This is a genomic window from Paenactinomyces guangxiensis, assembly GCF_016055185.1.
GTDB classification, from domain to species: Bacteria; Bacillota; Bacilli; order Thermoactinomycetales; family Thermoactinomycetaceae; genus Paenactinomyces; species Paenactinomyces guangxiensis.
On record NZ_JAECVR010000014.1, the window covers coordinates 1 to 115,343 of the forward strand.

At 45.6% G+C, this 115,343-nt stretch carries 112 protein-coding genes, 1 rRNA gene, 2 pseudogenes and 1 riboswitch (1 of these 116 running past the window's edge); of the genes and pseudogenes, 76 read left to right on the forward strand and 39 right to left on the reverse strand.

Features of this window, described 5'->3' with window-relative positions; translation table 11 throughout:
• The 19 genes from rrf to purD form a co-directional block, all read left to right on the forward strand.
• Positions 1-96, forward strand: a 5S ribosomal RNA gene (gene rrf, locus I8U27_RS13165); the annotation flags it as partial.
• A gap of 1,014 nt (positions 97-1,110) precedes the next feature.
• On the forward strand, positions 1,111-2,049 hold the full coding sequence (rbsK, locus tag I8U27_RS13170; RefSeq protein WP_181752997.1) for a ribokinase: 939 nt from the start codon (positions 1,111-1,113) through the stop codon (positions 2,047-2,049).
• Entirely contained in the window at positions 2,046-2,441 is a 396-nt protein-coding gene (gene rbsD / locus I8U27_RS13175; protein WP_181752995.1) for a D-ribose pyranase, read from the forward strand. The genes rbsK and rbsD overlap by 4 nt, the downstream gene beginning before the upstream one ends.
• 18 nt (positions 2,442-2,459) lie before the next feature.
• Complete coding sequence (locus tag I8U27_RS13180) at positions 2,460-3,965, forward strand: sugar ABC transporter ATP-binding protein (protein WP_181752993.1); 1,506 nt, start codon at positions 2,460-2,462, stop codon at positions 3,963-3,965.
• Complete coding sequence (locus tag I8U27_RS13185) at positions 3,955-4,902, forward strand: ABC transporter permease subunit (protein WP_181752990.1); 948 nt, start codon at positions 3,955-3,957, stop codon at positions 4,900-4,902. Before I8U27_RS13180 ends, I8U27_RS13185 begins: the two co-directional genes overlap by 11 nt.
• 64 nt (positions 4,903-4,966) lie before the next feature.
• Positions 4,967-5,890, forward strand: coding sequence for a ribose ABC transporter substrate-binding protein RbsB (rbsB, locus tag I8U27_RS13190; protein ID WP_181752988.1), 924 nt, complete (start codon positions 4,967-4,969; stop codon positions 5,888-5,890).
• Between the two features lie 201 nt (positions 5,891-6,091).
• A riboswitch (purine riboswitch) is annotated at positions 6,092-6,193 on the forward strand.
• Positions 6,194-6,317: 124 nt separating this feature from the next.
• Positions 6,318-6,806: a 5-(carboxyamino)imidazole ribonucleotide mutase gene (purE, locus tag I8U27_RS13195; RefSeq protein WP_181752986.1), complete on the forward strand. Its 489-nt coding sequence runs from the start codon at positions 6,318-6,320 to the stop codon at positions 6,804-6,806.
• Positions 6,803-8,014, forward strand: a complete 1,212-nt coding sequence (purK, locus tag I8U27_RS13200; RefSeq protein WP_181752985.1) for a 5-(carboxyamino)imidazole ribonucleotide synthase — start codon at positions 6,803-6,805, stop codon at positions 8,012-8,014. Before purE ends, purK begins: the two co-directional genes overlap by 4 nt.
• Positions 8,011-9,306, forward strand: coding sequence for an adenylosuccinate lyase (gene purB, locus I8U27_RS13205; RefSeq protein WP_181752983.1), 1,296 nt, complete (start codon positions 8,011-8,013; stop codon positions 9,304-9,306). Before purK ends, purB begins: the two co-directional genes overlap by 4 nt.
• Before the next feature lie 202 nt (positions 9,307-9,508).
• Positions 9,509-10,228, forward strand: a complete 720-nt coding sequence (purC, locus tag I8U27_RS13210) for a phosphoribosylaminoimidazolesuccinocarboxamide synthase (RefSeq protein ID WP_181752981.1) — start codon at positions 9,509-9,511, stop codon at positions 10,226-10,228.
• Entirely contained in the window at positions 10,221-10,472 is a 252-nt protein-coding gene (gene purS, locus I8U27_RS13215; protein WP_181752979.1) for a phosphoribosylformylglycinamidine synthase subunit PurS, read from the forward strand. Before purC ends, purS begins: the two co-directional genes overlap by 8 nt.
• Positions 10,472-11,155: a phosphoribosylformylglycinamidine synthase subunit PurQ gene (purQ, locus tag I8U27_RS13220; RefSeq protein ID WP_181752977.1), complete on the forward strand. Its 684-nt coding sequence runs from the start codon at positions 10,472-10,474 to the stop codon at positions 11,153-11,155. Before purS ends, purQ begins: the two co-directional genes overlap by 1 nt.
• Positions 11,145-13,427: a phosphoribosylformylglycinamidine synthase subunit PurL gene (gene purL / locus I8U27_RS13225; RefSeq protein ID WP_309506159.1), complete on the forward strand. Its 2,283-nt coding sequence runs from the start codon at positions 11,145-11,147 to the stop codon at positions 13,425-13,427. Before purQ ends, purL begins: the two co-directional genes overlap by 11 nt.
• Positions 13,391-14,812, forward strand: coding sequence for an amidophosphoribosyltransferase (gene purF / locus I8U27_RS13230; RefSeq protein WP_181752975.1), 1,422 nt, complete (start codon positions 13,391-13,393; stop codon positions 14,810-14,812). Before purL ends, purF begins: the two co-directional genes overlap by 37 nt.
• Positions 14,809-15,846 (forward strand): phosphoribosylformylglycinamidine cyclo-ligase, encoded by a 1,038-nt coding sequence (gene purM, locus I8U27_RS13235; protein ID WP_181752973.1) that lies wholly within the window; start codon positions 14,809-14,811, stop codon positions 15,844-15,846. Before purF ends, purM begins: the two co-directional genes overlap by 4 nt.
• Entirely contained in the window at positions 15,843-16,424 is a 582-nt protein-coding gene (gene purN / locus I8U27_RS13240; protein WP_181752971.1) for a phosphoribosylglycinamide formyltransferase, read from the forward strand. The genes purM and purN overlap by 4 nt, the downstream gene beginning before the upstream one ends.
• A 94-nt stretch (positions 16,425-16,518) precedes the next feature.
• Complete coding sequence (gene purH, locus I8U27_RS13245; RefSeq protein ID WP_181752969.1) at positions 16,519-18,066, forward strand: bifunctional phosphoribosylaminoimidazolecarboxamide formyltransferase/IMP cyclohydrolase; 1,548 nt, start codon at positions 16,519-16,521, stop codon at positions 18,064-18,066.
• Between the two features lie 77 nt (positions 18,067-18,143).
• Complete coding sequence (locus I8U27_RS13250; RefSeq protein WP_181752967.1) at positions 18,144-18,422, forward strand: hypothetical protein; 279 nt, start codon at positions 18,144-18,146, stop codon at positions 18,420-18,422.
• 73 nt (positions 18,423-18,495) lie between these two features.
• Positions 18,496-19,758, forward strand: coding sequence for a phosphoribosylamine--glycine ligase (gene purD, locus I8U27_RS13255; protein ID WP_181752965.1), 1,263 nt, complete (start codon positions 18,496-18,498; stop codon positions 19,756-19,758).
• Positions 19,759-19,917: 159 nt separating this feature from the next.
• On the opposite strand, the gene I8U27_RS13260 is transcribed toward purD, so the two are convergent.
• Entirely contained in the window at positions 19,918-20,130 is a 213-nt protein-coding gene (locus I8U27_RS13260) for a hypothetical protein (protein ID WP_181752963.1), read from the reverse strand.
• Positions 20,131-21,113: 983 nt separating this feature from the next.
• Entirely contained in the window at positions 21,114-21,377 is a 264-nt protein-coding gene (locus I8U27_RS13265) for a YgaP family membrane protein (RefSeq protein WP_181752961.1), read from the reverse strand.
• A gap of 117 nt (positions 21,378-21,494) precedes the next feature.
• Between I8U27_RS13265 and I8U27_RS13270 the strand changes: the two genes are divergently transcribed.
• From I8U27_RS13270 to I8U27_RS13280, 3 genes and pseudogenes are all read left to right on the forward strand, one after another.
• Positions 21,495-23,264: an adenine deaminase C-terminal domain-containing protein gene (locus I8U27_RS13270; RefSeq protein WP_181752959.1), complete on the forward strand. Its 1,770-nt coding sequence runs from the start codon at positions 21,495-21,497 to the stop codon at positions 23,262-23,264.
• A 45-nt stretch (positions 23,265-23,309) separates the two neighbouring features.
• A complete protein-coding gene (locus I8U27_RS13275) occupies positions 23,310-23,726 on the forward strand; it encodes a nucleoside 2-deoxyribosyltransferase (RefSeq protein ID WP_181752957.1) in 417 nt (138 codons plus the stop codon).
• 12 nt (positions 23,727-23,738) lie between these two features.
• Positions 23,739-24,438, forward strand: a pseudogene (locus I8U27_RS13280) (Type 1 glutamine amidotransferase-like domain-containing protein).
• A gap of 91 nt (positions 24,439-24,529) precedes the next feature.
• Here I8U27_RS13280 and I8U27_RS13285 read toward each other — a convergent pair.
• Together I8U27_RS13285 and I8U27_RS13290 are read right to left on the reverse strand one after the other, a co-directional pair.
• Complete coding sequence (locus tag I8U27_RS13285; RefSeq protein WP_181752955.1) at positions 24,530-25,078, reverse strand: superoxide dismutase family protein; 549 nt, start codon at positions 25,076-25,078, stop codon at positions 24,530-24,532.
• Between the two features lie 104 nt (positions 25,079-25,182).
• Positions 25,183-26,007, reverse strand: a complete 825-nt coding sequence (locus I8U27_RS13290) for an ABC transporter ATP-binding protein (RefSeq protein WP_232345484.1) — start codon at positions 26,005-26,007, stop codon at positions 25,183-25,185.
• Between the two features lie 736 nt (positions 26,008-26,743).
• Between I8U27_RS13290 and I8U27_RS13295 the strand changes: the two genes are divergently transcribed.
• The 4 genes from I8U27_RS13295 (at position 26,744) to I8U27_RS13310 (ending at position 30,034) form a co-directional block, all read left to right on the forward strand.
• Positions 26,744-27,976 carry an O-antigen ligase family protein gene (locus I8U27_RS13295; RefSeq protein ID WP_181752953.1) on the forward strand — a complete coding sequence of 411 codons (1,233 nt, stop codon included), beginning with the start codon at positions 26,744-26,746 and terminating at the stop codon, positions 27,974-27,976.
• Positions 27,977-28,140: 164 nt separating this feature from the next.
• Positions 28,141-28,794, forward strand: a complete 654-nt coding sequence (locus I8U27_RS13300) for a 3D domain-containing protein (protein WP_181752951.1) — start codon at positions 28,141-28,143, stop codon at positions 28,792-28,794.
• Between the two features lie 78 nt (positions 28,795-28,872).
• On the forward strand, positions 28,873-29,766 hold the full coding sequence (locus tag I8U27_RS13305; protein ID WP_181752949.1) for a DNA-3-methyladenine glycosylase family protein: 894 nt from the start codon (positions 28,873-28,875) through the stop codon (positions 29,764-29,766).
• A 10-nt stretch (positions 29,767-29,776) separates the two neighbouring features.
• Entirely contained in the window at positions 29,777-30,034 is a 258-nt protein-coding gene (locus tag I8U27_RS13310; RefSeq protein ID WP_181752947.1) for a hypothetical protein, read from the forward strand.
• A 39-nt stretch (positions 30,035-30,073) separates the two neighbouring features.
• On the opposite strand, the gene I8U27_RS13315 is transcribed toward I8U27_RS13310, so the two are convergent.
• Together I8U27_RS13315 and I8U27_RS13320 are read right to left on the reverse strand one after the other, a co-directional pair.
• Positions 30,074-30,997, reverse strand: a complete 924-nt coding sequence (locus I8U27_RS13315) for a mechanosensitive ion channel family protein (protein ID WP_309506160.1) — start codon at positions 30,995-30,997, stop codon at positions 30,074-30,076.
• Between the two features lie 138 nt (positions 30,998-31,135).
• The gene (locus I8U27_RS13320; protein ID WP_181752943.1) at positions 31,136-32,113 is read right to left on the reverse strand and encodes a metal-dependent hydrolase; all 978 of its coding nucleotides are present in this window, start codon (positions 32,111-32,113) and stop codon (positions 31,136-31,138) included.
• Positions 32,114-32,331: 218 nt separating this feature from the next.
• Between I8U27_RS13320 and I8U27_RS13325 the strand changes: the two genes are divergently transcribed.
• The 4 genes from I8U27_RS13325 (at position 32,332) to I8U27_RS13340 (ending at position 36,792) form a co-directional block, all read left to right on the forward strand.
• Positions 32,332-32,661 (forward strand): hypothetical protein, encoded by a 330-nt coding sequence (locus I8U27_RS13325; RefSeq protein WP_181752941.1) that lies wholly within the window; start codon positions 32,332-32,334, stop codon positions 32,659-32,661.
• A 47-nt stretch (positions 32,662-32,708) separates the two neighbouring features.
• Positions 32,709-33,971, forward strand: a complete 1,263-nt coding sequence (locus I8U27_RS13330; protein WP_181752939.1) for a PD40 domain-containing protein — start codon at positions 32,709-32,711, stop codon at positions 33,969-33,971.
• Entirely contained in the window at positions 33,956-35,053 is a 1,098-nt protein-coding gene (gene mutY / locus I8U27_RS13335; protein WP_232345486.1) for an A/G-specific adenine glycosylase, read from the forward strand. The genes I8U27_RS13330 and mutY overlap by 16 nt, the downstream gene beginning before the upstream one ends.
• Before the next feature lie 188 nt (positions 35,054-35,241).
• A complete protein-coding gene (locus I8U27_RS13340) occupies positions 35,242-36,792 on the forward strand; it encodes a VanW family protein (protein WP_181752937.1) in 1,551 nt (516 codons plus the stop codon).
• 58 nt (positions 36,793-36,850) lie between these two features.
• On the opposite strand, the gene I8U27_RS13345 is transcribed toward I8U27_RS13340, so the two are convergent.
• Complete coding sequence (locus tag I8U27_RS13345; protein ID WP_181752935.1) at positions 36,851-37,057, reverse strand: cytosolic protein; 207 nt, start codon at positions 37,055-37,057, stop codon at positions 36,851-36,853.
• Between the two features lie 189 nt (positions 37,058-37,246).
• Here I8U27_RS13345 and I8U27_RS13350 point away from each other — a divergent pair, with 189 nt between their 5' ends.
• From I8U27_RS13350 to I8U27_RS13440, 19 genes are all read left to right on the forward strand, one after another.
• On the forward strand, positions 37,247-37,930 hold the full coding sequence (locus I8U27_RS13350; RefSeq protein ID WP_181752933.1) for a DUF4386 family protein: 684 nt from the start codon (positions 37,247-37,249) through the stop codon (positions 37,928-37,930).
• A gap of 100 nt (positions 37,931-38,030) precedes the next feature.
• Entirely contained in the window at positions 38,031-38,471 is a 441-nt protein-coding gene (locus tag I8U27_RS13355; RefSeq protein ID WP_220185989.1) for a GNAT family N-acetyltransferase, read from the forward strand.
• Between the two features lie 663 nt (positions 38,472-39,134).
• Positions 39,135-39,968, forward strand: a complete 834-nt coding sequence (proC, locus tag I8U27_RS13360; protein ID WP_181752931.1) for a pyrroline-5-carboxylate reductase — start codon at positions 39,135-39,137, stop codon at positions 39,966-39,968.
• A gap of 185 nt (positions 39,969-40,153) precedes the next feature.
• Positions 40,154-40,699, forward strand: a complete 546-nt coding sequence (locus I8U27_RS13365) for a DUF402 domain-containing protein (RefSeq protein ID WP_181752929.1) — start codon at positions 40,154-40,156, stop codon at positions 40,697-40,699.
• A 25-nt stretch (positions 40,700-40,724) separates the two neighbouring features.
• Positions 40,725-41,243, forward strand: a complete 519-nt coding sequence (lepB, locus tag I8U27_RS13370) for a signal peptidase I (protein WP_181752927.1) — start codon at positions 40,725-40,727, stop codon at positions 41,241-41,243.
• Positions 41,244-41,464: 221 nt separating this feature from the next.
• On the forward strand, positions 41,465-42,244 hold the full coding sequence (gene codY, locus I8U27_RS13375; RefSeq protein ID WP_181752925.1) for a GTP-sensing pleiotropic transcriptional regulator CodY: 780 nt from the start codon (positions 41,465-41,467) through the stop codon (positions 42,242-42,244).
• Between the two features lie 183 nt (positions 42,245-42,427).
• Positions 42,428-43,657, forward strand: a complete 1,230-nt coding sequence (locus I8U27_RS13380) for a serine hydrolase domain-containing protein (protein WP_181752923.1) — start codon at positions 42,428-42,430, stop codon at positions 43,655-43,657.
• A gap of 137 nt (positions 43,658-43,794) precedes the next feature.
• The gene (locus tag I8U27_RS13385) at positions 43,795-45,582 is read left to right on the forward strand and encodes an ABC transporter ATP-binding protein (RefSeq protein WP_181752921.1); all 1,788 of its coding nucleotides are present in this window, start codon (positions 43,795-43,797) and stop codon (positions 45,580-45,582) included.
• A gap of 18 nt (positions 45,583-45,600) precedes the next feature.
• Complete coding sequence (locus tag I8U27_RS13390) at positions 45,601-46,011, forward strand: ATP-binding protein (protein ID WP_181752919.1); 411 nt, start codon at positions 45,601-45,603, stop codon at positions 46,009-46,011.
• 568 nt (positions 46,012-46,579) lie between these two features.
• Positions 46,580-47,536 (forward strand): heme o synthase, encoded by a 957-nt coding sequence (gene cyoE, locus I8U27_RS13395; RefSeq protein WP_181752917.1) that lies wholly within the window; start codon positions 46,580-46,582, stop codon positions 47,534-47,536.
• Between the two features lie 127 nt (positions 47,537-47,663).
• On the forward strand, positions 47,664-48,665 hold the full coding sequence (coxB, locus tag I8U27_RS13400; RefSeq protein WP_309506157.1) for a cytochrome c oxidase subunit II: 1,002 nt from the start codon (positions 47,664-47,666) through the stop codon (positions 48,663-48,665).
• A 205-nt stretch (positions 48,666-48,870) separates the two neighbouring features.
• A complete protein-coding gene (gene ctaD / locus I8U27_RS13405) occupies positions 48,871-50,634 on the forward strand; it encodes a cytochrome c oxidase subunit I (protein WP_374057936.1) in 1,764 nt (587 codons plus the stop codon).
• The gene (locus tag I8U27_RS13410) at positions 50,634-51,257 is read left to right on the forward strand and encodes a cytochrome (ubi)quinol oxidase subunit III (protein ID WP_181752913.1); all 624 of its coding nucleotides are present in this window, start codon (positions 50,634-50,636) and stop codon (positions 51,255-51,257) included. Before ctaD ends, I8U27_RS13410 begins: the two co-directional genes overlap by 1 nt.
• 3 nt (positions 51,258-51,260) lie before the next feature.
• Positions 51,261-51,569 carry a cytochrome C oxidase subunit IV family protein gene (locus I8U27_RS13415; RefSeq protein ID WP_181752910.1) on the forward strand — a complete coding sequence of 103 codons (309 nt, stop codon included), beginning with the start codon at positions 51,261-51,263 and terminating at the stop codon, positions 51,567-51,569.
• Between the two features lie 69 nt (positions 51,570-51,638).
• The gene (locus tag I8U27_RS13420) at positions 51,639-52,100 is read left to right on the forward strand and encodes a DUF420 domain-containing protein (RefSeq protein ID WP_181752908.1); all 462 of its coding nucleotides are present in this window, start codon (positions 51,639-51,641) and stop codon (positions 52,098-52,100) included.
• Positions 52,101-52,292: 192 nt separating this feature from the next.
• Positions 52,293-53,015, forward strand: a complete 723-nt coding sequence (locus I8U27_RS13425; RefSeq protein WP_181752906.1) for an ABC transporter ATP-binding protein — start codon at positions 52,293-52,295, stop codon at positions 53,013-53,015.
• A complete protein-coding gene (locus I8U27_RS13430) occupies positions 53,012-55,738 on the forward strand; it encodes an ABC transporter permease (RefSeq protein ID WP_181752904.1) in 2,727 nt (908 codons plus the stop codon). The genes I8U27_RS13425 and I8U27_RS13430 overlap by 4 nt, the downstream gene beginning before the upstream one ends.
• Before the next feature lie 81 nt (positions 55,739-55,819).
• Positions 55,820-56,521, forward strand: coding sequence for a response regulator transcription factor (locus I8U27_RS13435; protein ID WP_181752902.1), 702 nt, complete (start codon positions 55,820-55,822; stop codon positions 56,519-56,521).
• The gene (locus I8U27_RS13440) at positions 56,518-57,543 is read left to right on the forward strand and encodes a sensor histidine kinase (RefSeq protein WP_181752899.1); all 1,026 of its coding nucleotides are present in this window, start codon (positions 56,518-56,520) and stop codon (positions 57,541-57,543) included. The genes I8U27_RS13435 and I8U27_RS13440 overlap by 4 nt, the downstream gene beginning before the upstream one ends.
• 139 nt (positions 57,544-57,682) lie before the next feature.
• Here the strand turns inward: I8U27_RS13440 and I8U27_RS13445 are convergent, their stop codons facing one another.
• The 8 genes and pseudogenes from I8U27_RS13445 to I8U27_RS13480 form a co-directional block, all read right to left on the reverse strand.
• Positions 57,683-58,195, reverse strand: a complete 513-nt coding sequence (locus I8U27_RS13445) for a hypothetical protein (protein WP_181752896.1) — start codon at positions 58,193-58,195, stop codon at positions 57,683-57,685.
• 16 nt (positions 58,196-58,211) lie between these two features.
• Positions 58,212-58,409 (reverse strand): hypothetical protein, encoded by a 198-nt coding sequence (locus I8U27_RS13450; RefSeq protein ID WP_181752894.1) that lies wholly within the window; start codon positions 58,407-58,409, stop codon positions 58,212-58,214.
• A gap of 538 nt (positions 58,410-58,947) precedes the next feature.
• Positions 58,948-60,366 carry a group II intron reverse transcriptase/maturase gene (ltrA, locus tag I8U27_RS13455; protein ID WP_198065880.1) on the reverse strand — a complete coding sequence of 473 codons (1,419 nt, stop codon included), beginning with the start codon at positions 60,364-60,366 and terminating at the stop codon, positions 58,948-58,950.
• Complete coding sequence (locus I8U27_RS21500) at positions 60,333-60,614, reverse strand: reverse transcriptase N-terminal domain-containing protein (protein WP_198065881.1); 282 nt, start codon at positions 60,612-60,614, stop codon at positions 60,333-60,335. The genes ltrA and I8U27_RS21500 overlap by 34 nt, the downstream gene beginning before the upstream one ends.
• Positions 60,615-60,630: 16 nt before the next feature.
• Positions 60,631-60,831 (reverse strand): annotated as a pseudogene (locus I8U27_RS13465) (YnfA family protein); the annotation flags it as partial.
• Positions 60,832-60,873: 42 nt separating this feature from the next.
• A complete protein-coding gene (locus I8U27_RS13470; protein WP_181752892.1) occupies positions 60,874-61,506 on the reverse strand; it encodes a class I SAM-dependent methyltransferase in 633 nt (210 codons plus the stop codon).
• Positions 61,499-63,628: a heavy metal translocating P-type ATPase gene (locus tag I8U27_RS13475; RefSeq protein WP_181752889.1), complete on the reverse strand. Its 2,130-nt coding sequence runs from the start codon at positions 63,626-63,628 to the stop codon at positions 61,499-61,501. The genes I8U27_RS13470 and I8U27_RS13475 overlap by 8 nt, the downstream gene beginning before the upstream one ends.
• Complete coding sequence (locus tag I8U27_RS13480; RefSeq protein WP_181752887.1) at positions 63,609-63,986, reverse strand: ArsR/SmtB family transcription factor; 378 nt, start codon at positions 63,984-63,986, stop codon at positions 63,609-63,611. Before I8U27_RS13480 ends, I8U27_RS13475 begins: the two co-directional genes overlap by 20 nt.
• Positions 63,987-64,154: 168 nt before the next feature.
• Here I8U27_RS13480 and I8U27_RS13485 point away from each other — a divergent pair, with 168 nt between their 5' ends.
• Positions 64,155-64,451 carry a hypothetical protein gene (locus I8U27_RS13485; protein WP_181752884.1) on the forward strand — a complete coding sequence of 99 codons (297 nt, stop codon included), beginning with the start codon at positions 64,155-64,157 and terminating at the stop codon, positions 64,449-64,451.
• 200 nt (positions 64,452-64,651) lie between these two features.
• Here I8U27_RS13485 and I8U27_RS13490 read toward each other — a convergent pair whose 3' ends face one another.
• The 3 genes from I8U27_RS13490 to I8U27_RS13500 form a co-directional block, all read right to left on the reverse strand.
• Positions 64,652-65,677 (reverse strand): alpha/beta fold hydrolase, encoded by a 1,026-nt coding sequence (locus I8U27_RS13490; protein ID WP_181752882.1) that lies wholly within the window; start codon positions 65,675-65,677, stop codon positions 64,652-64,654.
• A gap of 208 nt (positions 65,678-65,885) precedes the next feature.
• The gene (locus tag I8U27_RS13495) at positions 65,886-66,968 is read right to left on the reverse strand and encodes a DmpA family aminopeptidase (RefSeq protein WP_181752880.1); all 1,083 of its coding nucleotides are present in this window, start codon (positions 66,966-66,968) and stop codon (positions 65,886-65,888) included.
• A gap of 121 nt (positions 66,969-67,089) precedes the next feature.
• Positions 67,090-67,425, reverse strand: coding sequence for a hypothetical protein (locus I8U27_RS13500; RefSeq protein ID WP_181752878.1), 336 nt, complete (start codon positions 67,423-67,425; stop codon positions 67,090-67,092).
• Between the two features lie 1,080 nt (positions 67,426-68,505).
• On the opposite strand from I8U27_RS13500, the gene I8U27_RS13505 reads away from it, so the two are divergent.
• Together I8U27_RS13505 and I8U27_RS20685 are read left to right on the forward strand one after the other, a co-directional pair.
• Positions 68,506-70,815 (forward strand): rhamnogalacturonan lyase, encoded by a 2,310-nt coding sequence (locus tag I8U27_RS13505; RefSeq protein WP_181752876.1) that lies wholly within the window; start codon positions 68,506-68,508, stop codon positions 70,813-70,815.
• A 339-nt stretch (positions 70,816-71,154) separates the two neighbouring features.
• Positions 71,155-71,646, forward strand: coding sequence for a hypothetical protein (locus I8U27_RS20685; protein ID WP_181752874.1), 492 nt, complete (start codon positions 71,155-71,157; stop codon positions 71,644-71,646).
• Positions 71,647-71,965: 319 nt separating this feature from the next.
• On the opposite strand, the gene I8U27_RS13515 is transcribed toward I8U27_RS20685, so the two are convergent.
• The 3 genes from I8U27_RS13515 to I8U27_RS13525 form a co-directional block, all read right to left on the reverse strand.
• The gene (locus I8U27_RS13515; protein WP_181753006.1) at positions 71,966-76,468 is read right to left on the reverse strand and encodes a glutamate synthase-related protein; all 4,503 of its coding nucleotides are present in this window, start codon (positions 76,466-76,468) and stop codon (positions 71,966-71,968) included.
• 663 nt (positions 76,469-77,131) lie between these two features.
• A complete protein-coding gene (locus tag I8U27_RS13520) occupies positions 77,132-77,524 on the reverse strand; it encodes a globin domain-containing protein (protein ID WP_181752872.1) in 393 nt (130 codons plus the stop codon).
• A 15-nt stretch (positions 77,525-77,539) separates the two neighbouring features.
• On the reverse strand, positions 77,540-78,856 hold the full coding sequence (locus tag I8U27_RS13525; RefSeq protein ID WP_232345488.1) for a glutamate-1-semialdehyde 2,1-aminomutase: 1,317 nt from the start codon (positions 78,854-78,856) through the stop codon (positions 77,540-77,542).
• 188 nt (positions 78,857-79,044) lie between these two features.
• On the opposite strand from I8U27_RS13525, the gene I8U27_RS13530 reads away from it, so the two are divergent.
• The 3 genes from I8U27_RS13530 to I8U27_RS13540 all read left to right on the forward strand — a co-directional run bounded on the left by I8U27_RS13530 (position 79,045) and on the right by I8U27_RS13540 (position 82,322).
• Complete coding sequence (locus I8U27_RS13530) at positions 79,045-80,694, forward strand: coiled-coil domain-containing protein (RefSeq protein WP_181752867.1); 1,650 nt, start codon at positions 79,045-79,047, stop codon at positions 80,692-80,694.
• Positions 80,695-80,797: 103 nt separating this feature from the next.
• A complete protein-coding gene (locus I8U27_RS13535; protein WP_181752864.1) occupies positions 80,798-81,544 on the forward strand; it encodes a sporulation protein in 747 nt (248 codons plus the stop codon).
• 19 nt (positions 81,545-81,563) lie between these two features.
• A complete protein-coding gene (locus tag I8U27_RS13540) occupies positions 81,564-82,322 on the forward strand; it encodes a sporulation protein (RefSeq protein WP_181752863.1) in 759 nt (252 codons plus the stop codon).
• Between the two features lie 56 nt (positions 82,323-82,378).
• Here I8U27_RS13540 and I8U27_RS13545 read toward each other — a convergent pair whose 3' ends face one another.
• Together I8U27_RS13545 and I8U27_RS13550 are read right to left on the reverse strand one after the other, a co-directional pair.
• A complete protein-coding gene (locus I8U27_RS13545; RefSeq protein WP_181752861.1) occupies positions 82,379-84,076 on the reverse strand; it encodes a pyruvate oxidase in 1,698 nt (565 codons plus the stop codon).
• A 145-nt stretch (positions 84,077-84,221) separates the two neighbouring features.
• A complete protein-coding gene (locus tag I8U27_RS13550; protein ID WP_181752858.1) occupies positions 84,222-85,076 on the reverse strand; it encodes an arylamine N-acetyltransferase in 855 nt (284 codons plus the stop codon).
• A gap of 221 nt (positions 85,077-85,297) precedes the next feature.
• Between I8U27_RS13550 and I8U27_RS13555 the strand changes: the two genes are divergently transcribed.
• From I8U27_RS13555 to I8U27_RS13570, 4 genes are all read left to right on the forward strand, one after another.
• Entirely contained in the window at positions 85,298-86,293 is a 996-nt protein-coding gene (locus I8U27_RS13555; protein ID WP_181752856.1) for a 2-hydroxyacid dehydrogenase, read from the forward strand.
• Between the two features lie 190 nt (positions 86,294-86,483).
• Entirely contained in the window at positions 86,484-87,626 is a 1,143-nt protein-coding gene (locus tag I8U27_RS13560; RefSeq protein WP_181753003.1) for an NRAMP family divalent metal transporter, read from the forward strand.
• A gap of 273 nt (positions 87,627-87,899) precedes the next feature.
• Entirely contained in the window at positions 87,900-88,934 is a 1,035-nt protein-coding gene (locus I8U27_RS13565) for an acyltransferase (protein ID WP_181752854.1), read from the forward strand.
• Positions 88,935-89,082: 148 nt separating this feature from the next.
• Positions 89,083-89,229, forward strand: coding sequence for a hypothetical protein (locus I8U27_RS13570; protein ID WP_181752852.1), 147 nt, complete (start codon positions 89,083-89,085; stop codon positions 89,227-89,229).
• 282 nt (positions 89,230-89,511) lie between these two features.
• On the opposite strand, the gene I8U27_RS13575 is transcribed toward I8U27_RS13570, so the two are convergent.
• Positions 89,512-89,904 (reverse strand): DUF4363 family protein, encoded by a 393-nt coding sequence (locus I8U27_RS13575; protein ID WP_181752850.1) that lies wholly within the window; start codon positions 89,902-89,904, stop codon positions 89,512-89,514.
• A gap of 293 nt (positions 89,905-90,197) precedes the next feature.
• Between I8U27_RS13575 and I8U27_RS13580 the strand changes: the two genes are divergently transcribed.
• From I8U27_RS13580 to I8U27_RS13590, 3 genes are read left to right on the forward strand one after another with little or no spacing between them, the layout of a single operon-like run.
• On the forward strand, positions 90,198-91,205 hold the full coding sequence (locus I8U27_RS13580; protein WP_181752848.1) for an ABC transporter ATP-binding protein: 1,008 nt from the start codon (positions 90,198-90,200) through the stop codon (positions 91,203-91,205).
• A 1-nt stretch (position 91,206) separates the two neighbouring features.
• Complete coding sequence (locus I8U27_RS13585) at positions 91,207-91,992, forward strand: ABC transporter permease (protein ID WP_181753001.1); 786 nt, start codon at positions 91,207-91,209, stop codon at positions 91,990-91,992.
• 2 nt (positions 91,993-91,994) lie between these two features.
• A complete protein-coding gene (locus tag I8U27_RS13590) occupies positions 91,995-92,780 on the forward strand; it encodes an ABC transporter permease (RefSeq protein WP_181752846.1) in 786 nt (261 codons plus the stop codon).
• On the opposite strand, the gene crcB is transcribed toward I8U27_RS13590, so the two are convergent.
• The 3 genes from crcB to gerPC all read right to left on the reverse strand — a co-directional run bounded on the left by crcB (position 92,777) and on the right by gerPC (position 93,938).
• Positions 92,777-93,145, reverse strand: coding sequence for a fluoride efflux transporter CrcB (crcB, locus tag I8U27_RS13595; protein ID WP_181752844.1), 369 nt, complete (start codon positions 93,143-93,145; stop codon positions 92,777-92,779). The two genes, I8U27_RS13590 and crcB, sit on opposite strands and share 4 nt — an antisense overlap.
• A 1-nt stretch (position 93,146) precedes the next feature.
• Positions 93,147-93,506 carry a fluoride efflux transporter FluC gene (locus I8U27_RS13600; protein ID WP_181752842.1) on the reverse strand — a complete coding sequence of 120 codons (360 nt, stop codon included), beginning with the start codon at positions 93,504-93,506 and terminating at the stop codon, positions 93,147-93,149.
• 105 nt (positions 93,507-93,611) lie between these two features.
• Positions 93,612-93,938 carry a spore germination protein GerPC gene (gerPC, locus tag I8U27_RS13605; RefSeq protein WP_181752840.1) on the reverse strand — a complete coding sequence of 109 codons (327 nt, stop codon included), beginning with the start codon at positions 93,936-93,938 and terminating at the stop codon, positions 93,612-93,614.
• A 135-nt stretch (positions 93,939-94,073) separates the two neighbouring features.
• Between gerPC and I8U27_RS13610 the strand changes: the two genes are divergently transcribed.
• The 6 genes from I8U27_RS13610 (at position 94,074) to nth (ending at position 97,380) form a co-directional block, all read left to right on the forward strand.
• A complete protein-coding gene (locus I8U27_RS13610) occupies positions 94,074-94,505 on the forward strand; it encodes an Hsp20/alpha crystallin family protein (RefSeq protein WP_181752838.1) in 432 nt (143 codons plus the stop codon).
• Between the two features lie 32 nt (positions 94,506-94,537).
• Positions 94,538-94,747: a spore germination protein gene (locus I8U27_RS13615; protein ID WP_181752836.1), complete on the forward strand. Its 210-nt coding sequence runs from the start codon at positions 94,538-94,540 to the stop codon at positions 94,745-94,747.
• A 14-nt stretch (positions 94,748-94,761) separates the two neighbouring features.
• Positions 94,762-94,992 (forward strand): hypothetical protein, encoded by a 231-nt coding sequence (locus tag I8U27_RS13620; RefSeq protein WP_181752834.1) that lies wholly within the window; start codon positions 94,762-94,764, stop codon positions 94,990-94,992.
• 368 nt (positions 94,993-95,360) lie between these two features.
• Positions 95,361-95,828 (forward strand): thioredoxin-dependent thiol peroxidase, encoded by a 468-nt coding sequence (bcp, locus tag I8U27_RS13625; protein WP_181752832.1) that lies wholly within the window; start codon positions 95,361-95,363, stop codon positions 95,826-95,828.
• A 64-nt stretch (positions 95,829-95,892) separates the two neighbouring features.
• Positions 95,893-96,684, forward strand: coding sequence for a class I SAM-dependent methyltransferase (locus tag I8U27_RS13630; RefSeq protein ID WP_181752830.1), 792 nt, complete (start codon positions 95,893-95,895; stop codon positions 96,682-96,684).
• Between the two features lie 30 nt (positions 96,685-96,714).
• A complete protein-coding gene (gene nth / locus I8U27_RS13635; protein ID WP_181752828.1) occupies positions 96,715-97,380 on the forward strand; it encodes an endonuclease III in 666 nt (221 codons plus the stop codon).
• Between the two features lie 462 nt (positions 97,381-97,842).
• On the opposite strand, the gene I8U27_RS21400 is transcribed toward nth, so the two are convergent.
• A complete protein-coding gene (locus I8U27_RS21400) occupies positions 97,843-98,076 on the reverse strand; it encodes a class I SAM-dependent methyltransferase (protein ID WP_374057934.1) in 234 nt (77 codons plus the stop codon).
• Complete coding sequence (locus tag I8U27_RS13645; RefSeq protein ID WP_181752826.1) at positions 98,066-98,545, reverse strand: GNAT family N-acetyltransferase; 480 nt, start codon at positions 98,543-98,545, stop codon at positions 98,066-98,068. Before I8U27_RS13645 ends, I8U27_RS21400 begins: the two co-directional genes overlap by 11 nt.
• Positions 98,546-98,767: 222 nt before the next feature.
• Here I8U27_RS13645 and I8U27_RS13650 point away from each other — a divergent pair, with 222 nt between their 5' ends.
• Both I8U27_RS13650 and I8U27_RS13655 read left to right on the forward strand, forming a co-directional pair.
• The gene (locus I8U27_RS13650; protein WP_181752824.1) at positions 98,768-99,478 is read left to right on the forward strand and encodes a response regulator transcription factor; all 711 of its coding nucleotides are present in this window, start codon (positions 98,768-98,770) and stop codon (positions 99,476-99,478) included.
• Positions 99,475-101,208 carry a sensor histidine kinase gene (locus I8U27_RS13655; protein WP_181752822.1) on the forward strand — a complete coding sequence of 578 codons (1,734 nt, stop codon included), beginning with the start codon at positions 99,475-99,477 and terminating at the stop codon, positions 101,206-101,208. The genes I8U27_RS13650 and I8U27_RS13655 overlap by 4 nt, the downstream gene beginning before the upstream one ends.
• An 18-nt stretch (positions 101,209-101,226) precedes the next feature.
• Here I8U27_RS13655 and I8U27_RS13660 read toward each other — a convergent pair whose 3' ends face one another.
• Genes I8U27_RS13660 through I8U27_RS13670 form a run of 3 tightly spaced genes read right to left on the reverse strand, consistent with a single transcriptional unit; the run spans position 101,227 to position 103,605 of the window.
• Entirely contained in the window at positions 101,227-101,955 is a 729-nt protein-coding gene (locus tag I8U27_RS13660; protein ID WP_181752820.1) for an ABC transporter permease, read from the reverse strand.
• Positions 101,956-101,971: 16 nt separating this feature from the next.
• On the reverse strand, positions 101,972-102,688 hold the full coding sequence (locus I8U27_RS13665) for an ABC transporter permease (protein WP_181752818.1): 717 nt from the start codon (positions 102,686-102,688) through the stop codon (positions 101,972-101,974).
• Positions 102,685-103,605 (reverse strand): ABC transporter ATP-binding protein, encoded by a 921-nt coding sequence (locus I8U27_RS13670; protein WP_181752816.1) that lies wholly within the window; start codon positions 103,603-103,605, stop codon positions 102,685-102,687. Before I8U27_RS13670 ends, I8U27_RS13665 begins: the two co-directional genes overlap by 4 nt.
• 479 nt (positions 103,606-104,084) lie before the next feature.
• On the opposite strand from I8U27_RS13670, the gene perR reads away from it, so the two are divergent.
• Entirely contained in the window at positions 104,085-104,519 is a 435-nt protein-coding gene (gene perR / locus I8U27_RS13675; protein WP_181752814.1) for a peroxide-responsive transcriptional repressor PerR, read from the forward strand.
• A 236-nt stretch (positions 104,520-104,755) separates the two neighbouring features.
• Here the strand turns inward: perR and blaI are convergent, their stop codons facing one another.
• The 3 genes from blaI to bla form a co-directional block, all read right to left on the reverse strand.
• Positions 104,756-105,157 (reverse strand): penicillinase repressor BlaI, encoded by a 402-nt coding sequence (gene blaI / locus I8U27_RS13680; RefSeq protein WP_181752812.1) that lies wholly within the window; start codon positions 105,155-105,157, stop codon positions 104,756-104,758.
• An 80-nt stretch (positions 105,158-105,237) separates the two neighbouring features.
• Complete coding sequence (locus I8U27_RS13685) at positions 105,238-107,025, reverse strand: BlaR1 family beta-lactam sensor/signal transducer (RefSeq protein WP_181752810.1); 1,788 nt, start codon at positions 107,023-107,025, stop codon at positions 105,238-105,240.
• A 100-nt stretch (positions 107,026-107,125) separates the two neighbouring features.
• Positions 107,126-108,037: a class A beta-lactamase gene (gene bla, locus I8U27_RS13690; RefSeq protein WP_181752807.1), complete on the reverse strand. Its 912-nt coding sequence runs from the start codon at positions 108,035-108,037 to the stop codon at positions 107,126-107,128.
• A 573-nt stretch (positions 108,038-108,610) separates the two neighbouring features.
• On the opposite strand from bla, the gene I8U27_RS13695 reads away from it, so the two are divergent.
• A complete protein-coding gene (locus I8U27_RS13695) occupies positions 108,611-109,141 on the forward strand; it encodes a DinB family protein (RefSeq protein ID WP_181752805.1) in 531 nt (176 codons plus the stop codon).
• Positions 109,142-109,477: 336 nt separating this feature from the next.
• The gene (locus tag I8U27_RS13700; protein ID WP_181752803.1) at positions 109,478-110,122 is read left to right on the forward strand and encodes a pentapeptide repeat-containing protein; all 645 of its coding nucleotides are present in this window, start codon (positions 109,478-109,480) and stop codon (positions 110,120-110,122) included.
• A 192-nt stretch (positions 110,123-110,314) separates the two neighbouring features.
• Here the strand turns inward: I8U27_RS13700 and I8U27_RS21405 are convergent, their stop codons facing one another.
• Positions 110,315-110,500, reverse strand: coding sequence for a DALR anticodon-binding domain-containing protein (locus tag I8U27_RS21405; protein WP_181752999.1), 186 nt, complete (start codon positions 110,498-110,500; stop codon positions 110,315-110,317).
• Positions 110,501-110,556: 56 nt separating this feature from the next.
• Between I8U27_RS21405 and I8U27_RS13710 the strand changes: the two genes are divergently transcribed.
• Positions 110,557-111,042 (forward strand): NUDIX domain-containing protein, encoded by a 486-nt coding sequence (locus I8U27_RS13710; RefSeq protein WP_181752801.1) that lies wholly within the window; start codon positions 110,557-110,559, stop codon positions 111,040-111,042.
• A gap of 176 nt (positions 111,043-111,218) precedes the next feature.
• Here I8U27_RS13710 and I8U27_RS13715 read toward each other — a convergent pair whose 3' ends face one another.
• The gene (locus I8U27_RS13715) at positions 111,219-111,527 is read right to left on the reverse strand and encodes a hypothetical protein (protein ID WP_181752799.1); all 309 of its coding nucleotides are present in this window, start codon (positions 111,525-111,527) and stop codon (positions 111,219-111,221) included.
• A gap of 194 nt (positions 111,528-111,721) precedes the next feature.
• Between I8U27_RS13715 and I8U27_RS13720 the strand changes: the two genes are divergently transcribed.
• Positions 111,722-112,588: a sugar phosphate isomerase/epimerase family protein gene (locus I8U27_RS13720; RefSeq protein WP_181752796.1), complete on the forward strand. Its 867-nt coding sequence runs from the start codon at positions 111,722-111,724 to the stop codon at positions 112,586-112,588.
• Positions 112,588-113,649 (forward strand): Gfo/Idh/MocA family protein, encoded by a 1,062-nt coding sequence (locus I8U27_RS13725; protein ID WP_181752794.1) that lies wholly within the window; start codon positions 112,588-112,590, stop codon positions 113,647-113,649. Before I8U27_RS13720 ends, I8U27_RS13725 begins: the two co-directional genes overlap by 1 nt.
• A gap of 65 nt (positions 113,650-113,714) precedes the next feature.
• Here I8U27_RS13725 and I8U27_RS13730 read toward each other — a convergent pair whose 3' ends face one another.
• On the reverse strand, positions 113,715-115,088 hold the full coding sequence (locus I8U27_RS13730; RefSeq protein ID WP_181752792.1) for an AMP-dependent synthetase/ligase: 1,374 nt from the start codon (positions 115,086-115,088) through the stop codon (positions 113,715-113,717).
• Between the two features lie 123 nt (positions 115,089-115,211).
• Positions 115,212-115,343: the end of a DUF2614 family zinc ribbon-containing protein gene (locus I8U27_RS13735; protein ID WP_181752790.1), read on the reverse strand. 198 nt of this gene lie beyond the right edge of the window; 132 of the gene's 330 nt are visible here — the last part of the coding sequence; its start codon lies beyond the right edge, outside the window — the gene reads right to left on this strand; it ends in the stop codon at positions 115,212-115,214.

Below are 115,343 nucleotides of genomic sequence, written 5' to 3' on the forward strand. Positions count from 1 at the left end.
GATCCACTCGTTCCCATCCCGAACACGACCGTTAAGCCCTCCAGCGCCGATGGTACTTGGGGCGAAGGCCCCCGGGAGAGTAGGACGTTGCCAGGCAGTCACAAGGGCTAACCCATGCGGGTTAGCTCTTTTTTTCATATCTAAAGATAAAAATAGGTGATGGGTACATGATCATAGAACTTACTTCAATTTGAATGAAACAACGATCCTTAATATATTTTTTATAGCGAGTGATCGGTTTTTAGAAAACAGATATTTGTAAACGGTCCCGTCAATTGTGAGATGAAAACGTGCCATGCCCGGTAACCGCTTATAAGGATGCCCGGGGCAAACGTTTACCTATAAAAAGAAAATGTAAGGAGCAACTTTAATTTCCCAAAAGTCAGCGATTTTGTTCCTCATATTAGATAAAATCCATCCCGCTTGACATGTAGCCCCTACGATCATGATTTTTTGCGAAACCATCACACCACAAAAGTTTCGCAATTGCCACAACAGCCTATCTTGCCTGCCACTCTATGTAAAATGAAATTCAATTGCTGAGAAAGGAGAATTTGTGATTGATTTTTTTGTGGAATTTTCAACTGCTGTTGACAAAAAGAGATATTGTCGAATTCATTCACTTTGGTGACTGTAGTCCCTGATCCTCTATAGTATGTGGAGAAGTGTAAGAGTGGTTAGAAAAGGTTTTTTATATTAGGATGAACAGCATAATAACATTCAACTAAAAAATTATTTAAATATGATTATTATTGACATTATTGATTACTCATATTAGCCTAAAATTGATATGATTATGAATAGATTCATAAGAGATTTATTTCTTAATGTGTAACCGGTTACTTAGTATCTTTAATTAAGTGTTTCACGAAAGGAAATAACCAAATACTGGTGTCATACTTATCATATCACGATCAAGTTTAATTATGTTTTATAGGGGGAATCATACACGATTCCCATCTGCCTTAGACTCCTCCAATTATAAGGGGTTAAGGAGACAAAAAGGCTGAAAACGCCCCGGAAATATATGTGATGAGTAGCAAATGCTAAGAAGTTAGGTTTCTGCAAAGAGGCTGTTTTGAATTAGTTTGCTGAAAAGGAGAATGGTCGATGGGCGCCAAATCTAAGATCGTGGTTGTTGGAAGCCTGAATATGGATGTAGTGGTCAAAGCAAAACGCCCCCCGCGGATGGGTGAAACTATTTTGGGAGACGAAGTCCACTTTGTACCTGGGGGAAAAGGAGCCAATCAGGCGGTGGCGGCTGCTAAGCTGGGATCGGAAGTAACGATGATTGGATCTGTGGGGCAAGATCCGTTTGGTCATTCACTTTTAAGGTCTTTGCAGGAACAGGGGATTCGCAGCCAAACGGTGAGAGTATTGCCGGGTGTACCAACAGGAGTGGCTTCCATTATCCTGGCACAGGAGGATAACTGTATCATTGTCGTATCAGGAGCTAATTCACATTGTCAGCCCGAACATGTGGCGGAATATCAAGAGTATATAAAAATGGCTGATGTCGTGTTGCTGCAACTGGAAATACCCCTGGATACGGTACAGTATGCCGCCCAACTGGCCAAAGAGCTTGGGAAAACAGTTATTCTCAATCCGGCTCCGGCACAAAACTTGCCTGATACGTTGCTTCGGAATGTGGATTATATTACGCCAAATCAGTCTGAACTAGAGCTTTTAACAGGTATATCTCCGGAAAAAGAAGGCCTGGAGGCCGGCATGAACCAATTGCTGAAGCGTGGTGTCAGACATGTCATCACAACGTTGGGCAGAGAAGGAGCGGCAGTATTGTCATCAGGGGAGCCTTTGGTGAGGGTTGCAGGATATCGAGTGCCGGTGGTGGACACGACCGGGGCTGGTGATGCTTTTAATGCAGGTCTCGCTTGTGCGCTGGCCGAACAAAAAAGAGTCAAGGCTGCCATTGATTTTGCGGGAAAAGTGGCTGCGCTGGCAGTGACCAAGCTGGGCGCACAACCCGGGATGCCGACCCGTGCAGAGGTAAACTGTACCTTTTTTGAACGAGGAGCAGATGCTACATGAAAAAAAACGGAATTTTAAACAGCAGAATCTCCGGAGTGGTAAGCGAACTGGGCCATACGGACCAAATTATTATCTGTGATTCCGGGCTGCCCATACCATACGGGGTTGAACGGATTGATTTAGCATTAAAGCGCGGAGTACCTTCATTTATTGAAACTCTGGAAACAGTATTAACCGAGATGCAGGTGGAAAAAGCTTATATAGCCCGGGAGCTGGCAGTCAAAAGCCCGGAGATGCATGCCAAGTTGAAAATCACTTTGCACCAGGCAGAGATCATTACCATTTCTCATGAACAATTAAAGGAAAGGTCAAACAATGTGAAAGCGATTATCCGCACCGGGGAATGCACTCCCTATGCAAATGTGGTTCTGCAAGCCGGAGTGATCTTTTAAAGGGAAGGGAAATCCATCATGACACTTCTGCTAGACATGAAAGGAATCAATAAATCTTTTAACGGGGTTCAAGTGCTGAAAAACATTGAACTAACCCTTCATTCAGGTGAAGTTCTTGCATTGCTGGGGGAAAATGGAGCAGGAAAATCAACATTGATGAAGATTTTGGGTGGTGTCTATCCAAAGGACAGCGGCCAAATCATGATCTCGCAAGAAGAACAGGAAATTCGGTCACCGCGGGATGCTTCGCGGTTAGGCATTGCCATGATCCATCAAGAATTAAATTTGATTCCCAACTTAACTGTGATGGAGAACATCTTTCTCGGCCGCGAATTTACATATAACAAATGGAAATGGCTGAACTGGAAGATGATGCGGAAGGAGACGGAGCGGTTACTATCCCGATTGGGTGTGAGGATTGATCCGGCGGCTAAAATAGAAAATCTTTCCGTTGGGCAACAACAGATGATAGAAATTGCCAAGGCTCTTTCTATCCGGGCGAAGATTTTGGTATTGGATGAACCTACTGCGGCACTGACTGATCGCGAGACAAAAACATTGTTTCAAGTGATTCAATCACTCAAACAAGAAGGTGTGGGAATGATCTATATTTCTCATCGCCTGGAGGAAATTTTTCAAATTTGTGACCGGATCACAGTATTACGGGACGGTAGCACTGTTGCTACACGGGAAACGAACCGGACAGATATGGAAGAATTGATTCGCTTGATGGTGGGACGGGAACTTGAAGAACGTTTTCCGGAAAAAAAGGCAGACTTTGGTTCTGAACGGTTACGGGTTGAGGGAGTGTCGCGAAAGGGAAAGGTAAGGGACATTAGCTTTGCGATTCACAGCGGGGAGATTGTCGGAATTGCAGGTTTGATGGGGTCAGGCAGGACGGAGGTCGCCCGCCTGTTATTCGGAGCAGATCGGATGGACAGGGGCAAAATTTATATTGACGGTGAAAAGGTCCGCTTGAAGCATCCTGGTGATGCAATTCAAAAAGGGATTGCCTATGTAACTGAAGATCGTAAAAAAGAGGGACTGGTCTTATCTCTGTCAGTGAGAAAAAATCTATCCCTTCCCAGCTTATCTAACCTCTCGTCCTTTGGCTGGATACAAAAAAAGAAAGAAAAACATCTTACTTATTCCTTAATCAACCAATTATCCATTCGTTCCAATGTTGATGATCAGGAAGTGCGCTTCCTGAGCGGGGGGAATCAGCAAAAAGTTGTAATTGGAAAATGGCTGGCCACCTCTCCGAAGATCTTGATCATGGATGAGCCCACGCGGGGGGTTGATATTGGCGCGAAACAGGAGATCTACCAATTAATGAATCGGTTTGCCGAACAGGGTTTAGCTGTTTTGCTTATCTCGTCCGATATGGAGGAAGTATTGGGGATGAGCGATCGGATTCTTGTTATGCATGAAGGCCGAATCAGTGGTGAATTTACCAGGGAAGAGGCAAACCAGGAAAAAGTAATGGCAGCAGCATCCGGAGGTGGAAAGAATCATGCAGTCTAATTTAGCGACGACGACAAGATTTAAAATCAGCATGGTGCAAAAGATTGGTCCCTTTGTGGGATTGTTGTTGATCATTTTTGTCCTGTCCGTGATCAGTCCAGACTTCCTTACCGTTCATAACATCTTTAACGTGTTGCGGCAGATCTCGATCAATGCTCTTATCGCATTTGGAATGACTTTTGTCATTTTAACAGGGGGGATTGATTTATCGGTTGGTTCCATTCTGGCACTGTCCGGCGCTCTGTGCGCAGGGATGTTAAGCGGCGGGGCGGACCCGTGGCTGGCAGTATGCATTGCATGTATCGCAGGGACATTGATGGGTACAGTGAATGGTGTGTTTATCACAGAGGGAAAAGTAGCCCCGTTTATCGCTACTCTGGCAACCATGACGGTCTATCGCGGAATCACCCTGGTCTACACCGAAGGGAAACCCATTTCCTTTGATAATGAGCAATTTGCTTTGCTGGGTAAAGGCTATTTTTTGGAGATTCCAATCCCGGTTTTGTGGATGACCATCTCTTTTATTCTTTTGTTTCTGATTTTGAAAAATACAACCTTTGGCCGTCATGTATATGCGCTGGGGGGAAATGAAGTAGCCGCGGCACTCTCCGGTTTGCGCATTAAACGATTAAAAATTTATGTATACTCGATCAGCGGTTTGTTTGCGGCGATCAGCGGCATCATTCTGACCGCCAGGTTGAACTCTGCCCAGCCTACAGCCGGAACCAGTTATGAGCTAGATGCCATCGCAGCAGTTGTTTTGGGCGGAACCAGCCTGACAGGAGGGAAAGGATGGATTACCGGGACATTAATCGGTGCCATGATTATCGGCGTTTTAGATAATGGACTAAATTTATTAAATGTATCCTCTTTTTACCAGCTTGTTGTAAAAGGAGGCGTAATTTTGCTGGCAGTTTTAATTGATCGGAGAAATTAATGTAGCAAACATTTCAATTATTATATATTATTTTAAATAGAATACATACTAAGGAGGGTTTGCATTGAGAAAGTATTTAAGCTTGTTGCTCGTTTTGCTGTTAGGGATTTCCGTCTTAACCGCATGCTCTACAGAGTCCGGTTTGGAGGCGGAAAGTAAAAAAGCGGATAAGAGTGTGAAAATCGGCTTTTCCATTTCAACTCTTAACAATCCATTCTTTGTCAGTTTGAAAGAAGGAGCCGAAAAAGTCGCTAAACAAGAAGGAATAGAGCTGATCGTAACCGATGCTCAGGATGATACTGCCAAACAGGTCAGTGACGTGGAAGACTTGATTCAAAAAAATGTAGATATTATCTTAATCAATCCGACCGATGGAAAAGCAGTTGTGACTGCCGTTGAATCAGCCAACAAAGCAAAAATTCCTGTGATCACTGTGGACCGTGAGGCTGAAGGCGGGGAGGTGTTATCCCATATTGCTTCGGATAATGTATCCGGAGGAAAGATGGCCGGGGAATTTATCTTGAATCAAATAGGAAATAAAGGAAAGCTGGTTGAATTGCAAGGAATCCCTGGAACCTCTGCCGCCCGGGACCGGGGGAAAGGTTTCCATCTGGCGGTGGACGGCGAGGATGGTGTTGAAGTCGTTGCCAGCCAACCTGCTGACTTTGCACGTGATAAGGGACTCACCGTAATGGAAAACATCCTGCAAAGCCAGCCGGATATCCAGGCTGTTTTTGCTCACAATGATGAAATGGCACTAGGGGCATTGAAAGCGATCCAGGAAGCGAAGAAACAGATTCTGGTTGTCGGCTTTGATGCTACCGATGATGCGATGGCAGCAGTAAAAAAAGGAGAATTGGGAGCCACGATCGCACAAAAACCTGGCAAAATGGGCGAAATAGCAGTAAGTACAGCGATCCAGGCGGCACAAGGAAACAAGGTGGAGAAGTTTCATCCGGTTGAATTGGAATTAATAAAGAAACAATAAGAGAAATTCTCTTTTTGGATGGAAATATGGACAAAATCATTTACATATAGAGCCCAGCGAATAAAACGTGAGTTTGTCGCTGGGCTTTTTCTTTTAGCAAAGATTTAATAAAAAACGATTCAAAAAAACGAACACTAACAGTCATGTTCCGATTAAATGTTCGTTTTTATGTTTGACTTCGTACATCTTCCTTGTTAAACTGAAACTGAAATGGATCTTTCTCATATATGCTTAGAAATACGGTCTAAGCGTTTCTACCAGGAAACCGTAAATTTCCCGTCTATGAGAAAAATCCCATTTAGGTGCGACTTTTAGGCCTGGATGGTAGATTTTTCCTCCTATGCTGGATTGGGAATCTGCTGTTTGGGCTTTTTTCTGTGTATGACGGCTCTTAAATGACGAATACTGGATGAGGGGTTTTTGAGTCATGAATCAGCCAAAAATCGGAATCATTATGGGGAGCACATCTGACTGGTCAACCATGAAAAAAGCTTGTGAAGTGTTGGACGAGCTGGGAATTGACTATGAAGCAAAAGTGGTCTCGGCCCACCGAACCCCGGATGAAATGTTTCGCTACGCGGAGGAAGTGGAGGGACGAGGCATCAAGGTGATTATTGCCGGGGCAGGGGGAGCTGCCCATTTGCCGGGCATAGTAGCAGCCAAAACGGTCTGTCCGGTCATCGGAGTGCCCATTCAATCATCTGCATTGAACGGCTTAGACTCTTTGTTGTCCATCGTGCAGATGCCGGGGGGAGTTCCCGTTGCCACCGTTGCGATCGGTGATGCCGGTGCTGTCAATGCGGGGCTGCTGGCGGCTGAAATTCTGGCCATTCAAGAAGCAGAAATCAAGAAACGTCTCAACATCCGCCGGGAAGAGATTCGCCGGCGAGTGATAAAGGAAAGTGAGCTTTCATGAGAGAGAAACAAAAGATCCTTCTGCCGGGGCAAACGATTGGTATTCTCGGAGGCGGACAGTTGGGAAGAATGGTTATTCTGGAAGGGCGCAAGATGGGATATCGTTTTGTCACTCTGGATCCGGCCGTCGATTGTCCGGGCGGTCAGGTGGCGGATGAGCATATTGTGGGAGCATATGACGATCTTCTGGCCGTGGAACGGCTGGCAGAGCTGTCTGATGTGATCATCTATGAATTTGAAAACCTGGATCCGGAGTTGGTCCGGCGTCTGGAACAGAAAAAACGGGTTCCACAGGGCAGCCGGCTGCTGGAGATCTGCCGCCATCGCCTGAAGGAAAAAAGAACACTGGAACATGCGGGAGCTCCTGTTGCCCGGTACACAGCAGTGGAAACAAAGGACGATGTAATATCAGCCATCGGAGAAGTAGGTTTTCCTTCTGTTCTGAAAACAACCACAGGGGGTTATGACGGTAAAGGGCAATGGATGTTGAAATCCTCAGCGGATGTAAAACGCCTGCCGCCGGAGATGTTTACACAAGGACGTTCATACATTCTAGAACAATTTGTTCCGTTTAGCAAAGAATTATCTGTGGTTGTGGCAAGAAGCAGCACGGGGGAAACATCCGCTTTTCCGCCGGTTGTCAATCTCCATCGCCATCATATTTTACACATGTCGGTCGCACCCGCACCGGTTTCCGCGGAAATTGCCGCACAAGCGGAAAAACTGGCGATCAGGATCGCGGAACATTTACAAGTGGTCGGCTTGATTGCAGTAGAAATGTTTTTGCTTGAAAATGGGAATTTGCTGGTAAACGAGCTGGCTCCCAGACCTCATAATTCCGGGCATTATACTTATGATGCCTGTTATACTTCTCAGTTTGAGCAGTTGATCCGGGCCGTCCTCGGTATGCCGCTGGGCCCTTCTGATTCATTCTCTCCGGCGGTAATGGTGAACGTCCTGGGGGAACATACGGAAAGCTTTATGCGGGAAAGGCACTGTTTCCCCAGTGAAGTAAAAGTTCACTGGTACGGCAAAAAAGAGGTAAAAACGGCGCGGAAAATGGGGCATGTAACGATCGTAGCCGACACTGCCGAAAAAGCGTTAGAGATTGTCCGGGAGATTTCCATTTGGCCTCCTTTGACAGATCAAGAGGAAAATGTAATAAAAGCTGAAACAAGGAAACTTCAAGAAGTGGGGAGAAGCGAATGATTGAACGTTACTCGAGACCGGAGATGGCCGCAATTTGGACAGAGGAAAACAAATTTCGTGCCTGGTTGGAAGTGGAGATTTTAGCCTGTGAAGCGTGGGCAGAGTTAGGTGTTATTCCAAAAGAAGATGTAGACAAAATCAGGCAAAATGCCCAAATCAATGTGGAACGGATCCACGAAATTGAATTGGATACCCGCCACGACGTCGTTGCCTTTACCCGTGCAGTCGCTGAAACACTGGGAGCAGAGTCCAAATGGGTTCATTATGGTCTTACTTCAACTGATGTTGTGGATACTGCGCTGTCGTACCTGTTAAAACAAGCCAATGACATCTTGCTTAAAGATGTGGATCATCTCATTGAGGTACTCAAGGAAAAAGCGGAAGAACATAAATATACCGTTATGATGGGACGGACTCACGGAGTTCATGCCGAACCGACTACTTTTGGGTTGAAAATGGCCCTCTGGTACGCAGAAATGAAACGAAACCGTGAACGGCTGATCCGGGCTACGGAAACGGTACGTGTCGGGAAAATTTCCGGTGCGGTCGGAACCTATGCCAACATTGATCCTTTTGTTGAAAAATATGTCTGTGAAAAATTAGGCTTAGAGGCTGCTCCGATTTCCACGCAGACTTTACAACGCGACCGCCACGCTGAGTATATGGCTACGCTGGCCTTGATTGCCACCTCGTTAGATAAGTTTGCCACTGAAATCCGCGGTTTACAGAAGAGCGAAGTTCGGGAAGTGGAAGAGCCTTTCCGGAAAGGGCAAAAAGGCTCTTCGGCAATGCCGCATAAACGAAATCCGGTTGGCTGTGAGAATATCAGCGGATTAGCGCGTGTGCTTCGGGGCCATATGGTCTCCGCTTATGAAAACGTTCCTCTCTGGCACGAACGGGATATCTCCCACTCCTCCGTGGAACGGGTGATCCTCCCCGATGCCACTATTTTGCTCAACTATCTGTTGCGCCGCTTTGCCAATATCGTGAAAGAATGTACCGTTTTTCCGGATAACATGAAGCGAAATATGGAACGGACCTTTGGTCTTATCTATTCACAGCGAGTCCTCCTCAGCCTGATTAATAAAGGGTTGAAAAGAGAAGAGGCCTATGACCGTGTTCAAAAATTGGCGATGCAGGCCTGGGAAGAACAGCGGCCGTTTAAGCCTTTGGTAGAAGAAGATGAAGTGATCTCCCGTACTTTATCCCCGGAAGAAATCAACGATTGTTTCAACTATAACTATCACTTATCTCATGTGGACACGATTTTCAAACGTTTAGGCTTAAGCTGAGCGGAAGTCATTGATAACCGGATAAATCAGGGGCTAAAGGGGAGGTTCCCTTTGCCTCCTGCTTTGTCCGGCAGAAAACCTTCATGACTTGAAGACACAATCCTGGAATGAAAGTGTGAATCATCCCGGGGAAGCAGAATTCTGTCTTCCCTCCCTTAGTTACACACACTTTCACAGAAACAATGGGAAGGAGCCGGCAAAAGTGAAGGCTGGAGAAATGTTGTATGAAGGCAAGGCAAAGCAGCTGTTCCTAACTGAAGACCCAAATGTCGTCCGTGTCAAATACAAGGATTCGGCAACGGCTTTTAACGGGGAAAAGAGAGCCACCCTCGAAGGGAAAGGGGAATTGAACAATCGCATCAGCACCATTTTCTTTCAATATCTGAAAGACAACGGAATTCGCAATCATTTTATTGAACCTATTTCGCCGCTGGAGCAACTGGTGCGAAAAGTTGAGATCATTTCGTTGGAGGTGGTGGTTCGCAATATTGTGGCCGGAACGCTTTGCAAACGAATCGGCCTCTCAGAGGGAACAGCTCTCCCCCGGCCTGTTGTCGAGTTTTACTATAAAGACGACGCACTGGGTGATCCGTTGGTTAACCGGGATCATATTTCAGCCCTCAACCTGGCAACTCCGGATCAGGTGGCGCAAATGAGGGAGATCGCTCTAAAAGTAAATGAGTTGCTCAAAAAATTGCTGGCAGAATTACAGATCATTTTGGTCGACTTTAAGTTGGAGTTTGGGCTGGACGGGGAAGGAAAGTTGTTGCTGGCGGATGAGATTTCACCAGATACATGCCGGTTCTGGGACGCCGGAACGGGTGAGAAGCTGGATAAAGACCGGTTCCGCCGTGATTTAGGGCAAGTGGTGGAAGCTTATCAGGATATTTTGAATCGCCTGGGGGGAAAGAAACATGTTTAAAGCTACCATTTTTGTAACGTTGAGAGAAAGTGTGCTGGACCCACAAGGAGTTGCAGTTAAAGGATCTCTTCATTCTCTGGGTTATAACGGGGTGAAGGATGTCCGTATCGGCAAAAAGATGGAAGTGTTGCTTGATTGTTCAGAAAAGGCGGAAGCTGAAGCCCAGATCCGGGAGATTTGTGAAAAAGTACTGGCCAACCCGGTAATTGAAAACTTCACTTTTGAGTTGGAGGAGGTAGCTTAATGCGTTTTGCGGTTCCAGTGTTTCCGGGCTCTAACTGTGATCTGGATTGCCTGCACGCAGTTGAGGATGTTTTAGGTGAACCTGCTTCCCCTGTCTGGCATCATGAAGATGATCTCTCCATGTATGATGCAATTATTTTACCCGGCGGCTTTTCATATGGAGATTACCTGAGAACAGGGGTATTGGCCAGCTTCTCCCCGGTGATGGAAGGGGTGCGCAAAGCGGCAGAAGAAGGAAAGCTGGTTATCGGAATTTGCAACGGTTTCCAAATCCTTCTGGAAGCCGGACTTTTACCGGGGGCTATGATGCGTAACGATCATCTGAAATTCCGGTGTGACCTGCAAACTCTTCGCGTTGAAAATACCAACACTCCATTTACGAAGGAATACCAGCCCGGCGAGCTGATCCGGATCCCGATCGCCCATGTTGAAGGTAACTATTATTGTGATCCGTCCACTCTGGCGGAATTAGAGCGAAATAACCAAATTATTTTCCGTTATGAGGGCAGCAATCCAAACGGATCTGTGGACAATATTGCCGGAATTTGCAATCGGCATGGGAATGTTCTCGGCATGATGCCTCATCCGGAGCGGGCTATTTTTGACTGGATGGGGTCGGCAGACGGAACCCGGCTTTTTACGTCAATGCTTCAATACTGGAAGGAGAATTGCGGTGCAGCTTGAACAAACGGTAGTGAAAGGTCTGGCAAACGAACCGACTCCGGAGATCATTCGCGATCAAAAACTTTACCGGGAGACGGGGCTGACTTCGACTGAGTATGAGCAGGTGATTGGCCATTTGGGACGTTTACCCAATTGGACTGAAGTAGGCATCTACAGTGTGATGTGGTCAGAACACTGCAGTTATAAAAACTCCAAACCGCTCCTGCGCCGATTTCCTACTGACGGACCCAGGGTATTGCAGGGACCGGGAGAAGGTGCGGGTGTAATTGATATCGGTGATGATCAGGCCGTTGTGTTCAAGATCGAAAGCCATAACCACCCGTCGGCGGTGGAACCTTTTCAGGGAGCGGCAACAGGTGTTGGCGGAATCATCCGCGATGTATTTTCCATGGGCGCTCGGCCGGTTGCCCTGCTGAATTCCCTCCGCTTTGGAGATTTAAAATCTCCGCGCGTTAGATATTTGTTTGAACAAGTGGTAGCAGGAATTGCCCATTACGGAAACTGTATCGGAATCCCGACTGTTGGCGGAGAAGTTGTATTTGACTCCTCATATGAGGGGAATCCGCTGGTCAATGCCATGTGTATAGGGGTGCTCAACCATGATGAATTGCAAAAAGGGATTGCGACAGGTGTAGGAAATCCGGTGATCTATGTAGGTGCAAGCACAGGACGTGATGGCATTCACGGGGCCACCTTTGCTTCCGAAGAGCTGAATGACTCTTCCGAAGAAAAACGGCCGGCAGTACAAGTTGGCGACCCTTTTATGGAGAAGCTGCTGTTGGAAGCATGTATGGAGATGGTGAAGCAAGGCATTCTCATCGGAATTCAGGATATGGGTGCCGCCGGTCTCACCTGTTCCAGTGCCGAGATGGCTGCCAAAGGCGGGCAGGGATTAGATTTAAATCTCGATCTGGTACCGCAGCGTGAAGTCGGGATGACGCCGTATGAGATTATGCTGTCTGAATCCCAGGAACGGATGCTGCTCGTGGTCGAAAAAGGGCGCGAACAGGAAATTAAACAAATTTGTGATAAATGGGGCTTGCAATCTGCAGTAGTGGGCCGGGTAACCGAAGGCAACCGTTACCGCATATATCACCAGGGTGATCTGGTGGCAGATATTCCGGTCAACACTTTAGTTGATGATGCCCCTGTATATAACCGCGACGCCAGAGTGCCTGCTTACTATGAAGCATATAAAGATGTTCATCCAGAAGAACAACTCCGGGATCTCAATGCGGAAGAGGCATTGATCCGGGTTCTTTCTTCAGCCAATATGGGCAGTAAGCGCTGGGTTTATCAGCAATATGACCATATGGTCCGGACAAGCACTGCTGTTTGTCCCGGTTCTGATGCCGCTGTGGTGGTAATCCGTGGCACAGAAAAAGCACTGGCGATGAGTACTGATGGAAACGGGCGCTATGTTTATCTCGACCCGGAGCAAGGCGGGCGGATTGCCGTAGCAGAGTCAGCCCGAAATGTGGTTTGTTCCGGTGCTGAACCGCTGGGGATTACTGACTGTTTAAACTTCGGGAGTCCGGAGAAGCCGGAAGTTTACTGGCAGTTGTCCAAAGCGATTGACGGAATGGCCGAAGCCTGCCGGATGTTAAACACTCCCGTCGTCGGCGGAAATGTCAGCCTCTATAACGAAACCAAAGGGGTCCCGATTTACCCGACACCGGTCGTGGGAATGGTTGGTTTGATCGAAAAACGGGAGCATATCACAACTCAGGCATTTAAAAACACCGGAGATGTCATCCTGCTTCTGGGAGAAACATATGCAGAATTAGGCGGAAGTGAACTGCAACAGGCGGTCACCGGAAGCGTCAGCGGCCGTCCGCCCGTACTGGACCTGGAGAAAGAACGCACTCTGCAGCAAACTGTACTCAAAGCGATTCGCGCTGGGCTTATCTCATCAGCCCATGATTTATCGGAGGGTGGTTTGGCACTTGGATTGGCAGAGTCGTGCATCAGCGGCCAAAAAGGAGCAAAAGTAAAAGTGACAACCGGGCTAACCGCGCTTGCCCACCTGTTTAGTGAAAGCCAGTCCCGTATCATCTTAACCGTTGCCCCGGAGAATACAGACAAAGTAATCTCCTTAACAAAGGAAAATGGCGTTCCCTGCACTCTGATCGGTGAAGTCACTGATGAATTGAAACTGCATGTAGAGGTAAATGGCAAGCCGGCCATCAGCCAGTCGGTCAAAACGTTGACCAAACTGTGGGAGGAGGCCATCCCGTGTGCGATGAATCCATCCTCGACCTCGACGAACTAAATGAAGAGTGTGGTGTGTTTGGGATCTATGGCCATCCGGATGCTTCGCAATTCACTTATTACGGGCTTCATGCTCTTCAGCATCGCGGTCAGGAAAGTGCGGGAATTGTTTCCACGAATCGCGATAAATTTCATGTACATCGCGGAACCGGATTGGTCACGGAAGTGTTTGACAATGAACGGATCCGCAAATTGAAAGGCAATATTGCCATCGGCCACGTCCGCTACTCTACCGCCGGGGGAACCGGCATAGCCAACGCACAACCCCTTGTCTTTAACTTTGCCAAGGGGGAATTGGCGATTGCGACTAACGGGAATCTGGTCAACGCAAACCGACTGCGCAAAGAATTGGAGGAGACCGGCTCCATTTTTCAAACCACCACCGACACAGAAGTGATCGCACACCTGATCGCCCGTTCCCAGGCTCCTACCCTGGAAGAAGCGGTGAAAGAAGCACTCGGCCGGGTGGTTGGCGCTTATGCCCTGCTTATCTTGACCAACGACCAATTGATTGCAGCTGAGGACCCCCTCGGTTTAAGGCCATTCTCAATGGGGGTTCTGGGAGAGGCCCATGTCTTCTCTTCAGAAACATGCGCATTTGATATTATTGGTGCCGATTTTTGGCGCGAAGTAGAACCGGGTGAAATGATTATCATCGACCAAGACGGCCTGAGAACAAGCCGTTTTGCACCACGGGCGGAGGGTAAGATCTGTTCGTTTGAGTATGTTTATTTTGCCCGGCCTGACAGCAATATCGGCGGGATTAATGTTCACGCAGCCAGAAAACGCATGGGACGCGTGCTTGCGGAGGAGTCTCCTGTTGAAGCAGATGTAGTAACGGGTGTCCCTGATTCCAGCACCTCGGCAGCAATCGGGTTTGCGGAAGCCACTGGCATCCCGTATGAATTAGGACTGATAAAAAATCGTTATGTAGGCCGTACCTTTATTCAGCCGAGCCAGGAACTGCGGGAACAAGGAGTTAAAATGAAGCTGAGTGCCGTGCGCGGCGTAGTGGAAGGGAAGCGGGTCGTTATGGTAGATGACTCAATCGTCCGCGGAACAACGAGCCGTCGCATTGTCAATCTGTTGCGGGAAGCGGGGGCGACTGAAGTACATGTGCGCATCAGCTCGCCACCGGTTAAAAATCCTTGTTTCTATGGGATTGATACTCCTACCCGAGACCAGCTGGTTGCCTCCAGTATGACAGTTGCAGAGATTTGTGAGGAAATAGGAGCGGATTCGCTGTCCTTTATCAGCACGGAAGGAATGGTAGAAGCCATTAGCGGTGCTGCGGGAGGAACAAAGAGGGGGTACTGCCTGGCATGCTTTACCGGTCATTACCCGACAGCGATTGAAGATGAAATGGCGATAGGGGGAAAACGATGAGTGAAGCGTATAAGGCGGCTGGTGTAAATATCGATGCAGGGAATGAGACAGTTGAGCGCATCCGCGCACATGTAAGACGCACGGCCCGCCCTGAGGTGCTGGGGGATATTGGCGGCTTTGGCGGTCTGTTTGCCCTGAAGGATTATCAAAACCCGGTGCTGGTTTCTGCTACAGACGGAGTTGGTACCAAGCTGAAAGTGGCTTTTGCCCTTGATCGCCATGATACGATTGGCATCGATTGTGTCGCAATGTGCGTGAATGACATCGTGGTTCAAGGTGCCGAACCGCTCTTTTTCCTCGACTATCTTGCCACTGGCCAATTGTCTCCCATACAGGCGGAGGCAGTTGTGAAAGGGATTGCTGACGGCTGTGAACAGGCGGGATGCGCCCTGGTCGGCGGAGAAACAGCAGAAATGCCGGGCATGTATGCTGCCGGTGAATATGATGTCGCCGGGTTTTGTGTAGGTGTAGTGGAACGGGACCGCTTGTTAAACGGTGCCGGTATTGAACCTGGTGATGTATTAATCGGACTCGCTTCAAACGGGCTACACAGTAACGGATTTTCCCTGGCTCGCCGGGTGTTGCTGGACAGTCGAGAAGCTGATTTCTCTGAACAGGTTCCGGAAAGTGACCAAACCCTGGCAGAAGCGCTGCTTGCTCCTACACGTATCTATGTGCGTACGTTTCTGGAACTGATGAACCGTTTTACTGTCAAAGGCGGCGCCCACATCACCGGAGGCGGGCTGATTGAAAACGTTCCGCGGATGCTTCCCGAAGGATGCCGCGCGGAAGTAGATGCCACGGCCTGGGAAACACCGGCGATCTTTAAGTGGATCGCAAGGTTGGGAAATGTTTCAGCTGAAGATATGTTTCATACCTTTAATATGGGGATCGGAATGGTAATCGCCGTTCCCGCGGCACAGGCGAAAGATGTAGTAAAGGCAGCCGAGGAATTGGGGGAAAGGGCTACCGTGATCGGCAAAGTGATTGCCGGAGAGAAAGAGTTTTCCTGGGCAGGGGGATTGCAAGAGTGAGTATCGCTGTATTTGCTTCAGGAAACGGAAGTAACTTTCAGGTTCTGGCAGAGCGCTCCAGAAGCCAACAATGGCCAGAACCGGTTTCTTTACTCATCTGTGACAGGCCGGGAGCGAAAGTGCTGGAGCGGGCGGAACAACTGGATGTCCCCTCTGCCAGCTTTATTCCGAAACATTATTCCGGCAAAGCGGAGTATGAACAGGAGATACTTGAGCTATTGCTCCGGAAACAGATTAAGTGGATCGTTTTGGCCGGATACATGAGGCTGATCGGACCGACATTATTAACGGCGTACAGCGGGAGGATTGTCAATATACACCCGTCTTTGCTGCCGGCATTTCCGGGCAAAAATGCCATTAAGCAGGCATTTCATTATCCGGTCAAAGTATCCGGAGTTACGGTTCACTTTGTAGATGAAGGAATTGATACCGGACCGATCATTGCTCAAGTTCCGGTGCAGATTGATGAAACAGATACACTGGAATCGTTTGCGGCCAAAATTCACCGTGCCGAGCATCAACTTTATCCAAAAGTTGTGCGTGATTTGATCACCGGGAAAATCCGTACTCAGGAATGAAAGGTGTTTAACGCGGGGGAGACAGAATTCTGCCTTCCTCTCTCAGACACACACATTTGAACCAGAAGCACCCAATGAGCAAGGAGGAAAAGAGTTGAACCGTATTCGACGTGCCCTGATCAGCGTATCAGATAAAAATGGAATTGTGGAACTGGCACAAGAGCTGGCCCGACTGGATGTTGAAATTATTTCTACGGGTGGAACCTGCCGTCTGTTACAAGAAGCGGGAGTACCGGTAACCGGCATTACTGAAGTGACTCAGTTCCCGGAAATTATGGATGGCCGTGTCAAAACACTTCATCCCAAAGTTCATGGTGGGCTTCTCGCTATCCGTGATAAGGAAACCCATCAGAAGCAGATGAAACAAAATGGGATAGAAGCCATCGATCTGGTGGTTGTCAATTTGTATCCGTTCCAGCAGACTATTGCCAAACCGGATCACACTTATGAGCAAGCAATCGAAAATATAGATATCGGTGGTCCCTCCATGGTTCGCTCTGCTGCGAAAAATCACCGCTTTGTTACAGTGGTTGTAGACCCTGCTGATTATTCCGCAGTCATTGAACAGATCAAGACGAGCGGAGCTACCGATGAATCCACGAGAAGGCGTTTAGCGGCTAAAGCGTTCAGCCATACCGCAGCCTATGATGCCCTAATCTCCGGTTATCTCAATCAGCAAACGGGTCAACTCTTCCCTGATCAGCTGACGGTCACCTTTAACAAACAACAAACTTTGCGTTACGGTGAAAACCCTCACCAACGGGCAGCTTTCTACCGCCAGCCCCTCACAGAACCCGGTCAGATCGCCTCAGCGGAACAACTGCATGGAAAAGAATTGTCTTATAACAATATCAATGATGCCAACGCTGCTCTGGAATTGGCGGCAGAATTTGACGAACCGGTTGTCGTTGCAGTTAAGCATATGAATCCGTGCGGAGTGGGAATCGGCCAAACGGTTGAGGAAGCATTCCAGAAAGCTTATGAAGCTGATCCGGTATCCATCTTTGGGGGAATTATTGCCACCAACCAACCGGTTAATGCCGCAACGGCAGAGAAGATGAAAGAGATTTTCCTGGAAATTATCATCGCCCCCTCATTTGAGGAAGAAGCTCTTTCAATCCTCAAAACAAAGAAAAATCTGCGTCTGTTACAGCTAGGGGATGTATTTGGAACCCGGACGAAACCGTCGCTCAAGCTGCAAACCGTCGGCGAAGGTGTATTAGTACAGGAATCGGATATCACCTCTCTGCAGCCGGATGATTGCAAAGTGGTAACAGAGCGGGAACCAAATGAGGAAGAGTGGACACAGCTTTTGTTCGCATGGAAAGTGGTTAAGCACGTTAAATCAAATGCAATTGTACTGGCGAAAGACTCCCGTACTCTGGGAGTAGGAGCCGGACAGATGAATCGCGTTGGTTCTGCTGCAATTGCAATTGAACAAGCAGGTGAAAACTCCCGCGGCGCAGTGATGGCTTCTGATGCCTTTTTTCCTATGAAAGATACAGTGGAAAAAGCGGCGGCCGCAGGAGTTACGGCGATTATTCAGCCCGGGGGCTCCATCAGGGACCAGGAGTCGATCGATGAAGCCAACAAACACGGGATTGCCATGGTGTTTACGGGGATTCGTCATTTTAAACACTGACGGCAATGTTAGACACCGAACGTATCGGGGATGGCTCCTTCTGCGTATACTAAGAAAAAAAGCGAGGGAGGGTCCCCATGCGCCTTTTAGGATGGTCGGTCATTTGGATTGCCACGGCCATATTAATCACGGGATTGATTTCTTATATCTCAGCAGATCTGAACGTACTTGTATGGCAGGCTCATCTTCGTGTGGCAGGGGGTATCTTTTTTATGATTGCCCTCATTGTCGGAGGAGTTCTAACGACTGATTCTGCATACCGCAATCGCAAGCGGGATTTTTACAGAGAAGACTGGTCTTTTATTTGCATTTTGGTCACAGTCACTTTATTTGGCATCAGTTTTATCCTTTCGTAAACCATCGTCCGGTGCTGGCTGGGCGATGTCCTTTAAATAGACAAGCCCGGTACTCAGGGGGAGGGGACATGTTTTGCGTATTTTAGTTATTGGGAATGGTGGACGTGAGCATGCGCTCGTGTGGAAGTTGGCTCAGAGTGAGAAAGTAACCAAAATTTATTGTGTTCCCGGGAATGGCGGGATCGAGTCATTAGCTGCCTGTGTATCCCTGTCAGTGACAGACCTTGATGGACTTGTTCGCTTCGCCAAAGAAGCCGGAATCGATCTGACAGTGGTGGGGCCGGAAGTTCCTTTGCTTGAAGGCATTGTGGATCGCTTTGAAGCAGAAGGGCTTAGAATTTTTGGACCTCGCAAAGCAGCGGCGCAGATTGAAGGCAGCAAACGATTCGCGAAAGAACTGATGGTTCAATATGGAATCCCAACGGCGCGGTTTCGCTCCTTTACTGATGCTGAACAAGCGAAAAAATACGTACGTGAACAAGGGGCACCTATCGTTGTTAAAGCGGATGGTTTGGCAGCCGGGAAAGGGGTTGTTGTCGCTCACAGTGTTGAACAAGCGGAACAAGCGATTGCGCAAGCGATGGAGAAGCAGGTTTTTGGGGATGCGGGAAAAGAAGTGGTGATCGAAGAGTTTTTAAACGGACAGGAGATCTCCTTAATGGCTTTTCTCGACGGGAAAACCTTACAGCCCATGGTTGCTGCCCAGGATCATAAACCGGTCTATGATCATGATCAAGGCCCCAACACAGGGGGAATGGGTGCTTGCTCACCCGTGCCCCAAATTCCGCAACACGTGATTGATCAGGCGATTCAAACGATTCTCCTGCCGACGGCGGAAGCATTTCGAGAAGAAGGAATTGAATATCGCGGGGTTCTGTATGCCGGACTGATGGTTACTCCGGAGGGGCCGAAAGTGATTGAGTTTAACGCCCGCTTCGGAGATCCGGAAACACAAGTGGTCCTTCCCCGCTTGAAAACGGATCTGATAGACATCCTGCTCTCCGTGATTGGGGGGCGACTCGCAGATCAAAAGATTGAATGGAACGAGGAAGCAGCGGTCTGTGTTGTAATGGCTGCCGGAGGATATCCGGGCTCTTACGAAAAAGGGAAGGTTATTGTTGGGTTGCCCCGCGATACAAGAGATCAAGTTGTTTTTCATGCCGGGACGAAAAAGGCTGACGGACAAATCACCACAGCAGGTGGCCGGGTTCTCGGTGTCACGGCGCTGGGCTCCGGCATTGCCGAAGCAAGAGAAAAAGCATATCAATTAGTTCAACAAATTTCATTTGCTCAGGCACATTACCGTACTGATATTGCAGCTAAAGCATTAAAGTAATCCCATAACAGATAAAAAAGCGACACCTTACTATTTCCATAGTAAAGTGTCGCTTTTTGTATCCAATGTTTCTTTTGTAACAGAATTTTTCATCAAAAACAAACAGAAGCAACCTGATGCTGCGGTTGTTACTGTTTGTAATCCAAACGAAGGTGATCTTTAGCCGATCTTCGTTGTATCCTTTTCACCTTGGATGGAGATTCCCTCAACCGGGATTTTAAACCACCAGCCCCCCTGGGACTTTTTGACTGGCTTATAACCAGCTTTTTTTAGAGAGCGAGCGACTGTCCAACTGGCCGTATAAACGGTGGCGAGGTTGGTGGATTCATCAAACTGGATGACTGTTTCCCTTTCCATTTCGCTAAGAGACATAAAAATCCCACACTCCTTAACCGGTTTGATATTAGAAAAAACCGATCACATGTTCTCACCTGTAATCCCATTTTACCACGTTGCCCTCAATTTGCCACCTTCAAAATCTTAAAAAATCGATTTACCCATTTTTTTCGACGTGAGGTTACAGGATGCCTTCTTTTTTCGATAAAAAATGACTAAATTCGTTTCTGCCTCTCCAACATTCTTTTTTTATCGAATGGTTGATGGTAAACTTAAAATGATTTGACATTTTCGACGGGTAAAATCAACCAGTTCAATAGATTAGGATAGGGTTGCCAGTCGTGCAAATAAGGTTTAAACCCGCCCTGATAAGTATAAAAGGGTCTCAGGTACAGAGTAAGTAATTTTTTAACCTTAATCTTAAAGCATAATCCCGATATAATCAATATGAAATTTTGAAAGTTGCCTGATTTTTCGGTTCGTAACGACAAAATACTTGCATTTTATACAAAAAACTTAAAAGCATTGTCGACTGCTTCATTCTCGGTTATTTTACCTTGCCGCTGTAATTCGCAACACCTGACCGGTGTTATTTTCTCTGTTTTGATTGGGAGCTAAGACTTGTAGACCCGGGGTCAGCAGGAGTCCAAACAGACATAATACTCAGAAAAAGGCATTTGCCAATGTAGAACCCTCCTCTACTCATCTTGGAAACTATTATACAAAAAAGTCTGAATACAGACAAGGGGGTTGATTTCACTTTTTTATATTTTTATGTTTCAGTGGCTGCAAAATATAAGTTTGTTGTTTTTTGTCTGCTGCCCCCTGATTTACCCGATTTATGTCGAGGTTGTTTCAGGTATTTCGCTGAGGCGGCAGAGCTTCTCGTTTCATCTCATAAATAAAAAACTCCTCCTTCATCTGTTGAGGAAGGAGGAGAAAAAAACGGTTAAGGGTGTGGGAAAATTTACTTTCTGCGTCTTTGTTACAATGAATCAGACCAAACTGTTTTTGGCGATTTACAGAGAAGTATGATCCTGATGGGCCATCGAATTCCCAAGGATCTGATGATCAGTATGATCTTTGGGCTTTTCACCCGTAGACTTGCCTAACAAAGCTAACATGGGACAAAAGCGGGTAATGCCTTCTGCTACTTTCATTGCGGAAAGGGTAGCGATCATGAAAGGAAAATCTCTACGCCCACGAGAAGCACTCCATGCCAATCCTACCAGACCACAACTGATTCGCATGATGGCATCCCAAGTTCCAACGTTTTTGCGCATGGATACAGCTCCTTTCCTTAACCGATAAAAATATTATTTGCACTTGAAGGCCACTTATGCGAATGATCCGGGTTTTCCACTGGCAAAACCATGCACTGACAGAAGGAGGGGCTTTTTATGTATTTTCGACAATCGGCGGAAGAACAGCAATTCCTCATGGATGTGGCGATGGGCAGAAAAGCGCCCACCCTGGTTATTGTCGGGGGGCAAATTCTCAATGTGTACACAGGGCGCCTGGAGCAAAAAGACATTGTTGTCGCCGGACGGCGTATCGCCTTCGTCGGGAGGTCGGAACAGAGCGGGGTCCGGACGGATGCGTCGACAAAGATCTTTAATGCAAGTGGAAAAATACTGGTTCCGGGCTATATTGAGCCACATGCCCATCCGTTTCAGCTATATCAGCCGGTAAGCCTGGCGGAAAAAGTTCTTCCTCTGGGGACAACAACACTGATTCATGATAATCTGTTCTTTTTTGCACAACTTGAAGACGAAAAGATGCTATCTATCTTGAAACAGTTGGACAACGCAGCAGTTAAACATTTCTGGTGGGCGAGACTGGACCCCCAGACTCATCTTGCGCAGGAGAAACAGCACCTGTTTTCCTATGAGCGCGTCCGTGAGTTTTTATCCCACCCGCTGGTTCTGCAAGCGGGTGAACTGACTGATTGGCTTCCCCTTCTGCAAGAAGACCCAACGATGAGCACCTGGATATCAGATGCAAAAAAATATGGCAAACGAGTAGAGGGGCATGCTCCAGGAGCCTCTTATCGCACCTTATCCCGGCTTGCAGCCGCCGGAGTGACCGGCGACCATGAAAGTATATCGGTCGAAGAGGTATGGAACCGGCTGGAATTGGGTTATATGGTAACACTGCGTCATAGTTCCATTCGCCCTGATCTCCCGCAATTGATCAAAGGATTGTTGGAAAAACAACGGGTTCCCTGGCACCGTTTGATGATGACCACCGATGGGGTAACGCCGCTTTACTTAAAGCCGGGATTTACTGATTATCTCATTCATACGGCCATCGAAAGCGGTTGTGATCCCATTCATGCTTATCAAATGGTGACAATCAATCCTGCTGTTTATTATCATCTGGATGAGCACCTGGGAGGGATTGCCCCCGGACGTTTGGCTGATATCAACCTTTTAGCTTCTTTGGAAAGTCCAACTCCCGTCACAGTATTTGCGGAAGGAGAAAAAGTAGCGGACAAAGGAAAATGTTTAACTCAGCTGCCACAGCTTGATGGGGAACTATTTGCAAAACTGAGATGGCGTCCGGATTTCCGCCTGTCAACGGCTGATTTTTCCATCCCCTGTGAACAAGGGCGGAAATTTCCGGTGATTCAGATGGTCAACGCCGTGATCACCAAAATGACGGAGGAGACGCTGGTACAGCACAACGGTCAAATCCAATGGGCAGAGGATGATGACCGATTGCTTGCATTCCTTGTGGACCGCCACGGCAAATGGATTACACCGGGAGTGATTCACGGATTTGCTAAGGGGATTGACGGATTGGCCTCCAGTTATACCGGTTCCCATGATCTGTTGGTGATCGGAAGAGACCCGGAAATGATGGCTGAAGCGGCAAACCGTGTGCTGGAACAGGGGGGCGGAATCGTTTGGATTCAAGATCAATCTGTTTATATGAATCTTTCTCTTCCCATTGCCGGATGGATTAGCCGTGACCCGATTGACCAACTGATCACCCAATTGGAACCGTTTGTTGACAGGCTGCGCGCGTTTGGGTATCCATACTCTGATCCGCTTTATTCATTTCTGTTCCTCTCCTCAACCCATTTGCCCCAGGTGCGGTTAACGGCCAATGGGCTGATGAGAGTGAAGGATAAAAAGATTTTATACCCGGCGGTACAAAGAGGCTGAGATACCGTGGGCAATGGAAGCATAAACGAAGGCAGGGCTTTGTTTATGAAAGTATATATAGCGATAAAATATTTTGCAGATTTGAGGAATCGGGACCTGATTGAAGAATTGTCAGCGATGTTCGAGAAAAACGGGCATCAGACCGTTTGTGTAATACGCGATGTGGAAAAGTGGGGAGTATTACATTTTTCCCCTCAGGAACTGATGAAGTTATCTTTGCAAGAAATTGATTCCTGTGATCTGGTTCTGGTCGACTTATCTTTTAAAGGTGTAGGTCTGGGGATCGAAGCAGGTTATGCTTACGCAAAAGGAAAGCCGATTATCACGATTGCAAAGAAAAATAGGGATATTTCAGCCACATTAACAGGAATATCTGAAAAAATATGCTTTTACCGTAATATAACAGACTTGGATGTTCATTTCCTGTTGGATCCTTTTATGGAAAATAGGCAGCAGATGTAAAGGAGGGGGAACATGCGGCAAATTATCGCGATGGGCGGGGGCGGTTTTTCGATGGAGCCGGAAAATCTATTATTGGATCAATATATCCTGGATCAGGTTGGGAAAGACCGCCCAAAAATTTGTTTTATTCCCACTGCCATCTCAGGATTATGTGGATCGTTTTTACCGTTTTTTTGAAAAGCTTCGCTGTATCCCTTCACATGTAACCCTGTTTTTACCGGAAGTAAAGGAGATTGAGGACTTTTTGCTCTCACAGGATATTCTCTATGTAGGCGGGGGAAGTACACGAAATTTGCTGGCTTTATGGCGGGAATGGGGGATTGATCAAACGGTGCGGCGTGCCTGGGAAAAAGGGATCGTTCTGGCGGGGATCAGTGCGGGTGGCATCTGCTGGTTTGAAGAAGGAGTAACCTCTTCCAATCCCGGCGCTTTTACCGGAATTCAGGCGTTGAGAATGTTGCCGGGCAGTTTTTGCCCGCATTATGACGGAGAAAGGGACAGAAGGCCTTCCTTTCACCGGTTATTATTGTCCGGTCAAAGCAAAAGCGGAATCGCCTGTGATGATGGAGCTGCAGTACATTTTGCGGGTACAAAGGTGCTAAGGGCAGTCAGTTCCAGAAGAGAGGCAAAAGCATACCAGGTTTACTGCCATCAGGGCAGGGTGGAGGAAATAGAATTTAATATGCAGTTTCTCGGATCAGAAACAAATTAAGCAAATGAAACACTGACAATAAGAAAACCGCTACCGGGAAGTGCCCAACTCCCTTAGCGGTTTTCTCTCCGGAGTTTTGCCCGGAGAGATGTTACTTGATAACCCCGCACGCAATCCGGGAGCCTGAGTTTCCGGAAGGATCTGTTCGGTAATCATCTGCACTCTCATGAATAACCAATGCGGTGCCTCCGTCTTTACGCAGGGAATTTTTCTGCCCCGGGTCCAGGCTGACATTTTTTACAATAAACTCTGCTTTCCCCTTACCTTCTTTACTCACTTCAAGATTTGGCAAGTCGCCGGCATGGGGGCCGTGCGAACTTTCTGAACCATGTTTTTTCATGTCCGGATTGAAGTGACCGCCTGCAGATTTAAAATCCGGTGCAGTGCAGTTGCCATTTTCGTGAATATGAAATCCGTGCTTTCCGGGAGTCAGATTGGAGACTTCAACATTGAGTTTGACGCCGTTTTCCACTTCGCTGAGCATGGCCATGCCTATTTTTTCGCTTTTTGCATTCATTAGATCTACGTGGATCATTTCAGTTTTTGTGGTACTTTCTTTGGTTACCGGTTTGTCTTCATTACAAGCGGCACAGAAAAGAGTGAGTACTGCCGTCAACCATATACTCAGACTTTTTTTCATCTTCATCCTCCTGTTTTTCTGCGATGATATATAAGATTCAATAAGTTCTATTTTTTTCCTTCCACTTTTTAGTGTTCACGAAAAAACCGCTATGAGGAAGTGAATTAACTTCCCATAGCGGTTAAAGGCTGTTCGCTGAGTTGCCTCCCTTTTCCGTGCGGGATGCATAAAGGTGTTCCAAAGAAAGGATCGACAATTACCTGGGCTTGCAGATGAAAAACATCTTTGACCATCTGTTTTGTGACGATAAGTTCCGGTGGGCCCTGGTTGTAAACTTTTTGCTCATGGATCGCCACCATGTGATGGGCATATCTGCAAGCCAAGTTTACATCATGCAAAACCATGACAATCGTGCGGCCTTCCCGTTCGTTTAATTCATACAACAGATCCAGGATTTCAATTTGATGGGTTAAATCAAGGTAAGTCGTAGGCTCGTCCAACAGGATGATATCCGTATCCTGGGCGAGGGTCATCGCAATCCAGCAACGTTGACGTTGTCCCCCTGACAGTGCATCGACCGGATGCTCTGCGAGAGAGGTCAACCCGGTTACTTCCAGTGCCCAATTCACTTTGGCCTCATCTTCCTTGGACCACTGTTTGGTCCATGACTGATAAGGGTAACGACCCTGTTTGACCAATTGAATTACACTCAGCCCCTCCGGAGCATCGGGCCCCTGGGGTAGAATGGCTAACTGTTTGGCAACTTCTCTTGTCGACTGTTTAGCAATCTCTTTTCCATTTAACAGAACACTTCCGGTTCGCGGCTTGAGTAACCGTGCAAGGGACCGGAGCAAGGTGGATTTTCCGCAACCGTTGCTGCCAACTAAAACAGTTATTTTGCCCTGGGGAATGAGGAGGTCCAGCTCACGGATAATGGGTGATGAACCGTAAGAAAGAGTCAGGTTTTTCGTTTTCAGCCCTTTTGACAAGGAAATCGCCCTCCAATATCTTGATCTGGGAAAACTGTCACCAGAGGCGCTTGTTAACCTTTCTCCGTGCATCTTTATAGGATAAATATATAACAATGTCCGAACAGCATAGTCTTCTATCTGTTCCCATTTTATGAGAAACATTATCAATCGTCAATGGGAATGATAATAATTTTCAATAAAATTTTTTGTCCTTCATTTGTTGTATAATTATTGGAATGAACATCTATTTTACACCTTTTTTTACATTTGATAGCAATAAAGAAAATGGATTATAATGAAAATATTAGGCGCTAAAAAAGTAAAACTTTAGGATTGATTGAAACGATTGTCTCTAAAAAATCGTTAGCTTTATTAGTGGTGTATGAAACGGGTTGGTTAAACAGGATACCGGCAGGTCTAATAAGGAATAAACATCTCTTTTTGGTAAAAAATAATCAAAACTTGCCGGGGGCTTTTGGTTTCATTTTTAAAACACAGGAAAAATCAGGTTCCTTCCGCCGGCCGGACCGGGATATATGTTTCATGAATGCACGGATGATCATTTGTTAACTTGCTCTTTTAAAACTGCATGGCTATAATACAATAGGCACTTGTATTAGTTTGAAAAAGGGAGATTTTCTTCTTGAAACCCGATATAAACAAAGCTTGGATCATGCGGATCACTCAATTTCTATACTTTTCGATCCTAATTTCTCCATTTTTACCTCCAGTTGCGTTAGTAATGGTGGGAGTGGTGACTCTCTTAATTTATAGAGGTAAATGGAAATTCAAAGGCTGGCCGGAGGGAATTTTCGTCGCCTTTTTCTTTTTGACACTGGTCAGCTGGTTTTTTAACCCGGCCTGGTTTTACTGGATTCCTGTCGGTGTCATCCCGCTCATTACCTTTTCGCTCTTTTTCCTTTTAACTTATTGGATCAGGAACATAGTGGGCTGGTCATGGCAGGAAGTGCAAAAGATTTATCTCCAATTTTGGTTGGGCGGCATTTACGTTGCGGCTATTGTGATTATCCAGCAGGTTGACTGGCCGGTAATCAACGACTCCTGGATTGGAAGTATCATTCATTTTTATAATGAATTCCGCTGGCAAGCTGAAAGTTCTGTTCGAAGCGTGGGAACATCGGGAAACTCAAACTTGGCTGCGGCATTATTAATTTGTTTTGCCCTGTTAAGCATATACTCATTGTCCGTTCTGACACAAGTCTGGCAAAGAATTGCCGCTCTTGGTGCCTTTCTTCTGTATTGTACCGCTATTTGGTGTACAGGGTCCCGGGGGGCCTGGGTCGGATTGGTGATGGGCTTAATCGTTCAGGTTTGGATGACAGGGCACCGCAAGCGAACAGTGGCTCTCGTCTCGCTTTTTATCATTCTGGTTACCTTTTTTCCCGAAGCGATTCCCAGAAAAGATACACTGGCAAATACGATTGAAGTCCGGTTTAAAGTGTGGTCCACATCACTGGATATTTTTCGGGAACACTGGCTATTGGGAACATTGCCGCTCCATTTTGGGCAGATTTTTTCCAAGAAGGCCGGTGTGTATGTTTATCACGCGCATAATGTGTTTTTAGGGATTGCCACAGAATTTGGGGTAGTTGGTTTAGCTCTGTTTTTGGCCCTGGTTATTACAACGGTCCGCAGAGCACGCCGCTGGAGAAAAACGGCCAATTGCAAAAAGGAGAAGAGGTTGGCGGGGATGCTGATTTCACAGACGATTGCCCTGTTAGGCCACAGTATGTATGATTATCCGATCGTATCACCCCAGGTAGGCCTTCTCTTTATGTTGAGTGTTATTGTGATCCATACCCAGTATGAACGCCGGTGCTTGAGCAGACCCAAATGGAGTGAACAGGAAAACGGAGAACCGGGTAATATTCCATACTCCTCTGTCTCATCCCTTTTCTTTTTCATGAAGAACTATGTGCGCAATACGATTTCACAGTGGTTGTTAACCTATAAAAAACGGGCTTAGGTACAGAACGGACACTGATTAAAAAACTTGGTATCAACGTCCGCAAAAGAGCGGTTGGTGTGGGCCTGGATGAGTAATCCGGGCTCCTTTGCTGTATAAAAGGCTTCTTTTCTGACCATGCTGTTACCAACTCTATCAATCTATGAAACATGGGGTGGTAACTGATGCCGACACACCGTTGGTTTCTTATGGCGGCTGCCGGCCTGATAATGTTTGGTACGGTCTCGATATATGGACAACCCTTTCACTCAACCGTACGGGCAGAAGAAAACGGATATCTGTCAGTAACCGTGAAAAAAGGGGATACTGTTTACGGAATTGCCCGTAAATACGATACTACAGTGAAAGCGATTGTCAGGGTGAATCAACTGCGCAACCCTTCTTTTATTCATGTCGGACAGCTACTGCGTGTACCGATTGAAGTTTATTCCCGGCAGAAACAATATCACAGGACATCAGTGCCCGTCCCGGCTGCTTCAGCGGTTCGTGCGATGTCACGGGGCCAGATGCTGGGCGGGTTTACTTTAACTGCATACACGGCGGGCCCGGAATCAACCGGCAAGAGGCCAGGAGACCCGGGTTACGGTATCACATCCAGTGGGGAGAAAGTGAGTGAGGGCCTGACGATTGCAGTAGACCCTGAAGTTATTCCGATCGGATCACGCGTTTATATCGAAGGAATCGGCTATCGTGTTGCTCAGGACACCGGTTCAGCCATTAAAGGAAAAAGAATCGATCTGTATATCAATGATGTTCAAGAAGCCAGGCAGTTTGGAGTAAAGAAAAACGTGAAAGTGGAATTGCTTGATAATTTTTGATTGAGGAGCCCGCTAAAGGCTCTTTTTTTTGGTGTAATCAGATACAATAAAAGGGATAGAGGGAGGTGAATCAGCTCCGTGATCCTGGAATTAGAACTTAAGTACCCGTATTCATTTGAAAAGACCACACACCGTCTTCGTTTTTTTGAGAAGAGCAGTTATATTTACAGGGAAGGTGTATTTACCAGAACACTCATGGGAAAGCGGGGACCGCTGATTATCTCAATTTCGCGCCACCCGGCAAAACCGGCTCTTTGCGTTAAAGTGGAAGGAGAGACAGATCCCGGTGAGGTTGAACATTTGAGCGAAAGGCTGCGCCGCATGTTTTCCACAGAAGTTGATCTGACTCCTTTCTACCGGCAGATGAGGGAAGATTCCCGGATGGGTGAGGTGGTCCGGCAGCGTGAGGGGATGCATATTGTACTGGATCCCTCCGTATACGAATGTTTGGTAAAAACGATTATTGGCCAGCAGTTGAATATTTCTTTTGCCGCTACCCTGCTCAAACGATTTATCCAATTGGCGGGGGAGAAAGTTGAGTTTGCCGGAGAGATTTTGTCCGTTTTCCCTTCACCTGAACAGGTGGCCCGCTTAGCCTATGAGGATTTGCAACAATTGCAGTTTAACCGCCGGAAAGCGGAATATATTATTGACATTTCCCGGCAAGTCGCCGATGGGAAACTGGATTTGGAGTGTATGTACGACCAATCTGATCAGGAAGTAGCAGAAACCTTATTGCCCATTCGCGGAGTGGGCCGCTGGACAGTTGAATGTGTGATGTTGTTTGGTTTGGGGCGGCCAGACTTGCTCCCTGCGGCGGATATCGGGCTGAGGAATGCGGTTCGCAAGGTGTATGATCTCGCGGAACAGCCGATCGAGGATAAAGTGAGGGAATTAGGAGAGCCCTGGTCTCCTTTTCGCAGTTATGCGACGTTTTATCTCTGGGATACATTAAGCGCAACCTCCTCATAAAGGTGAAAATATGAGTTCCCTCTGGATGAAGCGGCTCCCTGTTCATGTTGTGAAAGATCAAAATATGTTATTATTTGTTCAGGTTGCAATTGGAGTGGTGAAAGGGGGCGGAGGCAACTTGGCAAAGAAGAAGAAAAAAGAACCCCGTGTGGCGGCTGTAGACCCTGTAGGGATATTGATCCGCGATCTAAAAAGCACCGCTTTGTGGGTCGGAGTGGCTGTTGGTGTAACAGTTGCGCTTGCTGTGATACAAAGAATCATTTTTTAATAGAAAAGCAGGTCGGAATGAGGTTCCAACCTGCTTTTATTACTGGCTGACCGTTTCCTTGGATTGCAAGGCCCGAATCTGCTCGGAATGATAAACGACACTTCTCGGATAGGCAATTTCGATTCCGCGCCTGTGAAGAGTCAGAACAGCTTCTTTGCGCATCTCTCTTTCCAGTGACCAGTATTCATCCGGTTCGCTCAGAGCGGTGATGGTAAACTGGACCCCCGTCTGGTCAATATTGGTGACCCCCATCACTTCCGGTTTTTCTACAAGATAAGGAGCGTATTTTTTGCCGATGCTTTCACATACTTCATCCAGTGCCTTACTTACCACATCGAGATCTGATTCGTAGGGGACGGTTACAGCGACGATGGCTCTCATCTTTTCACGGTTATAGTTGGTTACCTGGGTGATGTTTCCGTTGGCGAGATAGTGAAGACGTTGGTTAAATTCACGTATCTTGGTCACGCGAAGTCCGACTTCTTCTACAGTTCCATTAATTTGCCCATTGATTTGCACAATATCTCCCACTTCAAGTTGGCCTTCAAAGATGAGAAAGAAACCGGTGATAATATCTCTAACCAGATTTTGGGCGCCAAAACCAATTGCTAATCCTAAAATCCCCGCACCGGCCAATACAGGCATAGGATTAAAGCCCATATTGATCAGGATGGTAAGAACGGAGATGAAATAGATTACATAATGGGAAATGGATTTAATTAATTTCCTTAACGTCTGGGCTTTTTTGCTTTCCATTCGGCTTAATGTAAATACCTTATCAATAATACGATCAATCAAGCGCAGCACGATCATGGTTAAGACAATGATCAGCAGGATTTCGCCAACCGGGATTAAAAGATGGGACACAGGGTCCTCAACGATTTTTCCCACAAAGGATTTTGTCTTTACCGCCAGTTCCCCAATCGGGGTCTCTGTATCTGTTGAAGTCTGGTTATTAAGCACAGGAAACAAACTGTTTCACCTCCGACGGCCGATTAGTACAGGATGTTGGATGATCCTCCGGCCATTACCCGTTATTTTACATGTATGTTTGTTGGAGCATGGCTTGCCAGATCATGTTGCCCCATCTACACAACAACTCTATGATAGCAAATGTTGCACTTTTTTTTCTAACTGATCTTCGCTCATCCAACCGACAAAAGAGTGAAAAGGTGTATATTCACTGTCGAGCAATGCGACGGCTACAAAGGGAAAATGCTTTTTATAATGATAGCGAACGTCCAACCATCTGACCTCATAGCCATAAGGGCGGGAAAAAACTTGTGGATACCCGTAAGAGGTAAAGGAAAGAAAGGCGTCAATCGAATCAGCCTTTTTGGAGTGAATTACAGCCGGGTGATCCAAGTCCTTGGTAGATAGCTGACCTGTCCAAAAAAGTTGACCGCCGCGAATTTCTCCCATTTTTACCCTGTGTGGCTGTTCAACAATCACATTCCACACATTCCAGTGGACGGTTGGTGTTACGGTGTAACGACCGGGTTCATTGAGCTCTTGTTTCAGACGGGAGACAAGCCTGTAGCGGATCCAACTGCGCCATCCGATATAGGCGATCAGGAAGAGATAGATTAAACTAAATGTATAGCCGGGATTTTGCGGCAGTGCCCACCATAGCAGAAAGCCGACCAGGTGCAAAGCAAAAATAAAAGGGTCAAAAATATTGATCACATTCCAGGAAACCCAGCGGGAAGAGAGCGGACGAAGCGCCTGTGTCCCGTACGTATTAAACAGATCAATAAAGATATGGATGAAGACGGCAACAAAAGTCCAAAACCAGAGTTGCTTCCAGTCGGTATTCGTGAAAAACATGGAAAGAACCCAGGTGATTAAAGTTGGCCAGGCAAACAGCATAGGGAGGGAGTGGCTCCAACCGCGATGGTTGCGGATATATGCCGCGTTTCCTCCAAAGCGGTACAGTGTGTCTGCATCCGGAATTTGCGAGCCGACAACAGTGGCTATTAAAAAGGCTTGTGATGCTTCTTGATGGGCAGTTACAGCTGGGTCAAGGTGAGCTAAGCCAAACAGTCCCAATCCCATCACAAAATGTGTGCCTGTATCCATAACGATCCTCCTAAACTGATGCCTATTGTTAACATTTATAACCTGATGCCAAAAGTCCGAGCGATGAAAGTTATAATCATGACGCCGAGCGGGAGCGAAGACAGAACTCTGCCTTCCCCCACGGGTAGAAAAAATTCTGCACAGATCTGGCAAAAGTGCGGAATTTTGCTTAACGATGAAGGTACCATCTGATAAGATAAAAGCTAGGAGTTGAGTGAATGAACCAGTTGATCTATACAGTCTTTGTTGAATATCGCGTCGAACAGGAGCACTGGGACAAGTTTATAGAGAACATTCCATTGATCCGTCAGAAGACACAAGCGGCCGGCCGTGTGATATCACATTTGTTTTTGACAGGATCGGAACAACCCGGTCTTGTGGTGGAAAACATCCAGGTAGCTGATTGGGAAACATACGAACGGATTCGGGCTATGCGCACTTGCGAAACGGACAGACCTCTGTCTCAATTGGATCTCTTCATTAAAGGTGGAAGGTCTAAGATTCATATTTGGGCATTTAAACCTATTTCAGAGCAATCCCAGTTATAAAGAAGGTTGTGGTTGGGAACGTGGTCAGGGACAGGAAAAACCATTGGGTGATACCAGTTAGCTGGCTGGCATTTATCCTGCTGTTCATCATATTGACTCTCTTTATCACAAACTCGAATCACCCCTCAAACGCCACTTTGCTTCCCTCTCATTTACCTGAAATCCGTTTCGACCGGTTTACACCTGTCTTGATTCACGATCGGCAAATATTCTTCCTCACTACCCGGTGGAAGAAACAATCCCTTTGGTCGTTTCATCTGGAAACGGGAGAAATCAAGTTAATCCGTTCTTTTACCAGTAATGATAGTGAACAGGCGGTCAAACAGACTGTATTTTCACTTCTGCTGAAACAGGCGGCTAAAGGAACTGAGCTTAAAAATAAACGGGTAGCGGATGTGTCGCCACAGGGCGGAGATTTTGTTTTTGTTACCGGAAATTCACAGAAAGGCCTTGCTCTTCATCTGTACAAAACCAGTCAAGAAAAAGATATACTGTTGCAGGATAAAGTGCAACCCGAAAAAATATTGTCGAACTCATTGATTAAATGGTCTCCTGATCATCAATATCTATTATTTGACGACCGGCGGCTCATTCGTTTGTCAGACGGAACGACAGTGCTTCACCTGCAAGGATCCCATGGTTCGTGGGCCCCAAAAAAGCCTGCTTTACTCTATGTTGATCAAGAAGGAGATCTGCAGCAAGTTGATGTCCGGTCGGGAAAAGCAGAAACATTATACACGACCGAAGAAGGGGAACATATTTTGGATAATCCAGTCTGGGACCCGGACGGACTTTACATTGCCTTCGCGACTGGCAAGATTCATCAGGAGAAAAGCATGCTTGAGAAGGTCCATGTGATAGATACTCATCTCTTTCATTATGCTGAACAAGAACAAAATGACATTCCGGCACATTTCAAACAACTGCAATTGAGCCGGGATGGAAAGGTTCTGGCTTATACCGTCAATGGAATTTTAAAAATTGTTAACTTACAATCCCAGGAGAATAAGGTGTATGATGTATATACCCAGGAACAATACGGACTTCCGTATGTAAGGACAGGTTCTGAAGGAGTTTGGCTGGCTCAAAACCATCAACTTCTGTTCCTGAATGAACGATGGGAGGAACGTGAAGTATACCGGACCCCTCATCAGTTGCTCGGTTTTTATCTTACGAATGATGAAAAAAAAATGTTAGTATTTGAATCTACCGCACAAGGGAAACAGATGAAGCTGGTTCAACTCTCACGCGGCTCATCCCTGTTATCATCTGAGCAGTACAGGAGGCTTTTCAATTGGCAAGTAGATTAACCGCAATAACGACTACCCCCTTGCCGTCCGAGGAAACCGTGGAAGTGATCCAGCGGGAGCTGCTTGACTGGTACCGGGAGCATCGCCGAGATTTACCCTGGAGAAAAGATAAGGACCCTTACCGGATCTGGGTTTCAGAAATTATGCTGCAACAAACGCGTGTTGATACCGTTATTCCTTATTATGAGAGGTTTCTTAATCAATTCCCCACCCTGAATGATTTAGCCAATGCAACTGATGACCAGGTGATTAAAGCGTGGGAGGGCCTTGGCTATTATTCTCGTGCCCGCAATTTACATTCTGCGGTGAAGGAAGTAGCAGCAAATTATGGCGGCAAAGTTCCCGATGAACTTAAGACCATCTCAAAATTAAAAGGAATAGGTCTCTATACAGCCGGGGCTATCCTCAGTATCGCCTATGATAAAAAGGCACCCGCAGTAGATGGAAATGTGATGCGCGTATTTTCGCGGCTCTTTGCGATCCCGGATGATATTGCCCGGCAATCCACACGAAAAAAAATGGAGTTGATCGCCGAGCATCTTATACCCGCACATGCTCCCGGTGATTTTAATCAGGCACTGATGGAGCTGGGGGCGATGATATGCACTCCGCAATCTCCCCATTGTTTATTTTGCCCTGTTCAGACCGTTTGTCATGCATTTCATGAGGGTTTACAAGATGAACTGCCTCGCAAGAAAAAGGCAAAACCCCCTGTGCAAGTAAATGTTCTCTTCGCCTGGTTTCTCCAGGGTGACAAAGTATTAATCGAAAAGCGCCCTGATACCGGTTTGCTGGCCGGCATGTGGGCCCTCCCGACGGTAGAGCAACAAGCGGGAGAATCCCCTCTGCGAACAATGGAAAAATTCTGTGACAAAAAAACAATCCCTGCAACGAATTATATAGTTAAAAGCCAACTTGAACACATCTTTAGCCATCTGCACTGGAAGATCGTACTGGTACAGGCGGAAGTGACGGACTCAACATTCCCTCTCCCGGAAGGATGGGAATGGTCAGAGCTGGATGATCTTCATACAAAAGCTTTTGCCAATGTCTATCGGAAAGCATTAAAAAATCTTTTATAATAGATGAAGAATGTTTCATTTTCATGATTGTTTTACATCTGCGTCAGAAGTTTTTTCTTCGCTGGTATAAGTTATTTCCTGTGTACAATTCTGTCCGGACAGGATTTGGCCGCGGATGGAATCCTGCAAACGGGCGGAATGGACAAACCTTTCATTTTTACGATTTTTAACCAAGAGGAGAGAGACGGTTGGAAGAAAAAAAATTACCTGCAGGGGGCCAATCACCTGAAGAACATGAGCAATCCAGGGAGTTAAGAGAAGAAAGGAAATTAAGTGAAGAAAAAGAGTCTGTAGTAGAGAGCAAATATTCCCAAAAAGAGGAGCAGGCAGCGGAAAATAAAGAAAAAGATATGGCTGCCGATGTAGAAAATAGTGAATCCGCCTCATCCCCGGCAGATGAACAAATTGTTAACAACATGAAATTCAAGGCTGATGACCGTGTCTTTAATACCACGGAGTTCAAGGCTCTGGATCAATGGTATACCGATGGAGAACAGAAACCTGACGTGGTTTCAAAGGAGCAGACGGAAGCGAACAAGGAGACCCAAGAGGAATCTGTACCTAAAGCACCGGCCGCCAAAGAACTCCTTACTCCGGTTGACGAAGGTTCTTCCCAACCCGTTCAAAGCATTGAGCTGAAAAAAGCGGAGAACTCGCCCGGGACTCCGAAAGTAAAGGGAAAGCCTGATCCGGATGCTCTGGCACTCAAACGAAAAAAAATCGTCGTAAGTGCCATTGTCGCTTCCATGATTATGGCGGGTTCCCTCGGTGCAGCCGCATATGCGTTTGATGCCTTCAATGCAAAAGCAAACGCTAAGGTGGCAGCGGCACAGCAGAAGCCAAAACCGGCCATGTTTCAACTTTACCTGGAAGACAAAAAGTTTGATCTTGATTTAAGAACAATTGGCTATAACGGAAAAGATACCTCCACGATTGATGAACAAAAATTGCGCGCCTGGTTGGAAAAAGTGAATAAAGAGGTGTATCAACCGGCCCAAAATGCCAGGATGAAAAAGGTGGGTTACAAGATTACACCGGAAAAACAGGGGCGTAAAATGGATGTGGAAACAGTTGAATCCTGGCTGACTGATATAAAGCCACTTATCAATAAACCCCGGGAAATTCCGATGATTCCTATTGAACCGCTTGTAACCACTGAAGATTTGCGGAATGTGGACAAAAAATTAATTGGAGACTACCGGACCCGATTTGACGGTTCCAATGTGAATCGTACCACCAATATTCGTTTAGCGTCCAAGGAGATTAACGGATTGGTGCTCATGCCGGGTGAAAAATTCTCATTTAATAAAACGGTTGGTGAACGTACTGCGGCCAGAGGATATAAAAAGGCGGGTGTCATTGTTAAAGGTGAATTCAGCGAAGGGATCGGCGGAGGAATCTGCCAGGTATCGTCCACTCTCTTCAACAGTGTGGACGAGGCGGGTCTGAGGATTGTAGCCCGTTATCATCACAGCGCGGAAGTAACTTATGTTCCGCCGGGGCGTGACGCAACTGTATCCTGGGGCGGACCCGATTTTAAATTCAGAAACAATTTGAATAAACCGGTTATGATTAAAATCAAAGTAGGCAGCAATTCCATTACGGTTTATACTTACACCGTTCCCGGAGCAAAAGTACACAAGAAAAAGGTTCAAGACGCCCCCGAAACCTTTACAACCATTAAGGTAGATCCCGATAAACCAACAGAAAAACTACCAAAAACGGATACAAATAACTAAACAAAAAAATCGTCCAGCTCGTCTGGACGATTTTTTATTGATTACGAGAAGTGCTATGTCAGGAAAGGGAGTGCTCCTCGTCCAGAGCGGCAAGCCCGCCTCTTCTTTCAATTTCTTTGATCAGCTTATGGTGCAGGCTAATTCCCTGCTGGTTCATTAAGGGTGACATTTGTGCCATTACAAAATGGTAGTAGGATAGTTCGTCTATCTCCCACTTGGATAACGGTATCATACTTAATTCTTCTAAATCTCGGCCCGTGTACATTTTTTTCACCTCTGCCTTCAGTATGATACAAAGTGTTGAAAACATACCCGGAGGCGGATGAAAAAGGGTTACAAAGAGAGCGTTTGTGAAAAATAGAATAGGTTATAATATATTTAAAGACCGAATATTCATAGACTTTTGGGCCGTGAGGAAAGCAATAGCGGGGATAGCGGAGAGGAGAAGGGAGTTATGATGGATGTTACAAGCGGAGTGAGGAAAGGGTGGTTTTCATGGGTCTTCAGAGGCTCTGCCTTTCTTCATATCTTGGCTGCCGTTTTTATGTTGTGTGTTCTTGCCCAAACCACCAAAGGTTCTCTGATCGTCCGCTCCACGTACATTTCGGCCAACCAGACGTTGGTCGTCATTTCCTGGTTTGCTTCTTCACTGGCAATTCTTTCGGTGATCGTAACCTTTACCGTATTAACTTTCGCGCTGGATAAAACATATCGCCCGTTGTTACAATGGGCCTGGATGATCAGTGTTATCGGCGGGGCGGCGATCTTCCTGAATCACTTCATCCAAATGACTGTCATCTCAGCCTTGTCCGAATTGTTTATTCTCATGCCTTCCCCGGAACTAGCCAGTCATATGTATGAGTGGGACAAATTGCTGCAACAGGTAATCGGAGTGTTCAGCCCCTCCTGTTTTGCGATCAGCGGTCTCATCTATACGGCGGTTATGTTTCGTACCCGGGACTTTCCCAGTTCTTTAAGCTGGTGGTCGTTTCTGATCTGGACCATTCTGCTGACCGGTGCCATTGTGTTTCGCTGGGAGCAAGAGGCAGAACAGGTCTTGCTCGGCGTTGCCATATTTATTTATATTCCCTGGCTCTGGTATGCAGCAGATCAAGTGAAACCACATTTCACCAAGTAATTGCCATAGAACTACTAATTGAAAATAAATCTAAACTAAAGTAAAATATAAAAGCTACTATTATTTTATTTTGTGAAACTTCCCGGCGGAGGAGAAAACAATGATACGTCTACGTTCCTTTCAACTATCCGATGTACATGACGTTTCACAAATTTGGCAGATGACAGCCTCTCATGAGCAGGAGAAAGAGACACTGCAAGTCCTGTCTAAACAATTGGGTTTGGACCGGGATTTGGTCCTGGTTGCGGAAGCACCCAATGGTAAAGTTGTGGGTGCCATCGTAGGTACCCTGGACGGAAGCAGTGGCTTTTTTTATTGCCTGGCTGTTCATCCGGATTACCAGAAGCAAAGAGTGGGAACCCGGCTTGTTAATGCTCTTGAACAGCGGTTTCTGCAAAAAGGTGTGAAGAGGATTTGGATCACAGTTGACGAGGGGACGGAAAAACTTCTGCCATTTTATCAGCATCTTGGTTATACTAATAGTTGTTCCACTCGTCTGGAAAAAGACTTGCTGTTCTCTTGCCGGCGAGAGATCAACTAATTTCGTCCCCATTTTTACCTTTGTGATTTGTCTATTCTTTCACATGATGAACCTGATCATTTTAATCTGCCTTCAGCGGCGGATTATTTTTTTGATCCAAATCCTCTTCACGCTTTTTTGCGATCTGTGTGATTGCAGGTTGATACCTGTTGACATTGTCGAGAAGCAGAAGGTAAATCCGGCTAATTAAACATTATTTGATGTAACATAAGAATACTACATTTTGTATGCGCTTTCAAAGTAAAATTCTTTGAACGATTAAATTTTTTATGGTTTTTTTGGCAGTAATTGGGTGAAGAAAAATTGGCAATCTTGCCTCAATCCCATTCATCCCTTGACAACAGAAATATTGCCAAATATAATGATTAGAAATATTTTCGGCTAAAACGCGATGACGAGGACCAGTAAAACATCCCGATCTGTACAGAGAGCAAAATCCACCGGTTGAGAGGTTTTGCCATGATGGTTGTTTGAACCCATCCTCCGATGCGGCTGATGATAAATCAGACCGGGTGCATCCCGTTATCCGCAGCGACTTGATATGTCGCACCAAGCAGAGCGCCTTTTTTGCGCTAATAAAGGTGGTACCGCGGAAGAGCTTTCTTTCGTCCTTTGGACAAAAGAGGGCTCTTATTTTTTATAAAATTTAAGGAGGCAATGGCTATGTTGAAAGAGAAAAAAATCGGACTGATCGGCGCCGGTTCAATGGCGGCTTCGATTTTGGCAGGATTGACAGAAAAGGGAGAAATATTGCCACAAAACATTGCCTTGATCAACCGTTGTAACCAAAAGAGATTGCAAGAGTTAACCCAACTTTACGGACTTAATGAAGAGAATAATAAACCGGAGCGGATTTTGGAAGCAGATATCGTCATTCTGGCGGTTAAACCCAAAGATGTCGCCGAGGTACTAAAATGTTGGGGGAACCGCTTTCGACAGGGACAATTGATTATCTCGGTCATTGCAGGGATCTCTACCTCCTTTCTGGAGAGCGGCCTCAAGGAAAAGCTGGCGGTCATTCGAGTGATGCCCAACACGTCCTGTGCCGTTGGTTTATCGGCAACGGCGGTTTGCAGCGGGAAGTGGGTGCGGCCTGAAGATATGGAAATTGCCTGTCACATCTTTTCGGCGATTGGTTCTGTTTTTGTAGTACAGGAGGAGATGATGGATGCCGTCACCGGCTTGTCGGGAAGTGGGCCTGCTTATTTTTACTATATGGTTGAAGCGTTGGAATCGGCGGGAGTCCATGCCGGACTCTCAGCAGCAGCGGCCAGGGACCTGACTGTACAAACACTTCTCGGAGCGGCTCAGATGCTTGTAAAAACAGGTAAGGAAGCGTCACAGTTACGCCGTGAAGTTACTTCCCCCGGCGGAACCACCATGGCCGGACTGGAAGTGTTAAGCCGGTATCGCTTTGATGAAGCGGTGATTCAGGCTGTGCTAAGGGCTAAGGAACGCTCCAGGGAGATGGGACGGGATTTTGCTTCGAGCAGATAAATAACGAGTCAAAATCTGAATCGGACCCCAGGGTCTGGTTTTTTTCTGTGAAAGTGCATGTCATAGCAGAAAAAGCAGGTTTCCTGTTTGTAATTTATATGAAAAAATAAATTCTGAGTTTTAGGTGTTTTATATTCTCTACATTTTGGAAATAAATGAAAATAGAGTTGATGAGGTGATCAAATTTGCCTTTCCGGAAAGGAGATACCATTCGCATTGAAAGCTGGAAGCACGGGAATAAGGTACACAAGATCTGGAAAGAATCAATCATTCTAAAGAATAGTGATCCTTTGATTCTCGCCAATTACAATGCGCAGGTGACAGAAGGAGATGGAAAAAAATGGATTTCACCAGGTTTAGCCATTGCCCATTTCTCCGGCCAACGTTGGTTTCATACGGTTCTTCTCTATGATGAACATTTTCGGCTGCAAAGCTACTATTGCAACATTGCTTCACCTTATCAATACGATTCTGACAAAAAGACACTTACATATATCGATTATGACCTTGACCTCATCGTGAAGCCCAGCCTGGATTATCGTTGGGTCGACCAGGAGGAGTTTGCTGAAAACAGCGTGCGAAATCGATATCCGGTGAGTGTCATCACAAAAGTTAAACAGGCTCAACAGGAGTTAGTCACTCTGATTCACAGTCGAGAGGAACCGTTTTCCCCCGGTTTTGCAGAAACCTGGTATCATCAATATCTTTCTCTTACAAATGAGAGTGGATAATGGAGTGAAGATAAAGGTGAAAGTTATGCAAGTTCGATTTAAAAGATGGGGTCTGATGCTCATCTTTGCGACTCTGTTTGCGATTGCCTTCAATCAATACGGGTTTGCCCTGTCTGAGGTAAACGGGACTTCCATGCAGCCGACTCTTCACAACGGCGACCGCTTGCTGATCAACAAATTCAAGTTTTTCATGAAACAGCCGTCTGTGGGAGAAGTCATTACCTTTAAGGACCCGACTGAAAAAGATCGCTATCTGGTCAAACGAGTAGTCGGGATTCCGGGTGACAGGATTGAAATCAAAAATGGCGCTTTGTATCGCAACGGATTAAAAGTTGATGAGAGGTACATCAATTCCCCTATTGAAGACGGGGATTACGGACCGGTTTCAGTTCAGCCCGGAACTGTGTTTGTCATGGGCGATAATCGCCATCGATCCGCAAGCAGAGACAGTCGCTATCAAAGTGTTGGTCTGGTTCCATTCAATCTGATTGATGGAAAAGTAGAGCTCATTTTGTGGCGCCCTTCACTGGCTGCATCGCTTTAGCCGGGCGACACGAGGGAACAATTTAAAAAAGGTATAAAAGTCAAAAACTGTTCACAAAATTGAAATTGCGTCCTTGCTTAAATATCGCATAATAGGAAAAGTACTTAAGTAGTTCCTTCCCCCGTGTCAATCCTAAAAAGATCCGTCCAATCCCATCTGCCGGTCGTACTTTTGGACGGGCCCATTAAACATACAATTCATTGTTTTAGGAGGATTTTGCTATGGATTTGCTAAACAAAACACGTCGTATTTCCAAGATATTGCAAAAAAATGTCGGACATCACCTGGTTGATTTTGACGAAGTGGCACAAGCTCTCTGTGATGTCATCTCCGCCAACATATATGTTGTCGGCCCGGATGGTAAACTGTTGGGGATGGCTATCAACCATGAATTTGAAAGTGAACGTATGCAACAGTATCTGCGTAACCGCGAATTTCCGGCGGAATATGCGAAACTTTTGATGGATGTGGATCAAACCATGCCAAACGTCGGTGTGGAAAGTCCGTACACGGCTTATCCAACCGAAATGAAAGAAATATTCCGCACCGGTTACACCACTCTGGTTCCTGTCATCGGCGGCGGGGATCACCTTGGTACTCTGGTACTTTCCCGTCTGAACGATGAGTTCCAGGAGGATGATCTCATCCTTGCTGAATACGGGGCAACGGTTGTTGGTATGGAGATTTTGCGCGAACGTGCCGGACAGGTGGAAGAAGAAGCCCGCAGCCGTGCAGTGGTGCAACTGGCAATTAATTCACTCTCTTTCAGTGAATTAGAAGCTGCCGAACATATTTTCAATGAACTGGACGGTCTGGAAGGCTTGCTCGTGGCCAGCAAAATCGCAGACCGTGTGGGAATTACCCGCTCTGTGATTGTTAACGCTCTTCGGAAACTGGAAAGTGCGGGAGTTGTTGAATCCCGCTCCCTGGGGATGAAAGGGACCTACATCAAAATTTTAAATCCCAAACTCTTACCGGCACTTGAAAAAGCCCGCCATTAAGAGAGAGAAAGCCCCGGAACCTCATCGTTGAGGTCCGGGGCTGTTTATTTGTGCAAAGGAAGTTTTACCAGTACAATAGGAAAAGGCCGTAGGATTTTGGTTCAGAAGCTGCTGCCGGGAAGTTCCGCGACAGACTTTGATATAAAAATACCACCATGGCAAATGTTTTATCGAGGTGAAAAAATGCGGTTACCTGTTCGTTGGTTTTCGCTTGCCTTAGGGATCTTTCTTCTGTTAAGCGGGATGATCAGTATTCTGGTTTTGTCAAAGGGGAAATCGGGTTCACCCTCCCTCAGGCATGAAGACCCGAAAGGTTTAAAAATGGAAGGGAATCAATTGAAGTATATTGACAAAATTATGGAAGATGCGATCAGGGATGGGGTTTTTTCCGGGGGAACTGTACTGGTCAGCCGCAAAGAAGCGATTGTTTATGAAAAAGCATTTGGATTTGCTGTCCGTTATAAGGATCATCAAAAAACGCCGGCGGACAAGCTGATTCGTGCTTCAACCCGTACGATTTACGATATTGCCTCTATCAGTAAAATTTTTACCGCTACGGCGGTGATGCAGTTAGCAGAAAAAAAGAAAATTTCTCTGGATGAGCCTGTTTCCCGTCATTTGCCTGCTTTTGCAGCCAACGGGAAAGAGAAGATCACAATCAGGCAATTGCTTACCCATACCGGGGGTCTTCCGGCCACGCTTCCTCTTTATGAAGTTCAGGGAGGACGGGGAGACAGAATAAAAGCAGCCCTTTCATGTAAACTGGTAGCGAAGCCGGGAAGTAAAATGATATACAGTGACATCAGTTATATCGCTTTAGGGCAGCTGGTAGAGAAAGTGAGCGGCATGCCGCTTCAGCGTTATATGAAAACATACATATTTCAACCCCTTGATATGTCAACCGGATATCAGCCTCCTCCATTTTTGAAAAAGCGGATTGCCGCTACTGAATATCAACCGGGTCTTCAGCGCGGACTGGTATGGGGGGAGGTTCATGATGAGAATGCCTGGGCCCTGGATGGTGTGGCGGGTCACGCCGGGCTGTTTTCCACGGCAGAAGATTTGGCCAAATTTGGACTCGCTATTATCAATCAAGGGCACTTAAATGGCAATCGCATCCTGAAACCATCCACAGTGGAAGAGATGACCCGTCTGCAAACAGGCTCGCTACCGGGTGCGTTTCGCGGCCTGGGATGGGAACTTAATCAGGAATGGTATATGGGATCATTCTCTGGGGATGGGGCCTACGGGCATACCGGATTTACAGGAACTTCCATCATGATCGACCCGAAACGGGATGTGATGATTATTTTGCTGACCAACCGTGTGCATCCGGGACGAACGGGCCCAAATGTGTCAGAAATCAGAAAACAAATTGCGGAAACGGTTTATTCATCATTCCGTGAAAAATAAAGTGAACCTTTTTTCTTGTGATTCTCGTTACAAAAATTAGAGATGCAAATGGTTTTGCAAGCTGTAAACAACCTTTTTTCCCAGTTCTGCTATAATGGTAATGGTTTGTGAAACCAATTAGCAGGGGCTGAAGATAAATGGAGAGTGTGCGTAGGTATCTCCGGTTTGTAAAGCCATACTGGAAAGAGATCTTCTTAACGATGGTTGTGGGAGTAATCAAATTTGGAATCCCTCTCCTGCTGCCTCTATTGTTGAAATACGTTGTGGATGATTTGCTGCTGTCTTCCTTGTCTGCGCAGGAGAAATTAGAGAGATTAGCCTGGGCAATCGCCGGGGCTTTCTTTATTTTTACAGTAATCAGAATTCCCGTTGAATATTACAGGCAGTATTTTGCCCAGTGGGCTGCAAGCAGGGTGCTGTTTGATATTAGAAACCGGTTGTTTGACCATATTCAAAAATTATCTCTTCGCTATTACCATAATCAAAAAGCGGGCCAGATCATCTCCCGGGTCATCAATGATGTGGAGCAGACGAAGGAATTTGTGATCACAGGAATGATGAACATCTGGCTTGACTTATCCACCCTGTTGATCGCGATTGGCCTGATGCTCTGGCTCGATCCGTGGATGACTCTTGTGTCGCTGGCGATTTTCCCGCTCTATGCGGTTTCGGTGAAATATTTCTTTCAAAATATGCGAAAATTTACCAAAGAGCGGTCACAGGCGCTAGCCGAGTTGCAGGGCCATCTGCATGAACGCGTGCAAGGCATTACTGTTATTCGTGCTTTTCATCTGGAAAAGAGTGAACAGGAGCATTTTACGCGCCGCAATGAAAACTTCTTAAATAAAGCGCTCACCCATTCAAAATGGGTGGCAAAAACGTTTTCGGCGATCAATACGATTACTGATCTGGCCCCCATTCTCGTAATTACAGTGTCTGCTTACATGGTGATCAGGGGAAGTTTGACTGTCGGCGAGATGACGGCATTCTATGGATATATGGGCCTTATTTACAACCCGGTCCGGCGTTTAGTCAACTCGTCCACCACTTTAACCCAGGCCCATGCATCCATGGATCGTGTGTTTGAATTTATGGACGAAGCTTATGATATTACCGATCTTCCACACGCCAGATCTGTTGAACGGGTTCAAGGGCAGATCGAATTTGAGCATGTGCGTTTTCGCTATAATGAAAATCAAGACTGGATCTTAAATGATATTCATTTAAGCATTGCACCCGGCCAGACCATCGCGCTTGTCGGTCCGAGCGGTGGAGGGAAATCCTCGATCATTTCGTTAATTCCCCGCTTTTATGACGTTGCAGATGGACGGGTGCGGATTGACGGACATGATATCCGTGATCTTACTCTTCACAGCTTGAGAAAGCAGATTGGAATCGTATTGCAAGAAAATATCCTTTTTAGCGGGACGGTGGAAGAAAATATTCGCATGGGGAAGATTGATGCTTCTCCGGAAGAAGTGGTTCAGGCGGCTATTGCGGCTAATGCACATCAGTTTATCATGGAACTTCCCAATGGTTATCAGACGGAAATTGGAGAGCGGGGCGTAAAGCTGTCAGGTGGTCAAAAGCAACGAATCGGACTGGCACGGGTATTTCTCAAAGATCCGGCCATCCTCGTTCTTGATGAGGCCACTTCTGCCCTGGATTTGCAATCAGAGCATCTGGTACAGGAATCATTGGAACAGCTGGCAAAAAATCGAACAACGATAATTGTGGCCCATCGACTATCCACCATCACCCATGCAGATCAAATTTATGTGATTGATCATGGAAAAGTGAAGGAGCAGGGAACCCATGATGAGCTTATGGCTCAAGCAGGCATGTATGCCGAATTGTTTAATGTACAAAACCTGGCTGTACCGTCGGAACTGGATTTTCAAAAGATAAAAGTGGATGCTCGTTGATGGACGGAGGGGAAGGCGATGCGTAAAACATTCCAACTTCGGTTTGAATGGGATATTGTTAACATCCGCAGCGAAGTTCGCGAAATCGCAAAAGAGGTCGGTTTTAACGAACTGGATCAAGCCCGGATTGTTCAATCGATCTCGGAACTGGCCCGCAACGTGATCCACCATGCGGAAAAAGGGTATATCACAATATATACAGTCGAAGAAGAGGAACGAAAAGGACTGCGCATTCAAGTACAGGATTCCGGGCCGGGGATTCCCAACTTTGAAGAACTGATGACGAGAGGGCAATCCCAAAACATTGGTGAAACCTCCGGATTGCAACAAGTAGAAATGCTGATGGATGAACTAACGAGTATCCCGGTGGAGGAAGGAACCTGTGTGGAAGTGACCAAATGGTTAAAGCCAAGTCAGATGCTTGAATGATATGCCTGGACAAAAAGCCGCCCTCTTTTGCGATAAAAGGGTGGCTTTTTTGCACTTTAAGAAAGTGCCATTAAGGACCGGGCGGTCAGCCAGTTTTTTTGAGATGGAACCTGATACGGCAAACGCTTGATTCAGGCCTGTGTTTCAGTCAAGTTTCCAATATTTTGCCCCATATGATCAAGAAATGTTCACATATATGACACCTGAAATTAGAATCATTCCATTAGACTATGAAGTAAGAGGGGAAGTATGGGAAGCTTGAAGCCGGTTCTTCACTGATGTATCTATATTTTGAACCTTTTTATCACGCCCTTGCATGAACCATGGCGATCATCTAAAATGATTTTGGTAAAAGGCGCGGCAGTTGACATTTCTCATTCCCAATATTTGAGAAATGGAAATGTAAAATCATAGGTAATCCTACCTGTGATATTACATTTTTTGTATGTTTTAACCAATTTTTACGCATCCTTTGTGGAGAGCGGGAAAACATATGTATTTTTCAGGAGAGTGAAAACGGTTTAGCTTTGAGTTTGTTTACTCCTGGTTCTTTGGAAAGGAGGTTTGTATGGTGGATCGATCCGTATCCCAGCAAACCGCGGCAGATCAGAACATCGCTATCGAATCGTTTACAGGGGAAAATAAGACCACATGGCGTGATTATATAGAGATCACGAAACCGGGTATTAATAAAAGCAACCTGTTTGCCACCTTTGCCGGCTACTGGCTCGCAACAGGCTTTACTTCTTTTGATTTTGTGACTTTGTTATTCGCGATGTTAGGATCAGGATTGACGATCGCCGGCAGCTGTACCCTGAATAACTTCTACGACCGTGACATTGATCCTCTGATGGAACGGACTCGAAGCAGACCGGTGCCGGACGGAAGAATTAAGCCATCCGTTGCCTTGTGGTATGGAATTTTTCTCACAACATTGGGGATTATTGTTCTCACAGCAGGAGTTAATCCGCTTTCTGCATTTCTCGGATTTATTGGCTTTTTCGTCTATGTTTTCATATACACAATGTGGTTAAAAAGAACAAGTACCTTAAATACAGTGATTGGCGGGATCTGCGGTTCCGTACCGCCGATGATCGGCTGGGTTGCCGGCACCGGCTCGCTGGACCTGACTGCCTGGGCTCTTTTCCTGATTCTCTTTATGTGGCAGCCTCCCCACTTTTTCGCTCTTGCCATGATGAAAGCAGATGATTACAGGGCGGCTGGTATTCCAATGTTACCAATCGTGAAAGGTTTTAAAGAAACCAAGAAACAAACCCTGATTTTTACGCTGTTGCTTCTGCCTTCATCGTACTTGCTCTTTTATACAGGAGCTGTCGGTTGGTTCTACCTGGTGATTGCTCTGATTCTGGGTGGAGTTTACATCGCTCTTGCTATCAAAGGATTCAATACCAAAGAAGATGACCGGTGGGCGAGACAGATGTTCTTTTATTCCCTGATCTACCTGACTGTGATTCTTCTTGCTATGATTATTGATGTGGCAATTACCGAGGCGCTTCAATTCTAATCATCCCGGAAACAGTGCTTGCAAGAGTTTAAAATAGATTTTACTTTCGCACTGTAAATATATAGGATCCGGCTGGGTTTCTTGAGTCCGGCCGGATCGATGCAACAGAAAGTGAGGTTTGATCTAGGTGACTCGACAACGTATGTGGCGGGCCATGCTTGTATTCGCACTAGCGGTTTTTGCCCTTTCAGGCTGTAGCGGTCATCCCAGCATGGACGCCCTTCAACCGAAAGGAACTGCCGGGGAGATCCAGCTTGATTTGATCAAGTGGAGCTTCATTATGATGCTTGGCGTCTTTACAGTTGTAATCACGATTTTTGTGTATGTCCTCATTCGCTTCAGAAAGCGTAAAGGCAAAGACATCATGCCGGAACAAGTGCACGGGAATAATTGGCTTGAGCTTGCCTGGACTGTTATTCCGATTATCTTACTGGCAATTCTGGCTGTCCCCACTGTGAAATACACATTTCAACTGTCTGATACAAAACCGGGTCCGGATACCCTTGAGGTAAAAGTGACAGGGCATCAGTACTGGTGGGAGTTTGAGTATCCGGAATTAGGGATCAAAACAGCGCAAGAATTGTACATCCCTGTGAACACAAAAGTTCATCTGGAAATTGAGGGGAGAGATGTACTGCACTCCTTCTGGGTCCCGGCACTTGGAGGTAAGACGGACGTTATTCCCGGCCGGACCAACACGATGTGGTTAGATGCGAAGAAGCCCGGTCCATATCAGGGGAAATGCGCAGAACTGTGCGGGGCAGGACATGCTCTGATGGACTTTAAGGTGGTCGCACAAACGGAGGATGACTTTGATAAATGGGTGGCCCAGATGAAGAATCCACCGCAGCCGATAACTACAAGTGCCCAAAAAGAGGGCGAAGAGATTTTCAGGCAAAACTGTATCGGTTGCCACGCAGGTGCAAATGCCAAAATCCTGGGACCGGATTTATCGAAGTTTGGTACCCGCGATACCATTGCCGGTATTCTCCCGCATAATAAAGAAAGCTTAAAACAATGGCTGAAAAATCCGGAGGCCGTTAAACCGGGCGCCAAAATGCCCAAAATTGATTACTTAGAAGATAAAGAGTTAGACGCTCTGATGGATTACCTGATGAGCAGGAAATAACATACTCAACTTAGCTTACGATTGAAAGACTAAAGAAGGAGGGATCACCTTGGGGACGCTTATAATACTAATCGTCTTTGCCTTGTTCCTGGCAGCGATCTTTACCGGGGGGTATAATAAAGACTTCCTGACCCGGGTAAAAAAGAGCAAGGTATGGGACTGGCTCACCACGGTGGACCATAAAAAGATCGGTATTCTCTATTTCATGTCTGGATTCTTTTTCTTCCTTGTCGGCGGACTTGAGGCGATCTTTATGCGTTTGCAATTGGCCGTTCCGGGTAACGATCTGTTCGTTGGCGATACCTTTAACGAACTGCTTACGATGCACGGAACAACGATGATTTTCCTGGCCGCGATGCCGATGATCTTTGGTTTGATGAACGCCGTTGTTCCGCTGCAAATCGGAGCGCGCGACGTTGCCTTCCCGTTTGTGAACGCATTGGGATTCTGGTTGTTCACTGCCGGTGGAGTGTTACTGAACCTCAGCTGGATTTTCGGAGGAGCGCCGGACGCCGGATGGACTTCCTATACGTCGCTGGCATTGAATCAGTACAGTCCGGGCCCCGGAATTGACTACTATGTCCTGGGTCTGCAGATTTCCGGGATTGGTACATTAATTGGTGGTTTAAACTTTTTGGTCACGATCATTAACTTGCGCGCTCCCGGCATGACTTTCTTGAGAATGCCCCTCTTTACCTGGACATCATTTGTTACATCTGCTCTGATTTTGTTCGCATTTCCGGCCTTAACGGTAGCGCTTTTGCTTCTCATGTTTGACCGTCTGTTCGGGGCAAACTTCTTCGATTACACGATGGGTGGAAGTACGGTGATCTGGGAACACTTATTCTGGATCTTCGGTCACCCGGAAGTATACATCGTTATTTTGCCGGCGTTTGGTGTCATGTCAGAAGTGATCAGCACCTTCTCCAAAAAACGTTTGTTTGGTTATACTTCGATGGTTTTCGCCACCGTATTGATCGGTTTCTTAGGGTTTATGGTGTGGGTTCACCATATGTTTACCGTAGGATTGGGTCCTGTTGCTAACTCGGTGTTTGCGATTGCGACTATGACGATTGCGGTACCGACCGGTATTAAGGTCTTTAACTGGCTCTTCACAATGTGGGGCGGGGAAATCCGTTTCAAAACGGCGATGTTGTTTGCCGTCGGCTTTATCCCTACCTTTGTGATGGGAGGTATGACCGGGGTTATGCTTGCCTTGCCGCCGGCTGACTTCCAGTATCAGGATACCTACTTCGTTGTGGCGCACTTCCACTATGTACTTGTCGGTGGTACCGTAATGGGGATGTTTGCTGGCGCTTACTACTGGTGGCCGAAAATGTTCGGTAAAATACTGGATGAAAAGTGGGGCAAATTCCATTTCTGGACATTTATCATCGGCTTCCACCTGACTTTCTTCCCGCAACACTTCCTGGGCTTGTGGGGAATGCCGCGCCGTGTATTTACCTATCAGGCCAATGTAGGACTGGATACAATCAACCTGATCAGCACCATTGGAGTTGTGGGAATGACAGCGGGTACACTGGCATTTATCTACAACATCTACAAAACACATAAAAAGGGTGTACCGGCACCTGCCGACCCCTGGAATGGACGCACGCTTGAATGGGCGATCGCTTCACCTCCGCCGGAGTACAACTTCGCACAGTTACCTCGTGTACGTGGTTTAGATGCATTCTGGCTGGAGAAACAGGCCGGAAACAAAGGAATGACGCCTGCCGAACCGCTGGGTTCAATTCATATGCCGTCACCCTCATACATTCCGATTCTGATGTCAGTCGGTTTCTTTATCGCAGGTTTCGGGTTTATCGCCCGCGACAACTATCTAGTCGGGATTCTCGGTCTGGTTGTCGTCATCATTTCCATGTTCATGCGTTCGTTTGAACAGGATCATGGATATCACATTGAACCGGAACAAATTGAAGATGCACATAAGGGGGTTAAGGCATAATGGCGGCACATACAAACGTGGATACGAGTTCCAATATGCCTGGCCATCTGGAAACGGCAACGCTTGATGGGAAAAACAAAGTGCTGGGCTTCTGGCTCTTCCTGGGAGCAGAGACGGTTTTATTTGCCTGTTTGTTTGGTACCTTTTTGGCTTTGCGCAACCAAACGATGGGCGGCCCGACCGGGCAAGAGCTGTTTGATCTCAGACTGGTTGCCGTGGCGACGGTGATTCTTCTTACCAGCAGCTTGACAAGCGTGCTCGCCATGCACGCGATGAACCAGCTTAAAAAGGGTGCAATGCAATTCTGGTTAGGGGTTACCGTATTGCTCGGTTTAGCCTTCCTGGTTCTGGAAATATATGAGTTTATCCATTATGTTCATGAAGGGCATACTTTTATGAGCAGTGCATTTGGTTCATCCTTCTATGCACTGGTTGGAACCCACGGGGCCCACGTTACCTTCGGGATTGTCTGGATCTCAACCCTGATGCTCCAGGCCGCAAGACGAGGCATCAACACCGAGACAGCGCCTAAACTGTTCGTCTCCAGCTTGTATTGGCACTTTATCGACGTCGTCTGGGTATTTATCTTCTCGCTTGTATATCTTCTGGGAAAGGTGGGTTAAGCAGTGGCCGGTCAAAAACAATCTACCGCCAATCAACCAGCGTCTCAGAAATCCGGGGGGATCATGAAACATATCATTTCATTCGCCCTCATGATTGCTTTAACCGCAGCAGCTTTTTATCTCGTTATCACGGATGTCGTTGCTGAAAATATGATCTTGCCGCTTATCCTCGTATTTGCGGCGATCCAGGTGTTTTTGCAGCTTTTTACCTTTATGCACCTGGATCAGAAAGGATCTTCTTTCTATACGTTCTTCATTATGACGGGGATCTTGATCGCTGTGGTTTCTGCGGTTGGAATTATTCTTATGTAAAGTCAGGAGCCCTCTGCCATCCATTGGTTAGAGGGCTCTGCATTTAAAAACGGAAAGGTGAAAAAGAATATGGAGGGTAGTACAGTCGCTCTGATGAGTACGTCGTGTACGGTTACCAGCGCGATCTGCATGGCCATTGGCTGGAGGATGATTCGGCGGGGCAAAGTAGATGCACATCGCCGTCTGATGATCGCGTCAGTGGCTTTTGCAGCGCTATTCTTTATCTTATATATGGCCCGTACCATTTTTATTGGCAATACTGATTTTGGCGGACCGGAATCTTTTCGCCCTTATTACACCGCTTTTCTGGTTTTTCACATTATCCTGACCATCATCGCCCCGGTGCTTGCTGTCATTACGTTATACTTCGCTGCCAAAAAACGATTTGATAAACATAAAAAAGTAGGTCCATGGACCGCCAGAGTCTGGTTTGTTACTGCTGCCACAGGCCTGATTGTTTACCTTCTGTTATTTCAAATCTTTCCTCAGGGTGAGACAACCAATACTTTTCGGGCCATTTGGGGCTTTTAACTTTAAATATGATTCCGCTTTTGATCCAAGTCATGAGAGTTCCTCAGGATTTGGATTTTTTGTTTTCATTGCCCCTTTAAATCATGTCGTTCTGTTAACAAGATCTTGATAAGTTGTTGAAATGATATGGAGATCACCTCTTTAAGATATTTCTTAAGCATAAGAGACAAAGAGCAGAGGTGAATATAAGAAATGATTCATGCCAAAGGAATATGGAAAGTATTTGGACAGGGGGAAAACAGAGTTGAAGCTTTGCGGGGCGTTTCATTAACCATTCACAAAGGTGAAATCCTGGCGGTCATGGGGCCGTCCGGTTGTGGAAAAACCAGCCTTTTAAACTGCTTATCCGGGATTGACCACATCAGCAAAGGGACGGTGGAAATAGAGGGGCAAAATATCCACCAGATGAAAGAAAAAGAGAAAGACCGTTACCGCGCTGAAAAAATGGGCTTTGTTTTTCAATTGTATAATCTTATCCCTGTTTTGTCGGCAGTGGAAAATGTGGAACTGCCCCTTCTGTCACAGGGAGTTCGGGCAAAAACGGCACGAGAGCGCGCAGAGGAAGTTTTAACACGGGTCGGCTTAAGAGAACGCTGCCATCACCGGCCGGGTGAAATGTCAGGGGGACAGGCACAACGGGTCGCCCTGGCAAGAGCGATGGTCAATCAACCCGGTGTGATTTGGGCAGATGAACCGACTGGTGCCCTGGACCGGGAAACAAGCAAAATGATCCTGGATTTATTTGAACATTTTAATCGCGTGGACGAGACAACGGTTGTCATTGTTACTCATGATCCTGCTGTGGCTGAACGGGCGGATCGGATTATTTATATGGACAGCGGCCGGATCGTGCAGGAACGGGACACACGGCGGAAGGTAAATTCACCTGTCTGCATGAGGGGGAGCAACGAATGAGCATGTTATCCATCTTGCTGGGTTCAATTTCGTTGCTCCTGATCCTTTACTCTTTTTTGACGGCTTGGCGTCATCCTCACTTGTGGAAAATGGCTTTCAGGAATATACGTTTGCATAAAACGACAACTTTCCTGACCATCATCGGTTCGATGGTTGGAACATCTTTAATCACTTCCGCTTTATTACTGCAAACTTCCATCGTTCACAGTATGGATCTCTTTTTTGAAGAGCAGTATGGCAACATCTATAGTGACATACCGTCAGCGGGACAACCCAAGCTGGAACATCCCTATTTTGTGAGGGAGGACCTGCCAAGGCTGCAGGCTGATGCGGATTCTGCCTCCGGCCCGGCTGAATTTGTTCCGACAGTGGGTTTCTACGGGAACTTAGCAAAGTTAAATGACAGTGGAAAGCCACTGATCATTCAACCGCATGTCTATATCCACGCTTTTGATTTTAAAGATGCGAAACAGTTTGATGCCAAAGCGGTAAAATCAATTCCCAAAAGCTTGGATGGGGATGAGATTATTTTGTCCAAACGGGCCGCTGTGCATCTGGAAGTAAAAGAGGGGGATGAGGTCCAACTGGTTCTGCCCAAGCAAAACCCCCTTACACTCACTGTGAAAAAAGTAGTTGCAGAGCAGGGATTAACCGGTTATCGCGGGGAGAAAAGGGGAACGGCTACTGCTCTGTTGTCATTGAACACAGCCCGGTCTCTGCTGGGGATGAAAGAGGGATATACCAACGTCCTGTCTTCCTCTAACCTCCCCTTTGACGGCTGGAAACAGTCTTATGTGCGCAATGACGTGAAATATGAGCTGGACGGAATTTTAAAGTTTACCCCATTTTTTCTGATTGCCAGTTTAAATGCAATTATTATCGGGGTCGCACTGGTGCTCAATATCTTTAAAATGATTGCTGATGAGAGGAAACAAGAACTTGGCATCTTGCGGGCAGTGGGAATGAACCGTCAGGATTTGGCGCGGATTTTACGTTTGGAAGGAATGTTATATGCCATCGGGTCAAGCCTTGTTGGCGTTGCGGCAGGGGCGGGCTTGGCTTATGCGGTTTTCTGGCGTTTAGCGGATATATTTAACCTCTCGTCTCAGTACTCAACCCAGGTTGTGGTCACGTACCACTTTTATATCGATGCAATCTCTTTACTCGCAGGGCTTACGATTGGCATTTTGCTCATCTGCCTGTGTATGGAATGGGTTGCCCGGAGAGTGGCAAAAGTTGCGATCGTTGAATTGTTGAACGAACGGGATAGTGAAAAACAAGAAGCCGGACAGAAGAGAAAACAAACAGGTTTCAGGAGCCTGGCGGCACTTCTTACGGGACTTCTTTTTACAGCGCTTGTTACCATTACGCCCCAGTATTGGTTTCAAAAGTGGCTGGCCCAGTATCAAGGAATAACCACTTTTGTTAATGTAGGATTAGGGATTGCGGCGATCGCTACATCTATCGCTTTTGCCATTCTGTGCCTGCCTTTTATCTACTTGGGAATTCAAAAGTTTTTTGCCTTTATGCCCCGAATGTACGGGGTGCTGGGAGTTGCTTTTCGCTACCCGGAGTTGAATAAGAAACGGACGGGATTGCTCCTGTTTATGTTTACCATGGTGTTGTTTTTGACAGGCTTTTCGGGAATTATCAATGCAACGTTCGGTGCTGTTTTTGGCGGTTGGGATGGAAGGACTGCTACCGGAGGATATGATCTGACCGCCCGCACAAACCGGGTCCTGTCAACTGCCGAGTTGGAGCAGATGATTTACCGGTCCGCTTATATAGACCACAATCAGATTCAGTCTCTTGCCACGGTTGTCCAACTTCCTTTTAAAGACTATAATGACCGGTATGTGAATGGAATCGATGCCAGCTTTGCGCAAAATAACAGCTTGCAGCTGCAAAAAAGAGACCCTGCTTTTAGCGATGACCGGGCCGTTTGGAAAGAAGTTGCGCGCAACCCGGATGTGATGGTATTGGGGGAAGAGGAAGTCGACGGGAAGAGGTATCAAATTGGAGAATTCTTTCCCCTGCAACCGGGAGTGGAGAAAAAAATTATCGGTATTTCCCGGCACCAAAAAGAAAGCTATGGATTTTATAATTTTTCTTCCATATGGATTAAACAGAGTGAAATGAAGACATTAGCCGGAGATTCGCGTCAATTGGAAAGTACTCTTTTGATACAGGTAAAAAACCCGAAACAACTGGGGCAGGTTGCCAAGTCGATCGAGAAAGCGTTCACTTTGCAGGGAATTTATCCTCTGCAAAATCCACAGCAATATTTTGTTGCCAATCAATCTTTCAGCCGTACGATCCTCTCTTTACTGGAAGGATTCAGTGCACTGGCTACGGTGGTTGGGATCGTGGGTCTAATGGTGGTAATGTTTCGCGCGGTTCGTGAACGGCGCCAGCAGATGGGAATGATGAGAGCAATTGGAATGGGAAAAGGGTTTATATTCTGGAGTATCCTGATCGAGGGGGCAGTCATTGCCATTACAGGAATCCTTTTAGGGGTTGGTCTGGGGTGTTTTGTGGGATTGTTAATCATCAACGCTGTTTTTAGTGAGGGTACTCCTGATACAATTACCGTGATCTTTCCGTATGGAAAAATACTGATGTACTTTGTGGGAGCATTGCTGTTCACTCTGATTTGTTCTTCCATTCCTGCACGCCAGACATTCCAACTGTCTCCGGTGGAAGCGACCCGGTATGTAAGTTGATTTGCTGTGATTAAGGGAGAAAAGAAACTTGTTTTCTCCCCGTTTTTTCATTTTATTTGCTGGTGAAAGGGAGGGGATGCAATGAAAAAACGAATCCTGATTGTAGATGACGAAGAAAAAATTGTTTCCACCATTTGCGATACACTGGCGCAAGAAGATTTCGAACCGCTTCCGGAGCTGAACGGAGAAAACGCCATTCACCGTTTAAAGAGCGGGGAGAAGATTCATCTGGTTCTGCTTGACTGGATGATGCCGGGTATAAGCGGATTGGAAGTATGCAAGCAGATCCGCTCCTTTTCCGATGTTCCGATCATATTTTTAACCGCAAAATCGGATGAGTATGATAAATTGCTCGGCCTGGAGCTGGGGGCTGATGATTATATTACCAAACCCTTTTCCATGAGGGAACTGGTCACGCGAATCCGGGTTGTGTTGCGGAGGTTTCCGGTTTCGTCGGTGAACGGGGCGGCGGACGAGGAACGAATCGTATATAAGGATTTAATCGTCGATCCGGCGCAATATAAGGTGTGGCTGCAAGGAAATGAGGTGGTTTGTACCCACACCGAATTTAAAATATTAAGCACGCTCGCCGCCCACCCCGGACGGGTCTACAGCCGTTCACAATTGCTTGAAATTGCCCTTGGTGAGGAATACATCGGCTATGAACGCTCCATTGACACACATATCCACAACCTGCGCAAGAAAATGAAAGCCGCTTGTCCCCTGTTTGCAGGGATTCGCACCGTGTTTGGCGTGGGCTATACACTGGGGGATGCATCGTGAAGCGAATCCGGCGAAGTCCGTCTCTTATCTTATCTCTGGCTTTGCTCCCGGGAATGGGATTGGCGTTTCTATTGGGTGAAAACTGGAGATTATCCGTTATAGAGGGAGGCTTTCCTTTCATATGGTGGTCGCTGCTTCTGCTGCTGTTGCTATTTGGCCTGGGACTCATTTTTTGGGTGGAACGGGAGCAAAAGAGACGATTATCCGCCTTGATACAAATGGCGGAACAGATGGTTCCTTCAGCTGAAGAAGAAAAAGAGAACCCCGATGACGATGAGATCGGGAGACTGGCCCGATTGATCAGCCGTTTAGAATCCCGTCTTACCAGAGAGGAGCAATTTAGAAATCAACTTATTGCGGATGCCGCCCATGAACTGCGGACACCGATCACCATCTTGCGCGGGCAGCTGGAATCTTTTTCTGCGAAAGAGCAAGTACATCCGGCACAGCTGCTGCCGCTGGTAGACGAAACCATGCGCATGTCAAGGCTGATTCAGGATTTGCAACAGTTAAGCCTGGCAGAAGCACGGAAACTCAGCTTACATAAAAGCTGGCTTCAGCTCCCTTTATGGTTGAATGAAATATTTGAAGTGCTGAAAACAGAAGCTGAAGAGAAGCAAATTGCACTGGAAATAACACAAACAGCCAATGGTGAAGTGTACTGGGATTCTTCCCGCATGAAGCAGGTTTTGCTCAATTTGATCGGAAACGCTCTTCAATACACGCCCCGAAACGGGAAGGTTTTAATCTCTGCTCAAGAGTATGCAGGAAAGATTGAAATCAAAATCCGAGATAACGGACCCGGAATTCCCCCCGAAAAGCTGCCATATATTTTTCAGCGCTTTTACCGTGTGGAGGGGTCGCGCAATCGCTTGTCCGGCGGTAGCGGACTCGGGCTGGCGATTGCCAAAGAATTTGTCGAAATCCATGAGGGAAAGATCCGGGTGGAAAGCGAACTGGGGGAGGGAACCACCTTTACGCTTGAAGTACCGGTTTTTCCCGAAACGGATTCATTGAGGTGAACCCATGATGGATCGTCATGCATGATCATTCACCTGGGAAAGATAAAATAGAAGAGGTTATGTCAAAAATGCACCCTCTGGGCCAAGCAAAGAAAATGACTCAGGTTTCAATTCCTGAGTCATTCTTTATGGATGTCGGCTAATTATCAAACCAAAAAACGATTCGAACATCACTAAGATCACCGCTATCAGATAGCTCTGTTAACTTTTTCATAGCGTATATAAAATTAGAGCATTTGCTAGCATGAGACTCCATCCAAGTCATTTCAACGGAATATTCTACTTCTGGATTACGTTCGGTTTTTCCGTCCAAAATATCATTCATTTGATCCATTGACAAAAGGACATCATTATGGACGCCTTCAACCCACCGATAGAAATAAGAAGGGATCAAGCAGCCGGATTCTCTTAAATCACGGTAAGTATCTTCACACACCACCCCTTTGTGAATGACTTCTTTATCCCATTCAAACTCCAATAGTTCCTTTAGAGTAAACCAGGATGCACTATGGACTTCACCTTCACAACATTCATCTTTAAAAGTTTGATACTCCTCTCTAATTAAGGAACTTACATCACTTGGAAGACCTCTTGGGTAATCAATTGGCTCAATTCCAGCCTCATTTCTAACATCGGCCAATACAGCAAACACAGAGTAGCTTCTATTATTAAAAGCCCAATAAAGAGCCTTCCTTTGCTTCTTTCAACCGTTCTTCATAGTATGCTCTGTAGTCATATGTTTTACCCTCAGATTCTTTTAATTTCTTCTCATAATAATTTACCTCTTCCTGAATAACTCTTTTTACTGCTTCCCATTCTCCAGATTTATTTATTTTTTCTACACAGAGATGAATATCTGCACCCACTTTGACCACTCCTGTGTTGTTGTTAGTCAACGAAGAAATCGAGGCATGATGTGGTTCTACTTGAAATACAGTTTGCTAATTTAAGCATATCATTCTATTCTATTTAAAAAGTGAAATGAATTTACTAACTATTTATTATGTTGTCAAAGGCAGGTATTTCACTGAGCATTAGTAGTATTTCATTCTCTTAAAATGTGTTCAAAAAACCGATCTAAATGAGGGTCACCAGTAAAACAGGAGGAAACTAAAGATGCTCTTCAATTTAGGATTGGTATTTGGCTCTCCAAGAAAACAGCTCTACTCAAATAAGACTGTCGGATGTTATCTGATTGAGGGTAGAGGAAGGGGACTGATGTAGCCGCGATTTCTAATAATTGCAGACTATCTCTTTTTCTTTACTAATTCTCCCTCTTATTTCATGTTGTTTTTTAATAGTATAATTCCCAACATGGGATGTCGGGTAGGGCAGGCTCCTTTCGAAGCCGTTCCCCCCTAAGAACCGTGCATACGAGTTTCCCCGTACACGGCTCAAGCCTCTTCAAACGCCCCGTGAGGGACGCGGTTTTTCAACGGTTAATCCTAAGCTGTGGACTTGGCTGTGACAATTTGGATGCAGAAGAACGCGGTTCTCTTGCAAGTCGGAACCACCTAGAGATCGCCAGACAATGTGATGGCTGTGCCATCCCGTAAGTTTGGTGATCTTTTGTTTACAAACAGGGCAAATGCCCTTTTGTTCTTTCCAAAGTTGCAGAAGTTGGTGTTTTCCTTTGAGGTTGTCCACCATCTTAATGCCGAGACGCTTCTCAAAGTATAGTTCCCACACCGGATCAAAAGGATTGGCTTCAGCTTTCACCTTAACATGCCGTTGAATAGGAAAGCGTGATGCGCGGAGCAGTATCATTTCTTTTCTGTTGTCTTCACCGAAGAACACCCAGTGGTTTCCACCGATGGTTTTAAAATATTTCTTTTTAATCCATTGCATTGGTTTATTTGGATGTCTGCGCTTTGCCCATCTTAGCAGGGAGTGAAGCATTTCATGATCGATGCGTGCGAATGTGCTTTTGCTTGCAATATGTTGATGGTATTGTGTCCATCCACGAATTACCGGATTTAATAGTCCAATGAGTATCCCGGCTTTTGTTGTCTTGTTTTCCTTAATGATCGCTCGGACTTTTTCTAAGAATGCTTTAACATTCTTCTTGGATGGTTTGATGAGAAATTTCCCATTGTATTTACACACGTTTTGACCAAGAAAATCGAACCCATCTTCGATGTGAGTGATTTGTGTTTTCTCTTGTGAGAGTCTCAGTCCCCGTTCTTTAAGGAATCCTTCGATAAGTGGCTTTACTTCATTTTCTAGGATTTCTCTTGTGCTTCCGGTGATGACAAAGTCATCAGCGTATCTTATTAGATTTACCTTTGCTCTCTTTGTCACAGGAAACCTATCTCTTAGTCGCTTCTCTAATCCATCCAGTGTCATGTTTGCAAGCACAGGAGAGATAATTCCGCCTTGCGGCGTGCCAGCTTCCGTGGGATGGTATATCTGTTGATTCAAGTATCCAGATTTCAACCACTTATATAAAATCTTTTTATTCATAGGAATGTTCCGCAATAACCATTCGTGGCTGATCTGGTCGAAGCAGGATTGTATATCTGCTTCTAGAATCCATTGGCCATTTGATTTTCTAGCAAGTGCTATGTAGCACTGTTGGATCGCGTCGGCTGTTGATCTTTCTCTCCTAAAACCGTATGAATTTGGATCTCCTGTAGTCTCGGCAATTGGTTCCAACGTAAGTAGATAGAGCGCCTGCATGGCGCGATCTCTCATCGTCGGAATACCGAGGGGACGCTTCTTCCCATTTTTCTTCGGAATGTATATCCGTCGAAGCGGTTTGGGTTTGTAACCACGTTGCCGAAGACATTTCACTGCTTCTGCTTTCTTTGCAGGTGTTCCCATATTTCATTGTCTACGCCAGGTGTCCGTTTGCCTTGGTTTTCCGTCACTCGCCGGACGGCAAGTGCCTTACCGCTGAATGAGTGGGTTAACAGACGTTGCAAAGATTTTACCTTGCCCCATCTGCCTTCCTGAGTTGCCTTCACGATACGCGCTTGGAGCCGACGCACGTTGCGGTAGACCTTTTGCCATTCGATGGCATGCCAGTCCACTTCGTGGGAAGCCGCACCAGTAACTTTAGTTACTGTCATCTGCCTTGCCTCCTTAAATGAATATCCCTCCATACGCCGCATACACACGACCGAAGGAAGGAAATGATTGAAAGGTTGCGATGATTCCATAAAGAAATAGCGAGAACCCTCCTACAGTTCCCAAATACCAAGGCTGTTCTTCTCGTATCTAAAGCCAGACGAGATATCCTCCACCAATTTCAGCGATACTAGCGAGTAAAAACCAAATAAGTACCATGATGAAAACTCCTTCGAGTCTGAGAACAAACTGCTTTAGACATTACTCATTGTTCATGGCCTTTTTCCGAAGTAGAATTTTTCTGTACATCCCGTCAAATAGAACAGGTAAATCTGCTTCAACCGAAACGCTGTTCCGATAAGGCATGACTATGTTTTCAAACCGTCGGCCAATGTCAGTCCCAAGCACAGCCACGATCGGCCGAATCATTCGTTTGAAAATCGATAACTTCTGATTTGATGGGACAAACTTATCGAATATGATGATTTGCCCACCCTGACGGGTCACACGGATTATTTCCCCAAAACAGCGATTCGGATCGGGAACCACCGACAGAATGAGGTTGGCAATGACCGTATCAAAAGAGTTTGAGGGAAAAGCCAGGCTTTGCGCGTCCATCTCCAAAAAAGTGATGTTGGACGAACGATATTTCTGCCTGGCTTTGTTCAGCATATCCGCTGACAAGTCTATGGCGGTAATATCCATATCATGATGGATAAGAAACGAAAGGTCTGCTCCTGTTCCCGCTCCGACCAAAAGAGTTTTTTGACCTGACGTAAATTCAATATTCTCAAATACCTTTCTCCTAGCGACCAAAAAAATACCGGAATTAAAAAACAAGTCATACAGGGGCGACCAAAGCTTATAGACTACTTTATTCCAGCGGTTATCCAATGTCGTCCCTCGTTTTTAACAGACGCAACCCATTCAACGTAACGATGAGTGTCGCCCCCATATCGGCAAAGACAGCCATCCATAGGGTGAGCCACCCTGGTATGATGAGTAACAATGCCAAAGCTTTAATCGCTAAGGAGAACGTAATATTTTGTTTAATAATCCGTAACGCTTGACGGCTTAATCGGATGGTAAATGGCAGTTTTTTCAGATCGTCTGCCATGAGTGCAATATCCGCCGTTTCGAGCGCCGTATCCGTTCCGGCTCCACCCATCGCAATCCCAACTGTGGAAGCAGCCAACGCCGGAGCATCGTTCACACCATCTCCCACCATCGCCACTTTGGAACCATCGGACCGGAGTTGCTTAATAAACTCCAATTTGTCTTGAGGCAACAGTTCTGCTTGAACTTCTCCAACTCCTAATTGTTTGCCGATGGCTTCAGCAGTGGCCCGGTTATCCCCGGTCAACATAACTGTCTTCTTAATCCCTAGCTCATGCAACCGCTGGATCACTCCTTTACTGCTTTCTCTTACTTCATCCGCTACGGCAATGAGAGCCGCCATTTCGATCTCGGTTCCCAACACCATCACGGTTTTGCCTTGTTGTTGAAGATCAAGGATTTGTTTCCTCGTTTTATCTGGAATGCCGTCTGGTAATAGTTCATCAAATAAGCCAGGACTACCAATGTAATAAAGCACACCGTTGACCTTCGCTTGTACCCCTTTTCCTGTGAGTGAAGAGAAATCTTCTACTTGTTGGATTGAAACCGCTTCTTCCTCTGCTTTTCGCAGAATAGCTGAAGCCAACGGATGCTGCGAGTTCTTCTCAATTGATACCGCAATACTTAAAAATTCTTTTTCTTTGTTGGGTATGAGTGAAATAAAGTCTGTTACCACAGGAACTCCGCGTGTTAAAGTCCCTGTTTTATCAAAGGCAATAGTAGAAAGGGCTCCGGCTTCCTCTAAGTGAATCCCGCCTTTGACAAGAACCCCATTTCGTGCAGCATTTCCGATGGCCGTCACAATGGATACTGGTGTTGAAACAACCAATGCGCACGGACAACCAACGACGAGGAGAGCCAATCCACGATAGATCCAATCGCCCCAATCCGCTTGGAATAAGAGCGGCGGAATCATGGCAATCAAGAAGCCCGCAATCAGAATGGCAGGGGTATAAATTTTCGCGAAACGATCAACAAATGCTTGAGAAGGTGCTCGTTCTGCCTGAGCTTCTTCGACCAAATGAATAATCTTGGAAATCGTTGTATCTTCTACTCTTTTGGTTACTTTGACTTCCAGCAGCCCTTCCTCGTTTAATGTCCCGGCATACACTTCATCGTCAATGCTTTTTTCCACCGGGATCGATTCACCTGTAATCGGAGCCTGATTATTCGAGGAGCTTCCTTTAACCACCACTCCATCCATAGCCAGCTTTTGCCCTGGCTTCACGATCATAATGTCCCCGATCTGGATCTCATCGACCGGAACGATGATCTCTTCGTCCCCACGCCGGATCAGGGCCTGTTTTGGGGCAATATCCATGAGAGCGCGAATGGATTGACGGGCTTTATCCATTGAGTAAGTCTCCAATGCCTCACTGATAGCAAAGAGAATGACTACCGTTGCACCTTCTCCCCACTCACCAATGGCCGCCGCACCTAAAATGGCAATCGTCATCAGGGTATACATATCAAATTGGAGTCGTGTTAGATTAAGTAATCCTTTTCGGAATAAAGCGTATCCGCCAATCAACATGGAAAGGAGATAGGAAATTACAGAAGGAATACTTTTTTCTTCATAAGATTCACCCATAAACCAACCGAGAAGGAGAAATACCAGAGAAACGCCAACTTGAATGGTTTCTCGCCGCTTCCAAAACGGCTCTCTTTCCATCCGTATTTCCTGGTTTTCCGGATAAATCTTCAGATTCTCAAATGCACCGGCATTCTCCAGATCTTGTATGGAAGGCTCCCCATATACTGTGATTTTAGAGGCTCCAAAGTTTACCTGGGCATCCTTTACACCAGGGAGTTTTTTTATATTTTCTTCAAATTGAGCCGCGCAACTGGCACAGGTAAACCCTTGGACGCGGAACACTTTTTTATCTTTCACTTGTTCCATTTGTGGTCAACTCCTTACTATGAGCAAATGCCAGTTGGACGAGTTGCTTCACATGATCATCATCCAGAGAATAAAAAACGAGTTTTCCCTCTTTCCGATACTTCGCCAGGCCCATATTCCGGAGTAAGCGCAAGTGATGGGAAGCGGTAGCCAATGTGGAGTTAATAATATTAGCTACGTCACAGACACAAAGTTCGTCTTCTTGAATTAAAACATAAGCAATTTTTAAGCGCGTAGGATCGGCTAATGCTTTAAACAGTTGTGCTGTATCCATTGGTTCTACGGTTTCCAATAAAGTTTGCACTCGCTTGACCTTTTCTTCGTCATAACAATATATTTCACAGCGTTCTTCGCTCATTGAATCTCACCTCACTTCAATAATCAAATTATTATTTGATTAAAGTATAAAACGAAATGATCATATGATCAAATGATTATTTTATTATGAAATTATTATGGGGAGAATCACCTTGAAAATATACATATCTATTTTCATCGCAGAACGATTTTTGAGGAGCGAAATTCTATGCACGATACTTTTAACTCATTTTTATCTGATCTCAAAGGCAAGGGAAAACAATCCAAAACGATTTCCACTTATGAAAGTGTGCTCAGACAATTTGCACTTTGGGTGGAAGAAACAACAGGGGAAGCATTTCACCCTGAAGATGTAACTCCTATTGATGCTGCTGAGTACCGTCGGTATTCGTTGGAACGATCTAGAAGCGGCGTTACAGAATCCAGATGGAATTATAAAAGATATCCTATTTTCTGTAGTGGACACAGACACCTTAGAAAGCATCATTACAGAATTGAAATATAAGAAATCGATTTATCAAGAAAAAGTATACTGAAAAATACGAAGCTCCTATAGTAGTTCGTATCGAACAGCGGTTACAGAATTGCTGAAAACCTTAGAATAAGCTGGTGCAAAAGAAAAGAGAAATCGCGATTCAGAAGAAGAAAGCCAAACACCGGGGAAAATAAAAAACAAGGCGCTTGCCCGAAGACGCCTTTTTTTGGTTACACATACAACAGGCTTTTTTGTGAAGGCCGGGGGGTCAAAATTTCCTCCTTGACACGGAGACAGTTGATAAAAAAGGGGAGAGGCTCTTCCAGGTGCGGGGCATGGGCAGAGTTTTCAAACCAGATGATATCTTTGACCGGAGCGTCCAGGTACTCATAATATTGTTCCTGCAACTCAGAGGGAGCCAGATAATCGTAACGGCCCACAAAAAAGTAGGCGGGAACCTGTAACTCGGGAACTTGCTCAAACAAATTTACCTTCATCAGCGCTAGCTTTAAATGTTTGAGAGAAAATCTTATTCCCCGCCGGAAACGGAGCCAGTCACCCGCTGTGTATTCGGAGGAGAGAAACCCTCTGGACAGTTTTTTGATCAGGCTGCCGTTGCGAATCGAACCGCCCAATCGGGCCAGGCATTTCCAGTAAGCGCTCAGGTCTTTGCTGCTCTGATAAGGAGGGCACCCTATTTTACGGAGTGCTTTCAGGGCACTTTGTTTCCCTTTTTTCATTGCCGTAAACAAAAGAAGATGATACGAAACCATCATACTTTGTTCCCGGTGCACCATCTGACCGCTACTGATATAAGCATGAATCAATTCGGGGTAACGCTGTGCCACGAAAGCGCCGATCACACTTCCCCAGGAATGTCCGACCAGAAACAGTTTCTTTTGCCCGAACCGTTCCAACAGCTTTGAGATCAGCTCATAGGTGTCAGAAATAAATTGTTCCAGATTCATCGACGCTTTTCTGATTTTTTTGGAATAAGATTTGCCGGCCCCGCGTTGATCCCAGTTCACAACCAGAAAATGGTTTTCCAGCTCTTTCTGGTAATGCCTGGCGAATCCGATCTGTGCTATTCCCGGCCCTCCGTGCAAAAAAAGGAGAAGGGGATTACCGGTACTTTTCCCGCGCAACATAATCGCTTGCTCAATCCCGCCGATATTCACTTTTTCAATCGCGGCAATGCTGCCATCGATCTTAATTCCCATGGGATCCTCATGAGGAGGAGTCCAGTTCTTAAACATGTTACTCCCTGCCTTTTAGCGGAGAATTTGTTTGGGATGAAAAGTATTCTTCATTCTCCTCCTTTTTCCTCCAATTATCTCCTTTATTTCTTTTTTATTACAAAATAAGCCTGACCTCTTTTAATGAAAACAAACAGAGGTCAGGCTGCAAATCCCTTATTTACCTGGAGTTTGGGAGTTGAGTTTAAAACGGTAGGCGGATGGTATATTACCAAATTTTACATTCTTGTAACAATTGAATCACCTGATCTGCCGGCAGAGCATAAATGATCCGGTTAAAGCGGCCACAGGTGGTTTCTGCTGTAAACAGGGAGTTAAGAATGGCCTCTTCGGTTGTATCAATGACAGCTCTGAAGCACTCGGAGACCAGGGGACCATCTTCAGCGATGCTCCGCAGATCACGAATGTCTTTGTCGGGTGAATGGGGAACACGGTTTCCATTGCTAAACGCGATGATGATATCTCCGCTGCCATGGTGGGCGATGGCCCCGGTTTTTGCCAGGCCCAGCGCAGCTCTTTTGCAGAGACGTTGCAGTTGTCCGGCTGTCATGGGCAGATCTGTTCCGATGATGATCATAATTGACCCGTCTCTGGCCGGTGCCGGTACGTCGGGGGATGGCAGATGTTGTCCGACCGGAACACCGAGAATGGTTAAATCTTCCCGTTTGCCAAAGTTGGTTAAGACAAGTGTCCCTATATGGTACATCTGGTGATCTGTGGAGATTTGCCTGGAGGATGTTCCGATTCCGCCTTTCCAGCCAAAGCAGATCATCCCGGTTCCGGCTCCGACATTTCCTTCGATGACGTTTTCGCCGTTTTGTCCGGCCTGTTGAATCGCTTCAATTGCATGTTCAGGGCTGACATGAAGCCCGCGCATATCGTTGAGATAACTGTCATTGCATTCGCCGACCACAATGTTTACGGAACCGGCGCCATCGCCAATCCCCTCATCCCCGGCCATCAGGTAGCGCAGGGTTCCCTCTGTGACTGCGGGTACGCTAAAAGTATTGGTCAGCATAATGGGTGATTCAATGGTGCCGAGCTCGTTCACTTGAATCAGCCCGGTTGTTTTGCCAAATCCGTTGATGACATGGGTTGCGGCAACCACTTTTTCGCGGAACAGGTTGCCTGTGTGGGGCAAAATGGCGGTAACGCCTGTACATTGCCCGTTCTCCTTATGCAGGGTGACATGTCCCACCCGTACGCCAGGGATGTCGGTTATGCTGTTTTTTCGGCCCGGAGGCAGTTGTCCAACGGTAAAACCATAATCTCGCAATCGTTTTTTCGGCATAGACAGCTCCTTATTTAACCAGGTGTAACTGCATATATTCAATAAGAAAAGCGCTATTTTTGCGGCGCTTGTTGAAAAAGTTATTTATTTACTGTTTTTTACTTTATTTGTAATGGAAGTTTTAGATCCGGTATTTCAGCTTGTACATATCCTTGGCCAGGTAAGCTGTGGTTTCAGTGGTCTCCTTCAGTTCCTCCCGTAATTCAGAGACAGCTTGTCTGGTTGTTTTGATATCTTCTTTAAGTTCTTTTTGTCCTTCTTCCAATGAAGTGAGACGCTGATTAACCTGGTCAAATTTCTGGTTCATTTCAGTTTTTAGGCCGTCAACATCTTTTTTTAGGCTGTCTACTTCTCCTTTTAATCCACCAAATTCTTTTTTCAGTTCATCAAAGTCTTCTTTTAAGCTGGCACGCACTGCTTCTGCCACTTGAGCGGCAAGGGCTTGAATGTCTGTCATGGATTTCTCCTCCTGAATGAGATCTCTTAACTAAGGTTTTTTGTCGCTTCTTTTGGAACTAGTTTTGTAGTGTAATAGATTTAAAAAGTTGTGATGAAAGCGACTGTGGCTGGTTTTATTTGTAAACGGGTGTATCTTCACGGTTGTCTTGTCCAGAGGTGTTTTTAATAGTATACCATCGTCTGGCAATCAGCCAAGGATTAATTTCGCAACGAGCATTTACTTCTTCTGGTAATCATTTTTTGAGTTGAGAAATGATCTTCCTGCCTGGTGTTTGTAAAAATAAATCTACTTGATGGGTTGAGGCACTTTAATGGTTGTGATGACTTTAGCAAGCAGAAAACGCAGTATCCGCTTGATTTGGGAAACTGCGCTTGGTCTAAGATAGATGAGGGTTTCTGGTATTCTATTTTGTTGAACCACGCAAAAACAATTGTCGGGAGATTTAGTTGCTTTAAGTGATCATCTGTGAAAGTGTTTCCAAGGGGATGGCAGATTTCTGTCTCGCTCCTGATCGGCGCCCTGCGGGGAAGTATGAATGGCCGCCACGTAAACTGGTGAATGCCGCGATGTTCATCCCAGAAAGGATTCCGGTTAAAACAACAATCGCAATTGCACACAAATGGCTTCTTAATTGTTTCAATTGCTGATATGGAATCTTTAGTCCTTAGTCTTGGATGGGGAATATTTTTATTTCTCCGATCTTTTTCATTCCCTTTTCAGCGTAAAAGAAAGCAGTTTTGCCTGAGATGAAATGGAAACCTCAGCTTTAACGTTACCCCAAAGGTTTCCTGAAAATAAATACACACTGTTTTTTAATAATATTTAACTGATTTTTCGACATTAAATACAGAATAATTAAACTATAATAAAAAAGGAATTGCCTCATTTCAAAATCCGTTTAATAAAGGACCTTTAGGAAGGTGGTTCCCACAAATTTTTTATGTAAGCGTAACCAATCCTTATTGTTACCTCAAAGTAAAAATCTTTTTAAGAGGAGGGAAAGTTTGGCTAAGGGATAGTGAAAAATTATGTACTCTATCTACTCTTGTATAAAAAATCTAAGGAGAGTGATCGAAAATGTATTTAAAGAAAGCTTCACTTGTTAAAAAGGTAATAACCATCGGTTTAACGATGATCCTTCTTTTTGCAGGAATTGTAAACGTATCTGCCGCCGATGTGCAGAAAAAGACAGGTAAGGGTAAAGGTGTACAACTGGAATACCTTGACAGAGGCCTGATTGCAGTTTCTACCCCTGAAGGCGTATTCCTTAGCTGGAGACTTTTAGCTAATGAAGTTACAGGTTATTCCGAGACAGGTTTGACCGGTGCAAATTTCAACGTGTATCGCGATGGTAAGAGGATTGCGACAGTTACAGACAGCATAAACTATTTGGATAAAGACGGTACATCCACATCAAAGTATTATGTAGCTGCCGTTGTTGACGGACGGGAAGCAGAGCCAAGTTCACCGGTTAGGCCATGGGGAAATTCACATTATGATTTGCCGATCAAAAGACCTACAGATGGTGTAACACCCACGGGCGAAACTTATTCATACTCTGCAAATGATATGAGCGTTGGCGATGTTGACGGTAACGGCCAATATGAATTCTTCGTGAAATGGGACCCGTCAAACTCGAAGGACGTATCACAGAAAGGGTATACAGGTAAAACATATATTGACTGCTATCGGTTTGATGGAACCCTTCTTTACAGAATTGACCTGGGTGTGAATATCAGAGCAGGTGCTCATTATACACAATTCCTGGTTTATGACTTTGACGGAGACGGAAGGGCTGAATTAATGTTTAAAACCGCTCCGGGTACCAAGATCATCAAGTTTGATAAGAAAGGCAAAATTGCATCAGAAAAGTATATCACGATGCCGGAGGAAGATATTCGTGCCGGTTACAGCCATGATGATGACTATCGCATGAGTAGCAAGGATTACTATGAACACGTTGTTAAAATGTTTATGGACTGGCATAAGCATAAGGAAGTTTTAAATGGTCATTGGCCAAAAACCCTTGAAGAATGCTTTGGGATCGAAAAGAAATATCACTATCCGTTATCCAGAGAAGATGCTGAAAGCTTGGCAGACTACTTCATGGATGTATATGCCCCAAGCAGAAGCAGCCGCAACAATCTCAGAACATTTGAGGGCTTTAGTCTGGAAGGGCCTGAATATTTAACCGTATTTGATGGTGCAACAGGCAATGAACTGGAAACCATCCATTATAAACCCGGACGTCATGATGATGGTCTTATGTGGGGAGATTACGCGTTGCCAAGAATCGAACCGGGAAACCGGGTGGACCGTTTTCTTGCCGGCGTTGCATACCTTGACGGTAAAAAACCATTTGCCGTATTTGCCCGCGGTTATTACACAAGGTCCACCCTTGTTTCTTATAGCTGGGATGGGAAGAAGCTGAAGGAAAAATGGTTTGTCGACAGTGGCTGGACAACCATGAACAATCCCTTTAACGATAATCCACATGGCAGACCGGGAACGGATAAGAAGTTTGGGTCCATCACCACCCAGGGGGCACATTCACTGAGTGTTGCAGATGTTGACGGGGACGGACGCCATGAAATCATTTACGGCTCAGCAACGATCGATGATGACGGTTCAGTATTGTACAGTTCAATGGATACAATGCCTCCGCAAAGCGCAGACCCCGGTACAGTAGCCAGACTTGGCCATGGTGACGCACTCCATGTGGCGGATATCGATCCGGACAGGCCTGGATTGGAAATATTCATGGTTCATGAGGGTGGCGTCCAGGCTCCATACGGCTATGCATTACGTGATGCTAAAACAGGGAAAGTCATTTATGGCGGCTATACAGGTGTAGATACCGGACGAGGTATGGTGGGTGATGTTGACCCAGATCACAGAGGCCTGGAAACATGGGCGGTTGGATTGTGGACGGCGAAAGGCACTCAGATCAGCACTCGTGCTCCCGGTACCAATATGAATATCAAGTGGTCAGCAGATATGACGACACAAATTGTTAACGGTGCTTTGGAGAGCACGCCGACCATTGATGACTGGAAGAAGGGCAGGATGCTGACCGCTGCAGACACAAGAACAAATAACGGCACAAAGGGGACCCCCTCCCTGGTGGCTGATATTTTTGGTGACTGGAGAGAAGAACTCCTGGTTAGAACGACTGATAGCTCTGCGATTCGAATCTACCTCAGTACAGAGAAAACAAACCGTAAATTATACACGTTAATGCATGATATTCAGTACAGAACAGGTATAGCATGGCAAAATGTCGGATATAATCAGCCTTCATACCCAAGCTTCTATTTTGCGGCTGATATAAATTGGAAGCATGTACCGATTCCGAAATTTTGGACTCCGAGTAGTAAAAAGAAATGATAAGTTGATTTTTTGTGTTAAGGATGCCGGAAGACATCTGCGATCCGTGAAGATGCGGTCAATCGGGGGTTGAGGCCCTCTTTTTATATGAAAAAAGATCCTTATTCTATTTACTGGAAATAGTATCTCGAGTTTTTTATCTAAAAGTTAATGTGTTTCATCCAGATTAAAATCAAGCAACCAAAAGCGGTTAAGGTGATTTTATCAGATATTTGATTGATTATATAATGTATCAATAATATTTTAACATTTTTTATAAAGAATAATATATACAATAAAATTCAATAGTGGTATAATTTGAATGTATTAAAATATAAAAAAACTTAGGGGGCACGAATGATGAAAATGAAAAGAATCGGTATGCTGGTTCTTGCATTAACGTTTGCGATGGTGATTCCGTTTTCGTCGGCATTTGCTGCAAGTGAAAATGATACGAGTGAAAATGGAAAGTCTGCAGGTGTTTATATCATTCGTGCAAATGGAGATGTGGTATCTCCGGCGGGAGCAGGGGAATGGGATAATTTAGGTACACACTATACTTCTTCCAGTGAGAATCCATCTGATTACGTACATTCCGGCGGCGGAGATTTCAAGTATAAAGTAGTGTCCGGCCCAAGTGGCGGAGCTTATTATCAGTTGCGGGAATATGATCCTGACAATGGAGATGATATTATTACTGATCCTAACGGGTACAGTTGGTTTTACCTGTATCCTGGTGACGAAATCGTTTACAGGGGTATCAGTAGCGCTGTCGATGGCAGCAACAATAAGGCGGAATTTTATGTAATGGAAAGCTTTAGTGGATCGGCAAGGGTGAATTACTGGGATTGATTTGCAAAAGCCAAAAGGGATGAGGAGAGATACTTTTTCTCTCTTCATCCCTTTATTTTTGCGGTTCATTTATCTTGAATAAGAAACCTGATCACCTTATTTTTTCATAAATCGAAACAAGAAGGAGTGATGGCGCATTGTTTGTTTTATAACGGCGGCAGTCCTGGGAAGATATTCTGTCATTTGACCTAAGCACAAGGAGAATGTGGTAAAAATGCCTACAGGAATCGACTATATATAAAATTAACGTTTACATAAATGTTATGATTCAAGGATAAAAGACACCCCCTTCCTGTCAAAAAGAAGGGGGTATCAGAGATTATTCAGTAGAGATGGATGGATCGGCCTGTTGTTTATGAGGGATGATCTGAATAAAGTGTTGGTCCAGGTTTTGCAGAAGCAGATCAATCTGTTCTGATTCTTCCAGTTGGCCCGATTGAATCAGTTCCTCCTGGTATGCTCTCAGCAGTTCATTGAGGTCCTGAACTCCTTTTTCGTTCAACGGCTCTATGGACACTTTGGCTGCTTTGGCGATCCGCCGCATCAGGGCAGCTTCGTCAAGCCCCATTTCCGGCTGAAGCCGGAGATAGACGACACCACCCGTCATCCCTGAGCAAATCCAGGGACCAGGGTCTCCGAGAACGACAGCCCGTCCGTCTGTCATATATTCAAAGGCAAACCCTTTGATATTTGCGCGGTTGGCGACCAGTCCGAGCTCATCGCGAAGAGGTTCCTTGATTTGACCGGCGATGATAATATCGGCGCCGGAGAGACGAATGCCCGCGCGGGAGTCAGCATCCCCCTGCACGATGAACAGTCCTTTTTGTGCACCGTAGCAGAACCCTTTCCCTACCGAACCATTGATATACTGCCTGTTCTTGTTTGGGGATTTGAGGATGGCGACGCGGCCGCCAAATGCTGTTTTACCTACACCGTCCTGGGCTCCTCCCCTTACGGTGACACGGATGCCGTCAGCATGAAAGGCGGCGAAACCGTTCCCCGGAACAGATCCGTCTTCAAAGTTGAAGTTAACCTCGGGCAGGGTACGGTAACTTCCATCAAGACGATTGCGCACCCGCGCCCCGGATACGTCACTCACCATGACCCGGTTGGCACTGTTGATACCGGAGTAAGAGCGGAAGACCGGCTGGTCAAAGGTGAATTCCTCCCCTGTAGAGAGATGTTCTGCTCCGGCCGCGACCAGCACGGGGGAAGAAGACAGCTCACGTTCATCGCGGGCGGTAGTTTCTCCCTGGTTGAGGGAAGAGACTTCCAGAAGATCGGATAGATCTAATTTATCCAGTTCACGCATTTGCACCAGCAAATCAGACCGTCCCACCAGGTCCTGAGTGCGTTTGAAGCCGAGCGAGGCGGTCAGGCATTGAATCTCTTGGCCAAAGGTGGTAAAGAGCCGCATCAGCCCTTCGACAGACTGCTCGTAAACACGGGGTACAAAACGGCGCAACCCGTGTTCTTCCGCTTCCTCTACCGTTTCGATCTGGGTGGCGATGCCGACGTGACAGGTATCGAGATGGCAGCCCCGGCAGCTGGTACAGCCGATTGCCAGCATAGCCAGTGTACCGAAGCCGATCCGGTTGGCTCCGAGCAACATAAGTTTAATGACATCAAGAGCACTTTTCAGTCCGCCGTCGGCCCATATTTCTACCTGATCGCGAATACCGGCTTCAATCAGGGCGTTGTGAGCTGCTTTTACCCCGATTTCGGCAGGCAATCCGACATGCTGCAGGGCGTGGATCCGTGCAGCACCCGTTCCGCCGTCAAATCCGCTCAAGGTGATAATATCGGCCCCTGCTTTGGCAATTCCGACCGCAATTGTTCCGATATTGGGTACAATCGGCACTTTGACGATCACTTTGGCCCGGTTGTTTGCCGTTTTTAACTCTGTGATAATCTGTGCCAAATCTTCAATGGAGTAAATATCATGGTTGTTGGACGGTGAGATCAGATCACTGCCGGGGGTTGCATTACGGGCAGCGGCCACTTTGGCGGATACTTTTTTGCCGGGCAGGTGGCCCCCTTCTCCCGGTTTTGCCCCCTGGCCGATTTTGATTTCCAGAATATTGGCTGAGTTGGCAAGTTCAACATTGACTCCGAACCGTCCGGAGGCGACCTGGTGGCCGCGGGTGCGCGGATATTTTCCGAGCATATCCTTGATTTCGCCGCCTTCGCCGTTGATGCTGACCATATTCAACCGGTCAGCCGCCTCTGCATAAGCCCGAAACGCCACTTCTCCCTGGGACCCGAATGACATGGAGCTGATCACCATCGGCAAATCGTGGTCCCCCACACTCAAGTCAACTTCGGACGGTTCAATATCTGCATGTTCAACATGGCGGAGATCAGCCACATGGCGAATGCTGATCGGATTGGCCCGCTCAAGATCATCCAGCTTTTGTTTGAACTCTTCATAACTGATCGATCCTGAAGCCAACTGCCCGATCGATTTCCAGACACGCGGCCACAGGTGAAAGAGGCGTGCCGGTTTCGCTTTGGCATTGGCAAAGTCCTCGTAGCGCTCTTCAGCATCTTTTTCCAGATCTGCCCATGAGAGTCCGGCTGTTTTCGATCCGCAGTAATTGACGATGCCCAGCACACCGGCCACTTCCGGGCTGAGGCCAATCGAGGAGAACAGCCGGGCATAGCCGCGCAGCTCATGGATTCCGATGGTGGAAATAATTTTTTCCAACCCTTTGTTAATCGCATTGAATAAGTTGGCAGCCGATTTGTTTTCTTTTTCCACGATCGTGCCAAACATCAGATAAGGGCAGATGGCGTCAGCACCCAGCCCAACGGCCAATGCGAGGTCGTGCAAGTTGCGCATGGCCCCCGACCTTACCACAATGCTGGCAAGGCGGCGCAGGTTTTGGCCTTGTTTTGACCAGGGGGCGTTTTTCAGTCCCTGGTCTACTTTGGAAATAGCCAGATGCGGGTCAAGGTAATATTGGTCATTCTGGTGGCAATCAGAGTCGTCTAGCAGAAGGATCACTTTTCCGTCTTTAACCGCTTTGATTGCTTTTGCCTCCAGTTCTTCAAACGCATCGGCCATTCGGGTTCCTTTTGCGTACGACAATGGCAGACGAGCCACCAGGCCGCGCTCAACATAGAGTTGAACCAGTTCTTCCAGCGATAAAGTAGAAAACTCTGTGCAAATGTCGGTTGCAAGATGACCTTCTACCAGAATCGGTGAGGGCAACTCCAATCGTAAGTCGTTCTGCCCTGCCGGCGAATAGAGGTCAGGGCGTCTGCCAATCAATACACGAGTTGAGAAATGCTCCATCTCCCGTTCGCGGTCAATGGCAGGGTTGGTGACAACGGCGACACTTTCCTTGATAAAATCGGAAATATTTTGCCGTGTATTGGCCAGCGCCGCCAGCGGCCCGTCATGTCCGAGTGAGCGAATCGGATCGGCTCCTGTATCCGCCATTTGTTCCACCTGTTGAATTTGTTCGCGTTCCCAGCCAAAAGCAGCGTATGCCTGGTTGCTGACTTTCTCTGTTTTGACTCCCGGAACTCCCGATCCCGCCGGGGTGGACAGATACTTTTGATATTCCCTGAAATCGGCACGAAGTCTCGCTCTTTCTAAAACAAGCTGTTGTAGCTCATGGTGAGGAAGTACTCTGGCTTTAGGCAGCAATTGGACTCCAACCGTTTCTCCCGGAGCGAGCGGTTTTGGTTCACTTACCATTTCATGCACAGGGATGATCCCCTGCTCTGAAGAGAAGAAGAGAGAACGTTCACTTTCCACCATCCAAAGCGGGCGCAACCCCAGAGCGTCTACACTGAAAGCACACTCATCTCCGTAGCGGGAAATGATCCCGGCAGGCCCCTGTGCAAACGGTCCCCATGTTTGGCGATAGTAAGTATAAAGATCTTTTAACTCCGAAGGAAGGTGTTTAATTTCGTGAACGATGGGCGGAAATACGATTTCAATGGCTTCAAACAGGCTGTATCCGTAATGATGGATCAATGTTTCGATCAAACGGTTAAGGTCTTGCGAGTCACTGCTGCCTTCAGCGAGGGGTACACCAATCATTTCAGCTTCATCGCGCAGTTTGCGGATGGTGTTAATCTCCCCGTTATGCCCCAACAGGGAAAATGGCTGCACGCGGAAGAAGTTGGATAAGGTGTTTGTCGAATAACGGTTATGGCCGATGGTAACCAGTGTTTCAAATTGAGGGTGGTTTAAATCATAGAAATATTTCGGCAACAGGTTTGCAGCTCCCATCAGCTTGTAAACGGCCGTTTGATTGCTGAAGGAAGCCATCTGTACCGGAAACTTTTTCTCCACTTCAATTACAATATCAAACAGACGCCTTGGCAGCCCTTCGGCAGAGGAAGCCAGACAAGCGATTTGCCAGAAATGAGGCTCGTCCGCCCGGCCATTTTTGCCAAGTACATCACTGTTTACTTGGTCAAGTTCTTCATACAGAAATTCAAAGTTGTTATCTTTCAGAATTTTAATAATATTATCTTTTAAGATAGTTGTTTTTTCTTCGTGTTTGGGCAAAAACAGGTGGGCAACCACAAAGCGAGGATCATAAGCCAACTCAGCGGAAATCCCCTGTGAGGATATTTTTTGTGCCCACAGAGCACGGGGAATATCCGTCAGGATTCCGCAGCCGTCCCCTTCACCATTGATAAATCCTGAACGATGCTCCATCTTGATCAGCGCCTCAATGGTGTCGAGCATATTTTCACGTTTGGGGACGCCATCTTTCTCGATGGTAGCAACGATACCGCAGCTGTCATGTTCTTCAGCTGTAAGATTTTTAAAACGACCCAGATCAGAGTGTCTTTTCATCGGAACGGTCAGCGTTGACCTTTCACCTCCAAATGGAAATCTACCAAGATTGACATTCTCCGCCACAGAGCGAACCTTTTTTGGAATCATAATCAACCAGAGAGTGTTTAAAAGGAGAGCAGGAACACTAAATGGGGAGAAAATCGATGAAGAATACACAGTAATAAAAGAATAACACGAATTTTTACTGCAAACAAGGGTTTTTAACATTTTTATTCATTTATGCTTGATTTTTATGCGAATATCATTCAAATGAAAAGCCTATAAATGCCTGAAAAATCTTGTGGTATAAGGAGTTGGTAAATTTATAAAAAAGAAAGCGCTTACAAAAAATGCTGTATATTTATAAGTTCTTTTGCTGTTTAAAGTGAAGAAGAATTGAGGTGTATTTGTGGCATCCTTACAAGATATAGAAGGATTTTAGGTTATGCTATTTATAAAAAATTTATTAATATTTAGCATATTATTCAATATGCATGCGTATTTATACTGGGCCAGCAAATACAGAACGGCACATTGAAAGATAAACTATTTCTCTAAAGAATAGCGCAGTTTTGCGTGTTCGGCAGTTTGAAGGATATGACAGAAAAGAAACAGGGCTCCGGTGTCAATTCGGGGCCCTGTTTGCCGCATGTTCTGTTTTTTGATTGGAACCACTTCTTTTTACTCAGAAAACGGCTCCGGCTGATTGACCATGTGGTGGGCCGCGATAACCAGCCGCCCCCAGATCGCATCCCGTTCCGGGCCTGTAATTCCTACTTCATTCAGTGCTTGCTCCATACATTGCAACCAGGCATTGGCGCGTGCCGGAGTGATGGGAAAAGGCAAATGTCTGGCCCGAAGCATGGGATGCCCCCTTTTCTCTGTATAGAGTGGCGGACCGCCAAGAAACTGAGTGAGAAACAAATATTGCTTTTCCATGACAGGTTCTATGTCTTCCGGAAAAAGCGGTTTTAACAGTGGGTGCGCTTGTACCCTCGGGTAAAATGCTTCCACCAGCTGGCGTACTTTCTCTGCTCCGCCGATTTTGTCATACAAGCTGATCGGTTCGCTCATCTGCACTCGCCCCTGCTATTTGGTTTTTCCGGTCTGTTTGGTCGGCTTCATTTTCTTGAATGATCTTTTCACCGCACGAATCGTAAATTGAATATCTTCATCGGAATGGGCAGTGGTTAAAAACCAGGCTTCATATTTAGAAGGGGCTAAATAGACACCTTCGGCCAGCATATGTCGGAAAAATTGAGCGAACAATTCTCCGTCTGCCGACTGTGCCCCTTGATAATCGGTAACAGGTTCCCCGGTAAAATAAACGGTAAATGCGCCGCCCATCCGGTTCAAAGTAATGTTGATGCCATACTGGTCTGCAAGGCTCAGGATCTCCTTGCTCAAGGTTTTGCCCATCTGGTCGAGCCGCTCATAAACTCCGGGGTGGGAGAGAGTTTGCAAACACGCGGTTCCCGCTGAGATGGAAAGTGGATTGCCCGCCATCGTGCCCGCCTGGTACATGGGCCCCATCGGTGCCACTTTATCCATGATTTCCCGTTTGCCGCCATAAGCGCCAATCGGCAGCCCGCCCCCGATAATTTTCCCCAGTGCGGTTAAGTCAGGTTCGATATTGAACAGGGTTTGTATACCGCCATAATGGAACCGGAAGGCGGTGATTACCTCGTCATAGATTACCAGCGCCCCGGCCTGATGGGCCAGTTTATTTACTTGTTCCAGGAAGTCCGGGGCAGGTGGGACAATCCCAAAGTTTCCCACAAGCGGTTCGACCAGAACTCCGGCAATCTGATCACCCCAGTGGCGGATCGCCTCCTCAAAGGCTTGAATATCATTGTAAGGAACAGTGATCACTTCCCGGGCGATACTGGACGGGATGCCGGCGCTGTCAGGAATCCCCAGTGTGGAAGGTCCTGAACCTGCTGCTACGAGCACCAGGTCGGAATGGCCGTGATAACATCCGGCAAATTTTAAGATTTTATCGCGCCCCGTATAAGCGCGTGCCAGACGAATGGTGGTCATAACTGCCTCGGTTCCGCTGTTGACAAAGCGGATTTGTTCCATTGAGGGGATGGCCTCCCGCAGCATTTGCGCAAAGCGGATTTCTTTTTCGGTCGGAGTTCCGTATAAGACCCCGTTTGCTGCCGCTTCTACAATTGCCGACGTCACAGCGGGGTGAGCGTGTCCCAGAATAATAGGCCCAAATGCGGCCAGATAGTCGACATATCGATTGCCGTCTTCATCCCAGAAATAAGCCCCTTGTGCTTTCTTCATAAAAATGGGTGTACCGTTGCCGACAGCGCGAAAGGAGCGGGACGGACTATTGACGCCGCCAACAATCACATCTAGCGCTTCTTGATATAAGCTTTCAGAACGTTGAATATGCAACAGGAATCCTCCCTTTATTTTTTCTACCCAATTGTACCTTTCATCAGGAGAATTAAAAAGACTTCCCGGTTGTCGTGCTGTTTCATGATGTGATATTCTGAAACTGGTAAGATATGCGTTTTCTAGGATGCTAACGAAGCTAAAATAGAAACGTCCATTGGAAGTGATACAAGTGGAGGCGAAGAATGTTGTCGTTTTTTCGTGTGGGTGAAAGTTATAGAGATTCCTATCAAATCGAACACGTAGTTCCATTTTTTGATGGTGAACTGGCGATTGCACGGTTTGATTCCAAACGTTACTATCTTCAAACCGTCCACTTACAAAAACAGGCTCCCGCACGCGCTATTCAACAGTATCGATCCTTAAGCCACCCGTTAGTGATTCCGTTCATGGAAGTGTATACGGAAGATCGTTCTCTCGTCTTTATTCGTCCTTATCTTCCTATTCATCCACTGCGTGAGGTGATCTCAGCCAGACAAGCAGATGAAGATCAGATTGTAGAGTGGGGCAAACAGCTTTTGCAGCTGGAAGCCGAACTGAAGTCGATGCCGATCCCCATGTACCTCCTGTTAGATCCCCGCAGCGTTGGAGTTACTGATAGCGGGGAATTAAAAGTTCTCTTCTGCGGGCTGGAGCAAATCACCGTTTTGCAGCCAACCTTGGATTGGGGGACTTTTTTCTACAGCCTGTTATCCGGACATTATTTGGAAGAACCGATTGCCAAGTTGCCTGACAATTTACCAGTGTCGAAACCTATGGCCAGGCTGCTGCAAAAAAGCCTGGGAAACCGCTCGATCAACTCTGTGCGTTCACAGATTGAAACTTACGAAAAAAAGAAGCATGGCAAAGGTTTGTTTGGGCGTTTATTTCGCGGGGAGAAAAAAGATTCTGCACAGCATGGAGGCAAGACAGGTGCTGATCATCACTCTTCCATTTCCCCGCCTGTTAAAGACCCCATCTCTTCTCCTCCTTCCTCTTCGGACGTACGGCTCAGTCAGACGGCAAAACATATGCTTCTCCTGGAAGAACAGAGAAAAGAATTTGAGAGACGGGAACAGGAGCGTCTCGAGCAAATGCGGCAAGAGTTTGAGCGCCGGCAGCAAGAATTGTTGGAAAAGCAACGCCAGGAACTGGAACGCCGGCAACAGGAGCTGCTGGAAAAACAACGCCTGGAATTTGAGCAAAAACAAAAAGAGCTGTTAATGCAAAAAGCCGAGTTAGAGCGGTTAAAGGGAGAGGAACAACAACGGGAACGCCGGGAACAGGAGCGGTTGGAAAGGGAGCGCAGGGAACAGGAACGACTGGAACAGGAACGGCTGAAGAGGGAACAGCAGGAACAAGCCCGAAAGGAAATGGAAAGATTAAAGCAAGAGCGGCTGGCCTGGGAGCAACAAGAAAGAAAACGATTGGGGAGAATACGGCAGGAGTTTGAGCAAAAAGAACAAGAACTCAAAGCCAAATTGCAACAAGAGTTTGAAGAACGCGAACAAAGATTATTGGCAAAGCAGGCTCAAGAGTATGAACGCCAGCAACAGGAGCTTCTTGAACAACAACGTCGATTGGAGAAAGAAAAACTGGAGCTTGAGCGCCGGAGACAGGCAAAAGCCAACCAGCCATATCCGAAGCAAAGTCTGCTGACCAATCCGGACAGCATAGGACCCAGCTTATTAGAGCCCGAAAACACAGGCAAACAGCGAACAGAAGAAGAGCACATCTCCAAAGAGCAGGAAGAACGGCAGCGACTCCTGAAAGAACGGCTGGAACGTGAGAGTGAAGAGCATGCGCAGTTAGCAAAGCAATTTGAAGAGTATATGAAACAAATGTTGAATAAAAAATAACTATTTTTCGGCGGAGAGCAAACCTGCCCATGTGTAAGAACAACATGGGGGGTGCGCAACCGTTTTTCTTTAATCTGTGATGCACCGGTAAGGGGGCTACATAATGGTACTCTATAAATCGCTGGCAAGTATGGGAATAGGTGCAGCCAGAGTGGACACAAGATTAGAAAAAAGCCAATTTCAACCCGGCGACTCTGTCAGAGGCGAGGTTCATGTCCGGGGTGGAAACATCGAACAGCAGATTGATGATATCTATCTCTACTTGGTGGTGGACATCACCAAAAACAGCAAAAAAACTCCTTACGTGATGAAGAAGTATCATCTTTCCAAGTCTTTTACCATCCAGCCGGGTGAGTTGAAAAACATCAAATTTGAATTTACATTACCGATGGAACTTCCCATGTCCAGCGGGAGTTTCCCTGTGTATTTTAAAACCGGACTCGATATTAAAATGGGGATTGATCCCAGTGATACGGATAAAATCGAAGTATTTCCAACCCCTCTGGTACAAAAGCTGCTTAAGCAATTTGAAGATGCGGGATTTATTTTGTATCGGATTCATAATGAACATGATCCCGAGCAGAAGCCTCATCCATTTTTTCAGATGTTTCAGTTTCGTCCCACCGGCCGTTATCACGGCTATGTGGATGAACTGAATGTTATCTTTCATGTAACAGATACGGACATCAATATGGATGTGGAAATGATCCGCTCCGCAAGGGTTTTAAACAGTTCCTTCTCCTGGGAATATGACAACCCGAACGGTACTTTGCATATCAATAACCAGAAGATGTCTGAAGACCCGATTCACAAAATACAAGAGATGTTAAACAGAAAAACATTATATTAAAGCTAGAGGTGTGCAAATCATGTCTGTATTTGAGAAAGCTCTCGCCAGTCTTGGAATAGGTTCGGCAAAAGTGGATACCCGTCTTGAAAAGGCGACCTATCGTCAAGGGGAGACGATTCGCGGAGAAGTTTTTATCCAGGGTGGACAAGCTGACCAATTTATTGATGAGATTTATCTGTTTTTGGTGGTGCAGTACCATCATGAGGGGACGCAGGACGAATATGTGGTCAGTGAATTCCGTTTGACTGATGCTTTTGATATTACGCCGCGCGAGACAAAAGTGATTCCGTTTCAATTCCAGCTTCCGTATGATACTCCGATCACTACCGGCGGCTCGCCTGTCTATTTAAAGACAGGTTTGGATATAAAAATGGCGGTTGATCCCGCCGATACCGACGGAATTGAGGTATTGCCCCATCCGCTTGTTGACACCGTGTTACATACCGTGGAGGAAATCGGTTTTCAACTGTATGGTGTAGAATATGAATTTGGTAAATTTTATTCGCGCCATCCGTTTGTGCAAGAATATAAGTTTAAACCAGTCGGCCGTTTCGCGGAATGGATTGACGAACTGGAGGTGGTTTTTTTTCCGCGTGCCAATGAGGTTGACGGTATTTTGTCCATTGATCTCAAAGCTGTTGATTTAATGAGCTCGATGGAAGAAGCGCTTGAACTTGATGAGCGCATGGTGCGATTTACTGTATCATCCAAAGAGGTAGAGAAGGGAACCGGACCGCTGAAAGCAAAATTGGAGCGGATCATTAAGCAGCATATGTAGTCCGGGAACGGGAAATAACGAGGAGACTAAACTCCTCGTTTTTTATATAAATTACTTCAAATAGGGAGATCCACTTTGCCTTCTTCCCACAGTTCCTTGATCATATGTTTGGCATATCCGGCAGCCTGCCCAAAAGTGATTTTGGCCGGCATCGGTGCTTCATTGGCATCTACAACTACATCAATAATACAGGGTTTGGTTTGGGAAACAGCTTTTTCTAATGCCGGCATCAGTTCTTCCGGCCGTTCCACCCGGTAGCCCACTCCTCCGCAGGCTTCAGCATATTGGGCAAAATTAGGGTTTTGGAGTTCCGTACCGAACTCTACATTGCCCATCACTTCTTGTTCAAATTTAATCATGGCGATCTTATGATTATTAAATACCACAACAATGATTGGCAACCGGTATTTGACTGCGGTGACAAAATCATTCATGGTCATTCCAAATCCGCCGTCACCACAGATGGCAAAAACTTGTTTATCCGGATAAGCGATTTTGCCCGCAATGGCACCCGGGAGTCCGCATCCGAGAGTTGCCAGCCAACTGGAGATAACAAACTTCTGATTTGTCATGCGAAAATGGCGGGCCATCCAAACCGTTACATTCCCCACATCGACAGAAAGGATGGCATTATCGCGAACCACTTTCTGCAATGATTGAACCACCCGCTGCGGTTTGATGGGGGTCGACGGATCTTCCTCTTGTTTCTTTAATTTTTCCCACCATTTCTTCATCAATTGCTGGTAATCTTCCAGAAAGGACCGGTCCGCTTGTCTGACCAGCCGAGTGGTCAACCAGTCCAGAGTTTTTTTGGCATCTCCGGCCAGTCCTGCGTCAACGGGTACTCTTTTCCCAATCTGGTTGGGGTCTGTATCGATTTGTATCGTTTTTGCTTTTTCCGGTAAAAATCCGGTAAAAGGAAAGGAGGTTCCGATCATGATCAGTGTGTCCGCTTCTTCCATTGCTTCAGAAGCGGGCTTGGTCCCAATCAGACCCAGGCCCCCGATGCAGAAGGGATGTTCATCGGGGATGATTCCTTTTCCTGGAAGTGACAGTGCAATGGGTGAAGCTATTTTATCCGCAAACGATAACAGGGATTCCCTGGCTTCTCTGGCTCCTTTACCGGCAAGAATCACCGGCTTTTTGGCTTCGGATAATATTTGCTTTGCCTTTAGCAAATCATCCTCCGGCGGGAAAACTTCCGGCTTCACAAAAAAAGAAGTTGTCCGGCGTGCATTCCCTTCAACCTCAAACTTGGGGATATCGTCCGGAATGGTTAATACAGATACCCCTTGCCGGGTATAGGCGGTTCGGATGGCCTGGTTTACTACGCCGGGCAGTTGTTCGGCCGACATGATCCGCTGATTATAGACGGCCACATCATCAAACATCCGCTCTAATTTTACCTCTTGAAAATAGTCAATGCCTATTAAGTCGGACTCTACCTGTCCGGTAATTGCCAGAATGGGAGCCCGGTCCAATTTTGCATCATACAGCCCGTTCAGCAAATGGATCGCTCCCGGCCCGGCAATCGCCATACATACACCCAGTTTTCCCGTTAACTTGGCATATGACGCCGCGGCCAGTGCTCCCGCTTCTTCATGGCGGACTTGAATAAATATAATTTTATCCTGTACCTTGCGTAAAGGCTCAATAATTGAATTGATTGAATCTCCGGGCATCCCGTAGATATGGTCCACACCCCATTCAATCAATAAGTCAATCAGCAGTTCTCCCGCTGTTTTGCGAAACATTATTTTCTCTCCTTTGAAAGAATGGCTGTGTCTTTATCTTGTGCAGCTAAAGAAAATGTAAACACAGGAGAATCATTTGCTGCGGGATGAGCCATCAGCCCGGTCACTTGGTTGCCGGACGGTGTACCAGCGTTTGGGGAAATGGTTAGTTTTCCCTCTGGAAAATATTGATGCCAAGGTGATTTAAAACAGATATCGCTTCTTCGACAGGCAATTGAGGGAGAGAAAATTCCTCATCAATTACTTTTCTGATTTCGCTCACACTGCTCAGTTGGTATTGTTTGACGGTGCCGGTTTGAGTTCGAATCTTAAATGTATGATTGACTAAGGAGACACTTCTCTTTTTGTCCAGCTGCCATAGTTGGCATCGTAACATCTTCATAAATGTCTGGCCTGGTTGATATGATTGTTTAATAGCGGGAAGGAAATCGCTGAAGTGGTACGTTAGTCCAGGATTGAAAGTCCAAACGGGTTTGCTTAACTTTCCGTCAACATATCTGCGAAAAGCGTAAACTCCCGTCTCTTCTTCCGGCTGTATAAAAATCTTATCCCCGCCAAATGCCGTAACATCATCGGGATGGGTCTCAAAGCGAACCGGCTTAAAAAAAGGTGCAGCTGAACCGCAGTCAACATAAACCTCTTCGTCGGGGTATTCCGGGAGACGGACAAGAATGGCCATATGGACCTTTCCCAAATCTGCATAACGGCACGAAAATCCCAGTGTTTTCAGGAGTTTGCACAGATTGTGATTGATCGCATAGCAAGTGCCGCCCATATTCTTCGTAAAAAGCTGGTCGACAAATTCCTCTGAATCGGGGATATATTTGTTTGTCCCCTGATAATGCTTGTAGTTGAGCAGCTTACTAATATTTTCAAACGGAATAAGGTTTAAATGAGCGGTGCAAATTTCACTTAAATACTCAAAAGAGGGCTTTTTTACAGGAACTTTCAGGAATTGCAGATAGAGATTCGCCCAGCGGGGGAAACTGTTCGGCTTCATTTTGAAATTCCTCCTTCTGTAATCAATCGATTCAAGATCATATTTTTGAACATTTCCCCTATACCCTTCAGCTTCACTTTTTAAACTTTTTATTTTAATAAGTATTTGAACAAGCGGTTTTATGGAGAACGGGCTTTTGCGATATAATCAGGATAATTATGATCAGAGGCCTTGATGGAGATGACAGAAGGAACGATATTTTAAACAGAGGATGTGAAACATTGAAGCCAAAAGTGTACATCACCCGCCAAATACCGGAACCGGCTTTGTCCAAGCTCAGGGAAGACTGTGAAGTGTTGATGTGGGAAAGGGAAGATACTCCGGTCCCGCGTGATGTGTTGGAAAGGGAAATTGCCCGGGTGAATGGACTTCTTTGCATGTTGACTGAAGCTGTGAATCAAGATCTGTTGATAAAAGCGAAAAAGCTGCGGGTGATCAGCCAGATGGCTGTTGGTTACGACAATATTGATGTGGAAGCCGCGACCCGCCGCGGGATTATGGTGGCCAATACTCCGGATGTGCTTACTGAAACGACAGCTGATCTCACCTTTGCGCTGTTGCTGGCTACAGCGAGGCGTGTCGTTGAGTCGGCGGGGTTTTTGCGCCGCGGTGAGTGGAAAACCTGGTCGCCCATGTTGCTTACCGGACAAGATGTGTTTGGAGCGGTGATAGGGATCATAGGACTGGGCAGAATTGGTGAAGCAGTGGCAAGGAGAGCCAAGGGCTTTAACATGAAGGTACTCTACCATAACCGGAATCGCAAACCGGAGGCTGAGCGGAAATATGGGCTGATTTATGCAGATCTGGACAGCTTGCTCAAACAGTCTGATTTCGTCTGTATCCTGACTCCCTATACCCCTGAAACGAGGAATCTGATCAGCGAACGGGAACTCGCTTTGATGAAAAAAAATTCTGTATTGATTAACACGGCCCGCGGCGGAATCGTCAATGAGGCCGCGCTGTACAATGCCTTGAAAAACGGGCAGATCTGGGCCGCCGGGCTGGATGTGTTTCAACAGGAACCTGTTCCGCTGGAGAATCCCCTGCTCTCCCTGTCTAATGTCATTGCCTTGCCGCACATTGGCAGTGCCAGTATCAATACCAGGGTAAAGATGGCGAAAATGGCTGCCAACCACTTACTTCAGGGATTACGTGGGGAAAGACCGGCTCATTTGGTCAACCCGGAGGTCTGGTCAGCTGATGGAGAATTTTTATAAGCTGGAAAATGACAGGAATCTTTGGTTCCGTTTATACAGAAATAATGTAGAAAAAGAATCGTTATATATATACCAGGAAATTGATAAATAAACATGAATCTTTTATTTAATAAAGGAAGTGAGCACCGTGAATGCACAATCCAATGCTGCCAAAAACCGGTTGAGTATTTTGCTCGGAGCTGCCTTTTTGATGGCAACCTCCGCCATCGGTCCGGGGTTCTTAACTCAGACAACGGTTTTCACGGAGAGGTTAATGGCCAGTTTCGGCTTTGTTATTCTAATTTCAATCCTGCTGGATATCGGGGCCCAGATGAATATTTGGCGCATCATCTGTGTGACGGAAAAAAGGGGGCAGGAGATTGCCAATCTGGTACTGCCGGGCCTCGGTATTTTTATTGCGCTGGCGGTTGCCCTGGGGGGGCTTGCCTTCAACATAGGCAATCTCGGCGGTGCAGGTTTGGGCTTTCAGGCCATGTTTGGTTTGAACACCAGGATCGGAGCAGTTATTACCGCCGTTTTTGCAATCATCATCTTTATGTTCAAAGAAGCCGGGGCAGCGATGGACCGTGTAGCCCGTTGGCTGGGATTGCTTATGATTCTCCTGACAGCTTATGTGGCAATCGTAAGCAGCCCTCCGGTGGGGGAAGCGGCTTTAAGGACGGTGCTTCCGGAAAAAATGGATATCATGGCCATCATTACGCTGGTTGGGGGAACTGTCGGGGGGTATATCACCTTTGCAGGGGGCCATCGGCTTCTTGATGCGGGGATCAGCGGCAGGGAAAGCCTTGGAGAGGTGACAAAGAGTTCTGTTACAGGAATTCTTGTCGCTTCAGCAATGAGGGTTATTCTGTTTTTGGCGGTTTTGGGAATCGTTGTTCAGGGTGTGAAATTAAGTGCGGACAACCCTATGGCCACTGTTTTTGAGACGGCGGCAGGAAGCATCGGCCTCAAATTGTTTGGCCTGGTCTTATGGTCCGCATCGCTTACTTCCGTGGTAGGCGCGGCTTATACCTCTGTCACTTTTCTCACCAGCTTTTCTCCTGCAATGGAACGGCACCGGTCCAAGATTGTGATTACTTTTATCCTGGTATCTACTTTGATTCTGACGTTGGTTGGCCAGCCGGTTCAACTGTTGATCCTTGCCGGTGCACTCAACGGATTGATCCTCCCCCTTATACTGGGGACAATGTTGATTGCCGCCCACCGAAGGAAAATTGTCGGGGATTATCGCCATCCGGTCTGGATGACGGTATTCGGTACACTTGTGGCCCTGGGAACGGCGTGGTTTGGTGTGCTCACACTGATAGAGAAAATTCCTCAGCTCTTTGCTTAAAGTCTGGCCCTCCGGTGAAACTCCCGCTTCCGGGTCTGTGGTGTCACACCTCAGGCAACCGCCGTTGAAACCCTCCTTAAGAGGGTGATTACCCAAGCCCCGGGGCACAGGTTTATCACCATTGAGAGGATCGCAAACTACATTTCGTTTGCGTAAAAACTGTGTTATTATCATTTATAATATTTCTGTTACGATCTCACTTCATTTGAAGGAGATCGTTTTTATTTATAGGATGTTGTCAAAATCCAAACATTTTAAAGGAGAGAGATAAGGATGCAGGGGCGAATCCGGGAAGCGGATTTTATCAAGGGAGTCGCCATTTTCGGTGTCATCCTCATTCATGTAACAGCCTTTAACATGCGCTATTCCGAGTCGATGACGGATGGAGGCCTTTTCTTCGCGATCAATCAGATGGGCCGTTTCAGTGTCCCGATATTTTTTATGCTGTCAGGGCTGTTTCTCTTTTATCGTTATTATGATAACCAAACGTTTCCAATCCTCGCTTTTTTTAAAAAACGGACTCTGTATATCCTGATTCCCTACCTCAGCTGGTCAGTTTTTTACCTGGTTTATTCCTGGTTTGCACATCGGGAAACTGCACCCCAAACAGTAACGGATACGATAACCGCAGTCCTGACAGGATCATCCTATTATCACCTGTACTACATTGTGGTGATGGTACAGTTTTATCTGCTTTTACCGCTGTTAATATGGACATTTCGCAAATTTGGCGGTTTAACTGTCGTCTCGTTCGCTCTGCTCATTAACGTGCTTGCCAACAGTATGACCTGGTGGGAGATGTCATCACAGTTCCCGTGGATGGCGCCTTTTACGGAAAACGCGATCCGCTTTTTTCCCGTGTGGCTGTTTTACTTCTGCCTGGGCGGATGGGTCGGGCAGCGGGCCGGCCAAATTCTTGAATGGTTCGGGAAAATTCCTTTTGCAGCCGCAATCATCCTGTTTAGTTCAACAGGAATCTGGATGTTGTTTAACGGATTTTTCCGTAAAGAGACTGGCTTTTTTAACTTTTCTGTTCTGGTTTACTCGATTGCCTCACTTGTGCTGTGGTTTCAAATGGGTGGTAAATGGAAGCACTCATGGGTGTCGACACTTGGCCGCTATTCCTTCGGCCTCTATTTAATCCATCCTGTACTGTTAAACCTGTTTAGCCGTATTACTCCATTCTTATTTCCGCAGGCTTCCTGGATGGAATTTGGGTTTATGCTGTTCGCCGTGACAAGCCTTTCCCTGGGTCTGTCAGTTGTGATTCAGCGGCTGCCTTACAGCTATTTGCTGACCGGGAAATAAGTCACCTGTGGCAAACCGTTATTCAATAAACGATATTATCCAAATTTTAGTGGAATAAAAAAGAGGCAGGGAAATAAATATAAAGAGGATGCCCGGGAAAAATAATAAACAAAACATACCATTGATAAGACTTTTTAAGGAAGGTAAAATGCCTAAAAATGATCAGCTGAAAAAAGATAAAGAAAAAAACCTGAGGGAAATTCAGTTTGTCACGGAAAGTATGAATGTGTATGAGACAGCGCTGGAAATGGACGAGGGCAAGGAAAAGCAAAAGGACGGAAATAACAACCCTTAAAAAATGTACCGGATGCTCTTTAAAGAAACAGGAAGTCTGATTGCAGAAAAGTTTTCTGTATTTCAATTAGCATATTATTTATCTTTACAAGACCGCTTCCCTGGCGGTCTTTTTTTATTTATTAAAGAAATAGCTGTTGTTTCACCGTGACAGGGACCGGGGATTCAGGTGTTATTGTCTGCACCAACAACAACCAAGGTTTTATCCTTTTTAAGATTTGCAAACGGGGATTCTCCCTGCTTCAATGGTAATGTAGATCACAAAATGACTTGAGGATCCGGCTCAAGTCATTTTGCCGTTTATTTTGTCGACCTGGCCTGTGATTGTTAATATAGAGCGGATGGTTGCCAATTTGATTTTCGCTTCGGTTTGATCCTTCTCTTCTAAAGCAATTTTCAATTGAGCCATTTCCTGGCGAATCCTTTCATATTTCATCTGATCACCAAACAATTGTAACTTCCATTTTTCCTTTTTATATAAATGCTCCAATCGGTTTACCTCTGTTTGGGCCTGATCCCACCTTTGTTGGTCGATGAAGCTTTCTATCTGTGCAATTTTTTTTAACAGGGGTTCTTCTTTTATCTGGACGGTTTGCGGGGCCCATGCTCCTAAAAGAAAAATGGATAATAACAAGCAATATAATATGGACTTCGATGGTTTTAAGACCTTGGACATCTCATTTCCTCCCTATCGGTTACTGGTATCCTTTTCTTAGTTTCTCCAAATTATAAAAAAAGATATCCTTTATAGAGATGGAAAAAGAGATTCAGGAGTTTTCCTGTCGATGAATTGATTGCCTCGCTGTAAAAACAGGATTTACTCCAGTCGCAATTGGGTAGTAAAATAATGTTGGAAGAAAGGTGTTCCAAACGATGGAATGCCTTTTTTTGTGAAAAATTGGCTCTTAACCCTGTAAAATAGAGCAGAGAATAGTTGCAGATATACGTGTCAGAGGAGATGAATGGGAGTTGCTTTCGATTGAAGCACATGGATTGACCAAAGAGTTTAAAGTATATCAAAGCCGGCCCGGATTGACGGGGGCTTTTCGTGATTTATTAAATCGGAAATATCGGACGATCCGTGCAGTCGATTCCATTGACCTAAGAATCGGCAAAGGAGAGATGGTCGGATATATCGGTGAGAACGGAGCGGGTAAATCAACCACCATTAAAATGCTGACAGGGATTTTGCAGCCAACGGCGGGAGAGTTAAAAGTAAATGGCTATGACCCGCATCGCCAGCGGGAAGAGTTTGTAAAGACGATTGGTGTTGTATTTGGGCAGCGAAGCCAGCTCTGGTGGGATATTGCCGTGCAGGAATCTTTTCGCCTCCTGCAAAAAGTGTACCGGATTCCCGCAGAGGAGCATCAGAAACATTTGGATCGCATGATTGAAGTGCTGGATATTTCTTCTTTACTGGATCAGCCTGTTCGCAAATTAAGCCTGGGCCAGCGCATGCGTTGCGAACTGGCAGCCTCCTTGATCCACCGGCCGTCTTTGCTGTTTCTGGATGAACCGACCATTGGTCTCGATGTGCTGGTCAAGGAAAATATCCGCCGGTTTTTAAAAGAGATCAACCGTGAATTTGGAACAACCATTCTGCTGACCACCCATGACTTATCCGATATTGAAGCGCTATGTTCGCGGGTGGTGATGTTGGATCAAGGAAAAATCATCTACGACGGAGGCTTGGCCCAACTTCGAAATCTGTGGGGCGGAGGCAAAAAAATCCATTTGGAAATGGAAAAAGAGGTATTAATCGCTGACCTGCAAGGAAGAACTGACGGGCTGTCCGTCAGCTGGGAACAAAAAGGCCCGCGCCAATATACCGTCCACGTGCAGAACGGGGAAACAACGGTTTCCGAAGTATTGTCGCGGCTGGTGCAGCATGTTCCGATTCAGGAGATGCAGATTGAAGAAGCGACAACGGAAGAGATTGTCCGCAAGATCTATTCGGAGGGGATGACCATTGCTTAGTATGTACTGGGAAGTCATCCGGATCCGTTTTTTAATGATGCTCGCATATCGGGTCAACTACTATAGCGGCATTGTTATATATAGTTTAAATATTGGCGTCTATTTCTTTTTATGGATGGCGATTTACGGAGACCAATCCAGTTTGCAGGGGCTGACAGCTGTACAGATGGCCACATATATCGCCGTTTCCTGGATGGCCAGGGCTTTCTACTTTAACAATCTGGACAGGGAGATTGCCCAGGAGATTCGCGATGGGACGGTTGCTATTCAACTGATTCGCCCTTATCACTATCTGCTGGTGAAAGCTTTTCAGGGATTCGGGGAAGGGATGTTCCGTTTACTGTTATTCAGTGTACCGGGAATGATTGTGGTTTCCTTGATTTTTCCGATCCATTTGCCGGTGAACGCAGAGGTCTGGTACAAGTTTGCGCTCAGTCTTGTGCTTGGTTTTATTGTAAATGTGCAGGTGAATATTCTGACCGGGATTTGTGCCTTTTTTATTTTAAACAACCAGGGCTTAATCCGGGCCAAGCGGGTCGCTGTTGATCTCTTATCAGGGCTGGTTATTCCCATTCCGTTTTATCCGGAGTGGGCCCAGACAATCCTGTCCTATCTGCCGTTTCAAGCGATTAGCTATTTGCCGAGCATGGTGCTGGTCAAAGGGCTGGCGGGAACTGAATTTATACATGCCATACTCGTTCAGGCAGCCTGGTGTGTACTGCTGTGGATTCCGATCCGGGCTATTTGGAAGAAAGCCAGAAAAACGTTAATTGTTCAAGGTGGTTAAATATGTTCCATCTCCGTTTGTTTATCGAGTATTTCAAGCAATATATGAAAATAAGGCTGGCATACCGGTGGGATTTTGTCGCCCAGTTTGGGACGGACTTTTTGTTCCAGGCGGTTAATCTGGTGTTTATTCTTGTCGTTTTTCAGCATACGTCAAGTCTCAGCGGCTGGAATCAGAGTGAAGTGATCTTTATCTATGGCTACTTTTTAATTCCGTGGGCTGTTTTCTCATCCTTTTTTAATCTGTGGGATTTTAACGAGAGATATATTATCAAAGGGGAGTTGGATCGCGTACTGACACGTCCTGTTCACAGCCTTGTGCAAGTGATTATGGAAACAATGACTCCCGAGTCGCTGATCGGGGTATTCACCGGTCTGATTGTGATGGGTTACAGCCTGCCCCGGCTCGATCTCCATTGGACCTGGGTCGATCCCTTCCTGTTTCTGGCGTTTACGCTGGGGGGAGTAGCCATCTATGCGGGAATCTATATTGCTCTGACCAGCATCAGTCTCTATACTGATTCCAAATCAGATATCCAGCCCATTATTTATAATATCAGCACTTATGGGCGTTACCCCGTCAATATTTATCATCGTGTGATTCAGTTCGCCTTAACATGGGTGTTGCCATTTGCATTTGTCGGCTTTTATCCGGCAAGTTTCTTGTTGGATCGTGAGCAGTGGCAGTGGTATGCATGGATTACCCCTGTTGTGGGTGCTGTTTATCTCGCTCTGGGGATTTATTGCTGGAACCGGGGTATCAAACATTACCGGGGGGCGGGGAACTAACTAGCGGACCATGAATAACCGGATATGACACCGGCCAGGCTGAGTGACACGCTGAGCAGGATGTACAGAGCGGCTGTCACCCAGCCTTTTTTTTGCAACAGCTCAACAGACTCCACCCCAAAAGTGGAAAATGTGGTGTATCCCCCGAGAAAGCCGGTTGTAACTGCAAAGTGAAAAGGGCCCGGATGATTCCATCCCAAACAGATGCCGAACAAAAAACTTCCGGTAATATTGATGAGAAAAGTGGCAAAGGGGAAAGAGCGGGAAGAGATGGATTGAACCCAAATGGTCAGTGCATATCGCGTAACGGCCCCAAAGCTTCCCCCTAATCCGATGATTATCCAGGTCCATAGTTCTGAAGTCATATCACCGTTTTTCCTTTCCAATTGTTCTTCCCAGCACCGCCAGGGCAATTCCTCCGATCACTGAAACGGCAACATACACAGCTTGCCATTTCCAATTCCCGAGTTGGATGGTTTCGGCACTAAAGGCGGAGAAAGTGGTGTAAGATCCGAGCAGGCCCGTTCCAAGACCGGTTTGCCATTCTGGTGAAATCCGCCCTGTTCGGGTATTGACCGCTAACAGCCAGGCCAGGAGAAAACACCCGGTCCAGTTAACGAACAGTGTCCCCCAGGGAAAGCCCGGCTGATGCAACAGGCGCGAAACGGCAAATCGCAGCAGTGTTCCGATAAAGCCCCCGACCCCGACAAAACAGATCTGTTTCATCCGGCAGCCTCCTTTATAAAAGCAGTCCCAATTGATGTGTTGGGACTGCTTTTATAAGAATAGCCGATTTTGCTCATCTTTGCATCATGAACAGTGCGGGGTTCCTTACTGGGAAGCATTTGCAGGAGGTTGGTTGTTGTCCCGGCTGCTTTCATCTTCCACGACGACATTGGAACGATGCTCCTCTACGATTTTGTCAATCACTTCTCCCATACTTGCTTCGTCTCCATTGGCCGTTAAACCTACATTAAGGGTTCCGCTCAACGTATCCACGTGAAGTTCATGGATTTTATACTCAACCTTGTCAATGCTAACAGGCCGAACCGCTTCCACTTTGTCCTTTAACTCTTTGTTTTCCTTCTTTAATTTGGAGATTTCCTTTTCAAGTTTTTGCAGGCGTTCCCAGAAGTGGTGGTAAGCATAGACATACACAAGAACACCTCCTATGTTTTGGCTGATTAATTATATGGCAGATCCGGCGGTTTTCATTCCATTTTGTGACAGGACGAGCCCGCTGCGAATAAACTGTGAGCATCCAGGAGAGTGTCCCGTAAGGAGGTTTTTCCATTGAAAAACCGTATTCCCGACTATTCACGTTGGAATCAACTGGCCCGCCAGTTTTTGGGGGAAGATTTTTTTGCTGATATTATGAGTTCCGCTGTCGGGGAAAAAGAGCCTTGTGCTGATGTTTATCAAGGAAAAAACGAAGTAATTGTGGTGATTGATCTGCCCGGGGTGGAGGATATTAACTCCCTGGAAATCAGTGTAGAGGGGGAAACCATGTGGATCAAAGGATATTTTCCCACTCCTTATCAAGCGTATCAGCAGACGCTTGCAGAACGGAAAAGTGGAGAGTTTCAAAAGGCGATTTCACTGGGTGCTCCTGTATCCAAACAATATAGCAGTGCCCGCTACCGCAGAGGAATTCTGGAGATTCGCTTTCCTAAAACCGGAATCCGAAAAAAAACGCATAAGATCCGGATTCAGACTGCCGACTAGACAGAGACGGAAAGGTAGCGAGGAGGGGTAATATGGGTACGGTCAATAATATCTTTAATCTCAAAATTAACAACGTCTCCAGTTCAGGGATTGTCAATTTTGGCAGTTCAATTAATATCGCACCGGAAAGCTATAACAAAATTGTGGGGGGGGCAACACCCATTGGTGATTTTACGCGGAATATAGACTTGGAGCGAAATATATTATTTGACCCGGATGTTGCCGATATGCCAAATGTGTGAGGTGACACCACATGATGCGGGTATCCATTTTCGCTATCAAAATTCAAGTTGTCGGTAATGCGGGTTCAGTAAATATAGGTACAACGCTAAATCTTGTCTCCGGGAGAAGGGAAGCGGAACCGGCCCCAGACCCCGGAGTGCCGGGGCCGCCTGGAATACCTGTGGTACCCGGAGTATCTGGAGCCCGGGAAGTATCCGGGATATCAAGTCCGACATCCGGGCTATCTTCAAACAATCAGGAATAAGATCAATGAAAGTAAGATTGCCATCGAGTGACACCACTCAATGAAGATATGTACATAATATGTGAAACAGCAACCTTGAGAGACAAATCAGTGAGATCATGTTGCTCAACATTCCGATGGTTTTCCCGCATGGCTACCAAGAGAGGTCAAAAAAATAAAATAAACCGGATGGTTCTTGACCGCTTCACAAGGCGCGTTCACTCCATTGACACAAGTGATACAACGAGAGGAATTATAGAGATAAACCCGGCAAAAGCAGGCTCTTTTTGCCGGGTTCTCTTTGTGTATCCGCCTTTTTTATATCATAATAGGAATATGGGAATCTTAGTATCGAGATGAACAGATAAATCCTGGTGGAGGTGCTTCATATGTTACAAGAAGGAGACATGGCGAGTGATTTTACGCTTGAAGCTTCCAATGGCGAACAAGTATCTTTATCTGATTTTCGCGGTAAAAATGTAGTTTTATATTTCTATCCCAAGGACAATACTCCGGGATGTACAACGGAGGCCTGTGATTTCCGCGACCACGCGGATTCTTTTGCCGATCTGGACACGGTGATCCTGGGGGTCAGCCGCGATTCGGTCGCTTCTCACCAAAAATTTATCGATAAATACGATTTGCCCTTTTTACTCCTGAGTGACCCGGACGCCGATGTATGTAAAATGTATGGAGTGTTCAAAGAGAAAAAGATGTTTGGCAAAGTTTCGATGGGGATTGAACGCTCCACTTTTATCATCGACCGGGAAGGCAAAATTGCCAAAGTTTACCGCAAAGTAAAAGTGAAAGATCATGTGGAATCTGCTTTGCAATATATCAGGGAACATCTTCAGTAGGAATTTTTCCTCCTGATCACCATGTTATTGGCCAGAGAAATCAGAAACAGGAGGTGGGAGCCTTTTGCCCGATCATTCCATTTACGACTGGCCCGATTATTATGATTGGACTTCACCAGGACTGGAGCGCGACCTCACTTATTATATTGAACTGGCTAAACAGACGGGGGGGCCCGTCCTGGAGTTGGGGTGCGGGACGGGGCGTTGCAGTCTAGCGATTGCCAGGCTCGGGATCCCGGTTGTCGGGGTGGACCTTTCTTCGCCTATGCTGCAAAAAGCCAGACAAAGGGCAAAAAAGTTAAATTTATCCGATCGGGTCCGTTGGGTCGAAGCAGATATGTCAAGGTTTTCCCTCAATGAACGCTTTCCGCTGGTTATTATCCCGTATCGTTCATTTTTACATCTGCTCACGGTTCGTGATCAAATTTCGACCCTGAAACGAATCCGTCAACATCTTACCGACGGGGGTTTATTTGCTTTCAACATTTTTGTGCCCCGAATCAGGGATCTGTATCAAATGGAAGGAAAGTATTCGTTTCGTGGTTCATTTTTGGCTTCCGGGGGCAAGGAACGAGTTGATCTGTACGATTTAACAGAGTTTGACTATTTTAACCAAACGGCTTATATTACTCGCTATGCGGAACGTTTTGATGAAAAGGGGCATTCCCTGGGGCGGATCCGCATGGCTTTTCGTCTTCGCTATATATTTCCTGCTGAATTAAATCATCTGCTGGCGCTGTGCGGATTTAAGATTATCAACCGGTTTGGGTCATTTCACCGGACCCCCTTTGATGCGCGGAGCGAAGAATTAATCATTGAGGCAGTAAAAAGGCCGGGTCAAACCGGATCAGGGTGATCAACATTTTTCCTTCAAGGGGGCGAACAAGTGCAGACAAAACCAAAACCAAAACGTGTTCCTACCCGAAAAATCCTGGATACACTGGCCGTGATGTATCCGGATGCTCACTGTGAACTTGATTACCGAAATCCATTTGAATTATTAATCGCTACCATTTTATCCGCCCAATCAACCGACCGCCAGGTAAACAAAGTAACCAAAGATTTGTTTGCCAAACACCCCACACCTGAAAGCTTTCTTCAGTTAACCGAAGATGAGTTGGCGGAATATATCCGGGGACTTGGCCTGTTTCGCAACAAAAGCAAAAACATCCTGAAAACCTGCCGAATTCTGGTCGAAGAATACAATGGGGAAGTACCGAAAAAAAGGGAATTGCTTGAGAAATTGCCCGGCGTCGGCAGAAAAACGGCCAATGTGGTTCTGAGCAATGCATTTGGCATTCCGGCTCTCGCTGTCGACACCCATGTCCAGCGCGTTTCCAACCGTCTGGCTCTGGCAGATAGTGAAAATCCCCTGGAAACTGAACGGCAATTGATGAAAAAAGTTCCCCGTGCCGAATGGAGCGATACCCATCACCGCCTCATCTGGCACGGCCGGCGCATCTGTATCGCCAGAAAGCCGAAATGCTCGCTCTGTGACCTGTTGCCTTATTGCTGGTATGGGAAGAATGAGACAAACACAAAGGTAAAATAATTTAATTCAAACAGGCTATCCTGTTCACCCCATCAACGGCTGGGAATCTGCCGCGGAAATCAATGTGTTTGGAACTGGATCGACAACTGATTAAAAATAAAATCAGAGACTTTGGGCCGGGGGATTTCCCGGCTCTTTTTGATTTATGTGGAAAAAGTTTTTTTGATTATATTGAGTTTGACAGATGGCTGAATGAGCGAACAAAGATCTGAATAAAATTCGGTAACCGCTCAGGAAAGGAGGACATGGAGAAAGATATGCTCTATATTCCTGAGAAGTAAACCAGAGGGGACGCTAGGGGGTTAGGGGTTCAGTTCATTAAACGGCCTTTTTCGCCAGCCAGATTGTCCAACGGTCCTTTTCAATAAAGGGACCGCGCTGTGGAATCCTGGTTCTCAGGTCTTCGACGAAATCCCTTAATTCCTGGTCAGATAACTCGTGTAAAATTGAACGTCCGGTTCATTACATCTTCAGCGTATTGTTGAAAGTTATCTCTTCGGAAAAATCGATTCCAATCACTTTTTGAGCACCCAGGCCGACAAATGCCTTTGTGTAAATCCCGCCGCCACAGCCAATATCAACCACCTGTTTTTCCGTCCAATTGAGTAAATTCCCCATAAATTCCGTCCATGAATGATCCGCCTGACGGCTTGAATAGGTAAAACGTACCTTCTGATCATGAAAATCAATAGGCATTGTGATCAACTCCATCACGCAAACATAAATTTTTTTTCATATGAATACGGGTATCATCTGTGTGATACGGAATAAACCCGATTGATTGATAAAAATGAATGGAACCTGTCCAATCTTTGTTTGTCTCCAGGATTAAAGTTTCCATCCCCCTCTGGATTGCTGCCGACTCCAACTTTTCCAGCATCTTTTTGCCGTATCCTCTCCTTCTTCGGTCTGAGCGCACGGACATGCGGACAATTCGGCCTGCCGTTTGATCCTCCCGAACAAGGGCTCCTGTGCAGACTAACCCTTCCTTGTCGCAGCCAATCAAGAAAATATGGCCTTTTTGAATATAATTCACAACAATCTCATCTAAATCGGAGTTTAATGTGGGATCAATCAACCCAAAATGTTCTTCTAATCCTTGAAGAATCAACTCTTTTGCCTTCTCTTGTGTGGAAGTGTCTACAGGTCGGATCTGTAAGCTCATTCAGCCGGCTCCTTTTGTTTCGTTATATGAAACTAAGTTTCGTTTTTATTATAACACAAATAAGAACACCATCTGAATAGTTTGAACTGTTCTTGAACCCATTTGTTTTGCGGAAAAAGGCTTGCTTTTCTTTAGTTATAATGAAAAAAGATCAAAGATTTTGTAACATAGATGACAGGGTTAATATGCAATTGGAAAAAGTAAGCAAAGGATGAAATATCAATGTTAGACCCTAAAATTTTAGTCGTTGATGATGAACCTGATTTGCTTAAACTTATTTTAAAAACGATGCGGTCAGAGGGCTTTCAGCATATTTATACCGCAGAGGACGGCAGGCGCGCTTTAGAGCTTGTTGCACAGGTTCAGCCGGACTTTATTATCCTGGATGTGATGTTGCCGGATTTGACGGGCTATGAGATTTGCAGTGAGATTAAGAAAATATCCGATGCGGCTGTTTTTTTCCTTACGGCACGAACTACTGATTTAGATCAGTTAACCGGTTATAGTATGGGGGCGGATGATTATATTTGCAAGCCCTTTAACCCTCTTATCTTAGCGGCAAAGATTAAAGCCCGGTTAAACCGGATGAAAAAATCTTCTGTGCCTGCCTCACAAACATCATGTTTCCGGTTCGGGCGGTTTGTTTTGGATGAAAAGGAGGGAACGTTAACCGTAGACGGACAGAGCGTCCCCTGTACAGCAAAAGAGATGAAATTGCTGGCTTTCTTTTGCAAACATCCCAACCAGGTCTTCAGCATTAATCATTTATATACAGAGGTATGGGGCGGGGATAGTTTTGGATATGAAAATACCGTGATTGTCCATATTCACAGTTTGCGAAAAAAGATTGAAGTTGACCCTGGCCGGCCCAAATACCTGTTAAATATACGCGGATTGGGATATAAACTGGTAAATCCGGAGCCGGCAACATGAAGATGGAAACAAGGTTCACCTTTCACTTTGTTGTAAGATTAACCGTTCTGACAGCCATGATTATCGGTTTACTCCTTTTTTTATATGTATTGATCTTAAAAACCAAGTCTCCTGTTCCCGAGGGGGAGCAGGAGATCCGGGTACTTAAAAAAGTTTCCGCTTCAACACTTGTCGCCGGTGATCGGGCGGATTTACCGGAAGATACAGAGAATTGGATCAGGAAACAATCATATTCGTTGCAAATTTTAAATGAACAGGGGAAAGCCATTTACTCGCTGCATCCCCTTCCTCATATGCCTGAACAATATAGCGTTGAACAACTGCTGAAATATAAACAGGATCTGGGTAAAAAGGGGATATCCCTGTATATTTGGTCGAAAAAGGTACAGCAGCGGGAATGGACATGGCTGCTGGCCAAACAACAAACGGGAAGCCCGGAATTTCAATTAAATCAACTGATGAACCGGACGCAGTGGAAACAGAATGTTCCCTCGGTCCCGGAGCAAGAGCTAAGGAAAAGAGCCGGCGAAAATGGCTGGTTGCTGATATTGGACGAAACAGGAAATAAAGTATTGGAATACCAGACTCCGGCAGAGATGAAGTCCCCGGTTACCATTGGGGAATTATCTCATAAAATCATGCATCAGAATGTTGTGTTTGCTGAGAAAGAACATAATGGCCAAAAATATACCTGGGTTTTTCACCCGGACATCCATTTACAAGCGGAGCGAATGGAAAATTGGGCGATTGCTTTCACCTTTTATATGGTGCTCATCGGTTCCGCTTTGTTATTAATCGGTGCAGCCTATATCTTTGGCAGACAATTCAGCTCCCCGATTTGGACTATTTTGAATTGGATTCAAAAGTTGTCAAAAGGAGAATATCAACTCGCAAATGAGATTAAACACACACATCAGTTTAAGTGGAAAAAGGGTTCTTTCCGGCTGTTCAAAGAAGTAACAGATGCCCTTCTCTCCCTGTCCAGTACGTTAGCATCGGTTGAAGATAAAAGGAGAAAGTTGGATGAATCGCGTGAGCAGTGGCTGGCTGGGGTGTCTCACGATTTAAAAAATCCGATCTCAACGATAAAGGGATACGCCGATTTGTATTCTTCCGGGGGGTATCAGTGGACCAACGAGGAAATTGAGGAGTACCTTCAACTTGTCATAAAGAGAACCAGTGAACTCAACCATCTGATCGAAGATTTGAACTTGACTTTTCAACTTCAAAATCATGCTTTACCCGTCCACCTGGAACCCATTCACATTCAGGATCTTATTACATCACTCATCCATGAGTGGAAAGAGAAGGAAATCAAAGAAAATCCCCTGCATTTTTCAGATCTTCTGCCCGCTTCGTTGATTTATCCTGTAGACCCTCACTGGTTTAAAAGAGCGGTGAATAATCTGTTGCAAAATGCCGTGGTTCATAACCCGCCCCGGACAACGATCAGACTGATCCTTTCTTCCCCGGGCTTGTCCGGCGGAGAAAGTGGATTTACCCTGACCATTCAGGATGAGGGAACCGGAATGCCGAAACAGATGGTGGAGAACATATTTAATCCGTATTATCGAAACCCACAATCCAAGGGGTCAGGGCTGGGGATGTCAATCGCTAGGCAACTCATTGAAGTGCAGGGCGGAAAGATCGAGGTAACTAGCGAGCTTCATCAAGGTACCCAAGTATCCGTCATCTTCCCGGGTGTTCCGGCTACGTTTAAGCAGATATGAAATATTTCGCGTTTGTCTTCACCAATCTGTTTTGGCTAACCAATAAAGAGTGGAAAACGCAAATACGGAAATGTATAACATCACCGCCACAGTCAGAACAAGAGGGTCAACGGAAGCAGCCCATTGATGATTCTCAGGCATCATCGCCAAAAATGGCTGGGCCCACGGGTACCATATACCTAACCGGGGAGATCCTGTTGCGATAATGGAAGGAACAGTAAACAACATATTGAGAACAAAAGGGGTGGCAAAGCTTTTCCAAAATAATGAGACCCCCAACAATAAAGTACCCAGTGGAAAAGCTGCGGCCAAACCGCTCAACAAGCTTTTGACAAATAGATCCCAGGGAATCAATCCCTCCAGCCCTTTGAACGTCCCAATCGTTATAAACCCCGCCAGAAATACGATCTGGGTCAGGAGCAGCAACAGGATCAGAACGATCCATTTACTTAAATAGATGAAAGACCGGGGAACAGGAAACGTAAACAGCCGTTTCCAGCCCCCGCTCAAATGTTCAAACCGGCAAAGCAAAGCGGCAAAGATTCCAGTGACAATAGGTAAAAAAAACAAAGAATATTTGTGAATGGATATGCTGAAATACCATTGCCACGGAGTTAGTCCCTCCCCTGCTTTTGTGGGCACGCCAAAGCCGATCCACAAAGATACCGCCGGTCCAATAAGTATAACAGCGAAGATAATCATCCAGGGAAGTTTGTTCCATTCCGTTTTTATGTAGTTGAGAACCATTTTTGCATGCAACCTCCTAAGTGAGTTCCCGTTTTGAAAAATGAGAAGCACCGATCCATAACAAAAGGCCGCCAAGTGCGATTCCAATCCAGGCCCATTGCGTATACATTCCTTCGTTGAGAGGAGAAGCCAGCGGAGGATAGGCCCAGGGCAGAAGATGAAACACAGGCTGGGGAGCATATGCCAAAAACAGGCTGATCATCGCTCCCAAAGAACCGATCAAGATCGGAACGGCCTGATTTTTTATATTTAACGATAACCATACCTGTATCGAAATGACCGAAACAGATGCCAGATACGGAAAAAAGGCTTCTTTTAAGAGGAGAGTCCAGGGAACCCTTTCCTCAAATTGAATCAATAGCCCCAAAATCGTTAAGCCAATGACCGTAAGAATGGCAGAGAGAATCAAACAAATATTAACCCAGATAAATTTGCTGATAAATAAGCGACTTTTGGAGAGCGGGAAAGCAAAAGATTGTTTCCAGGACCGGGCATCATGTTCAATACTGGCCAGCATGGAAGCAAGCAGAGTGATCCCCAATAAAACGGTGAGGGGCAAAAAATAATTGGCCCAGGCAATAAGACCGGTCCATCCGTGGGGCTTTAATATATCTCCGCGTGCTGCATACACGACGGCCAGGAACCCGGTCAAGAAAAGAGGGGTCATGAGGATTGTCCAGAATACCCATGTTCGTTTCAATTTCATACCATCTGCTTTGATGATGTTTTTCACAGGCTCTGCCCCTTTCCGGTCAGGTGGAGGAAAATATCTTCCAACGATTGCTCTCTGTGCCGCAAATCATAAATGGAAAAGTTGTGCTGAACCAGTGATTGGATCAAAAGTGCGATCTCTTCTTTAGCCGGGTTGTCCAGGCACAAATGATTCTGGTCTTGATAAACGTTCCATCCCAGCTGTTTAAGGGAATGAGCCGCTTCTTTTACGGAGATGACTTCCATTTCAATCCTCTTTTTTGCCGCCTGATTTTTCAAATGGTGCAACCGGTTTTGGTAAATGCATGTTCCGCCGTGGATGATGCCCACGATGGAGGCGACTTGCTCAATTTCATTTAACAAATGACTGGATAATAAAATGGTGACCCCTGTCATTTGCGGAAGCGATTTGATCAGTTCCCGGATTTCCTGAATTCCCGCCGGATCTAATCCGTTTGTCGGTTCATCGAGAATGAGCAGTTCGGGGTTCCCGATCAGTGCTGCCGCAATCCCCAGACGTTGTTTCATTCCCAGTGAGTAGTTTCTGGCAAGACGGTGGGCATCTTTTTCCAACCGTACCAGCCTGAGCACCTCATCTATCCTTTTTTCATTTAACCCTAATACCTGTGTAATGATTTTTAAGTTTTCATATCCTGTTAAATGCCCATAATAGCTGGGCGACTCAACTAATGAGCCTACCTTGCCCAGCACCTGATTTCGGCTTGTTTGGATATTTTTCCCCAGTATGTAAGCCTCGCCCTCAGTTGGCCTTGTGAGCCCGAGCAACATTTTGATGGTGGTGGTTTTCCCGGCACCGTTAGGCCCTAAAAAACCATAAATTTCTCCTTTGGGAACTTCCAGATTGATCCCCCGAACCACTGTTTTGTTTTTAAAGCGTTTCGTAAGGTTGACTGTTTGCACCGCGTATGCGTTTGTCATGGTTGATCACCTCGATCTAACCCTACGAAATCAACCTTAAATCTATATAAAATAAAGCAAAGATCTTCATTAAATGAGTTTGTGAGAAGTGGGAGTTAATATACAGTTCATTTTTTTATTTATAATTAAACTCGCATTTCCCAAAAAAATATTTTATAAGTAAATATTTATTGTGGATTAATATAAGAAATTATATAATAAATGGGAATTAGATTTTAGAAAATTAAAAATAGTAATCTGAATGGGAGGGGCTTTGAGTGCTGAAACGCAAGAAGTTTTTTACAACCGTCTTCTGTTTTATGTAAAACATAGAAGGGATTTGTGTTGGGTATCCTAGCAAACAGCATGATATCCTGTTATATTGAATTGGCAAAAGTATGGTCCATTGACAAATGAGCCACAATCGGCGTAGACTAATTATATATATTATAAATTAATAATCACTATTTACTGGCGGGACTTCAGCGAGGTGAAAGACGATGGCTATTAACCGCCTGGCCGAGGCTGTCGAAACATTAAAAGGGATCGGGGTACGTATGACTCCGCAAAGACATGCGATTCTCAACTATCTGCTCTCATCGATGAGTCATCCTACAGCCGATGAAATTTATAAAGCCCTTGAAGGCAGCTTCCCAAATATGAGTGTGGCAACCGTATATAACAATTTGCGTGTGTTTAAAGAGGCGGGATTAGTCAGAGAACTAACCTACGGTGATGCATCCAGCCGCTTTGATGCAAACATGGGTGAACACTATCACGTGATCTGCAGCCGTTGCGGAAAAATCACTGACTTTGACTATCCATCTTTATTAAATGTAGAGAATGAAGCCTCCCGATCTACAGGCTACAAGGTTGAATCTCATCGTATGGAATTCTACGGGATTTGTCCCTCTTGTCAACAGCGCGAACAATAAGAAGACCCCATAATAGTTAAAGGGTCTTCTTATTTATTTTGCAATGGCCCCTGATAGAATGGGATTTATTCATCTATTCTGCAAAAGAGGCTGCTGTAACTTAGCAGCCTCCTTCCCCTATAGATTCCCTTCACTGAATACAAACTTAAATAAATCTAATATTAGAAAACCACGAAAAACAAAATCCATAGAGGGGTAACTGAGACGATGGCAATACTGTCCCCCACTCATTCGATTTACTCCTTACCCTCATAAGTTTTACGGCTTGGCTTCTTATTTAAAATGGAACGCAGTTCCTTGATATCCTCATCAGTCAAGGAATCCCCTTGGATGAACTGAACCAACATGGACTTCAGCGTGCCACCATAAATTCGCTTAAGAAAAGACTGTGCCTCGGCGTGCTGACATTCATCCTGCGAGTACAGCGGAAAAAAAGTATAGACCTTTTGATTTTGGTTTACACCGACCACTTTTTTTTGGACCAGACGATCCAAAAGAGTGCGTACAGTTTTAGGCTTCCAATTCGTTCGCTCCTGCAAGGAGAGAATGACTTCATTGGCCGTTTGTGGTGCCTTTTCCCAAAGCACCTTCATGACTTCCCATTCCGCTTCCGAGATACTTGGGATTTTTTTAGACACTTTTATCCTCCTTCTTTGAATGAACAATATTTCATTAAAATGACTTGAAATACGATGCACGATTTTTTCTCAGCAAATACTTAATATATGCCTTTATCTCTCAAAATAGATAATGTTATTTCTGCTGCCATACTTCCGTTGGCGTGATCTTCATTTTGTATATTTGTTGCAAAGAAATAAGTGTTCTCCTTGGTCTCTACATACCCAATAAACCAACCGTTAATATTTTTGTTATTTACAGCCCCTGTACCTGTTTTTCCGGAAAGCTGTTTACCATTCTTTTTCTCTAACCTAATCGCATCTTGGACGGTCTGGACATTCTTCTCCTTAAATCCAAATTGGTTTGTATACAAAGCTCTAAGTAATTGCACCTGCTCTACGGGTGATATCTTTAATGAAGATTCTAACCAATATTGCCCTATTTCGCCGGAAAGGTCGGTATTACCGTAGCCGATTTGTTTCAGAAAAGCTTGCATATCATCCCGTTGGATTCTTTTATCCAAATCCTCAAAATACCAGTTCACAGAATTTTTCATTGCTGTAAATAAATTCTGATCCATATTCCAAGCATCATAAGGATACTGTATTCCATTCCATTTCATGGTAGTATTCTCACTCGTTATGACATTTGACTCTAATGCAAACAATGCGCTAAAAATCTTGTAAGTTGAATTAGGGGAAACTCTCAGTATGCTTTTATTTTCATTATAGATACGATATTGATCAGCTCGCATATCATATAATACAAAGCTCCCTTCAAACCCGGCAAAATACTCGCTCAGATCCTCGTATACAGTCTGCTCACTTTTAAAATCGTAGCGAGTATGATCCTCAGCCATCACAGAAATGAATGGAACCTGACTTGCAACAAATACTCCTCCTAGCATAAAAATAGCGATACTCTTGAGCTGCATCAGCTTTGATTCAGTCGTAAAGGATGCAATCTTTTCAATACGTCTTTTTATTTGCTTCTTGGAACCGTTCAGTTGATTTGTCAAAATGAAATTCCTAGGCTGTGATACTCTGTCCACAAAATTAATTAACGTATTTCCATATTCGCCATAACAGTGCTCATCCAATAAATTTAAAACGGCAATATCACAGGCTATTTCTCGATCCAATCTCATCTCCTTGAAAGCAAACCAGACAAACGGATTGAACCAGTATAAAATTTGAAAAATGACGATCAGATAATTCGTCAAAATATCTTTATATTTATAATGATTGAGTTCATGCAAAAAAATGTATTTGATATCCTTCATAGACAGCCATTCTTCAAAGTGAATGGGAAGCACAACATAGGTCTTAAAAAGTCCAAATGTCAATGGAGATTTTACAAGTGGCGATTCCCCTACATTAATTTTTCTCGATAATTTTAAATTCTGCTTGCACTGTTCAAATAAGAGTAGAACCTCTTTATTTTTCAGGTCAGATGTATTGCTTTTAATGTCCTTTATCTTTAACCAAGCTCTTATTGTCAGAACAGTTAAAACTAACACCCCTGCAATCCATGTGCCAGCTATAACGATATTCAGGAAGTCCGGAGTGGAACGATTTACAGATATCGTAAAATCCTGCAGCCAATTAACGTTCTGAATCACATGATCTCTGGTAACGTTAGTAGGCTCTCCTATTCTATTGCTATTATTTACTCCGGATAACTTAATATGATTTCCAAAATTAAATAAATGGTTCGATATAAAAGGAAGTGTTAGTGCAATCAACAATAAGAACCATAGATTATATTGCCATTTCGCCGATAGCTGCTTTTGGAATACTTTTTTAATCAGCATAATTACGGCAATGGTAAAAGAAGACACTATAAAGCCTATAACAAAATGAGTTAAGAATACGCTGCTCGTCTCCATCACTCAACCTTTCACTTAAAATTTGACGCAAAACTGATCTTGCTTCATGCCAACCCAACACCAGAATAAACAGTTGATTGAAAGATTTGATATTTATAGTTCACTGCAAGGCATCGAGTGCGACCTTGGTAGCCTGTGCGATAAGCTCATCATTATACTCGGCATTCTTCGTATCCCGACTAGAAAGTACTGCAAGAACAATAGGATCTCCTTTCGGTGGCCAAACGATGGCAATATCATTTCGCGTTCCATATGACCCTGATCCCGTTTTATCTGCAACTTCCCAACCTTTCGGTACTCCCGCACGAATTAATGTATCTCCTGTGGTGTTTCTCTTAAGCCAATCTATAAGAATCGCACGTTTCTCCGTGGGGAGTGCGTCTCCGATTGTGAAAGCCTGGAGGCTGGCAGCAAGCGCTCTCGGTGTGCTAGTATCATGAGTTTCTCCTGGTTTGACTTCGTTTAACTCTGGCTCAAATCGCTCCGGATTGGTAACATGATCACCAATCTCCCTGAGGGATTTTTTTAGCCCGCCAGGCCCACCCAGTTGCTTAAGTATGAGGTTCTGCGCAGTATTGTCACTGTATCGAAGAGAAGCATCGCAAAGCTCTTTAAGAGTCATTCCTGTATCAACATGCTTCTCCGTAATCGGATTATAATTTACAAGATCATCACGGGTATAGGTAATTTTTTGGTTAAGGTCTGCTATTGACTTTTGTTGTAACAGTGCTCCTACAGCTAAAGCTTTATGAGTAGATGCATATGCAAAACGTTCATCTGATCGATAAGTTACTGTTTGGTTTGTGCCAGTGTCCAGTGCAAAGACGCCAAGCCTGGCATCAAATTTATCCTCAAGTTTGGCAAAATCATCTGTAATTGCGGTTTCTTGATTTTTTTGTTTAGGTTGAGGAGAATGGGCGTTATCCTCTGAACAACCTACAAGCGTTACACATGAGAGAAATAGTACAGGCATAAATTTAAAAGTACTAAAAAACGCGTTCCATGATTTCATTAAATCCAACCTCTTTCTAAAAATAGTAAATATCCTGTAAACCAACAAAAAAGTTAGGCTTTTTTTTTGATGAACACCAACCCACTGTTGACCAAACGATTAAAAAAGTATCGTACTTTTGAAAATGGGTTCATTAGACATTAACAAATTTTTTCCTGGGGCACGTTTTTGAATTTCTTATTATGCCTTCGAGATACTGGATTCTTCCCCCTTTTTTTAATTGGATTACACGTGTAAGATAATACTACATTTGTAATCCGTAGATGTCAACCTCAAACTTCTTGTGAAGATGGGGCAACAAGGGGTCCCACCGTCAAAACGCGTATTTTCCTCACTAAGCAATAAATGATTTACAATGTGAAAGAAATCAAGAGACAAACATGTTAAGGATCCATCAGCTAGGAGCACTCTCTGCAACACTCTCGGTTTTGGGGTATAACTATTGCTTGACCCAGAATCTGCGTAACTGTCACTAAACTGGATCTGGGTCAGCTTGTTTAAATCCTTGTTTAGTAACATAAGGTCACTTATGATTAAGTAGGAGTTATAACTCACATAACAGGAGGAATTTAAATGGCAGATCTTGTATTTCAGTTGTATGAATATAATGTATGGGCAAATAAACAAATTTTTAACCGACTCAAAGAGCTTCCAAAGGATGTTTACCGTCAAGAGGTTCAAAGTGTGTTTTCATCGCTATCTAAGGTATTGGCCCATGTTTATCTTTCTGATCTTGGATGGATAGAAGTTTTTTCTGGTAAAAGTATGAACCATGCATTGGCATTAGCTGAACAACTACAAGAACAAACAGAGTCAAAAGAAATAGAGGAAATGGAAGCGATGTTTTCTGAGTTAGCCGAGCGATACAAATCGTTCCTTAGCCATAAAGAAAATATACATAAGCCTCTTGTAATTGAGCATCCGTCTGGTGACTTAATGAAAACTAGTGTATCCGAACTAGTGCCCCATGTTGTGAATCATGGAACATATCACCGTGGTAATATCACAGCTATGTTACGACAAATAGGTTACGCTTCTGTTATGACAGATTATGGTGTTTATTTATATTTAAAAACAAAGGGAGAATCATTGAGGATTCGGTGAATATACTTTCCACACTAAAAAATTGACTGCCCCGAATGTATTACGACCACTCCATATCCAAAACATAGAAGCTGGTATTGGATGGAGTGGTGATCTCGCTCTCACCGGCTTTCTTCAGGATCCTATGGCTGCGTCGTTGAGCAATAAATGATCATGCCTCACTATTAAAATAGAACCTTTATATGGTATACTTTCAGGGAACGCCAGTTCGGTTTATCCGCACCTCGACAAAAGTGGTATATATGGTATCGCCAACATTTATTAAAAATCCTGTCCATTGTGCATGGAGTTGTAATTTCGGATGTGCAAATTTTACTGTGAAACAGGTGAATGATATTGAAAAAGAAAAATAGGACAATTCTCAAACCAGATCTCCCTGAAAGCTTAGAAATCCTCACGATAAATGAACTTGTGAACGGGTCTTTGTACGAAAAGGTGAGGCTTGAATCAACGATTGGTACGGTGTATGCTGAGCACGTTCAGTTTAGTGAGGTTCACCTGGAGAGTGTTAACTTTGAAGAGGCACATTTACCCTTTTCTTCATGGATGGATGTCATTTTTGAAAAATGTGATCTATCAAATGTGAAATTTAAAGGTGCGCGATTTAACCGTGTCGAGTTTAGAGAGTGCAAATTGGTTGGTGCAGATTTTGATCAAGCGGTGATGCGTGATGTTCAATGGATCGACTGCCCGGCTCCCTATTCTTTGTATCATATGACAGAACTTCGAGATGTTCGTTTTGATCATTGTTTATTAAAAGAGGCAAATTTCATCGATGCAACTTTGGACAATTTTCAACTTGGAACTTCGACAATTCAAGATGTGCAATTTTCTGGCACCTCATTAAATAATGTAGACCTTAGTCGATGTCAATTTACATGTATACATATATCGGAAAGTGACCTGCGCGGCGCTATTGTTTCACCTGAACAGGCGATTGCCTTTGTTGAATTGTATGGGTTAAAAGTAAAGCACGATTAAGAGGGGGAATTGTAAAAGAGAGCTTTCCTTGCGGGAGTGGTTTCTGAAGTTGATGGTTATGTGATAGAGATTTTTGGAAATAGAGGAAGCAGCTTAAATGGTGTCAGACATTGGCCGAATGATTGGGATACCAGATATAGTCACGTTAGAGAACTTTTGTTTCTTGATCAAAACAAGGGATTACCTGTGATATTACATTTCGGTTGGAGTTGGAAGACCGAGAATATATAAAATATCCGCAAGATGTTTCGTATATTCCGCAGTTAGCCAAAGCCGGAATGATCTTTTGTCAGGATCTTCTTCTGTAATCACAGGACATGCTGCATAAAACTGATTAAACAGTGAAGCCAGTTGGAATCCATAATTACAGATGGTTATTCAAGAACGAGTAAAGGAGTCTTTAAACAAAATAGATAAAGGAGGGGAGAATTTCAATGTCAATAAGATGGGAAGATTCTTACATAGGGAAACTTAGACGATTGGTTGAGCATCATCCATTAATCGTTCCATCCATTAGAGCGATCATTCAAGATGAACAAGGAAGGGTTCTTTTTTTGAAAGGTGAAGGATGGAAAATGCCTGCTGGTTCCATCGAGCTTGGTGAATCCATTTACGATACTTTAAAAAGAGAGGTAAAAGAAGAGACAGGTCTTGATGTTATTTCAGCTACGTTAATTGCAATTTATACATCGAAACCTATCATCACAAATAGATTTGGTGACCAGTACCAGATGTTTGAGTTCTTGTTCAGAGTTGATGAATGGAGTGGAACGCTCTTAACAGAGACCGATGAAACAACAGAAGCAAAGTTTTTACATATAGATGAACGCCCTGTAGATCGAAACGGCTACTGGGGAGAACATTTCACAGAAATATTTGAGGACCTAAAGAGTTACAATGGGTGTCTTATTCTCAAGTGACTGCTCAACCAGTGTATTTTTCATACATTTCTTCCTTCCTGTCTATTATGATGATTAATCGTTTTTATCCTTTTGTATGAGGCAGAAAATCCAGGTCTATGTGATCCTTTATTTTGACAATGATTTCCTAAACACACACAGGGTCTGCAAAGCGGTTTCTCTGCCGAATCTGCCTTTTAAGTGATAAGAAAGATGATGATCGCAAAAACCAAAAAGCATAAGGATAGAAAGAAAATGGGCTTTAATAGTTTTTTATAATAAAGGGTTTGACTGGTGTTAAATTTTATGAATTTTCCTTCAATAAAAACAGCCAGTATGTAGACCCCAAGAAAGGAGGAGGAGATTTTGATGAGCGTGTAATCTCTCAGAATAGCGGAGATCAGGAAAAGACTGGAACCTGATAAAACGGCCAATCCCATAGCAATAAGATATGCCATGACAAGTGCGTATTTTTGCCCATAACGGCTTTTCAGGTCAGATAGCATGTAAAATACTCCTTTCAAAAAAGTTAACCTGATCTGTACCGAACTATTTTGTCTCCATAAAGAATTCCTCCTAATATGTCGAATATACAATAAGGTCAAAAATTTGATTCAAAGAATATTGTACCACGTATAAGATGGTTTTGTTTCATTTTACAGGGTTTGAAAAAAGCATTTCAGAAAGGGAGCCTTTTTAGATGAACATCAGTTTAAGTATGTGGAGTGTTCATAAGTACTGGTATGAGGGAAGATGGGACATTGTTGATTTTCTCGATTTCGCGTCCACGACAAAGGTTTCAGGTGTTGAATTGTTGAGCATTTTCTGGCGGGATCAGCAAAGGGAACTGCCAGCAGTAAAAGAGGCGTTAAGGAAATACCAATTGAAGGCCGCCTGTTACGCGGCATACAATAACTTTGCCTCCGGCGATTCTGATAAACGGAAACAACAGTTGAAGGAGGTCACGGATGCCGTTGATATGGCTGTGATGTTGGAAGCCCCGGTGGTACGTGTTTTTTCCGGAGACTTGCCGGAAGGCAATATTTCATATGAGCAGGGGTTGGGTTACGCGGTAGAGGGGCTGGCCCGGGCAGCTCAATATGCAGAACAAAAGGGAGTCGTTCTTTGTTTGGAGAATCACGGATTATTTGCCGGCAGAAGCGGACAGGTTCTCGATGTGATCAATCAGGTGGGCTCTCCGGCGCTTGGCAGCACATTTGATACCGGGAACTTTCTGTTAGTGGGCCAGAGTCCCAGTGATGCTATACAGGAATTATTGGGAGTGATCAAGCATGTCCATGTAAAAGACTTTCTACATACCCCGGATGAAACCGAAAATGTGTACACGTCGCTGACAGGAGAGCGGTATGCGGGAAAAATCCCGGGGGAAGGAGAAGTTGATTTGCGCTATATACTGGGGGAACTTCAAGCCAGTGGCTATGACGGTTGGTTGTCTGTTGAATATGAGGGTTCTGGGGAGCAGAGGGAGGGGGCTGTCCGTTCTGTCGATGTGGTATACGACCTGGTGCAATCGGTAAAATCCAATAAAAGCAGAGGTGACAGGTGATGCGAAAATTAAGGGTTGGCTTAATCGGAGCCGGGTCCATCTCCGATTTTCATCTGGGGGCATATCTGAAAAATGCACAGGCAGCCATTGAGGCGGTCTGTGATACTAATGAGCAGAGAGCGAGGGAAAAAGCGGAAAAATACGGGGCTGCAAAAGTATATACCGATTACCGGGACCTGCTTGCCAATGAAGCGGTTGACGCTGTGAGTATCTGTACCTGGAACCATTCACATGCTGAGATATCTATCGCGGCGCTCCATAAGGGGAAACATGTCCTGGTTGAAAAACCTTTAAGTATCTCTGTTGAAGAAGCCATGCAGGTTGAGAAGGCCGTGCAACAGACCGGAAAATTGTTGCAAGTTGGCTTCGTTCGGCGTTATGCGACAAATACGCAGATTTTGAAGCGATTTATCGATGCAGGCGATTTGGGTGAAATTTATTATGCAAAAGCTTCCTGTTTACGCCGGTTGGGAAATCCGGGCGGGTGGTTTGCGGACAAAAAACGCTCCGGCGGAGGGCCGCTTCTCGACCTGGGAGTTCATATGATCGATATTTGCTGGTATTTAATGGGTTGCCCCAAAGTAAAGTCGGTGAGCGGAAACACTTATCGCAAGTTAGGAAACCGGGCGAATATACAAAATTTATCGTTTTACAGGGCCGCCGACTACGATGCGGCGCAAAATACGGTTGAAGACCTGGCTAATGCGATGATTCGCTTTGAAAACGGAGCTTCGCTCATGGTTGATGTCAGCTTTACTCTGCATGCCAAACAGGATGAAATCGCGGTAAAGCTTTATGGTGAAAAGGGCGGGGCAGAGATTGAACCGGAATTATTTATTGTGTCGGAAAAGCATAACACCATTTTGAATATCACTCCGCAAGTGGATCAATTGACTTTTAACTTTGAAGAAGCTTTTTGCAAAGAGATTGATCATTTTGTGGATAGTTGTATCCATGGCGGTCACACACTCAGCCCGGTTCAAGACGGAGTTGAATTGATGAAAATGTTGTGCGCCATCTACGAATCAAGTAATACGGGAAAAGAAATCCGCTTTGATTAGGATGGCCCAAAAGATATCGGACAGAATCAAAAATGGTTATCCCGGGCCGGGGATAACCATTTTAATTATGTAGATTTACGATCAATGATACGAATATAGTTATCCTTATCGGCCTGTGCGGTCACTCCCGTATGAAGCCAGCCATTTACAATGGTTTTTGCTGACTCTTCCGGGTCTTTATAGTAGCCGGTCATCACACTGGGGCTTTTCACCAATAACTCTCCGTCTGGCAGGAAACGGATCTCTGTGCCGGGCAGTGGTTTACCCTCCGTTCCGGGCTTGATATGGGCGAGCCGGTTTGATGCAATCACCGCAGTGCATTCAGCCATCCCGTATGCTTCCAGAACAGGAAGGCCGATTGCGGAAAAAAACTGTCTCACCTCAGCATCCGGCATAGAACCGCCCGAAACCATAAAGCGAAGTTGTCCGCCTAATCTGTCGTATATGTTTGCAAATACAAAATCCTGCAAGAAAGCATACTGAAGACGAAGTTTTTTAGGGATTGCCCAGTTAAATCCCTGTGATGCGATTTGTTGGTGCCGTGCGGCAATTTTCATCGCCCAATCAAAAAAACGGTGTTTGATCGGGGATTGAGACAGGTCCTCCGTAATCCCGCGGTAGATGGTTTGGAACAGTCCGGGCGTACCGATTAGAATCGTGGGATGCACTTCCCGCATGTTGATGAAAGCTTTTTCCACACTTTCCGCGTAGGCCACGGTGGCGCCGGCGCAGATCGGTGCGAAATGTCCCGTCACTCTCTCAAACATATCGGACAATGGCAGAATAGAGAGAAAAGTATCTAAGGAAGTATAAGGAACAAAATGGTTCCACATCTCAATATTGCTCAGGATATTCCCGTGAGATAACAGAATTGCCTTCGGGTTTTCATCACCAACTGAGGAGTGGACAATGGTGGCCGGGTCTGAAGACTGGATGGAAGGATAAGCCCAGTCGGTATCCTCGATCACGGCTGTCTGCCCCAATTGAATGACAGTCTCAAATTGAAGGGCCTTAACATCCCCCTTCGCTTTTCCGTTCATTAATATAAAATGCCGGGTACATTTGGGGACTTTAGTGATCTGTGTGAGCAGGTCCGGCTGCTGTACGATGACCGCTTCGGTGTCGGTATGTTGTAACATAAAAAAGATTTGCTGCACCTGAAGAGCCGGATAGATCGGAACAGAAACAGCTCCCAGGCTTAGCAGGGCGAAATCGCTAATCACCCAGCAGGGATGATTTTCGGACAAAATGGCCACTTTCGTACCCGCCCGAATCCCCAGACGCTCCAAACCAAATGCAAAATCTCGGATCGTGTTCCAAAGTTTTTGATAGGTCATGGAATGGTATTTTCCGTCTTGTTTCCATCGCAAAGCGGTTTTGTCAGGATATTGTTTGACGGTTTGTGCAAGCATCTCCACCAGGTTATGGGATTTCATCATCTGGTTTAGCCCTCCCTTTTGCCGCTGCCAAAGTACAAATAATAATCGCCTACTATATAGACTATTCTGATAAAGATGGATGATTAAAAAGCGCCTTTATTTAAAAGACGCTTTGACTGAAGTTTAAAGCGGTGTATTTTGTTCTGTCTGTGTTTGCGGTGCGTCTTTGGGGTCCATAGAGAGAATGGCTTTACAGTGCATACACTCATCTCTTTTTCCGAGAACCTTGGTCTCTTTTTTACAAACAGGGCAATT

Bases quoted from the DNA above. Each gene is read 5' to 3' on its own strand.
- rbsK (WP_181752997.1), top strand. From the start codon at position 1,111: ATGGGCGCCAAATCTAAGATCGTGGTTGTTGGAAGCCTGAATATGGAT.
- rbsD (WP_181752995.1), top strand. From the start codon at position 2,046: ATGAAAAAAAACGGAATTTTAAACAGCAGAATCTCCGGAGTGGTAAGC.
- I8U27_RS13180 (WP_181752993.1), top strand. From the start codon at position 2,460: ATGACACTTCTGCTAGACATGAAAGGAATCAATAAATCTTTTAACGGG.
- I8U27_RS13185 (WP_181752990.1), top strand. From the start codon at position 3,955: ATGCAGTCTAATTTAGCGACGACGACAAGATTTAAAATCAGCATGGTG.
- purE (WP_181752986.1), top strand. From the start codon at position 6,318: ATGAATCAGCCAAAAATCGGAATCATTATGGGGAGCACATCTGACTGG.
- purK (WP_181752985.1), top strand. From the start codon at position 6,803: ATGAGAGAGAAACAAAAGATCCTTCTGCCGGGGCAAACGATTGGTATT.
- purB (WP_181752983.1), top strand. From the start codon at position 8,011: ATGATTGAACGTTACTCGAGACCGGAGATGGCCGCAATTTGGACAGAG.
- purS (WP_181752979.1), top strand. From the start codon at position 10,221: ATGTTTAAAGCTACCATTTTTGTAACGTTGAGAGAAAGTGTGCTGGAC.
- purQ (WP_181752977.1), top strand. From the start codon at position 10,472: ATGCGTTTTGCGGTTCCAGTGTTTCCGGGCTCTAACTGTGATCTGGAT.
- purM (WP_181752973.1), top strand. From the start codon at position 14,809: ATGAGTGAAGCGTATAAGGCGGCTGGTGTAAATATCGATGCAGGGAAT.
- I8U27_RS13250 (WP_181752967.1), top strand. From the start codon at position 18,144: ATGCGCCTTTTAGGATGGTCGGTCATTTGGATTGCCACGGCCATATTA.
- I8U27_RS13260 (WP_181752963.1), bottom strand. From the start codon at position 20,130: ATGTCTCTTAGCGAAATGGAAAGGGAAACAGTCATCCAGTTTGATGAA.
- I8U27_RS13265 (WP_181752961.1), bottom strand. From the start codon at position 21,377: ATGCGCAAAAACGTTGGAACTTGGGATGCCATCATGCGAATCAGTTGT.
- I8U27_RS13270 (WP_181752959.1), top strand. From the start codon at position 21,495: ATGTATTTTCGACAATCGGCGGAAGAACAGCAATTCCTCATGGATGTG.
- I8U27_RS13275 (WP_181752957.1), top strand. From the start codon at position 23,310: ATGAAAGTATATATAGCGATAAAATATTTTGCAGATTTGAGGAATCGG.
- I8U27_RS13285 (WP_181752955.1), bottom strand. From the start codon at position 25,078: ATGAAAAAAAGTCTGAGTATATGGTTGACGGCAGTACTCACTCTTTTC.
- I8U27_RS13300 (WP_181752951.1), top strand. From the start codon at position 28,141: ATGCCGACACACCGTTGGTTTCTTATGGCGGCTGCCGGCCTGATAATG.
- I8U27_RS13310 (WP_181752947.1), top strand. From the start codon at position 29,777: ATGAGTTCCCTCTGGATGAAGCGGCTCCCTGTTCATGTTGTGAAAGAT.
- I8U27_RS13320 (WP_181752943.1), bottom strand. From the start codon at position 32,113: ATGGATACAGGCACACATTTTGTGATGGGATTGGGACTGTTTGGCTTA.
- I8U27_RS13325 (WP_181752941.1), top strand. From the start codon at position 32,332: ATGAACCAGTTGATCTATACAGTCTTTGTTGAATATCGCGTCGAACAG.
- I8U27_RS13345 (WP_181752935.1), bottom strand. From the start codon at position 37,057: ATGTACACGGGCCGAGATTTAGAAGAATTAAGTATGATACCGTTATCC.
- I8U27_RS13350 (WP_181752933.1), top strand. From the start codon at position 37,247: ATGATGGATGTTACAAGCGGAGTGAGGAAAGGGTGGTTTTCATGGGTC.
- I8U27_RS13355 (WP_220185989.1), top strand. From the start codon at position 38,031: ATGATACGTCTACGTTCCTTTCAACTATCCGATGTACATGACGTTTCA.
- proC (WP_181752931.1), top strand. From the start codon at position 39,135: ATGTTGAAAGAGAAAAAAATCGGACTGATCGGCGCCGGTTCAATGGCG.
- lepB (WP_181752927.1), top strand. From the start codon at position 40,725: ATGCAAGTTCGATTTAAAAGATGGGGTCTGATGCTCATCTTTGCGACT.
- codY (WP_181752925.1), top strand. From the start codon at position 41,465: ATGGATTTGCTAAACAAAACACGTCGTATTTCCAAGATATTGCAAAAA.
- I8U27_RS13380 (WP_181752923.1), top strand. From the start codon at position 42,428: ATGCGGTTACCTGTTCGTTGGTTTTCGCTTGCCTTAGGGATCTTTCTT.
- I8U27_RS13385 (WP_181752921.1), top strand. From the start codon at position 43,795: ATGGAGAGTGTGCGTAGGTATCTCCGGTTTGTAAAGCCATACTGGAAA.
- I8U27_RS13390 (WP_181752919.1), top strand. From the start codon at position 45,601: ATGCGTAAAACATTCCAACTTCGGTTTGAATGGGATATTGTTAACATC.
- cyoE (WP_181752917.1), top strand. From the start codon at position 46,580: ATGGTGGATCGATCCGTATCCCAGCAAACCGCGGCAGATCAGAACATC.
- ctaD (WP_374057936.1), top strand. From the start codon at position 48,871: ATGTCTGGATTCTTTTTCTTCCTTGTCGGCGGACTTGAGGCGATCTTT.
- I8U27_RS13410 (WP_181752913.1), top strand. From the start codon at position 50,634: ATGGCGGCACATACAAACGTGGATACGAGTTCCAATATGCCTGGCCAT.
- I8U27_RS13420 (WP_181752908.1), top strand. From the start codon at position 51,639: ATGGAGGGTAGTACAGTCGCTCTGATGAGTACGTCGTGTACGGTTACC.
- I8U27_RS13425 (WP_181752906.1), top strand. From the start codon at position 52,293: ATGATTCATGCCAAAGGAATATGGAAAGTATTTGGACAGGGGGAAAAC.
- I8U27_RS13430 (WP_181752904.1), top strand. From the start codon at position 53,012: ATGAGCATGTTATCCATCTTGCTGGGTTCAATTTCGTTGCTCCTGATC.
- I8U27_RS13435 (WP_181752902.1), top strand. From the start codon at position 55,820: ATGAAAAAACGAATCCTGATTGTAGATGACGAAGAAAAAATTGTTTCC.
- ltrA (WP_198065880.1), bottom strand. From the start codon at position 60,366: ATGGGAACACCTGCAAAGAAAGCAGAAGCAGTGAAATGTCTTCGGCAA.
- I8U27_RS21500 (WP_198065881.1), bottom strand. From the start codon at position 60,614: ATGACAGTAACTAAAGTTACTGGTGCGGCTTCCCACGAAGTGGACTGG.
- I8U27_RS13475 (WP_181752889.1), bottom strand. From the start codon at position 63,628: ATGGAACAAGTGAAAGATAAAAAAGTGTTCCGCGTCCAAGGGTTTACC.
- I8U27_RS13480 (WP_181752887.1), bottom strand. From the start codon at position 63,986: ATGAGCGAAGAACGCTGTGAAATATATTGTTATGACGAAGAAAAGGTC.
- I8U27_RS13485 (WP_181752884.1), top strand. From the start codon at position 64,155: ATGCACGATACTTTTAACTCATTTTTATCTGATCTCAAAGGCAAGGGA.
- I8U27_RS13490 (WP_181752882.1), bottom strand. From the start codon at position 65,677: ATGTTTAAGAACTGGACTCCTCCTCATGAGGATCCCATGGGAATTAAG.
- I8U27_RS13495 (WP_181752880.1), bottom strand. From the start codon at position 66,968: ATGCCGAAAAAACGATTGCGAGATTATGGTTTTACCGTTGGACAACTG.
- I8U27_RS13500 (WP_181752878.1), bottom strand. From the start codon at position 67,425: ATGACAGACATTCAAGCCCTTGCCGCTCAAGTGGCAGAAGCAGTGCGT.
- I8U27_RS13505 (WP_181752876.1), top strand. From the start codon at position 68,506: ATGTATTTAAAGAAAGCTTCACTTGTTAAAAAGGTAATAACCATCGGT.
- I8U27_RS20685 (WP_181752874.1), top strand. From the start codon at position 71,155: ATGAAAATGAAAAGAATCGGTATGCTGGTTCTTGCATTAACGTTTGCG.
- I8U27_RS13515 (WP_181753006.1), bottom strand. From the start codon at position 76,468: ATGAAAAGACACTCTGATCTGGGTCGTTTTAAAAATCTTACAGCTGAA.
- I8U27_RS13520 (WP_181752872.1), bottom strand. From the start codon at position 77,524: ATGAGCGAACCGATCAGCTTGTATGACAAAATCGGCGGAGCAGAGAAA.
- I8U27_RS13535 (WP_181752864.1), top strand. From the start codon at position 80,798: ATGGTACTCTATAAATCGCTGGCAAGTATGGGAATAGGTGCAGCCAGA.
- I8U27_RS13540 (WP_181752863.1), top strand. From the start codon at position 81,564: ATGTCTGTATTTGAGAAAGCTCTCGCCAGTCTTGGAATAGGTTCGGCA.
- I8U27_RS13545 (WP_181752861.1), bottom strand. From the start codon at position 84,076: ATGTTTCGCAAAACAGCGGGAGAACTGCTGATTGACTTATTGATTGAA.
- I8U27_RS13550 (WP_181752858.1), bottom strand. From the start codon at position 85,076: ATGAAGCCGAACAGTTTCCCCCGCTGGGCGAATCTCTATCTGCAATTC.
- I8U27_RS13560 (WP_181753003.1), top strand. From the start codon at position 86,484: ATGGCAACCTCCGCCATCGGTCCGGGGTTCTTAACTCAGACAACGGTT.
- I8U27_RS13565 (WP_181752854.1), top strand. From the start codon at position 87,900: ATGCAGGGGCGAATCCGGGAAGCGGATTTTATCAAGGGAGTCGCCATT.
- I8U27_RS13570 (WP_181752852.1), top strand. From the start codon at position 89,083: ATGCCTAAAAATGATCAGCTGAAAAAAGATAAAGAAAAAAACCTGAGG.
- I8U27_RS13575 (WP_181752850.1), bottom strand. From the start codon at position 89,904: ATGTCCAAGGTCTTAAAACCATCGAAGTCCATATTATATTGCTTGTTA.
- I8U27_RS13585 (WP_181753001.1), top strand. From the start codon at position 91,207: ATGTACTGGGAAGTCATCCGGATCCGTTTTTTAATGATGCTCGCATAT.
- I8U27_RS13590 (WP_181752846.1), top strand. From the start codon at position 91,995: ATGTTCCATCTCCGTTTGTTTATCGAGTATTTCAAGCAATATATGAAA.
- crcB (WP_181752844.1), bottom strand. From the start codon at position 93,145: ATGACTTCAGAACTATGGACCTGGATAATCATCGGATTAGGGGGAAGC.
- I8U27_RS13600 (WP_181752842.1), bottom strand. From the start codon at position 93,506: ATGAAACAGATCTGTTTTGTCGGGGTCGGGGGCTTTATCGGAACACTG.
- I8U27_RS13615 (WP_181752836.1), top strand. From the start codon at position 94,538: ATGGGTACGGTCAATAATATCTTTAATCTCAAAATTAACAACGTCTCC.
- I8U27_RS13620 (WP_181752834.1), top strand. From the start codon at position 94,762: ATGCGGGTATCCATTTTCGCTATCAAAATTCAAGTTGTCGGTAATGCG.
- bcp (WP_181752832.1), top strand. From the start codon at position 95,361: ATGTTACAAGAAGGAGACATGGCGAGTGATTTTACGCTTGAAGCTTCC.
- I8U27_RS21400 (WP_374057934.1), bottom strand. From the start codon at position 98,076: ATGCCTATTGATTTTCATGATCAGAAGGTACGTTTTACCTATTCAAGC.
- I8U27_RS13645 (WP_181752826.1), bottom strand. From the start codon at position 98,545: ATGAGCTTACAGATCCGACCTGTAGACACTTCCACACAAGAGAAGGCA.
- I8U27_RS13650 (WP_181752824.1), top strand. From the start codon at position 98,768: ATGTTAGACCCTAAAATTTTAGTCGTTGATGATGAACCTGATTTGCTT.
- I8U27_RS13655 (WP_181752822.1), top strand. From the start codon at position 99,475: ATGAAGATGGAAACAAGGTTCACCTTTCACTTTGTTGTAAGATTAACC.
- I8U27_RS13660 (WP_181752820.1), bottom strand. From the start codon at position 101,955: ATGGTTCTCAACTACATAAAAACGGAATGGAACAAACTTCCCTGGATG.
- I8U27_RS13670 (WP_181752816.1), bottom strand. From the start codon at position 103,605: ATGACAAACGCATACGCGGTGCAAACAGTCAACCTTACGAAACGCTTT.
- perR (WP_181752814.1), top strand. From the start codon at position 104,085: ATGGCTATTAACCGCCTGGCCGAGGCTGTCGAAACATTAAAAGGGATC.
- I8U27_RS13685 (WP_181752810.1), bottom strand. From the start codon at position 107,025: ATGGAGACGAGCAGCGTATTCTTAACTCATTTTGTTATAGGCTTTATA.
- bla (WP_181752807.1), bottom strand. From the start codon at position 108,037: ATGAAATCATGGAACGCGTTTTTTAGTACTTTTAAATTTATGCCTGTA.
- I8U27_RS13695 (WP_181752805.1), top strand. From the start codon at position 108,611: ATGGCAGATCTTGTATTTCAGTTGTATGAATATAATGTATGGGCAAAT.
- I8U27_RS13710 (WP_181752801.1), top strand. From the start codon at position 110,557: ATGTCAATAAGATGGGAAGATTCTTACATAGGGAAACTTAGACGATTG.
- I8U27_RS13715 (WP_181752799.1), bottom strand. From the start codon at position 111,527: ATGCTATCTGACCTGAAAAGCCGTTATGGGCAAAAATACGCACTTGTC.
- I8U27_RS13720 (WP_181752796.1), top strand. From the start codon at position 111,722: ATGAACATCAGTTTAAGTATGTGGAGTGTTCATAAGTACTGGTATGAG.
- I8U27_RS13725 (WP_181752794.1), top strand. From the start codon at position 112,588: ATGCGAAAATTAAGGGTTGGCTTAATCGGAGCCGGGTCCATCTCCGAT.
- I8U27_RS13730 (WP_181752792.1), bottom strand. From the start codon at position 115,088: ATGATGAAATCCCATAACCTGGTGGAGATGCTTGCACAAACCGTCAAA.